Raw genomic sequence first — 115343 nt, forward strand, 5'->3', positions numbered from 1 at the left:
GTGATACTGCCACTGCCCGTCAGCACTAAGTGAGAAATGACCATAACCCGAATCACTGGTGACATCCGTGATCGGCGTGAATGAAGCCTCACCGCTATCCACATCCTGAACCGTTAACTGCCCGTTCGCTTCCAGCTCACCCGACGCTGAGACTGCGGAGTCTTCTTTCAGTTGAGCTCCAGCGCCAGATATGACTGCGCCATCATTGGTACCATTCACGGTAATGACCAAGTCCTGAACATCGGTCGCACCAGCCGAATCCGTCACCGTGACCGGAATAGTCAGCGTCTGACTTTGCCCTGCTGGCAACGATTGATAGGCTGCATCCGTTGGATCAAACACCCAGCTACCGTCAGGATTGAACGTCAGACCAGAGACCGGATTGGCAATTGAATAGCTCAGCGTATCGCCTGCATCCGGGTCAGTAGCAATAAGTTGGCCGGACGCTTTCTGGCCGTCCTCGTCGACAGACACCGACGCTATCGGGGTCATCACCGGTGCATCGTTGGTGTTATTGACGGTGAGGTTAAATTGCGTGGTGACACTCGCCCCTTGCGAGTCCGTGGCAGTCACGCTAATCGGGACGCTGCCCACATCGCTGTTGGTTGGCGTACCGCTAAAGGTACCTGTCGACGCATCAAAATGCAGCCACGTCGGTAGGCTACCGGTGGAGAGGGTCAATGTGTCACCATGGTCAATATCACCAAAGGAGTCACTTGGCAGCGTGAACTGTAACGCGCTGTCTTCATCTATTTGCTGATTTACTACGCTGTGTGCCACGATTGGGGCGTCATTCGTCCCCGCAATCGTCACGCTGATGGTATGCGGGGTACCATCGACACTGGTAACAGTGATGGAATCTGTTAATGGCTCACCCGCCGCCAGTTGTTGGATAGCGGGCTGATTATTATCAGCGTGATACTGCCACTGCCCGTCAGCACTAAGTGAGAAATGACCATAACCCGAATCACTGGTGACATCCGTGATCGGCGTGAATGAAGCCTCACCGCTATCCACGTCCTGAACCGTTAACCGCCCGTTCGCTTCCAGATCACCCGACGCTGAGACCGCAGAGTCTTCTTTTAGCTGCGCTCCAACGCCAGATATGACGGCGCCATCGTTGGTGCCATTCACGGTAATGACTAAGTTCTGAACATCCGTCGCGCCTGCCGTATCTGTCACTGTAACCGGGATGGTCAATGTCTGACTTTGCCCTGCTGGCAACGATTGATAGGCCGCATCCGTTGGATCAAACACCCAGCTGCCATCCGGGTTGAACGTCAGACCGGACACCGGATTGGCAATCGAATAGCTCAGCGTATCGGCCACGTCCGGATCGGTAGCAATGAGTTGACCAGACGCTTGCTGGCCGTCTTCATCGACAGAAACAGACGCTATCGGGGTTAGGGTTGGCGCGTCATTGACATTGTTGACAGTTAAATCAAAGGTGGTCGACACCTGAGCACCGTGATCGTCTGTCGCCGTCACCGTGACGTGCGTGCTGCCCACATCGCTGTTGGTTGGCGTACCGCTAAAAGTGCCTGTCGCCGCATCAAAGTGCAGCCAGGTTGGTAATGTGCCAGTTGACAGTGTCATCGTGTCGCCAATGTCGATATCGTTGAACGTATCTGATGGCACAGTAAAACTGAACGCGCTGTCTTCATCGACTTGCTGGCTAGCCATAGAGTGCGCCACGATTGGGGCGTCATTCGTCCCTTCAATCGTCACTCTGATGGTGTGCGGGGTGCCATCCACACTGGTGACGGTGATGGAATCCGTTAATGGCTCACCCGCTGCCAATTGTTGGATCGCGGGCTGATTATTATCAGCGTGATACTGCCACTGCCCGTCAGCACTGAGTGAGAAATGACCATAACCTAAATCACTGGTGACATCCGTGATCGGTGTGAACGCGGCTTCACCGCTATCCACATCCTGAGCTGTCAATTGTCCACTGGCTTGCAGCTCACCCGACGCTGAGACCGCCGTGTCTTCTTTCAGCTGCGCTCCAGCGCCAGATATGACTGCGCCATCATTGGTACCATTCACGATAATGACCAAGTCCTGAACATCCGTCGCGCCTGCCGTATCTGTCACCGTGACCGGAATAGTCAGCGTCTGACTTTGCCCTGCTGGCAACGATTGATAGGCCGCATCCGTTGGGTCAAACACCCAGCTCCCATCTGCATTGAACGTCAGACCGGACACCGGACTGGCAATCGAATAGATCAGCGTATCGCCCCCATCCGGGTCAGTCGCGATAAGTTGACCGGACGCTTTCTGGCCGTCCTCGTCGACAGAAACAGACGCGATCGGGGTCATCACCGGTGCATCGTTGGTGTTATTGACGGTGAGGTTAAATTGCGTGGTGACACTCGCCCCTTGCGAGTCCGTGGCAGTCACGCTAATCGGGACACTGCCCACATCGCTGTTGGTTGGTGTGCCATTGAACGTTCCGGTTGATGCATCAAAATGCAGCCAGGTTGGTAGGCTACCGGTGGAGAGCATCAAGGTATCGCCATGGTCAATATCGCCAAAGGTGTCAGTTGGCAGCGTGAACTGGAACGCGCTGTCTTCATCAACTTGCTGACTGGTGATGGTGTGCGCCACGATTGGGGCGTCATTCGTCCCTTCAATCGTCACGCTGATGGTGTGCGGGGTGCCATCGACACTGGTGACGGTGATGGAGTCTGTTAATGGCTCACCCGCCGCCAGTTGTTGGATAGCGGGCTGATTATTATCAGCGTGATACTGCCACTGCCCGTCGGCACTGAGTGAGAAATGACCATAACCCGAATCACTGGCGACATCCGTGATCGGCGTAAACGCCGCTTCCCCGCTGTCCACATCCTGAATCGTCAGTTGTCCACTGGCTTCCAGCTCTCCCGACGCTGAGACCGCCGAGTCTTCTTTCAGCTGTGCTCCAGAACCAGATATGACTGCGCCATCATTGGTCCCTGTCACAGTGATTGTTAGGTTTTGTATGTCCGTCGCGCCCGCATTATCGATGACCGATACGGGGATAGTCAGTGTCTCAGTTTGCCCCTGAGCCAGGTGCTGATACGCGCTGTGGCTTGGGTCGAATGACCAACTGCCATCCGCATTGAGGATAAAGCCATCCACTTGTCCGGCTGAGAAATGCAATTGGTCTCCGGTATCAGCATCACTGGCGTGAATTTGTCCTTGAGCTGTTTTGCCATCCTCATCTACATCGACAGTAGAAGTTGAGGAAATGATCGGAGCATGGTTGACGTTACTGTCCGGTTGATTAGGAACATTGGAACCGTGTGCGAATGTTGGCGTTACCGTGTTTGGTGCTTGGGTCGTTGGATTTCCTCCACCGACTTGTTGCGTAGTGGTGTGTGACACTGCTGAAGCTTCGTCAGTGCCTTGAATATTAACCTGTATTTCGCGGCTAGTTCCATCCAACGTTTTAACCGTAAAGGTTTCTGTTAACTGTTGGCCTTCGTTCAATCCCTGAACTTTCGAATCTTGATTATTGAGCACGTAATGCCACAAACCATCACTATCAATATTGAATACACCGTACTGGCCTTGTGTGTTTGGCTGCTCGACAAACCCAGATTGCCCGGCATCTGTATCAATAACATCTAATTTACCTTGATAGTCAGTGATAACATCTTCTTTCAGTGTGCCAGTCGTTACGCCACTGATCACCGCTTTGTCATTGGTTCCAGACACCGTGATGGAAATAGCTTGTGAAGTTCCATCAATCGTATGGACGTATAAAACTTCTTTGAGCTGTTCTCCACCCTTTAAACTTTGTATCGTGGCGTTGTTATTATCAGCGGTATAAACCCAATGTCCGTGAGCATCAATATCAATTTGACCATACTTACCCGTTAGTATTTCAGGGGTAAATGCATTCTCACCAGAGTCAGGATCGATAACAGACAACTGCCCCTGAGCCTCTAAATGTCCGGAAGGTGATACAAGATCTTCTGTAACCGAGCCGGTAAAAATACCTGATACTGTCGCACTCTGATTCGTTCCATGTACCGATATCGTCACTGTTTGCTCCACTGGTACACCGGAAGAGTCTGTCGCCGTGACTAAAAAGGTTTCTGTCGCTACTTGCCTATCAGTAAGCGCCGCTGTTGAAGGAGCCTTATTATCAAGCTGATAACGCCATTCACCACTACTTGCATCAATATACAGTTCACCGAAGCTGCCCTTTGGTTGAACGACACACCACGTCACACTGTCACCATGGTCAGGATCAACGGCTATCAATTGACCGACCGCTTCATCTATCACGCCATGCTCATTTACGCTGCCACTATGAACCCCAGAGATCACTGGTCGGTCATTACTGCCATCTACTTCGACGCTAATTACCGTTGAAAGTGTTTTGCCATGGTTATCTGTTGCGACAACAACAAACTGTTCCGTCTTATGCTCACCTTCTGCAAGCGCATTGGTTGAAGCCAATTGGTTATCAAGGTGATACACCCACTCTCCACTGTGGCTATCCAGAGTTAATTCACCATAATGGCCACCCTTGTTTTCCACTGACCAGATAACAGACTGACTACCATCACCACTTGTTGTTAATTGTCCAGCAACTTGATCCTGACTGGTGTCTTCTTTTACCACAGCGTGGCGCATCGAAGAGACTATGTGTAAAGGATGAGAAGTACTTTCGAGTTGTTCCGAATGATTTTGCGAAGAAGTGGTGGTTGTGGGGTGTGAGAGTGCGTCAATATCATTCGTATGGTGCTCTGCTAAATGTTTAAACACGGGTAAAAGAGCAGGAGCAATTATTTTGGACACACCCGATATATTTGACAATGGCGTGTAGGTACCCGAATCAGTATGAGAAGAGGCTGCCACCAAATGATGGCCACCTCGGTGATCTTGTGTGCTTTGGGGTTTCTCATTCTCACCCGTATCATCGCTCACTTCGGCGCGAGTTTTCGCCATCTTTTCAGAGGGTGACACTGAAGTTTGAGAAGGCTCAGTGTCAGAGACTGGAAGGACTTCTGACTCTTTGTCCCCTTCTCCTTGCTGATGCTCCGTATGAGCTAAACCACTCGCGGTATGCCATGATTTATCTGCAACCAAATCTTTATTGAAACCACGCTCTGAGCCAGAACGACGAAACTCTTTAGCGCGAAGTTTAGCTACTTGACTGTCTTGTTCCTGAGCTCTCTTTTTCGCTTTGGCTTCACGCTTTTTCTGCTCTTCGCTCTTAGACTCCGATTTGGTGTCTTGCGAAGGGGGTGTTTTGTTGTCCTTACTCATAACTCACCTCTATTAGCGTTCGCCAAAAGCTTCTCTCATGTTGGTAAATACGGGCTTCCATAAATATTGGAAGATGGTTTTTTCTCCGGTGACGATGTCAGCTTCGCCAGTCATACCTGGTAATAAGTTTAGCTTGCCTGGCTCTGCGCCAAAGTATGGCTTCTCAATCGCAATCCGGACTTTGTAGTAAACCCCACCTTTTTCATCGGCGTCAGTGGTCGGCGAAATCCGTTCAACAACCCCATCTATGGCGCCATAGCGGCTGTAGTCAAACGCATCGATTTTGATTTTGGCTGGTTGCCCTACCGTCACAAAGCCAATATCTCGAGGTGACAACTTAGCTTCCAGTAAGGCAGTTGGAGTCGTCGGCACCACCACGGCTACTGTGCCTCCCGGCTGGATTACACTCCCAGATGACGTATTGGGTATCGACTGAATAATGCCATCAACCGGAGACATCACCGTATCTTGCTGGATTTGCAGATCGGAAGATTTCAATCTCGCAGTCACACCAATTAACTCCGAATGCGCATCTGCACGCTTTTCACCCACTTCTTTAAACAGCGTCGCTTCCCGTTGCTCAAATTGACGGCGCTGGTTATCAATGTTCCTCTCCAGCACCGTTCTCCTGCCTTCGAGACTTTTTAACTCACGTAAATATGCATCCAATTTCTGCTGGGTTTCCGAGATGGTCAATTTCGATACAGCCTGAACGCCTCTCGGTGAGTTCATTAAACGCAATGATTCACGGGATGAGTTGATCTGGTCTTGAAGCGGAGGGATTTCCAAATCGATGCTCGACAGTTCTGCGTTCGATTTCGCAATCTCGGACTCAGATAACTGCATAATCGCTTCACGCTCTTTGTTCATCCTCGCCAGACTTTTCTGGTGTTGCTCGACTAATGCAGGGTACGTCAATTCATAAGAGGAAAAATCCGCTGGTCGCCCTTCGATAAAAGCGTTGTACCGTTCGATTCGTAACTGAAGGTTAGCTTGTTGACCGAGTAGCTCTTCTTCTACTGCTTGGCTGTCGACCGACACAAAACTCGCGATCACATCGCCCTTGCTGACCAAGTCGCCTTCAGTAACTAAAACCGATGCCAATGTTCCTCCTGACTGGCTTTGAATGACCTGCTTGTGACCCAAAGGAACAACTTGTCCTTTTGCCTTGGCGATTTCTTCTATGTCGGCAAACACTGACCAAAGCAAGACTAAAAATACCGAACCAACAACAAACCACATCACCTGTTTAATCAGGCGTTTTTCCATTGGCGCTTCGATGGCTTCTGTAAATTCATGTTCTGGTAAGTAACGATTCGACAGTTGCTTATCATCCATGCTGTGCTACCCCTGCAGTTACCTGTTCTGATTGTTGTGACGGTTCAGCTTGCTTAATAATTGGTCCGCAATACACCAAACTGCCTTTGTCTAAAATGATCACTTTGTCTGCGAGTTCGATCAGTTCTTTGTCATGACTGCTAAACAAAATTGTTGCGTGTCCTCGACGCTTCATCAATGTCTGTTTAAACGCTCTTTTTGCATACGGGTTTCGATTGGCAATAGGTTCATCCAACACTAAAAAAGGTGAATTTTTCAGCAGTGCGACGGCAAGCCCGACGTAGGAGCTTTCAACCGCAGAAAAGACATTTTCACCACGATGGAATATCTCGGTATCAATATCATCTCCGATAGCTTGCAAGAGCGAGGTCGCCCCTGCGGCATGTAAGGCTTCTCGAATTTCATCATCAGATGCGTCTGGATTCGCGACCCTGAGGTTTTGGGCTAATGAACCGGGGATAATATCTGCGTGAGTTGGACTATAGGCTGCCCAACGACGAAGCGCTTCTGGGTCATACTGTTTGGTGTTTTTGCCGTTGATAGACACATAACCCACCTGACCTTCCAGAACACCGAGTGCCGATAGTAAGAGAGAAGTTTTACCGCAACCATTCGGGCCGATGACAGCCACCAGCTCACCAGGTTCTACATCGAATGTTACCCCTGACAACGCAGGTTCACTTTCCGCACCGTATCGCAAAGTCACATGCTTAAATGAAACCGAAGGAGGCTGATGTGTTTCCGGAGACTCAAGCCTCAACGAATGAAACTCTGTTGGAACCTCCATCAAACGATCAAACTGTGCGATAGTGCCTTTGACCATGGCAAACTTCTGGCGCGAGGCAAACGCCAACTGAGCAGGTCCGGTAACACGCCAAATCAGCATAGTGGTCGCGATCAAAGCACCTGGCGACATCTGCTGATTCAACACCAGAAAAATACCCGTAAATACAGATACCAATACGGTAGTCAGCCCCATCCCATGCGCTACGGCGCTATTTAATCCGTTACGTTTAGAGTAGAGAAAGTTTTGCTGGCTGTTCTCTTTGGCTCTACGCATGAAATGCTGATACCAACCTTGGGATTCGCCCGCTATTTTCAGATTAAGAATACACTGTGATATTTCGTTGAAGCTACCTTGATAATCACTGCTAATCGTTGGCGAGGCTGCTTTTACATACCGCTCTAACCCTTTTAAAATAAAATAGAAAATCATCAACATCGCGATAGGAACAAGCACTAACCAACCACTCAATAATGTGATGGCTAGCAGTGGTATCAACGTGAACGGCAAATCCACCAGACCTGATCCAGAAGGGCCAGAAATAACCTTACGCACATTTTCTGAATTCCGAATACGGCTAATGTGACTGGCCAACCCTACTCGGCTCAATACCGCCAGTGGCATGCTTAATAATCGGTTAAAAGTTAACGCAGATAAATCTCTTGCAAACCGATTACTCACCCCGGCGATCAATCGAGCACGGAAAAATCGGCTGCCGACCATAATGATCAATGCCAACACCGCACCGAAAGCAATGTTGGGTAGAATCTGCGGTGCATGACCACCGATAACGCGATCATAAACAGCCATAGTAAATAGAGGAATGGCTAAACCCGTTATCCCAGACAAAAGACTTAACCAGAAAATAGGACGATACCATTTCACTTTCTTACGAAAATGAGACAGAAAACGCTGAGTTTTGTTTCCTTCCATCGGTAACGCATTAACGATAAACACAAAGCCACTTTCCGGCTCTCCATCCAGATTGTGCCATTGCTTATTTTCTCCAAGCTTTTGCCACTGATTTTGACGCCAGCGAACAATCTCAGCACTGCCCGAGTCATTTACCCAAATAAAGGGATAAACCGAGTCTTTTAATTTTGTCGCAATGCAAGAGTGAACGGTGACATCCAGTTGGTGCTTTTTGAATAAAACGTAGGTATCTAAATAGCTAAGATCATTGGCCACATGACCTTTTTGTATGCTCCTGGCTTGCGCGTGCAGTCCAAGTTGATCAAAAAACGTTGCCATCACCGGCTTCATTCCGATTATTGAACGATCTTCTATCGACATTAGCTCTCTCCCGTAACTTGCTTTGACGACAACCGACCTTCAATCGATAGACTAATTTGACTGTCGCTGAGCGCTATCACTTCGTCAAAATAGGACGCAATGATGATCGTCATGTCTCCTCGCTTTTCATTGAGTAATGACAACAATCTTGACTGTGAATCAGCATCAATCGATACCATGGGTTCATCCAGTAAGAGAATAGAAGGCTTCTGAGACAGTGCCCGAATCAAAGAAATAAGCTTAATCGCCCCTTTATTCAGGCTAGCGTTATCATGCCGCCCTACTGGCGTTTGAAAGCCGTAAGGAAGTTGGCTGATAGTGTCAGACAGTCCCAACCGATCGGCCAACTCCATCGCATAAGGTTCACTTTCATGACGAAAGAAAGTCATGTTTTCCAACACGGTCCCATGAAACAGCGTTCCCCATGGCGCGACATAACTAACTGACTGACGAAATTCGAACTCATCGTGCTCGTAAAGTGGTACACCTGCGATCGCTATAGTTCCTTGCTCTGGCTGATGGTAAGCGCCCAGTGAGCTTAACAACAAACTGGCATAGCTCATGGGGTTAGAATTAACAACGGTGATGGAGCCTGAAGGGATATTCAAGTTAATGTCGGAAAGTGACGCGCCAACTTTACTCACACTTACGTTAGTAAATGATATTGGCCCCGATGGCAGTTTGCTCTGATATACGGTTTGCGCGGTAAATTGCTCTTGAGGTGCATTGATTAAATCTTCAATGTCCTGACTGGCTGCGCGTGCCGTCACTAATTTAGCTCGCAGACTACCCAAAGCACTGAGTGGTGCGACCGATCTCCCAGCCAAGATCGAGCATGCCGCCAAACCACCGGTGGTCATTTGGCCATCCAATACCGCCAAACACCCGACAATAACAAGCGCTAACGTTGTGCCTAACGAGGCACCTTGAATTAGCTCTTGAAGTTTCGCCGCTTGCCAGTCAACCTCGTTTTGTTTTTTCAGATTCTCGTGGTTAACGTCTTTATATCGGTATGTCATGCGTGCTTCTAACGCGAGCGCTTTTACCGTTGCCACGCCTGACAGGACCAAAACGAGAATGCGCGTGCGTTCACTTTCTGTGACTGCGAGTTCCTGAGTTACCTCCAATAACTTGTTACTTACTCGCCAAACCCATAACCCTGCGATACACCACACCACGACAGGAACCAGAACCACCCAGCCGCCGATATAAGCAATAAGCGCCAAAAATATTAAGGTGAAGGGAATATCCATAAAGGCTATCGCAGCCTGCCCTGAATAGAGATCACGCACGCTAGAGACACTTTTTAGGCCGCTTAATATTTTTCCAGAACCCAACGACTGCAAATATTGGTAATCGGCTTTTAGCAATCGCGTTATCAGTTTTGCAGTGACATCAAACTCGTAGTTGGCAGCCGCAGAAGCAAGAAACCAACTTCTGACATAGCGCAATATCACCTCGAGAAGAATCGCAACCGCAACACCCAACAACAACACATTTGCTGTACCATACGCTTCATTCGGTAAGATCCTGTCGTAGATTTGCAGCATGCTGAAAGGCAACGCAAGAGACAGCAGGTTAATAAAGATTGAAGAAAAAAGTAATTCGTTGAAGTTCTTATTCTTTGTCAAAGACTGAATCTGTGCTCGCATCAACTAAGCCCCGGCTTCCATATATTTAAGTCATTATTTTCATCCTTTGATATTAGACAACGATGAAAGTCACTGCATATATTCTGAGATTCTTTTTGCCAGATGAGACTTTGCCAGCACATATTTTGGCGTATTTGGCTTTAATGGCGTAGAAGGGTCGGGGTTTACTTCAAAGATCATTAAATCATCGCGCTTGGAATAACCAACAGCACAACAAGTCAATTTTATTAAATTCAACAACGGTAAATGCCAAGCGTTTGGCATCACCTTTTAAACAAAACTAGTCTGCATTTTTGATCGTCAACGTTTCATTAAATTGATTATCTAACAGCTTATATACGCTTTTGCCTTCTCCGCTTATCCAGTTCAAGACTTCATTATTAGGAATTAACAAAGGCATGCGGTGATGAAATTCGCTGCATTGTTTATTTGGCTCTGTTGTTAATGTGACCAGATCTTTAGCCTCATTCAAGGCGATGCCAGCCATGTATAAAACATCACTCTCGCCTGGGCTGAACAGATATTTGACCTTTTTCCCATTCTCTTCTTGCCACTCATACCAACCTGAACACGGAACCACCACTCGGTTAAACTCGAATGCATGAGCAAATGTGGCCTTGACCGCCACCGTTTCAGCTTTGGCATTTATGATCAGGTTATTCGCCCAGTCGGGTTGTATTCCCCAAGGTAAATCGAGCTGTTGAAGTTCTCCGTGTACAGCGCCAACCGTAGAAACAATCTGTGTCGGTCTTAGGTCTTTATTGGTCTCCGTTTTAAAACTGATACCTAGCTGCTCGGAAACAATTCGACAAAGCGGTTCGTTGATCACATTTAACCTGCCACACATATCACACTCCTAAGAAACACCTATGTAACACAAATTATAGTTACTTTCTGACTCAAGCATTTTTCATGTATTAACATAACCAATAATCAGGAGTTAATACCTAAAACATGACTATGAAACATGAATTATATCAATCATCTAACCCCTATAACTTTTAATTTCTAGCCCGAAAATTCCCTCTAATTAAAGTCACAGAATTTCAAAATTTGAATAGCCTTTTCCTTTTTCTAACTAACGTCATGGCGAATCAAGTGTTAACTTAACCTTAACATCTTACATAAGGTAAAAACCTCTGACGGGTAAAAGTTGACGATTTTATTCAGCCCCAAGAAAAAGAATAGCCTGACTAAAAGAGCGCTTTACGAAAACACTCTACTAACAATTGGACGTTTAAGTATGAATACGATTATTAAAAAGACTGCTGCCACTGCATTGTCATCACTTCTGCTAGCTTCACCTGCTTTCGCCGCAGATGTTACATTGCGATTCGGACACTTTTGGCCTTCAGTATCTGATATTCATAAAGAGATTTATCAAAAGTGGGCTGACACCGTTGAAGCCGATTCTAATGGCCGTATCAACGTAGAGTTATATCCGTCTTCTACTCTAGCCAAGCCACCAGCACAATATGATGCCGTTAAACACCGTATCTTAGATATGACAGCAACAGTGCAAGGTTACTCAGCAAACCGCTTTCCTTTGACTCAAATCGTTGAGCTACCAGGGGTGGTACAAAACGCAACTCAAGGCTCTTGTGTGATTCAAAAGCTATACGAAGAAGGTGCGTTTGCAAATGAATACAAGGATTCAAAACCACTGTTCCTATTTACCCACGGTGCGGGCTTACTGCACGTAAAAGGAAAAAATATTGAGCAGCCTAGCGACTTAGAAGGCCTTCGCATTCGTCGTCCAACTGCCGTCATCGGTGGCTTACTAGAAGAGCTTGGTGCACTACCTGTCGGTATGCCTGCGCCGCAATCTTATCAATCGCTTCAACGTGGTGTGATTGATGGTGTTGCTCTACCTTGGGAAGGCGTGAAGAGCTTCAGAATTAACGAGCTGGCAGAAAACCACACTGAAGTGGGTGGGTTGTACTCGCTAGCCTTCATCGTGACGATGAATAGCGATGTCTACAACTCTCTTGATGATGAGCTTAAAGCGGTTATCGACAAAAACTCAGGTGCCGCTTGGTCGAACATTGCGGCACAAGTATTTGATGATCTTGATAACAAAGGCTTTGAAGAAGCGAAAGCAGCGGGTCACACAATCAACCGTATTGATGCATCAAACAACCAAACAACCTGGCAACCAATCTTCGACAAAGTGATCGAAAACTACTTGTCGGACTTGGAATCGAAAGGCCTAGCCGCACGTGATGTTTACAAGCGAGCAATGGAACTGTCGCAAGACTGTAGTAACTAACCGCTGCCTTTCAGCCTGAATTAAGGGAATGAGACTATGAAAACACTCATCAACCTAGTCAATCGCGCAGCACATATCGCTCACTTGGGCGCAGGTTTTATCTTAGTGTCGATGATGTTCATCACGCTTGCTGACGTTATCACTCGTGCGGTTTTTAATTTTACAGACGGCAGTGTTGACTTAACCTTTGTTGGCGGCATAGAGCTGATTAAGTTTGGTTTGCTGTTTGCCATTTTGCTGACTATGCCTCACTCGGTAGCCAAATCTCAGGTCATTGTTGACCTGTTTACTGAGAAAATGAATCATCGTGTGAAGATATACCTTGAAGCCTTCTACAACCTAGGTTTTGCACTACTGGGCGCGGGTATGTCAGTGCGCTTCTTTGACGCAATTGAATCAGCCGCGCTTACTGGAGAAACCACTCAGGACTTACAAATCCCGCTGGAATATATCTATATGGGAGTCGTTGTCGCCACAGCGCTACTTGCAATCCGCGCATTGATCATCGCCGGTGAGCTTATTTTTCACTGCCATACCCCAGCGACAAAAAATGGCGGTAATGAACCAGCAAAGTCAAGCGACAAAAAAAGTAACGTGCAACAACGAAACAAAGAGGAGTTAGTCTAATGGATGCTTCAACGATTGGTCTAATTTGTATTGCGTTAATGTTAGTAATGATAGCATTCAGAGCTCCTATCGCGTTATCCATGGCGGTAACCGGGTTTGTTGGGTTCGGATCTATTGTTGCTTTTCCTTCAGCGATGGCGATTTTGGATAGCGGTCCGTTTGAAACCCTGTCTAACTACAGCTTTAGCCCGATTCCTATGTTTATCCTCATGGGTGTCTTTGCCTCTAAAGCGCAGATGTCTCAAGAGCTGTTTCATGGTGCGAGAACGCTATTTGGTCGCTGGCGTGGTGGTATGGCACTGGCAGCAGTAACATCATGTGGTGTTTTCTCGGCTATCTCCGGTTCGTCTCTGGCGACCGCGGCGAGTATGTCTCGCGTTGCCCTGCCAGAAATGGAAAAGAATGGCTACGCGATGTCATTGGCAACCGGTACGCTTGCGGCAGGTGGTACTCTAGGCATCATGATCCCACCGTCTATCGCGCTTCTGCTTTACGCCTTGATCACAGAGCAGTCTGTGGGTGACATGTTCATCGCTGGTCTAATCCCTGGGTTACTTGGCCTGTTCTTATACTGTGCGACTATTGCTATCACAGTTTGGCTAAAACCAGAGCTAGCAACGCCAGGTGAACAAACGTCATTTGCAGAGAAGATCAAAGGGCTTAAAGGCTTAGTTCCTTTCACCGGCATCTTCGCTTTCATCATCTGCGGTATCTACTTTGGCCTGTTTACACCAACCGAAGCAGCAGCTATTGGCGCGGCGGGTACATTAGTCATCGCCTTGTTCCGAGGAATGAAATGGAAACAATTTGTTGAAGCGGTAGAGGAAACACTGGCTCTCTCGTCCATGATCTTCTTCATGATCATTGGTGCAGAAATTTTTGGCTACTTCCTTTCAGTTTCAAGAATCTCTTACACCTTGGTGGAAGTGGTCGATAGCCTGCAGCTTTCTCCTTACATGGTTCTGTTTGCGGTGCTGTTGCTGTTCATCCTATTAGGTTGTGTCATGGACAGTATTGCGATGTTGCTACTGACAGTGCCGGTGGTTTACCCACTCATCGAAGCGGCAGGCTTTGACCCAATCTGGTTCGGTATCGTTGCGGTAATTACCGTAGAACTGGGGCTGATTACGCCGCCAGTAGGGATGAACGTATTTGTCATCAAGTCGTTAGCACCGGACGTATCCATTAAGGACATGTACAAAGGCGTGTTCCCATTCGTTATGTCAGACGTCACTCGCCTGCTATTAATCATCGGCTTCCCATCACTCGCCCTGGGACTTCTATAATAATTCCTATCACCCTCATCACACGGAATGTGGTGAGGGCTCTATCCCCTACTCAACTTTCCGGAGAATCTAATGAAAATCTTTAGATCAGGTATTTGTGTACCTGCGATAACTTGCGCCCTAGGTTTACTGTTATCCGTCAGTGCATCAGCCAAAACCGATGTCATCTTGTTAGGAACGGGCACGCCAGTCCCTGATGCTGACCGCTCTGGCCCATCAACCGCTGTAGTGTATAACGATACGGCATTTATCTTTGATGCGGGTGGCGGCATGGTTCAAAAAGCCATTGAAGCAGCACAAAAGAAAGGCATCAAAGCCCTATACCCAACCAACATCAAACACGTTTTCATCACACACCTTCACAGTGACCATATTCTGGACATCTCGGAATTGGCAGCAACCTATTGGTGGCGACGTGACGACAAAGTATCGCTTTATGGCCCAGTTGGTACGGAAAAATTTGTAACGGGCTACTATGACATGTTGTCGGTTGATATTGGTTTACGCACAAGTGGTAAACAGCCGTTAAAAGATCCAACCAACTACCAGATGAACGTAACCGAATACACCGAAAGTAACACCGTTTATGATCAAGATGGCGTCACAATCGAAGCGTTTACCGTTCCTCATGGTGATATCCGTCCTGCCTTTGGCTACAAAGTGACAACGCCAGACAAGGTTGTGGTTATCAGTGGCGATACCGCCTACTCAGACAAGATGATCGAAATCGCGAAAGGCGCTGATGTTTTGGTGCATGAAGTGATCAGCGAACAAGGGCTGTCGAAGCTTTCTAAATTTTGGCAAAAATACCACTCAACAAGCCACACCAGAACCAGTGAGCTAGCAAAGATTGCCTCAGAAGCAAAACCTAAATTGCTGGTGCTTAGCCACATTCTCCATTACAGCGCGCCTATCGAATCCGTATTGGAAGAAATTCAGGCGAGCTACGACGGAGAAGTCGTACTCGGTAATGACCTAGATATTTTTTAATCCAAGCGTTTTCTAATATTCCGTGTCGAATGGGTTGAGTTGTCTGAAAGATGTCGGGCTCAACCCAGATTTATTCTTAAAGAAGCGAGAGAAATACGCAGGGTCTTCAAATCCCAGATTGTAGGCAATTTGGTCAACATGCAATTGGGTATACAGAAGGCTGCGCTTCGCTTCCACAAACAGTCGCTCTGCAATAATCGATTTTGCCGCCACCCCTTTTGATTTGCGACATACGCGATTTAACGTCGAAACAGACGTTTGCAGCGCTTGCGCATATTGAGCGACAGTCCAATGACGACGATAGTTATTCTCGAGTAGTTTTTGGAATTGATAGTAGTGACTATTTATTGAGCTACCAACGTTAGTCTCTTCGTCTTGTTGCTTTATTGCTCGGAATAGAGTCAATAAGATCATCTTTGCTAACCATTCAGAAGCTTGTCTCATTCCCACATCGTGTGCATTCAGTTCAGATGACAATAAATTACAATAATCATGCAGTTGAGTAAGAACCTTATCCTCGGTTGAAAATGAGAGCACTCTTGGTTTATCCAGCACGGTCTCAAATACACTCTCAGCGTACGATAACGCCGAATGTTGAATCATCGGTTCCGCGATACTGACAACATATCCCTCCGTATTCGGTGAAAAAACAAAGCCATGAACCACCCCAGTAGGAATTGCTATCACGCTGGCATTGTTAACATTTATCTTTTTATTATCTAAAGAAATTTCCGCATTTCCACTATCCAAAACTAAGATTTGGAATAGCTTTCCATGTCGATGTGGCTTAATACGCCACCCTCTGGTTTCGCTGCGAGCAGCAATGGTCTCCACGTGAACAAACTCGGAATTATTGCTGTCACTCTCTTCTCCATATAAGAAGAACCTTGGCACATCAGATATCGAACTCATCACTCACCCAACCGATCAAAAAAATATCCATATATGACTTAAAAGTACAAGAAATTGCCCTGTATGTGAATGGAGAGAATCACACTTTATTAACAAAATAGAAACACAAGGAATCAAACAAGCGGAGTGCTTAAAATGGAAGTTATCAAAACACAAGTTGCAATTATTGGCTCTGGCCCTTCAGGTCTTTTACTTGGCCAACTGCTTGCGAAACAGGGCATCGATAATGTCATCATAGAACGTTCAACTGCTGATCATGTCCTGTCCAGAATACGTGCGGGCATCCTTGAGCAAGGTTTTGTTGACCTTATCAAAGAAGCAGGCTGTAACGCTCGTATGGATAAAGAAGGACACATCCATGACGGCTTTCAAATCAGTGTCGACGGTGAAAGTACCAGAATAGACTTGAAAGAACGCACTGGCGGCAAAGTCGTGACTTGCTACGGACAAACCGAAATCACCCGCGATTTAATGGAAGCGAGAAGTGCTGCCGGTCTACCAAGCTTTTATGATGCACCCGTTACCGAAATAGTCGCGCCTGACTCTACTTCCCCTGCGGTCAGATTTGAGCACGAAGGTACCCTTTACGAGTTGCAATGTGATTTTATTGCCGGTTGTGATGGTTTCCATGGTGTATCACGACCAACGATTCCAGATACCATCCGTAAAGAATATGAGCGAGTCTACCCATTCGGCTGGCTTGGGCTGCTAAGCGATACCCCACCTGTTGATGACGAATTGATTTACTGTAAACACCCACGAGGCTTTGCTTTAGCCAGCCAACGTTCATCCACTCGTTCACGCTATTACTTACAGGTTCCCGCAACAGATAAAGTAGAAGACTGGAGTGACGACAAGTTCTGGGACGAACTAAAAAAACGCTTACCCGCTGAAGCGAGCAAAAACTTACAAACCGGTCCTAGTATCGAAAAAAGTATCGCGCCACTGCGTTCATTTGTGTGTGAACCGATGCAATACGGTCGATTGTTTCTAGTGGGTGACTCTGCACACATTGTACCTCCAACAGGTGCCAAAGGGCTTAACCTGGCAGCCTCTGACGTAGCGACGTTGTACAAGATCATGACCCAAGTGTACAAAAATGACGATATGGAATGCATCAAGCAATATTCAGATATCTGCTTACGCCGAGTATGGCACGGCGAGCGTTTCTCGTGGTGGATGACCAACATGCTGCACGACTTTGACGAACTCAGCGTGAACAACACGGATGGCGCTATATTCAGTCACCTGATGACATCTGAACTGGATTACTGCCTACATAGCGAATCAGGTAAAACGATGATTGCCGAGCAATACGTAGGCTTACCATATGAAGATCCAAAGCCGACGAAATAATACCCTCTGACATGTAACAACCTCCCCCAAATAAGGATACCTAGGTATCCTTATTTTCAGCTCGCCTCAGGCTAATAAAGTTTTGCCCTATTCTTTGTTAACATATTTACTCAGTTTTAGAGCGCTCGATCGAAATCATCAAACTTTTCCTTATGTCTGGGAACTAGAATGTGATGCTAAAACTCTCAGAATTTACTTTCCTCGGATACGGGGTAGTAACCAATTTAAGTAGATAATCACCTAAATTAAAATACGCGTTTCAGACTAAGCCTTTTACAGCCATTGTTCGTCTGCATATGTACTTTTATATTAATGTGCTTGGTGCTTTAGGTGTTCAATAAACGTTGGGATCTTTTTTGCCAAGTGTTTTCTGGAAGCGTAAAAGGCATATAACACCAAATCTTCAGGTTCGTACTCCATTGCTATTATTTCCAGTGAACCAGCTTCTATCTCATTACGACAGGATTCGGTTGGTAGTATCGCGAACCCCAACCCAGCTAATGCGCCTGATTTAGCTAGATATCCACTGTTGATTTTAAATGAAGACTGTACCTTTTGAGTAACTAGCGCACCTTCAGCATTTTTGAAGATCCATGGTGTTCCATTCAACGCGGTAAAGGTATTGATACATGGAACATGTTTTAAATCGGTAACCTTAAAAGGTTTTGGATACTTCTGTATGAGTTTGGGGGATGCCACAACAGCACTTGTCCAACGTTTGATCTCTTTCGCTATCCAGTTATTGTCGTCGAGCTTTCCTCGGTGAAAACTTAAGATGATGTCGAAACCATCCAGGAAGTCTTCCTTTGGATTTATGCTGGTATCGCAACATAATGATATGGAGGGGTGTTGGGCACAGAAAGAAACCACTGCTTGAGCTAAATGTGGTGAATCGGGCATCAAAACTTTCAGTTGCCCAATGATTTCCTGAGAGTGTTGAGCTACTTCCTCAAGCGCGTCATCCAGTCTTTCGATTAATGGTTGAGTACGTAGATAAAGATGGTCTCCTGCATCTGTTGGAGCGATTCGTCGTGTGGTTCTGTCGAATAGTCGCGTATTTAGTTTCTCTTCCAGTAAAGCGATATGGCGGCTGACGTTCGATGTTGGCAAACTGAGAAATTCTGCGGCTCGTTTAAAACTATTGTTCTCATAAACACAGTGAAAACTTTTTAGCCACTGCTGGTCAATTTTATCAAACATATCTTTAATCCCATTTTGTTGGATTATTAAACCCATACAAGTGACTTTATTACCAAAAACAGGCTTATACAATGGTTATAAATTTAAATGGTCTACAAAGGTTTGCTATGAGTTGGTTAGAAAAGTTATTAGATAAAAACAAGTTGAACGCGACCCGTAAAGCGTCGATTCCAGAAGGGGTGTGGGCCAAATGCCCATCATGTGATCAGGTTCTGTATCGTATTGCCTTGGAAGAGAATTTATCCGTCTGTTCCAAATGCAGCCACCATATGAGGATGGCGGCGCGCCGTCGTTTAGAAACCTTTCTGGATAAGGGCGAATGCATGGAGATTGCCCAAGAGCATGAGCCTAAAGATTTGTTGAACTTTAAAGATATTAGACGATATAAGGAACGCCTTGCTTTGGCACAGAAAAGCACAGGAGAAAAAGATGCGTTAGTTGTGATGAAAGGAAACTTAATGGGTTTACCGATTGTTGCCTGCGCATTTGAGTTTTCTTTTATGGCAGGCTCGATGGGTTCCGTTGTTGGTGCTCGTTTCGTTAAGGCTGTAGATGCTGCAATTGAAGCTAATTGCGGGTTAGTATGCTTCTCTGCTTGTGGTGGGGCTCGCATGCAAGAGTCGCTTATGTCTCTGATGCAAATGTCTAAAACCAGTGCTGCTTTAAATAAACTGTCGATCGCCAGATTACCTTATATATCCGTACTCACAGATCAGACATATGGTGGTGTTTCAGCTAGTCTGGCTATGTTAGGTGACATCAATATTGGAGAGCCTAAAGCCAGAATCGGATTTGCCGGGCGTCGTGTTATTGAACAAACGGTGCGGGAAAAATTGCCTGAAGGCTTTCAGCAAAGTGAGTTTCTTTTAGAGCATGGTGCACTCGATATGATTGTTGATAGACGGGAGATGCGCAAAAGAGTAAGTGGGCTAATTGCGAAAATGACAAATACAACTATTTCGTTTGATGTATAGCTTATAGGTTCTGTCACGAAGCCGATTTAACCAACTCACAGCGGTTTACTTAAATTTGCTCCTCTCTGCATTACAAATCAATCATGCAGGTGACGTGACGCAACTTGCGTTATAAAACTTACTTTTGCCCCATTGCAAGCTAACGTAATTACTCTATTGGAAATGGTACCCTAAGTTTGTGATACTTTTTCTAATACCACACTGAATTTAACACTGAACTGACTGCAACATCTTTTTCAGCGACAGCTTTCCTAAGAACAAGCAAGACAACCATGATTTAATTTCTTAATTTTCAGCTTATTACATAATAATTAATCCATATAGACTTACAGTACCTACAAATATCACAAATGAGAACTAATATTGATAGATTAGTTAATATTAAATGCAGCCCTTACAACGTCTTTGGCAAGGAGATTATCCAACAAGGTAAAGGGTGATAAGGTATGACGATCAGGTTAGTAAAACCTGAACAGGTTTTAGAGCTGATAGATGACATATATAGCGCTGCTAGTGATCCTCTTCAATGGATACCTATGGCTGAAAAGATTCAATCTTCAGTTGGAGGACATAGTGTTAACTTTTGTTTAGAGGATACTCGAAAACCCGAATTCAGAAACATTTATAGTAATGGGGTTAGCTTATCTGATATAGAATTGTACGAAAAAAATTATATTGGTAGGGATAATTTTACCGAAATATATGAAACCATACCTGCTAGTAGTGCCATTTTGACTCAAAATGTGTGGGATTCTACAACTCTATATCAATGTTTTCCGTATGAAGAGTTTTATAAAAATCTGGGCTATGCCTTTTTTAATTGTTGTTTATTTTATAAAGATGAGGAAAAAAGAGGATGGCTGTCAGTTGTAAGGAGCGAAAACGATTCCGTTTTCACCATAGCTGATTTAGAAATGATGAAATGTTTAACACCTCATTTAAAACGAGCTTTTCTAATCAATATGCATTTGTTTGATTCTAAGATTGCACAGCAGATGTGTTTAGATGCTCTTGAGCACTTATCAGCTGGCGTAATATTCCTCTCTAATAATGGTCAACTTGTTCACAGCAATAGCAAGGCTCAAAAATATCTGAGGAATATGAATAACATGAAACAAAATTTTCGTGTCATATTGCCAGACCATTCAGCAAATATTGCATTACAAAAAACAATTGCTGAAACGTTGTACTCAAACAAAGTGCTTCTTGGGCGCTTTATCCCATTTAAAGAGGGTGACCATCAAAATATGGTCATTTGTCTTCCTTGGAAAATGAATGAACAGTCTTACGACTGGTTGAACCATCAAGTCGGATGTTTGTTATTTATTCTAGCAGCAAATCGGAATTTGGGCTCTCCAGATAGACTGAAGGCGGCATTTGATGTCAGTAGAGCTGAGTCTCATGTTTTAAGTGGGATAATGAACGGGTTGTCAACTGAACAACTTGCGAATAAATTATGTGTTTCTGAAACTACTGTGCGTTTTCATATAAAAAATCTGTTACGCAAATTTGCATCTCATAATCAGATAGAAATGTTATCTAAGGTAAATCGATTACTGAATGTAAATATTGATTAACCTTCTGAATCAAACCTTACAAGAAATTGGAAAATAAAGATCTTCTTCAGTGCTAATCTAAGGGAGAGGAAGTACCTCTCCAAACTAATATTGACAATGATCATTTTGCTCTTGTTGATGGGCAAAAACCACTACAATAGAAATGTTGTGCAAGGCTAATCGATTGCTGGATATTTATGTTTAGTAACAACTGATTCGAAAGCACAGAATAAAGCAGATAGAAATTATTAATATATAACAATTTCTATCTCCGATATTTACTTAGCCTGCTTGGTTAAATTACTGAGCTTGAGGCCAAGAGGCACAATGTGCTTTGAACTTGATTAAGGAACTACGCAGATTGAATCTTCACCTTCAAACTCCACTCCACTAACCAATGTACCAGTAAGCGAAGCGATATCATCACCAGGGCTCCAGTTTTCCTCGTTATCTTCAAATTGACAGACCAAGTCAGACAATCCGTCGTCATTAGCATCATCAACATGACATAGCGGGCCTTTATTACCTCTAACTCGAACGTCTAAGCCAGCAAAAGATAAGCTTTCATATACTATTTCATTAACATCAAAGGTATTGCTGCCCAAAATTGCAACAGGTATTACCCCACGATCATTGATATTGAAACAATTAGGCTCACTACCCGGCTTAATATCAATTGCAATAGAGATAGATCTATAAAACCAAGCTCCAAATCGATTATCTGTTAATGATTTACTCCATGTATACCTTAGATCTGCAACATCGGGGTTTGTCGATGGTAAAGACCAATCTTCTACACCTTGTAGATAGAAGTTTCCTGGTTGAGCAGGGATGGATTCACGAGTTAGAGCTGCTAAGTAATTAAAGTTTGCACCTTGCAATGTAGGTGTGAATATTGAAAAAAAAGCAGGTGCCCAACTTGAGTCCGGCTCAATATACCGTTGATTTACTAAATCGCTAGCTGATAATGTCACACCAATATCTTCGTGAGTGTGCAACTCTGATAGAACAATTCGGTCTGCCCATATCCAACCAGACATATTAAATCCGTTCAACTCAGTATTTTCAAAACATAAACCTCCATTAATTTCTGGACATACTAGGTTTATATCATTCCAATTTAAACCCATAAAATCAACTGGTTGAGCCCATTGTTTTCCTCCAACAATTACATAGTTTGTATAGTCAATACTTGCCAATGTAGATGCGGAAATAAAAATAGCGAAGATAAAAATCCTTCTTACACGACAAAATAACATAATACACCTTATCCTTTTCTTTATTATCGAGAGTTACAGATATAAAAATTATTGTTATAGACACATCGATAATAAGATCTATTACCTTAACTATTATAATTATTATTTCATAAGTACTTAATATAATTAATTTGATAAAAAGTAAAATAACAGTAGATACAAAGAGGTTAGTTTATGAATAAATAATAAAAAATTAGTATTTTCATTTGTAATTAAGTAATGAATGAATAATATTTCTCTATAAACAGCCAGCAACTGTATCTATTCCGAGTTCTTCTGCCCGCAATCTAATATCCGATTTGCAATCTTCAAATTCCTGACTATTAAATTCTAAAGGTGAGTATATAACCTGGGAGCCATTTGTAGAGCCGTGGCAGCTAGGAGATGTAGTTGTGTCAGTCACCCATACTGAAGTACTTACACCTACAACACGAATACCTAACTCTTGGCCTGGTATATCGTTTACACATGACTCTTGAGAGCCGTCAATGCCCAGAGTCGCGAGGCTTTCTGAGCTAAAGTCACATGGGCATGTGCTAGCCGCTATTGGCTGGCAACTATCATCAAATATGTAACCAGGATTAGTTGGTATTTGTTCTCCAGGCAGTGCATCACCATGATTTTTATGGGCTGATAATGCCTTAAATGAAATATTTATTAATTCATAATAGCCGCCATTATTATCATAATGACATACGTCGTGTTTGACTGCTTGAGCATTAACACCGGCAGCTATTATGGTTAATATACACGTTACTAATAAGTTGTTAATAATGTTTATTACCTTAACCATTAGAATACCCTTCATGCCAAAAGTTAAAATTACCACTATTACGACTTCAAAAAGAAAGTAATAATAGATACAAAGAGGATAGTTTATGAATAGAATTAAAAAACTATCAATTTTGATAGTTTTTGTCCGATTACACCCTCCTATACTCCGTTGCTATCAGCCAGAAAGGATCTTGGTTTAAATGTTATGACTAGTAAATCGTGGCAGGAATTTATCTACTTAAAAATATTAGGGTTTCTTTTGGTTTGATGTGTTCGTTAATGGCTACACCTGAAAGTTATGAATACTAGAATAATGAGAGGAGAACCACTATGACTTCAGATACCTTAAACCAATTAGGGGGCAGACTATTGAACTCTATATATTTGGTTAATTTTGAAAGATGCAAAGGCGAAAATAGTGCTTGGCAGAATAGATTGATTCACAACTATAAGAGCACTTTTTTCAGATTTATAATCTTTATCTTAGCAACCTTTTCAGTGACATTTAGCTACGCTGAGGTTTTACAATATAGAGCTGAAGGTGTAGTAACTAACATCACTGGTGATATATCAGAGTTGCCACTTAATGGTAATGTAGGAGATCCGTTTATAATAGACTTCTCCTATGACACTGCGACAGCTGATACTGCAACTTCTGTTGATTATCAAGGCAAATATCCTGCCTTATCAATGACAGCTATCTTTGGAGTCAATCAGCCAGCCGTTTTGATAACTCCTGTCATCTCCACACAGTCTGCTCCTGCCGCTGATTTGTGGGGAATAACGGGCTGCTTGCCATTCTGTGATGGCTCTACGGTTGATATGGTAAGGCTTAACTTTTTCCTTCCCACTGGTTCGGTAACATCTGACGATTTAAATACACCACCGTTTCCTCTACTTTCAGGTACATACGTGCAATTTGGTATGTTTTCTGCCGATCATTCTACTGGTCGTAATGCGGGTGTGACAGTGAGATTGGATTCTTTAGTACCTTACAGCGAACACCAGTTTGACTACATAGATATCGGAGCCCCACTCAAAGATCTTATGCAAAGTAACTGGTCGGCAATTCATCAGGGTGCCTCCATCAATAATCAGGGTGAAGTAACGTTTTATATTAGAGATAACGCGACACCACTACTTGACGCGTACCGTTATCGGGATGGTAGCTTACGCGCATTAGGACTTGCAATCCCAGAGGGATCCTACTTTAACCCTCGTACTTTTGATATTAACGACGATGGATTGATTATTTTTGCGGAAAACCAACAAGAGCCGCAAACCACTTTTGTCCGTGGACTTAGTCCATCAGGGGACGTTGACACACTTATGCAAGTCAATAGTATTACTAATACTTACTCCCCTCATAATGTTAACAATAACAGACAGATGGCTTCTCGCTATTATGATTACGATATATCTGCACACAGACTTCTTATCTTAGATGGTACGACTACTCGCTCTGTCACAATTCCTTTTGACCCATACGAATTAACAACAGCTCATATCTATCCGGTTGTCGGGGAAAATGGTGATGTGCTATATGCAGACAAAATACGCACCGGTGGTGTTCGATTTTACTGGTATAACATTAATACTAATGGACCTTTTACTTCTATGGATGTCCCTAACATATGGGGCTTCTTTGGGCATGGAAATGTTGATGGTATTAATTCATCTGGTATTGCCGTGGCTACTTCAATTAATGAACAGGATAGAAGTGATGCAATTTACCTCGTTTCACGAACTGGGACGGTTAAAATTATACAAACAGGAGATGAATACTTAAATTTCCGTACTACTTCAAAGATCAACAACAGAAACCAAGTGCTCATCGCACCTTACACTTCATCTGGGCACAAGCTACTTATTGTCGACCCACAGGTTTCCTCCAATGGCGAAATCTTGGGGCCACCTGTAAATGACCCCATTGCGGTTTTTGAAAATGGAATCACATACGCTCTGACCACGGATGGTAAAATCCTTCATAGAGCGGAGTTTGCCAACGCTAACAAAATTGATTTTAATGATCGAGGTGAAGTGGTATTTGGTGCAGTTGTCTGCGAAGCCGATGACTACCAAGATTGTTACAGAACCACTATCTTGGCGCGTCCTAAGAATCTTGAGCCCGCAAACGAAGCGCCCGTGGCCAATGCAGGGGCTGATATTTCCATTCGAGCAGGGGAAAGCATAGTATTAGATGGTACAGGTTCTTTCGATGATAATACGCCAACAGAGTTACTGGAGTTTAATTGGACTGTAGTGAACCTGCCCGATGGTAGCTCGGCTGTTGAACGGTTCTTTGGTAACGATACAGCTAGGCCAACACTAACAACAGACTTGCCGGGAGAATACACGGTTAAATTGCAGGTTACCGATGAACAAGGATTGCTTAGTGAATATGATGAAGTGTTCATCAGCACTGACAATATTGCACCTAGTGCGGATGCTGGAGCTGATAAATTAGTCGTTATTAACACTCTAGTTCTGTTGGATGGAAACGCTAGTTCAGATCCCGAAATGGAAACACTAAGCTATGAGTGGAATTTTGTATCCTTACCTGAAGGAAGTTTAGCATCTATTATTGGTACCGACTCGGTAACCCCCTCGTTTATGCCAGATAAAGAGGGAGAATACGAAGTAGTGTTGACTGTTAGTGATTCGCTAGGTGAAGGAGTTCCCGATACTGTAATTGTGACAGCTACAATCCCTGAAGAATTTGCGGAAATTGAAGTGGTGGAAGCAAATGATGTGTTGGTTGAATTAGACACAAGTGAAGTTACAACCATTGGAAATCAACAGGCTATAACTAACTTCTTAACCCAAGTAACAGTCGCACTGAATGTGGGAGATAACGAGGAGGCGGTGTCTAAGCTACAAAGTGCTATTTCTCGGGTCGACGGTTGTTCATTAAGAGGAGAACCGGATATTAAAGGGAAAGAGCGAGATTGGATTACTGACTGCGAAGCGCAAACAGAAATTTATGATTATCTAACAACTGCATTAGATGCTCTAGTCCAATCAGAATAAATAGGTAAAAAATCCAGGCCTATTTAAATAAATTTTAGGTCTGGATTTATCAATCCTTTAACGTTTCCATCGCAAAAATAGCTAGAGAGAACCAAAGACTGATACTCCTCTTTATCCGTATTTATCTAATTTAGTACATCCTATAACTCACAAATGTCCATTTTCGTTTCAGCCTGATCGGACTGAAACTTGTGATCACCAAGCGATTCTGTCGTACCTTAATTACCAAGCGAATCGAGTGAACATAGCAGTTCGAAAGCTCGTTAAGCGGTTCCAAAGCAGAGCCGGTACTAGTAGAACCGACTCCGTTTGCAAATTAAGAGTTACTTGTTGTTTAGGTAGTCTAAAACAACTTCATGATGGTCTTTGGTTTTGAACTTATTGAAAACGTGTTCAATCACGCCGTCTTCGTTGATTAGGAAACTGATTCGGTGGAGTTCATTGTAGACTTTGCCCATGGTCTAAGGTGGTGCTCAAAAACACGGGTGAACTTTGCCCTCCCGAAGAGCAAGAGATTGTTAAGAAAATTACATCTTTTCGACAAGTGATAATAGAAGAACTGATGAAATACCGGCACATAGTTTTGACAGAGTAGAAAAATTATCTAAAGGTGAATTTGTTGAAATTGAAGTCGATTTATCCCCATTAGGATTAGTTTTTTATCCTGGAGAACAAATTCGATTTATGATTAGTTCTCGTAACCTTATGGGAACATTGATGCCTGCAATAGATGAGTATGTAGGAGCAAATAAGGGTCAACACATTGTTCATTGTGGTGGGGAAATATGCGTCTTACTTACAATTACCAGTTTTAGGTAAATAGTTCATCTTCAAGTTGTCATTTTTAATAAACCTCAGCAGTATTTCTGAGGTTTTTACGAACAGAAGCTATGAATTCTAAGCTAACTCTAAGGTTAAATGGGCCATACATCTATCGTGGTCGGGGGCTAAGCTTTATTCTCAGGACTTCGAGTTGAGTCTATCCAATCTTTAATTTCTATAGCATAGGTAGAGTGTGCTTTTTCATACATTTGTTTAGAAAGCATTAAAATAGATTGTTCCGCTAACACTTTTTCCATTTGGTACTGAGCTTTTCTCATTACTGAATGAATACCGCAGATGCCTTCGCATGCCCAACTCGGTACGTCATCGGTGAAAATGTTCATACGCTGACGGATTTCTTTACATTCAAAAATAGATTTCTCACCATCAATTGCAATCGCTATATCAAGCACGCTTATGTCTGCTGGAGACTTAGCAAGCTTATAGCCACCTTTGCGACCTTCCGAACTCTCGACTAGCCCAGCTTTTGAGAACTTAGTAAATATTTTTCCCAAATAATCATAAGGTACGCCTTGCAACTTTGCTGCTTCTCGAACTGACATCTCCCTAGGCATACCTTCTTCATCAACCATGTTCACCAAACAGTGAATCCCGTACTCGACGCCCGAGCTGTAAAAAGCCATGAGTTTCCCTCTATATCTAATCACTTGGCAGTGTAAATCACTCACTTGCTATAAGCATAAAGAAATTGATCAAAAAAATAAACTACGACTAATGTTGTCGCAGTTTATTTTTTCTTGTATGCTTCGAAAAAATGATGAGACAGAAGCTAACGAGGAATCTCAAATGAACAAAGAAATAGTGATTGTAGGTGCAGGGTTTGCGGGTATGTGGGCAGCTTTAAGTGCAGCGCGTTTGGCAAAGCTAAAGAATGCGGATGACATCAATGTTACCGTTATTGCTCCAGTGGCAGAGCTACGTGTTCGTCCACGTTTTTATGAATCAAAAGTACATACACTGGTATCTCCACTGATGCCTGTATTCGATACGATAGGGGTTAAATTTGTTTCAGGTGTAGTCACGAATATCGAGTCAGAAAAACAACAAGTAGTTTATCTAGACGAAAAGAATCACTCTGTGACTAAGGGCTATGACAGACTTGTACTAGCGGCAGGTTCAAACCTCCGCAGAGACATGGTGAAAGGTATTACAGAAAATGCTTTCGACCTCGATCAAATCGATACCGCATCATTGCTTGAACAACACATTAACGATTTAGCAAGTAAGCCTTCATCTAAATCTCGCAATACTGTTGTGGTTTGCGGCGGGGGATTCACAGGAATTGAAATTGCTACGGAACTGCCTTCCAGGCTCAAAGCGATGTTTGGTGAAAGTGAACCGGTCAGAGTAATTATCGTTGAACGTAACAATCAAATCGGCACCAATTACAGCCAAGAGCTTCAGAATGTAATCAAACAAGCTACGGACGCTCTTGAGATTGAATGGATGCTTAATGCGCAAATTGAAGAAATTACTTCAAATGGCTTACTACTGTGTACTGGTGAGGAAATTCAGTCAGATACCGTAATTTGGACGGCCGGAGTTAAAGCAAATGATCTGACTGACATGTTCTCGAAACAGCAAGGACCTCAGGGCCGATTAATTGTAGAGCCGTCATTGAAAGTAAAAGAGCAGTCGAATGTATTCGCAACCGGTGATGTAGCCTACGCAGCGACGGATGATAAAGGCAATCACGCTCTTATGAGTTGCCAGCACGCAATATTAATGGGTAAGTTCGCTGGGCATAATGTAGCAGCTAGCTTGTTGGATTGTGATTACTTGCCATACAAACAAGAAAACTATGTTACCTGTTTAGACCTTGGTTCATGGGGTGCTGTGTTTACTGAAGGTTGGGATCAGAAAGTCAAATCGATAAAAGAAGAAGCTAAAGCAATTAAAATCTCAATTACAAATGAACTGATATACCCGCCAAAAGCAGATCTAAAGGTAATAATGGAGCAAGCCGATCCTCTTGCCCCTTGGGTATAAGTAACGCTATAGAACATTAAAGTACACAGGCAAAACGAACTTATCGGATTTGTCTGTGTACTTTTAATTATCTTATTCTGATAGCTAAAGTAGCGATTTAATCTAATAGATAGTTATATGCATTCTTCTTATTTCTCTATATTAGTGAAGCTGAGAATTGATGTGCACATATAATTTACCTTCCCTAAAATGAGCTTTCCCATACTTGAAGTTATTCGTATTCCGCTAATTTACGTAATGACTCTAAGAAGGTATTGTCCAATTGTGAGTTTCAGAAAAGAGATAAGCAAAAAGCGAACTAAGTTAAGGACCGCCAGTCAAAAAAAAGCGGCCCATCTGGACCGCTTAACAAGGAGAGAATGAACAAGTCTTTTAACGACTATTTTGACTCGATTAACATCGTACCGGAGCCGGTATTTGAGATCGGTGCGTGGTAGCTGCTTTGTAGCACATTCAGCTCACCTTGCAGTGTTCCACGCATGCCAAGCCACATGTTCAGTTCAGGGCCTTGAGCACCACCCTCTTTGATAAGGTCAAGGACAGAAAGTTTAGTCAGACATTCAGGCTCTGCAACTAACTTATCCATACAGTAAAGATCGAACTCTTTATTGATAAACCCTGCTCGCTCGCCGTCCAACTGGTGTGAAAGACCGCCAGTGCCAAGTACAACCACTTTCAAGTCTTGATCGAAGCTTTCAACTGCCGCAGCAATCTGTTTACCCAGGTCGTAACAACGCTTTGGAGAAGGCATTGGATGCTGCTCACAGTTGATACAAACAGGAATAACCTGAACATTGTCGTACGAGTAATTTGGCCATAGAAGCTGCATAGGAACCGTCAGACCGTGGTCGACTTTCATTTCCTGACAAATCGTGATGTCGAATTCATTTTCAACCAAGTGGTTAGAAATGTGCCACGCTAAGTCTGGAGACCCTTTCACATCTGGAATCGTTTGAATGCCCCAACCTTCGTCGGCGTTTTCATAACGGTCTGCCACGCCAATCGCGAACGTTGGCTTTTTGTCGATAAAGAATTCAAGACCATGGTCGTTGTAAAACAGAATCGCAACGTCTGGTTTTTCTTCCCCTAACCATTTAAGAATCGGAGGATACGCATCAAACAACGGCTTCCAGTACGGTTCCTGCTGTTGATTGTTCTCTATCGCTTTGCCGATAGCAGGGATATGTGAAGTACCGATACCACCTATAATTTTTGCCATGATTATTTCCCCGCGTCGACTAACATTTGCTTAAACTCTTCAACCGTTTTGCCGGTTTGAATCGCACCAATATCTTGCATATTCAGACCAAGCATGCCAGCAAACTTAGCCAAATAGTAAATACTTCCACCTAACTTCAGTAAGCCAAGCACATCACGATTTTGAATCGCGACTTTCTGCTCTTCCGTCAGACCAAACTTATCGCAATAAGCCATTTCATCACGCTGAAACTCTTCGCGAGCTGCAGCCGTGTTGAGAGAAAAGCACATCTTATTCAGACCGTAACCTTTACGAGCCATTTCACCGTCAAACAGAACGGTGCCTTCAATTGAGGACTTGTTATCAAGATAAGACATTTTAAACTTCCTCCGGCCAGTACAGTTTCATCGGGTTAGTCACAAGCAGCGCTTGTTGCAACTCTTCCGATGGCGCGATTTTTGGAATCACATCAACAAGATGACCGTCATCTGGTGTGTGTAATTTCATGTTTGGATGCGGCCAGTCAGTACCCCACAAAACACGCTCAGGGAAGCGCTCAACGAGCTCACGAGCGAAAGGAACTACGTCTGAATAGTCTGGTGGAGTAAGTGTCAAACGCTCTGGACAGCTCACTTTCGTCCAGATCTGCGGGTTGCTTTCCATCATGTTGATGAACTTCTCGAACTCTTCGCTGTAGACGCCTTTAGAAACATCAGGACGACCCATGTGGTCGATGACAACAGTCATATCAAGTTCATTCAGGAATGGCGCAACCTCGTCAATATCCTGCGCTTCAAAGTAGACAACGACATGCCAGCCCAGTGGGCGAATTTTTTCTGCAATCTGCTTTAACGTTTCTTTTGGCGCGGTATCAACAAGTCGTTTCACGAAGTTAAAACGCACACCACGAACGCCAGCTTTATCCATCAGTTGCAGCTCTTCGTCAGTGACGGTTTCATCGACAAAGGCAATGCCGCGAGCTAAATCACCAGCGGTGTTGAGCGCATCTACCAAAGCAGCATTGTCTGTACCATGGCAAGACGCCTGAACAATAACGTTGCGGCTGAAGCCGAGGTAATCTCTTAGTGCGAATAACTGCTCTTTAGAGGCATCACACGGCGTGTACTTACGTTTTGGCGAGTAAGGGAATTTACTTGCTGGGCCAAATACGTGGCAATGGCTATCCACAGCACCTTCCGGCACCTTAAACTCGGGTTTGCTTGGATTAGGGTGAAAAGGTAGATAATCCTTGTCCATGGTCAGTCCTTATATTCTATCTATTTGTATACACGATTCCGTCAAACAACTTACGGGCGGTACGCAAAATTGCTGCAGCTTGGACTTGGTTCTCTTTTACATCCAACACTACGCTCATTTTGCCTATCGGGTGTTCAACGTCTACCGCTAAAGTTTCACTTTGCTCGATTGATGCCAATTTTTGTGCCGGCGAACCCGCTAAAATGCACGCACTCGCAACACTTACGGCTCCCAGTACACCTATCGAGGCATGGCAGCGATGAGGGATAAAGGTACGAGTAGAAATAGCGCCGCCATACTGGGCTTTGCTAACCAATGACATTTTAGGTACCGATAATTGGGAAACATCACCGAGGTTCATTAACGGTCCAGCTTGTAGCCGTATTGATTCCAGCTTTTGTTTTAGTTCCGCGTTATTGTCGAGTTGATCTCGGCTTTCATCGCCCGAAATACCGAGATCTTCCGCATTGATGACGACAACAGGCATGCCATTATCAATTAACGTTACTTCAACACCGTCAATCACATCAACGACATTGCCGCTCGGCAGCAGTGCGCCACAAGTTGATCCGGCAGTATCTTCGAACGTAACCGCAATCGGTGCTGCGCTACCTGGAACACCATCAATTTCACAGTCACCTTCGTAGGTCACTTGTCGATTGGGCGTATTCACGGTGACCGTCACGATTTGATCGGTGTTCTCCATGTAGATTCTTACTGTCGTTTGCTTTTCTTGGGCTTCCACGATGCCTCGCTCTATCGCAAATGGAGCTACACCCGCTAAGATATTGCCACAATTTTGCTTAGTGCTGATCAATGGTTGATCCACAAACACTTGTAAGAAAAGATAATCTACATCCACACCATCTCTTTCAGATGGCGCAACGATCGCAACTTTAGAAGTCAGGGGATCGGCACCGCCAATCCCATCAATTTGACGCTCGTCAGGTGAGCCCATTGCCGCGAGAAGAAAGCTTTCCAGACAAGACTGGTCTGAAGGCAGGTCACTTTTAACAAAGTATGCGCCTTTTGAAGTACCCGCTCTCATCCACATACAAGGGGCTTGGTTAGACATATTTGAGCCCTTTTTCTGCTAAACGCTCACGCATATTATAGATGTCCAGGCCAAGTTCGCCGTTTGCTAAGCGAACACGTTTCGCCTCTTCTCTCTCGATGCGATCCAGTGCGGCTACAAGTACTTGTTTTGCTTCGTCGCGACGAACAACCACAACACCGTCTTCATCAGCGACCATAACATCACCCGGGTAGACGATTTCTTCTGCGCAGGTCATTGGAACGTTCACAGAACCCAATGTTTCTTTAATGGTGCCTTCGCTGAAGATGGCTTTTGACCAAACCGGAAAGTTCATTTCACGCAAATCTCGCGTATCGCGAACGCCGCCTTCGATGATTAGGCCAACCACACCACGCGCTTGAGCTGAAGTAGCCAGTAAATCACCAAAGAAACCGTGGTTAGAAGGCGAAGTTGGCGCAAAGACTAGGAAATCACCGTCCTGAGCTTGTTCGATCGCCACGTGCATCATCCAGTTATCACCAGCCGCACCTGAGATAGTCAGTGCTGAGCCAGCGACAGCATCACATTGGAAGATAGGACGCATGTAGTGTGCCAGCAGGCCGCGACGACCTTGAGCTTCATGGATAGTAGCAACGCCACATTTACGCAGACCTTCAATCACGTCTTTGTCTGCACGTTGAATATTCTGAACTACAACATTGTTTTGCATAATATTAATCCTTATGCCTTCAGACGGCTGAATACACGACGAGCGTTGCCTTCAAAAATGAGTGCTTTCTCTTCGTCGTTGACCTTATCGCTTGCGTCGATGTAACGCTTGGTATCATCAAAGTAGTGACCAGTTTCTGGGTCGACACCACGTACTGCACCAATCATCTCAGACGCAAACAGAATGTTTTCCGCAGGAAGAATGTCTAGTAGCAGGTCAATGCCTTTCTGGTGGTATACACAAGTATCGAAGTAGATATTCTTCAGAACTGACTCTTCTAATGGTGGAAGACCCATGTCTTGTGCAATACCACGGAAACGTCCCCAGTGGTAAGGCACTGCGCCACCACCATGAGGAATAATGATTTTCAATTCAGGGAAATCTTTAAATACATCCGACATCAGAAGCTGTTGGAATGCCGTTGTATCCGCACCCAGATAATGTGAAGAGGTGGTGTGGAAGCAAGAGTTACACGCCGCAGATACGTGAATCATCGCCGGAACGTCTAGCTCAACCATTTTTTCGTAAAGTGGGTAAAACGCTCGGTCACCCAAAGACGCATCTTTCCAGAAGCCGCCCGTGGTATCTGGGTTTAGGTTACAGCCGATGAAGTCCATTTCTTCGACACAGCGAACCAATTCGGGTACCGATTTAGAAGGCGTCACACCCGGCGACTGAGGAAGTTGAGCAACAGGGGCGAAGTTGTTAGGAAATAGGTCACACACACGGCGAATTAAATCATTCTGATGTTCTGTCCAGAAGCGGCTAGTATGCTCGTTTCCAATGTGGTGTCCCATCCAACTTGCGCGAGGAGAGAAGATAGTCAAATCGGTTCCGCGCTCTTTTTGCAGACGAAGCTGGTTGTTTTCAATACTTTCGCGAATCTCATCGTCAGAAATACTGATAGTACCTTTGTCTCCAACGTATTTTGGATCTTTTGCTACCGCTGCTTTTTGGCTTTCTCGGTAATCACCGACTTGCGGTGGTGTAGTGGTATAGTGGCCGTGGCAATCGATTATCATCTCATCAATTCCTTCTGTTGTTTTGTTTTTATACTCAAATAACCTCGAGATGCTTAGTTCTGTGAATATGTCTTGGCTGATAAATTCAACCACGACTTGAATCCTGCATCTGGAATTCACTTGTGTATAACTACTATAACGACGGAGATAACAACTCGACTATTTCAATTTATTTTTACGGTATAAGTTTTTGAGATAGATGCCTTACTTCTATTGTTAACAAATCGACTTAAAAGCCAATAAATACAAGCATTCAACAAAAATGAATAGGTGTTAGAAAAATATAATTATCAATGGAAAAATGACGTGTGGTAGCCTTATCCTGTCATTAATAGATGGAGTACTTACTATGCAATGCCGTTTATTTGGAAAAAATATAACTCGGTCGAAATCCCCATATTTTCACAACGAGCTTGCCAAGCATTTAAATATTAACTTTAGCTATCAATTAAATAGTATTGATAGCGGGGATATTGAAGAGTTCAAATCTCAAGCAACGGCGTTGTTCGCTTCTGAAATTCAGTCGGCAAATGTCACTTACCCATTTAAAGAAATCGCCATTGAAATAGCGAATAAACTCGACAAATCAGCGCAACGCGTTCAGGCAGCAAACACATTAGTGAAAAAAGGCGATGAAATTATCGCTTACAACACCGACTACTCAGGCTTCATTCAGGCTTACCGAAATTCACGTGAGCAGACACCTGGTCGAGTTGTGCTAGTTGGATGTGGAGGCGTTGGTAAAGCCGTTGCGATGTCACTGGTTGATCTAGGTGCATCAGAGCTGATTTTGTTTGATATGGATGAGAAAAAAGCCCAGGCACTTGCTAATCAACTGTCTGACGAAGACTTACAGGTGACAACGGCAAATAGCGAATCACTTGAGTCTTACGTCAAGCTGGCCAATGGTCTGGTAAACTGCACTCCAGTCGGTCACTACTCGATGCCAGGCACCCCTATTCCAGAAAGCTGGATTGGCTCTCAAGAGTGGGTTTTCGATGCCGTTTATACGCCTGTCGACACTCAATTCCTTCTAGCAGCAAAAGAGAAAAACGTCTCTATTATCAGCGGCTTTGAACTATTTTTCCATCAAGCAACTGACGCATTTTCTCTATTTACTAATACCAAACCAAGCCCTGCCGAGTTAGCAGAGTTCCGTGAATCGCATTTCACTCAGCTATGCTAAGCAAAGGTTCTCATTATGCCTAAGTTACTGTTATTAAACGGCCCAAACCTTAATCTGTTGGGCTCTCGTGAACCTGAGAAGTACGGTCATGAAACGCTAGCGGATGTAGAAGTCCGCTGTCAAAAACTCGCATCAGAATTCGGCTATGACGTCGAATGTCTGCAAAGCAATATTGAAGGTGAGTTAATTAATGCCATCCACAAAGCTGGGGCTGAATACAAAACTGGTGAACTCGCTGGCGTTGTTTTCAACCCAGGCGCTTACACGCATACCTCAATCGCCCTTCACGATGCGATCGCAGGTGTTGGCGTTCCTGTGGTTGAAGTACACATTACCAACGTACACGCGCGCGAATCGTTCCGTCATCACTCTTACATTTCTCCGGTGGCTGCTGGTACCATTATTGGTATGGGCACAAAGGGCTACCAATTGGCGATTAACTATTTGCTAGAAAAATAACATGATAGAAATAACTTCCCGACGTTATTTCAAAGATTAGACAAATAAAAAAATAGGTGCTTCGATGAAGCACCTATTTTTTATTCTGATTTTTATTTCTAATGTTTAATCATGGTAAGACTGGGATGCCAAGCGAATAAACGCATTGGTTTCGCCATATTTTTTATAGTTTCCAACTCGCTGTAACACTTCAAAGAACAGTCCATTGACTTCTTTTGTGTAGAAATGCAAGAAGCTGCCTGTGTCATCCTCTGTGTATAGGATGTTGTTTTCTTTAAGTTTTGCAATAAACTCGTCACTTAAATCAAACTGAGCTTGAATGTCTAAATAGTAGTTGTTTGGTATCTTCAACTGATAAATTGGCGACAGATCTTTTACTGCCGCGAAAATATCATGACATTGGATGGCAATCTGGTTAATGCTCGCCCCATTTGACGCATTTAAAAAACGCTGAGCAGAGGTCTGCTTCGCACTCGTACTGTTTAACGCAAACTTAATCTTACCGTTTGGACTGGTAATCGTACGGCTGGTGATCAGGCCGTTGATATCTGGTAAGTCGTAGCTCTCTTCCGGAACAAAGCCAAAAATTGATTTGTAGAAGAACAAGTTAGACAACAAGGTTTCAGGTGACACCACCTGCCCCATATGGTCGATACGGATTAGGTTGTCATTATAGGCAGCACCATCCGTCAGCGGTTCAAAATCGACGTCATAGAACTTCTCTGCGTGGTTTTGATCAAGCAGATGGATAAGCAGATTACTTGAGCTTTTAAGCGTCGGGATATCCAGTTCATTCTCTTGGCGCGCCTGATAAATCGTCGGGCTATTGTAACGCTTTGCCAGTTCAACTAAGCGGTTTGCGTCCTTCGCTAATACACCCAGCGCACAGACCGATTCACCATGCCCTTCTAAGTAACTACTCGCATTACTATTTTTCTCATAGTTGAATACGAAGTTGATATCACCAAGTTGGTAAAGGTCAACATTTTTGCTTTTATGACAATGGGTTTTCTTAAAGCCGAGCGATTCGATGATGTCAGTAAACGGATTATTTTCACGTTCTTTTACCGCAAATTCCACAAAACTTATATCACTCACTTCAGGCGCTTCAAACGTGTCACTGCTCTGATCTTCAAGCCATTTCAAAGAGCGCACACCATCAATCGCTTTTTCAATTGGAGACGAAGAGCGGAACTCATCATTAAACACTTCATGCGACAAGTAATCGTCGTAACCTTTGTCTTTAAGTGCCTGAACAAACTCAATAATAGGGAAATCACCCTGACCAGGGAAGCAGCGATAATGGCGGCTGTACTGCAGAATGTCCATTTGCATCTTAGGCGCATCAGCCAATTGAACCAGACCAATTTTTTCAACTGGAATGTCGTTCTTTAACGTGTCCAGCGTGTTACCACGGGCGAACATATGGAATGTATCAAGTACGATACCCAAGTTTGGGTGATCCACTCGCTTAACGATATCCCAGGCGTCATCGTAGTCTGCGATATGACGACCCCAAGCAAGCGCTTCATAGCTTAATTTCATGTCTTCACGTTTAGCCAGTTCTGCCAACGCATGCAGATCTGCAGCGCACTGATTTCTGTCTGGGGAAGCCAGCGGGTGAACGCTACTGCACATCATTAAACGATCAGTACCGAGCTGATGGGCGAGGTCGATCTTACGCTCCATCATCTTGTATTTTTTATCGCGTAACTCAGGTGGTAGCCCTTCCATATCGCGAAACGGTTGCAGCACTAAAATCTCTAACCCCAGACTATCAGCGATACGTTTTACATCGCGAGCGGTGCCTCGGTATTGGGTCAAATCATTCTCGAAAATTTCGATTGCGTGGAAACCCGCCTTAGCCGCTGCATGCATTTTTTGCTCAAGCGTACCGGATAAACAAACGGTGGCAATTGAATACTTCATAAATTAACTCCTAGCCAATCAAAGGCTGATATCTCGTATAGGGAGGCGTTAAGCATGGCGTTGACAGGTGCCAGACACTCACCTCACTATGAATTAAACATTGCAACAACAATGGACAGAGAAATTCCGGAAGCCAGCGTTGTTGTGACAAGCGTGTTTACACAAAATTTTTGTTGATGATAAATAGCACCCAATATTGGGTAGATGGTTAACATCGGCGCTGCAGCAAATATAATCAGTACTGGTTTAAGCGCTTCATCGACTGGAAATATGGTCAACAAACCAATCGCAACCACCTGAAAAATAATGAGTTTATTAACGGCAACCAAAGCGGTGCGTCTTTTTTCTTCAAGCTTGAATGACTGGCCTAATGCACCACCGATAGCAAACAATGCCAATGCGACAGCTGTATTAGAAAACCAATCGGCACTTTTCATAACAAACTCAGGCAAAGTTATATTTAATAAATTTATACCTAATGCAATAGCGATAGAAATTATTATTGGATTACTGCTAATACGTTTAGCGATTGATTTCATTTGATCAAACGTATTAGTTTTAACGCTATGGCTAATTTCCAGAAATAACAAACAAAGTGGAATAAATAAAAGATTCTCCACCAAAACGCACATTAGAAAGGCTTCAATAAATTGGCCATCAAATAATGATAAAACAATTGGGAAAGCGACAAATGCACTATTTGGCATTCCACTACCTAATGCATTTATACATGCATCTTTCCAATCAGATTTTAATACTTGTTTACTTATGACCAACGCAAAGCCCATTGAGGCAATGCCTGAAATTGCGTATACCAATAAAAAGTTAAGTTCTAATGCATTTTTAATATCCAGTTGCGACAAATTAATCAATATGACAGCAGGCAACGAGAAATATAAAACTAACTTACCTATATCCGCATGAAAACCTTGAGAGAAAAAGCGAATTTTTGTCGTATAAAACCCTGCCGCCACTATCATCGCGAGCGGCAGGAGAACGTCCATCACAGCCATATTGAGTACTTGTTAGTAGCCAAACATTTTTGGTAAGAACAGCACGCTTTGAGGCACGAAGGTAATAAAAAACAGCACGACAACTTCGAGCAAAAACAGTGGTGCTATTTGTTTTGATATAGCCGCAACACCCACTTTGGAAATGGTATTGGCAACGAACAGACAAATACCAAGTGGTGGCGTAATCAAGCCGATCATCAGGTTAAAAATAACCACAATCCCGAAGTGAACAGGGTCGATTCCGAAACTCATCGCGATTGGATGGAAGATTGGAATCAAGATAAGCATTGCCGCAATCCCTTCAAGGAATAGACCAACCACCAGCAATATCAGGTTAACCATAATCAGGAACATAACCGGGTCACTGATCGTGCTGATGATTTGCGCACTGATGTACTGAGGTACACGTGAGAAAGTCAGCAGCCAGTTAGCAACGGAAATGACCGCAATCAAAATTAATACGATAGATGAGTCACGCATTGAGCGAATAAACACTTCCGGTAAGTCACTAATTTTAAGTGTTTTGTAGAAAAACATCCCAACGGTCAGTGCGTAAAATGCAGCAAAAGCAGCGGCTTCTGTCGGTGTGACAACGCCTAATAGAATTGAACCAAGAATGAATACCGGCATGGTCAATGGAACAAACGCTTTTACCAGTGCTTTACGGCGGCTTTGACGGACAACGTTACTGCGAATCTTATGGCGTGTTGCGTAGAAATAAACAAATATCGACAGTGCAATCGCAGATAGAATACCCGGTACAATCCCTGCTAAAAAGAGCGCTGGTACCGACACACCACTTGCGATTAACGCGTAGATAATCACCGGGATACTTGGCGGAATCATTGGGCCGATAACAGATGACGCAGCAGTTAATGCGGACGAAAACTCTTTGCTGTATCCCTCTTTTTCCATTTGAGGAATAAACACACGGCCAAGAGCAGAAGTGTCTGCAACCGCAGAGCCAGAAATACCTGCAAACATCACTGACGACCAGATGTTTACCTGAGCAAGTCCGCCTCGGAAGTGCCCGACTAACGCATTAGCAAAATCGATAATTCGCGTAGTGATACCACTTTTGTTCATCAGCTCACCAGCCAGAACAAACAGAGGCACTGCAAGAATTGAATAGGAATCCAATCCGCTAAAAATGCGTTGAGCAACTAAGCTAATTGAAATTGGTGTACTGGTGACATAAAACGACATCGCCAGAATGATTGTGAATACGAGCGGAACACCGAATATCAGTAAGGTGCCCATCAAAGCTATAGATGGCATAGTAAATCCTTATACATCTCTACGTTTTAGACAGGGTGCACGCCCGGTTAGAGCTGATAGATGAGCGGCTAATCGAAGTGATGCTGCGATAAGTAAGCACACACCACCAACCACTAGTGCTGATTGGAAGTAATACATACTGATCCCAATACCCGGTGATTCAATGGCACCGCGCTTCGCAACAAACAAATAACCTGACCAAATCAATATCAATGCACTCGCAAACACTGCTATGTCAGTAATGACTTCTAATCCTTTTTGGAACTTAGCTGACTTCACTGAGCTAAGAACTGAGAATTTAATGTGTAATTCATCGAGGTAACAGATTGCTGTAGCAAACATAACGCCGTAAATCATGGCGTATTTACACAGCTCTTCACCCCATAAGATTGAGGTATTGAAAAAATAACGACTGATGCTGCTAAACAACATCACTACAAAGACTGTTAGCAATGAAGTGCCAGCAAGGATAGCCAGCAGCTTTTTGTATCGCTCTATCATAGCCTTTCTCCACAAAATTCCGTAAAGCCCGTAATAGGCTTTACGGCTTACCTAAAATTATTTAGCAGCGTCTACTGCTTGAAGTGCCTCATCGATCCATTTTGAATCAATCGTCGTTTCTAGCCATTTGATCACAGCAGGCTGAGTTTTCTCGCTGAACTTCTGCTTCTGTTCCGCCGTTAGTGACGTAACTGTCATGCCTTTTTTCGCCAGTAATTCAAGGCCAGCAGCTGAGTTCACTTGTTGGATAGCGCGACTTACCGTACTTGCTACTTTTGCCGAACGGTCAATCAGTTCTCTATCCTCTGCTTTTAAGCCAGTGTAGAAATCGTCGTTGATTAGCAGAAAGTCAGTGCCGTACACATGGCCATCTAGCGTGATGTATTTTTGCAGCTCGTAGAATTTGTTGTTCGCAATAACACCAACAGGGTTTTCCTGACCGTCTACTACGCCAGTCGTCAGTGCAGCCGGAACTTCAGGCCAAGCAATTGGTGTTGGTTCTGCGTCTACCGATTTCAACATTTCGATATAAAGAGGGGTGGTCATCACGCGGATTTTTAACCCATTCAGGTCTTCCGGGCTGCTGATGACTTTCTTAGAGTTGGTGAAATGACGGAAACCAGTTTCTCCGTAAGCGAGGTTACGAAGCCCAGTCTGCTTGAGACAGTGTTCGCCCAGTTTTTTACCGAACTCACCATCCAGAACTTCCCATGCAACCGGAGCTGAAGGGAACAAGTAAGGGATCTCAAGCACACTCGCTTCTTTACACAGCTTGCTGTAAGCCCCAGAAACCATCGTCATTGTTAACATGCCTTCCTGAGCTGACTGTAGTAGCTCAGTTTCACCACCCAATTGGCTAGATGGGTAGACATTGACACTGATACGGCCACCAGATTCCGCTTCAACAAGATTCTTGAAGACCTGTGTAGCAGCACCTTTTTTAGATGTCGTCCATTCCTGAGAATCAACGTGACCAATAGTGATTTCAATTTCAGATGATGCGGCAGTTCCCGCGTAAGCAAGTGCGAGAGAAAGTGATAATGTTTTTATTGTTCTCATTCTGTGAACCTCCTGTTTCATGGCATTAACAATCTAGCACTCCCCCCAGATGACCTATAATTCATATAGTGAAAGTGCCATTCAATTTTTAGATAAAGGGGCAATTATCAATTAAGAACAATCAAAAATTAAATCTAATAAATTCAATTAATTAAACCAAATTTTATAGCGTTGAAATATTAAATAAAAAATAAACACCCTCCATTGTATACAATTACAAATAGGAGATTGGCGTCACAATTTATAAACAAGAAAGTAACCTAAACATTTAGCATTGTGCTTAAACATGTCTAAATAAGTGAAAAGTTAATGTGGGTTCACCTTCTAGGGTCGTTGCCCCATCAGCGTTACCGGTTTTCCGAATTGCATATTCAACACTGAGAATTACATTGCTCATTTACAGGCGGTCTTATGTTTAACATCCCAAATATTCGGCACTTACGCGCCATTTCTGAAGTCGTCAAGACAGGCAGCATCAGTAAGGCATCTGAGACCGTATTTCTCTCCCAACCAGCCATCACTCAAGCGATTTCAAAATTCGAAAAGAGTATTCACAGTGAACTATTTGAACGTACCAGTGATGGCATGACGCCGACTCCGCAAGGTAAAGCTTTCGCGTTTCGTATTGATAGGGCGTTAGATCATATTGAGCATGGGATCTCTGAGACACTGAAGATCGCCAAAGGGCAACGCAAAAGCAACGTTCATCGATTCTTATACAATATGACGTCGACACACCTGAAGGCGTTAGTTGCCGTTTCGGATGGTCAGGGTTTTACCGAAGCCAGCCGCTTGTTGGAGGTGTCCCAATCTTCCGTTTACCGCGCGTCAAAAGATCTTGAAGAGATCTTGGATGTCACCTTATTCGAAAAAATCAGTAATGGTATCGTCGTAAGCAAAGCCGGTACCGCACTCGTCAAAGCTTGTAAGCTCGCATTTGTGGAAATAAAGCAAGGAATCGAAGAGATCGATGCACTTAGCGACCGTCATAACAGTGTGATCACAGTGGGCTGTCTGCCGTTAGCTCGTACCTGTTTGCTACCTATTACTATTAATGAATTCAGCCAAAGCTATCCAGACTGCCGGATTCAGGTTATCGATGGCCCCTACTCCGATTTGCTCAACCACTTAAAGTACGGTGAAATTGATGTACTGATCGGCGCATTGCGATTTCCGATTCCGAGTACCGATATTCGTCAGGAAACCCTGTTTGAATCAGAAAACAAAGTCTTTGCGCGCCACGATCACCCGCTATCCAAAAAAGCGAATGTCACTCTGCAGGATTTACATCAAGCCAGTTGGGTTGTCTCCAGCGCTAATACGCCAGGACGCAAGATGTTTGAAGACATCTTCATTAATGGTGGATTGGAGCCCCCTTCACGTTTAGTAGAAGCCAGTTCGCAGATGCTTGTAAAAGAACTGATACTGGGCAGCGATCGCCTGTCTGTCCTTTCTCAACATCAAATTCAACGTGAACTGGACGAAGGCCACTTTACGATTTTACCTTTTGATTGCAGCCAGCAGTCTCGACCGATTGGCCTTACCATGCGTAAGAACTGGTACGCGACTACGGTACAGACGCATTTCGTATCGCTTCTGCGTAAGAATGGCTTGAAGATGTCAGGCTAAATCGGGCAGCGCTTTCTCAAAATTGAATACCTAATATCATCTTTTGATTATTCGTGTTTTTACCCAAATGTTACAGTCGTTTTCGGTGAAGCAACATATTCGGGTATCAAAGGTGAAAACAACTCGTGCCGCATTTATTGGCTTCGGTGAAGCCGCTCAAGCACTTATCAGCATCGCTGGTGACAATGCACCGGACGTGATCAGTGCTTTTGATATCAAAACACGCGATGAGGCTACACGCGAAGCAAAACTGATGGATTACATCCAATTTCAGGTCAATGGCGCGTTTAACCCAGAGCAAGCCGTTTGTGGCGCTCAGGTTATTTTTTCTCTCGTTACACCTGATCAGGCAAACTTGGCTTTAGCACCGCTTAGTAGTGCGCTGACAGAAAAGCAGTTTGTCGTAGATTGTAACTCGTGTGCTCCTGCAGTGAAAAAACACAATGCGAAATTGGTAGAGTCGCAAGGTGCAGCCTATATTGACGCTGCAATAATGAGTCCGGTAAAAGCAAATTCAAAGCCAATCCCACTGTATATTTCTGGTAAAAAAGCCACTCTGGTTGCACCACAATTGCAGTATTTGGGTTTTGATGTAACCGTGATTTCAGAGCAGGTCGGCGATGCTTCACAAATAAAAATGTTACGTTCAGCGATGGTGAAAGGTCTGGAAGCATTAACAACAGAATGTATGCTTGCTGCTCATCGTGCCGGGGTCGCGCCCTATGTGGTTGAGTCACTGGAAAAGAGCTACCCACAACTTAATTTGTCGCAATTGGCGGTTTACCATATGGAAAGAATGCTCACTCATGGGAAACGACGTAGCGAAGAACTTAAATCAGTAGTCGAGACACTTGCTTCACTTGATATCGATACCAGTATGTCGAGCGGCGCAATCAACTGGCATCAACGGATGTCAGATGTAAATGTAACTGTCGAGAATCAAACGTTAGAACAGTTATCTAATCAAATTTTGAATACGATGGAGCACTCAGCGTCACCCATCCAATCAAACGATACCCTTACCTCTTAACCAAGTGTAATAAAGGATTATTTATGAAAGTATGTGTAGTTGGTGCAACTGGTGCCTTTGGCCGTAAGCACTTAGAAGCCATCCAAAATATCGACGACGTAACCGTATCAGTTATGGTTTCTCCAGAACAAGACAAGCTTGATGCTCTGATCAATGAGTATGATTCACAGGCTGTTGGTGTAACGACACTTGAAGAAGCACTTGTTCGTGACGACGTTGATGCCGTTATCTTAGCAACGCCAACTCAGGTGCACGCATCTCAGGCTATCCAGTGTATGGAAGCTGGCAAGCACGTTTTGGTCGAAATTCCTATGGCTGATAACATCGAAGACAGCTACAAAGTGGTCGAGACTCAAAAGGCAACGGGTTTAGTTGCAATGGCAGGCCACACTCGCCGTTTCAACCCAAGCCACCAATGGATTCACAATAAAATCCAGGCTGGTGAGCTAAACATCCAACAAATGGATGTGCAGACATACTTCTTCCGCCGCACCAATACTAACGCGAAAGGCGAGCCAAGAAGCTGGACTGATCACCTGCTATGGCACCATGCATGTCACACAGTAGATTTGTTCCAATATCAAACTGGTGAAACCGCATCACAAGTTCAAGGCATGCAAGGCCCAATTCATCCGGATCTTGGCATCGCAATGGATATGAGCATTGGTATGAAAGTACCATCAGGTGCGATTTGTACGCTTTCTCTGTCATTCAATAACGAAGGTCCATTTGGTACGTTCTTCCGTTACATCTGTGATGAGGGTACTTTCCTTGCTCGTTACGATGACTTGTATGACGGCTATGACAACCAAATTGATTTGACAGGTGTTACTGTGTCAAACAACGGTATTGAATTGATTGACCGTGAGTTCTTCGAAGCGATTAAGACCGGTAAAGAGCCGAACTCTAGTGTTGCCCAATGCCTGTCAGCAATGGAAACACTGCACCGCATCGAAGAGCAGCTCATTTAAGGACAACACAGCTAAGGAATCTTACTATGCAACAACGGAAAATTGGCCAATTTCAATGTAACCCTGTGGGTCTGGGATGTATGAACCTGTCTCATGCATACGGAACACCACCGGATGAGAAACAGAGCATTCATTTACTCAATCATGCCTTGGACCTCGGTTACAACCATCTAGATACCGCGACATTATATGGTGGCGGTGCCAATGAAAAACTGGTGGCCAAAGCCGTTGGGCATAGAAGAGATGAATATGTGTTGGCCAGCAAATGTGGCATGTTCATTAACGAAGAAGGTAAGAAAGAGATCAATGGTAGTCCTGAAGCGCTGCGTAAAAACATTGAGAACAGCTTACAACGCCTAAACACAGACGTCATTGACCTCTATTACCTTCATCGCTGGGACAAAACCGTCCCTATCGAAGAAAGTGTCGGCGAACTAAGCAGACTGGTTGAAGAAGGCAAGATTCGTGAAATCGGCTTGTCGGAAGTGTCCGCAGCGACAATAACAAAAGCCGCTCAAGTCCACCCAATTGCAGCGGTGCAATCTGAGTACTCACTTTGGACTCGCAACCCTGAAATCAAAGTGCTGGAAACATGTAAAGCACTGGGGACTGCCTTTGTTGCATTTAGTCCGTTAGGGCGTGGAATCTTGACGGGTAAAATCGATTCTCCGACGAATTTTACGCCGAAAGATATCCGTCGCAACATGCCTCGATTCGATAGTGAGCACTTTGCGCATAACCAGCACCTTGTGACACAACTGGCGCAATTGATCGAGCAAGAGTCTGACACTGAGCTAAGTAAAGCAAGTCTGGCTAGCATCGTTCTACGCTGGGTGCTGGATCAACACGATCATATTCATGTTATTCCGGGCACGACGAATATCGACCATCTCACCGAGAATGTTTCGGCAACGTCGGTGAGTTTGTCTAGCAACCTGTTAGAAAAAATGGGACAACTCATCAACAATGACAACGTCTCCGGCACGCGCTACAACGCTGCTCAACAAGTAGAAATCGATACTGAAGAGTTTTCAGCGAGCCCTGCGGTTACCGCATAACTTTCATAGAATTCAAAAGCCCGCTTCGGTGGGCTTTTTGCTTATAACGCCTACATAACCACTCAATAAACCCTTCCCTCTGCTCTTTGTGTTCCTTAATTGAGACTGTTAACGTTTTAATGACATAAGCGAACAAACATCAGGCTACGCTTCACGGCTATCCTTAACGCGTAACATAAACAAAGATGCCTGCTAACACTCCGTCTCCACTATCGAAAACACTCTGGTTCCGCCGTTTGATCCAAGTACTCTTCGCCGGCGCTGTATTACTCCTTATAGCGATTATTTACTTCGGAGTGCAGTTCAACAACCTGGTCGCGAGCAAGTTTGAAGGCCAAATGTGGCAACTGCCTAATGTTGTTTATGCACGTCACTTGGTGTTAAGCCCTGCTATGCAGGTTAGCCAGAAAGAAGTGCTCAGTGAGTTGGAGCAGCTAAATTATCGTAAAGTCGCACAGCCAACAAAGAGTGGTGAATATAGTATTTCTGGCCAGACAATAAGGCTGATTCGTCGACCATTCGTTTTTCCTGAAGGTGAGCAACCTGCGCAGCAGACAAGCATTCGATTTAGTGGCAAACGCATTGTTAAGATCACCGATGAAACCTCAGGATATGATCTCGGCGTACTGCAGATCGAGCCACAAATTTTAGGGATGCTCGACGGTGACAACACCGAAAAACGAATTTACGTATCCAAAGATGACATGCCAGAGACATTAGTCGCTGCGTTACTTGCCACCGAAGACCGTGATTTCTATCAGCACGACGGTGTATCCCCTGTCGCTATTGCCCGCGCTTTTGCAGCCAACGTTACTGCCGGGCGGAACGTACAAGGCGGAAGTACCTTAACTCAGCAGCTCGCGAAGAACTTGTTCTTAACTCGCGAACGCAGCTTGGTTCGTAAGATTAAAGAGGCTTACTTAGCGGTGATCATGGATTATCGCTACAGCAAAGAGCAGTTGCTTGATGCTTATCTAAACCAAGTCTATTTGGGTCAAAACGGTCAAAATGCGATTCACGGTTTTGCTTTAGCATCACGACATTATTTTGGTCGACCGTTAGCAGAGCTGAGCCTTGATCAACAAGCGTTACTTGTCGGCTTAGTAAAAGGCCCTTCTTATTACAACCCTTGGCGTTACGCTGAACGAGCAAAAGCGCGCCGTGACTTAGTGCTAAAAATGATGGTCGACACTGGCGATCTCGAAGCGAGTGATTACGAACGCGCGATTCAGAAACCATTGTCACTGGCTGTTCAGGGTAAAGGAAGTACCACTGAGCCTCCTTACTTTGACTACATAAAGCTATCACTGAAAGAGGATGGCATCGACTACAACAGTGGTCGCGGTTTGCGTCTTTTCACGACCTTCGAGCCTAAAGTGCAAGGTCAGGCAGAAGCAGCGGTCTACAACGTTATGCCCAACTTAGAAAAGAAAGCAGGCCAGTCTTTAGAAACTGCGATGATCGTTGCCGATAAACGAAGCGGTGCAATCCGCGCGATGATTGGTAGCCGCCAGCCGAATTTCCATGGCTTTAATCGTGCGATAAATGCCGAGCGTCAGATTGGATCGCTGATAAAACCAGCAGTTTATGTCACGGCATTAGCACAGCCAGAACACTACGCGTTAGGTACGAACCTCGCGGATAAACCAATTACTATCCAAACGCAAAATAATGAGAAGTGGTCACCACGAAACTACGATCGCCAGTATCGCGGTCAGGTGAGCCTCTACCAAGCTCTAGCTCACTCTTACAATGTTCCGACCGTGAACCTCGGTATGGCCATTGGATTAGATAAGGTAACCAACACCTTGGTGTCATTAGGTGTCAAAGAGACTCAAGTCCCACAAGTGCCATCGATGTTACTGGGTGCACTGGCACTTTCCCCTCTGAACGTCACTCAGATGTATCAGGCGTTAGGAAATCAGGGTGAAAAACAAAACTTGTTCGCACTTAGTGCGGTGCTCGATGAACATGGGCAAGAACTTTATCGTCATCAAGCTCAGCAAGAAAAAGTATTGGAACCTGAGGCGGCTTGGCTGATCGAATATGCAATGGAACAAGTCGTCGAGCAAGGGACCGCGCGTTACTTAAATCAGATCGTGCCTCGCAGTGCTCACCTCGCGGGTAAAACTGGTACGTCAAACCAAGGGCGTGACAGTTGGTATGTCGGGCTTGATAACCAAGATGTCGTGACTATTTGGGTAGGACGCGACGATAATAATCCAGTTGCTTTGACAGGATCGAGTGGCCCGTTACGAATCTATGGTGATTACCTTAAAAAGGCCGGCTACCAGTCAATCGATCAAACTAAGCCAGAGAAAATAGGGCTAGCAAACTACAGCACTGATAGTCAGGGTGGATTAAGAGAAAGCTGTTTCGGCGAAGTCAGTTTACCTGTTTGGAGTGAAACTGGAGAAACGAGCCCTAACTGCCTGCAGCCTTTGGAAGATGGCCTCAAAGAAATCGGTCGTGGATTAGCAGAAGCACCGAAGCAAATCGGTGGATTCTTTAAAAGCCTGTTTGATTAAACGTATTTGATTAAGCAAGAGAGCGTTCGCGCTTTCCGCTTCCCCAAAGAATTAACTCCACTATTTAGGTAAACTCCGGTTAAACTGGTGAATAACAATCACAGTGAGTAAGTGGTCAGAAATAACGTAGGAAAAATGCTTGAGAACAAGGCAACATTTTTCGATAAGTAGTTACTCTACAATCAAAAATGTTAACGCTGCTATCGAGTATTTTAACAAGCTAGATTGACCAGTTATTTACTACGATTGGTATAATATAATCAGGAAAAACCGGAGTGAGCCATGCTGATCACCTTTCGCTGTAAAAGCCATGCCAATATCACCATGTTCGGCGATATTGCCCTCAATATGATAAAAATGATGGGCCATAGCGGCACTGTGCCCGGTTCGATCTCATCTCAAGACCTGCCAGAAGCGCTCGCCAAATTAACCGCTTCGCTGACCAAAGCAGCAGAAGTAGAGAATAAATCCGTCCAAGAAGCAGACGATGATGACGAGCAATCAGAACCGGTCGTATCGATAGGTCATAGAGCAATGCCGCTTGTTGAACTGCTGAAATCTGCCATTGATGATCAATGTGACGTGATGTGGGACAGCCAGTAAACAAGCCCTAAATATTGCCATAAACCACGGCAGAAGCATTAAGACTGTGATCGTAATCTTCTCTTAATTGCTTTTCTCTTCATAATAACCAAAAGTGATTGTAGCCTATATTTCAATCGCCAGAATGTATATTGCATTCTATTTTGTTCGCATCATAAACCTCATGGAAACGTCACGTGGACATCAAACGTCTTCAGTACTTTGTAGCTTTGGCTAAGAACGGCAACTTCACCAAAACTGCCGACCAACTGGATATTGCCCAGTCGGCACTCAGCGTGAGCATGCAAAAATTAGAGAAAGAAATCGGTCTGAAGTTGATCAATCGAAGCAGCAGACAGATTCAGCTCACCTCTGATGGCATGAGATTCCTGTTCCATGCGCGAAGGATTTTGGAAGATGTTGAACTCGCCCAGATTGAAATGGATGAGCTAAAAGGGCTCGAACGCGGCAAGATCGATTTTGGTGTTTCTGCGATGCTTGGGTCTTATTTTTTCCCTGAAGCACTGTCAGCCTTTAACCAAGCCTACCCTAATATTCGTATTCATGTTCAGGAACACGGCACGGCAACACTGGAAAAAATGCTTTTAGAAGGCGCTTTAGACTTGGCATTTGTTCGCACAGATAAACCCGTTGATCAACTGAGATACGTCTCGTTGTGCCCAGAAGAAATCGTTGCCTGCGTTAACGAGAGCCACCCTTTTGCCCAATTATCGAACGTAACTCTGGAACAATTTTGCGAGCAACCGCTTATTCTGTTTCGGGAAGGATATTTGCTGCGTGAAGCCGTCAGTCGTTACAGCCGAAAGCACAACTTAAAACCAGATATACGCTTTGAGACCAACTTAATCGAACTCGTAAAAGCCTTAGTTAAGAAAGAAGCCGGTGTCAGCACATGCCTGAGACGAATAGTGCAAGAAAATGAGCCATTGGTTTGCGTACCATTTAATCCCGCGCTTAAAGTCGAATTTGGTATTGGCTGGAAAAGCAGCCATTACCTGTCTAATGCATCGCGTGCGTTTTTGAAGTTTATGGAAGAGTGGTATCAACCTAAAAGAATCAAATAGCGAGATATAAAAATGCCCCCAGCCGTCCGGGTACGACTGAGGGCAATACTATCCAGAAATGTCGCTAATCAGCACTGGCTTTGAGTGGTGTCAATACTTTCAGTTGGTTCAAAACGGTAACCAGAAGAATACCCACTGTGGCTGCGATGTTAATCACATCACTATCGCCAAATGCCAACACAAGCGCACTGACGAACAGGATCCCCCTTGCCACCTTGGACAAAGGATTAAACAACCTGCCTTCAATACTGCCCGCAAACGCAACGATCAAGGCGAGTGTGTAGACGACTGAAAGAACAAATGGGAACAATGAGAACTCTTTAAACCAGATGAGGTTGCCGTGGGCCATCATAATAGGAATTAAGAAGAATCCTTGCGCCAACTTCATCGCCTGAATCGCAGATTTCATTGGTGACGCATTTGCAATACCAGCGCCCGCAAACGCGGCCAGAGCGATCGGCGGAGTGATATTAGAGGTCTGTGACAACCAAAAAACGATCATATGCGCGGCAAGCAAGCTCACACCTAAATCGGTCAGTGCTGGTACCGCCATCACTGACAATACGATATACGCAGCAGTAACCGGTAGCCCCATTCCCAGAACCAACGCAGCTAACGCCACCAGCCCGAGAACCGACCATAATTGACCGCCCGACATGGCAAGCAGGAACTGAGTGAATTGCAGACCAATGCCGGTTTGTCCAATCACACCAACGATAATACCTGCACAAGCACAAGCCACAGAGATAGGCAGAGCCATCAGTGCCCCTTCCTTCATTCCCTGTAAAATCAGCTTCAATGAAACTCGCGTCGATTTACGCACCATAGCCGCAGCAAGAATAGCGCCACACCCTGCAATTCCGACCAGAACAGGCGAGTAACTCAACATCAATAGCACCGTAATAAAGACTAATGGTGCTAAGAAGTGCCAGCCTCGGACCAGAACAATTTTGATGCTCTCTATTTGCGCCATCCCTTTCAAGCCGAGCTTACACGCCATCAAATGGATATAAAGCAACGTTGAAAGAAAGTAGAGAATGGCAGGAACAATCGAAACCAGAAGGATCTCTGAGTAAGCGATGCCGGTAAACTGCGCCATAACAAAGGCTCCAGCCCCCATCACTGGCGGCATAATTTGCCCACCGGTTGACGCCGCCGCTTCAATGCCAGCCGCCTGCTCTGGTCGGTAACCTAGCTTTTTCATCATTGGAATGGTCAGCGAGCCCGTCGTAACCGTATTCGCAATGGCTGATCCAGAAATCGAACCCAGCGCAGCAGAAGCGATCACGCTTGCCTTCGCCGGACCACCGCGATACTTACCAGCCAAAGCGAAGGCACAATCAATAAAAAATTGACCCGCTCCGGTAACCTGAAGAAAGGCACCAAATAGCACGAAGGTAAATACCACGCCTGCGGCAATTCCCAATGGTGCTCCGTACACGCCGTTAGTCGAGAAAATATGGAAGCGAATCATCTCTTCAATAGAAAAACTCTTACTTGCGATGGCATCCGGTAAGTGTGAGCCAAACATTGCATAGAGAATAAAGACGATTGCCAACCAAGACATCACGGCACCAACAGTACGTCGCGTCGCCTCAAGCAACATCGCGATGACGACTACGCCTGCAAATGTATCCGTCGACTGAAGACCATCCATCAGAAAGCTCATATCATCGTAATCGAATACACTAATACGCCAGGTTGCCCAGATGGTAAGTACCATGCAGCACAGATCGATCATTCTCCCAAGCAGGTAGACTAACGTTGTTCTGTTTAAAGAGAATGTAGGCTTAACCAAAAATACCAATACCAACACCCAACTAATATGAATGGGGCGAAAAGTAGGCGCAGCTAACGACGCTGTAATGCCTTGCCAAATCTGAAATGCAGATAACGACACAGCAAAAATAGCGGCGACAGCAATCAGACGCTCGGTAACCAACAGGTTCCAGTTTCTATTGTCTTTCATTCACTGACCTGCCCTACTGCGCTTGCTTACTCTGCTGCTCTTGAAGATACTTTTGGGCACCCGGATGCAGAGACACAGCGCTTAGCTGGTTCATATTTTCCACCGTGGTGAATTTTGCAACACTGAGTGAGTTTTGTAATGCTGACGCGTTTTCAAAAATTAAGCGGGTCATGTTGTAAGCCAACTCTTCGTCAAGTCGCTGGTTAACAACCAAAACGTTCCAAACAGCTGGTGCCGTAAAGCTTTCTACACCGTTATACACGCCCTGCTCTACCTGCACTGACTGATATGCAGGAAGCGCACCCATGATAGATTTCATGTCTTCAGCGGAGAAATTAAGCACGCGAATATCTCGGGTCAGAGCCAATTCAGTGATCGCGCCCAGCCCAGTACCACCGACAAAAACCCCGGCATCAATCTGACCATTCGCAAGAGCTTCAGCAGTCGCAGAGAAGTTAAGTGACTGAACATTCATACCGTCTTCATCAAGGTCCAATGCAGAGAGAATACTTCTTGCGCTCACTCTGGTGCCTGAACCTGGCGCGCCCAGAGAGACAGTTTTCCCTTTTAAATCTTTCAGTGAGTAGATACCCGAATCTGCACGCACGACAAACTGCACAACGTTTGGATAAAGTGCCGTCAGTACCGCAACATCTAGTGCGCGTGAAAACGGCTTGCTTCCTTCTTGAGCCTGAATAACGACGTCACCCATCGCGAGACCTACCAATTGCTTATCCTGAACCACTTTGATGGTGTTCTCTACTGAAGCCGCCGTCACTTCAACTCGCATATTAAAGTCAGGTAAGTTATCGCTCCAGATTTTTGCCAGAACGCCACCATATGGGTAGTAAGTCCCACTCTGACTTCCTGTACCTATAGTGTAATTTTCTGCCTGAGCGCCACCCACAACACTTAACATGGAAAATAGCAGCATCGTTTTAATTGTTTTTTTCATAATGTCCTCACGTTATTGATCTTATAAATACTCCATGTCGGCTTTTACACACCATTAACAACACTGACAAACCCGAATCCTGGCTTTTGAGATATTAATAAATAAAAGTTGCTGCAAAAAAGATGAAAAATGGCGTTTTCAATATCAATAAGTGATGAAAAGAATCTCTTTTATTAATAAAAGTGAACAAAAACGGCATTTTCGTCCGGCTAGATACGCAATCCATCTATTTTATAGATTGAAAGTATATTTTCGATATATTGAACATATAGGACTAACACTGTTAACCTTTTTGCAACAGGAAAGAACCACGGATAAACAGGGTGCTCCCCATTAGGCCGCTCAACACCAAGTGGTAGACAAGCAATATCTACCACTAAGAATCAAAAGCAGAACTGGGACATCTTTTGCTGAAATAAAAGGAATAACCATGACACTAAGCATCAAAGACAGCGTAAATTCAGAACTACAAGGCATCACCGTTAACCCACATCCGGTAAATGGCCGTTTGCAGGTGATTACTCTTGGAAAGGACTTATTAGAGAAGTTTAATGATCTGACTTGTGAGTGGGATCTTCAAGCCATTGAGTACAAGCCATTTCTTCGCTTTGCTGTAGCGGAAGCACTGGATAAAGCATCCGACTATCAACTCGGTAAGCTGCTTGTTCAGATTATGGATGATCGTAATCAAGGCGCATTTCTTCTCGAAGCTTGTGATGAAGTACGAGCAGAATATAAAGACACCGAGATCCAGCGTCGTTACTTCGTCAAACTCTCTACGGCAATTTCGCACATGATTGGTCTGCCAAACTTTGATGCCATGTACGGTAAATATTATGCTCGTTTTACTGTACGTAACGTTGACGACAGTGACAGCTACCTACGCCAGGCTCACCGCCGTATGGAAATGCACAACGACGGCACCTACGTCGATGAACGCACGGATTTCGTATTGATGATGAAAATGGAAGAGAGCAACATGCAAGGCGGCGATTCGCTGTTACTGCATCTTGATGACTGGCAGGACCTAGACAAATTCTATAATCATCCAATGGCGAAGCAAGACATTACTTGGGGCGCGCCACCAAGCAAAAATACCGGTTATGACATTGAGCACCCAGTCTTTTTTGAAGAAGATGCAGAAGGTAAACCACACTTCCTGTTCATTGACCAATTTGCGAAACCTAAAAATCGACGTGAAGGTTTGTACCTGTATGAAATTGGTGAGTCTCTTGAAAATGATCCGAACTGTTTCAATGTACGTGTCAACGTCGGTTCTATGCTGGTTGTTCACAACCATCGTTGGCTACACGGACGAGATAAATTTGTCCCGCACCCAGATCTAAGTCGTGAACTACTTCGCCAGAGAGGTTCATTTTCACGCTAAATGTTACTGAGCCAGGGAACGGTCTGGCACCACCAAACTAAATAACAATAATTAGCCCGTGTGCAATAACACGGGCACTACTATTTTGGAGATTTCAATGGAAAAGCCGTACGACTATGTGATTCTCGGAGGCGGAATTGTCGGAATATCAACAGCATGGCAACTGAAGCAGCGCTACCCAACCGCACGTGTTTTGGTATTAGAAAAAGAATCAGAAGTATCCATGCATCAGACCGGACATAACAGTGGTGTTATTCACGCTGGTGTTTACTACCAACCTGGCAGCCTGAAGGCCCAGTTCTGTCGAGAAGGGGTTGAAAAGACGATCAGTTTTTGTGAAAAGCATGACATACCTTACGATCAATGCGGCAAATTGTTGGTTTCAACAAACCAGACAGAATATGAGCGAATGCAAGCCCTGTATGAACGCTGTGCGCAAAATGGAATTGAAGCAGAGCTGCTTGATGAAGCTGAACTGCGAAAACGAGAGCCGAATATTACCGGCAACGGCGCTATTTACGTCAAATCGACTGCCATTGTTAACTATCGTCTGGTCACGAAGAAAATGGCGGAAGAGTTTAAAGCCTGTGGGGGCGAACTGAAACTGGGAACGGAAGTTCAGGATATTGAAGAAACCGCCGACAGTATTATTCTGCACTGTCGAAATGGTAACACTTCCCACACTTACCATGCCCAATTTCTAATCACTTGCGCTGGACTGATGGCCGATCGCATCACGCGCATGCTCAATATAGACACCGATTTTCAAATCGTCCCTTATCGCGGAGAGTACTATCGCTTGCCAGCGAAATACAACCAGATCGTCAACCACCTCATCTATCCAATTCCAGATCCAGACTTACCTTTCCTTGGTGTGCATCTGACGCGGATGATTGATGGCAGCGTAACTGTTGGTCCTAATGCCGTACAAGGATGGAAAAGAGAAGGATATGGAAAGTTCAATGTATCCCTGCGTGATATCAGAGATATGGTGACCTTTGCTGGTTTCTGGAAAGTGAGCTTTAAGCACTTAAAAACGGGGTTAGCAGAAACCTGGAACTCTTGGTGGAAACCTGGTTACCTGAAAATGGTGCAGAAATATTGTCCGATGCTAGAAGTCAGCGATCTCCAGCCTTATCCCGCAGGTATCCGTGCTCAGGCCGTTCTTAAAGATGGTTCTTTAGTGCACGACTTCCTATTTGCTGAAAGCCCGCGCTCACTGCATGTCTGTAATGCGCCTTCGCCAGCCGCGACTTCCGCAATTCCAATCGGCAACTACATCTGCGATAAAGTGGCTGAAAAAACGGCCACGACTCTCTCGGACGCGGCTTAAAATTCATCTCGCCCGTTACCGATTGGTAGCGGGTCGATCTTCAACAACTGACACTTATGCCTAATCACAACGCATATTTCGTTGCCCGCAATCGAGCAATAAAAATCAGTCAGAACTCACTGCTGTTTCACTCAACCTACTGTGAAGGTACTCCACCAGCAATTTTAACTGACGAGGAATGAATCTGGATTGAGGATACTGAGCAACTATCTTTCCCTGATAACTTCCCTTTACTTCCCATTCTGGAAATAGCGCCACTACCTCTCCTGACTGTATCAACGCATCAATGGAAAACTCAGGGAAAATCGAAATACCCATCCCTCGTAAAACAGCTTCTTTACGGATTTCGGTATGATTGACGGCAAGTCGTCCATCGATATTAACGGTACGAATCACGCCTTGTTGGCCAAAGACCCATTTCCTGTCAACAGGACTTTCACCCAAACGTATACATTGATGGGCAGACAACTCTTCAGGGCTCCTAGGGTAGCCAAATTTTTCCAGATAGCCCGAGCTAGCACAAATGAGTAATCGGTTCGTTCCTAATTCTTTGGCAACTAAGCCTTCGACTGGTTTATCGGTAATATGTATCACCATATCGACTTCATGCCCAATAGGATCAATAAAGTGGTCTTCAACAACAAAATGTACCGAGACGTTGGGATATTCTTGTAAGAAGTCCAGAATTAACGGCGAAAGTACTTGGCTGGCCAAGGCTCTGGGGGCGGCAATTCTGATTTCACCAGCGACCTCGCTTTGAGAGGAAAAAGCAGCATCTGTCGCTAATCTCGCAGATTTAAGCATATCCATACATAATCCGTGAACTTCTTCTCCCGCAATGCTTAACCGCATATTTCGGGTGGTTCGTTCAAGGAGCTTTTGGCACAAAGCATTCTCCAGCTTAGAGATGGAACGGCTCACAGATGAAGGCGCAACACCGAGCTTTTCCGCTGCTTTAGAAAAACTCCCTTCTTCAATAACGACAACAAAAACGGCCATTTCCGGCAGTAAAGCGATGAGCTTATTTGTGTCCACAACGCAACAGTCCTTTCCAAATCTATCCATTGTTTCACATAACGTACTAGTGGATATTGATCGAGTCAATTCATACAAGGTTTATAAGGAAAAGATGTGTCTAGCTTAGCGATAAGAGAAAGGCTTTCATTGTTCAATATCCCCGAACTACTGCTCCTGTTAGTCGCCATTGTTTGGGGGACAAGTTATGGCTTAACAAAAAGTGCCATTACCTATACAACGGTGTCCATTTTTATAGCGATTCGCTTTGGGTGGACGTTTTTACTGCTACTCCCAATGATGGTCAGGGACTTTATTCATGGCAAAAACAGAGATTGGCCAGTCGCCCTACCGACTGGAGCCATCCTTGCGGCAATCTTCTTCTTTGAAGTTTATGGAGTTAGTCAGACAACCGCTTCTAACGCAGCATTTCTTATCAGCCTGAATGTCATATTTACCCTGCTTCTAGAAACCTTAATAGGAAGAAGAAAACCAAATCGAACACTGATGTGGCTGTGCTTATTCAGTACAGTAGGTGTACTCATGTTAACCAATAACCACGGTTTCAAAATTACATTCAATCAGGGGGATATCTATATTCTGTGTGCGGCGGCATTGAGGGCAGTTATGGTCATCATGACAAAGAAACTGACTCATGGAAAACAGATAACCAATACCACTCTAACGTGTATTCAGTAATTCATTGTTGCATTTAATGCCTGCTTAATCAGTATTGTATCTCATGAGCCCACCACTCAAGCCCTCTTCCCACAGGCTCCGGAATTTTGGCTTACGACTTCTTTTCTGGTTCTGTTTTGTACATTGTTTGCCTTCTATGCACAAAATTATGCGGTACGGAAAATTTCTCCAACAAAAGCGTCACTGCTTATGGGAAGTGAGCCTCTGTTTGGCGCTATTTTCTCCCTACTATGGCTGAATGAAGTGTTAACCAGCGTTCAATGGTTAGGCGCAGCGATCCTCCTTATTACAGTACTGAGCGCTTCGCTGAGTAAACTAGGCTCGGAGCATTAGGTCACAGGGTTCGTATCAACTAAAGTGACGAATGTTTGGAAGCCATCATTTAAAATTGAGTGGATGTTAACAGAAAGGGTATTCCATATGGCCTAAATAAGCTCTAAAAATAACTATGTAAAATACCCTTTAATCTGCATATGTTGTTGAGGACTTTAGTCACTCCGATTATCAAGCTTAGTTTTGATATTCAGATAGGTTTTGGAAAGAGTACATCAAATCCTTTTCCAGTTCCCATTGTGATTGATAACCATAATGCCTCCAGAGAAAATCTCGAGGAATACGATATCCGTATACCATTTCTTTTATCCATAATTTGCGGTTGGCCGCAATCATTTTTTTAATTTTGTTTGAAATTACCATAATGAAGTACCCTTACGTTGATTGGATAACGACATTTTAGTAGTCAGAGATTTTTAGTAGGAGTGCGATTCGTTCAACTATAAGTACTTTCCGCTTAGATTTTGTTATTGTTCTTGAAGTAAGTGATTAATAAATATTTTTTGAATATATTATGAAACGTAAATTAGAGCGTGTTCCACAGCGAATAGGTGCTTCTTGGCGCTACTTAAAAATTGTCGAACCTCAAAAGAGTTACGACTGGCACTGCCATGAGGAATATGAAATTGCGATTCACCGCAATTTTTTAGGTAGTTGTTTTGTAGGAAATTATAATAGTGCAATACAGAATAACCACACTATTCTTATCGGCCCTGGGTTACCTCACGCCATCTATTCAGACTCAGTGATTAGCAATGGGCAGTGTGAAACTCATGTTATTTGGTTTCAAAAATCATGGATCGAACAACTGGTTCACCATTGCCAAGAGTTAACCCCACTAAAAGAAATACTGGAAAAAGCTGACCAAGGTTTACAGTTTTCCGCGCAAACGGGAGACAAAGTTGTCAAATTTCTTTCGAATGTACTTGAACTTCCTCCCCCAAACCGACTTGCAATTTTAATTGAAATTTTTTGCCTATTAATCGCGGATAATAATATCGTGCGATTAATAAACCCTATCATCAATGCAACAAACGATGAGAAAAAACGAGTCGATGATAAGATTGGAAGAGCAGAAGCTTACTTATTAACTCATTTTAACGAGAATATTTCACTTCAAGCTCTGGCCAACCATTTATTTTTAAGCGAAAGCAGTGTGCGAAGACTGTTTGCACAACACTTTAATGAAAGCTTTAGCCAGAGATTAAAGAAAATTCGCTTAAATATAGCTTGTGATATGCTCGCTTACACCGACTATCCAATACGAGTAATATTAGAAAAAGTAGGATACATCAATCAAGCGAACTTCAATCGTCAGTTTAAAAACTATAAAAACGTTACGCCAAAAGAATATCGATTAGCTATGAAACGCTATCAAAAATCCAGTAAATAATATTTAAAGACATTATTTATAGCTTTGGTGGTTATAATTAGCGGCTTAACCTGACTAACCAGCGAAACAACTTAAACTGACTAGGTAGGTAAAACATATACTCGGGATGCCACTGAACACCCCTGATAGGCTGGGAATGCGTGCTTTCGATCGCTTGAACAAAACCATCCAGATCTCGCCCAGCAACACGTAAGCCATCTCCAACATCTTTTACAGCTTGGTGGTGTAGGCTATTAACCCTCAACTTAGGCTTACCAAACAAAGAAAACAGATCTGACTCTCTATCGACGAACACTTGCTTAGTGGGTAGCAAACCCGGACGATTATAGGTCCGCTTACGTAGCGTCGATATATCCGCATACAGGTTGCCACCATGCACAACATTCAGCAGTTGTGCGCCGCGACATATCCCCAAAATTGGAACCTCGTTTTCTAGCGCCCATTTTATCCACTCTATCTCTAGCTTATCGCGCTCGGGATCAAATTCATCCCGCTCACTGGCTTCGCCACCATAGTGTTCAGGGTCAATGTCATCACCGCCGCCAATGATCAGACCATCGAGTGGTTTCCCTGATCTCTGGTGCTTAACGCTGATTCTCTCAGGTTTTGCGCCTGCTAGTATGAGCGCGAGTTTTGTACACCACCACGATGGAGACCAACTACGATGGTTACCTGTTACCCCAATTCTCGGCTTTTTATCCACTGACTGACTTCCTTAATCCAATCACTACGTTTGACACCGATAAGCGGCAGAGACATTTCTTTAAAACGACGAGATAAAAAGTCCAGTGCCTTCGTATCGGCAGCTAAAGCCTCGACCAGATACCATATATTCCAGGACGTCGCGAAGCTCCAATTTGTATTTTCAATCAAACAATCGGGTAAGCGGTAATGAAATGTAGGCCTTTGATTTACTTTGCTATCCTTCACGGCATTATTGACTTTTTCTTCATCAATAAAGGCAAATAGTGGAAGCATATCTAATGCACGATTTCGGCTCGGATTATGAAGAAGATAATCATCGATCAACGCATCCATATCCTGATAGGTCTTGTCGAGAAGCAGTTCAACATAATCTTCAGAATATAGCTGGATGTAAGGGCTGATTTTTCGAGCTAAATTAACGTCGTGCGCTTCATTTAGCCACCATTGAAGTAACCCAAACGCTTGCAAATAGGAGTGAACCGTCTGAACATCTAGCGATGGTAGTTCTGGGTTAATATGGACGCCAAAAGCCGCAACAACTGAATCATCGGTTCCTTTAGCACCAGCATCACGCAATGCTGGAATAAGCGCATCCAACTTTTCCAGCTTATCAATTGGGAATGGCGGAGAAACGATTTCCAATGGAACCACGGATAACGCCAGTTGATGTAAAAAATCCACCCACTCGTGGCCATCATCTTTAACTTTCGCTTCCAGCGCTGTGTTTTTAAGAAATTCCCAGTCTAATTCAACTTTAAACTTACCGTATTCAGGCGTATGTAAAACGTATTCTACCGCGGACTTTTGCTCTAGCTCACCACCAAAAACCTTTTGCAGTATTTGGGTGGCGTCCCCTATGGTTAAACCGGTAAATTCGATCTCAAACCCAACACGGCGAACTTCTTTAGCTTCTGTCGTCGTTAAAGGCGGAGTTTTAAATGCCATAATTGCCTCCACTTATGATGATTACAGATTCGAAAATCGTTTATTCAACAGTACTATTCGTAACATAAAATGCCACTGCAAAAAACCTTAGATCTTTTTTCACCTAGAACAATCAAACAGAATGGCAAGGCTTCTTACCTTTCTACTCCTTCGTTTAACCAACTGAAATTAAGTTATTTTTCTGCTAGACAGTGACAGCGCTGACATCACCCTACTCTTGGATCCTGTGCATATCATTTAACATTTTTATGTCTTCGCTGATATCACAAAATCAATGTCGGTATTGTTTTCCATGTGTGCACGATTGGTTGTTTTAGATAATGGTAATCCTAAAATCGGTCTTCAATACCGACATGAGGCCATGGTTGAAGGATATGAATGATCATAAGATTAAGATAGTCCAGACCCTTGGTGTTTAGAGATGCGTTAAAAACTTCAAACGCTTCTTTATAAGATGAACAATCCATTCAATGAATTGCTCATCAATTGTATGACCTAAAGTGAGCCATTATTTATTTAACGTAACTATCAACGTCAGATATTAGTTTGCTGCCTTTGTGGATCAACACCATCACGCATTTCACTGTGACGGTTTGTTTCGTCATTGGTATTTTGCAGCTGAGCAATGGAAAAACCGGTCAATGCAAAGATGATGGATATCATGGGAACCACAAAATTAAGTATTGCATAGGGAGCGTATTCAAAGGCACCAACCCCAAGAGTAGCAAGGATAAAGACGCCACAGGTATTCCAGGGAATAAACACGGAGGTCAGGGTACCGCCATCTTCCAGTGCCCTGGACAGATTCTTAGAGTGCAGCCCCTTTTCCTGATAGGTACTGGCAAACATTCTTGCAGGCACAACGACAGAGATATACTGCTCTGAACAGGTTGCGTTGGTCAGAAAACAGGAAGAAATAGTGGTTGGGATCAGGCTTTTTGCCGACTTAGATGAGCTGATTATTTTTTCAACAATAGATTTCAGCATTCCTGTGTTTTCCAGTATCCCTCCCAGAGTCATGGCGACAATGGTCATGGAGACCGTATACATCATAGATTCCAAGCCGCCCCGATTGAACAGGCCGTCGACCATGTCGTTACCAGTTTCAATGCTGAAGCCGACTTGTAGTGCTTTCACTGCTTCCGCCACAGAGCCACCCTGAATGAAGATCTGGCTCAGAAAACCTAACAAAATACCCGCGAATAAGGCTGGCAGGGCTGGAACCTTCCGAGTGACGAGAAAAATCACGAAGACTGGGATTAGCAATAGCCAAGGAGAAATAACAAAGTTGTCCTGCAATATGGCCATGGTCGTGCTGATTTGTTCAAACTCGGCGTCGCCAGCAGATAAGCTCTGGCCCAGATACCAGTATACGGTTAGGGCAATCAACAGGCCGGGTACGGTAGTGTAGAACATATGTTTAATATGCTCAAAAAGATCGGTGCCGGTTAGTCCCGCGGCCAGGTTGGTGGTATCGGACAAGGGAGACATCTTGTCCCCAAAATAGGCACCGGATATCACGGCTCCTGCAACCATAGGAGCGGGAATACCCATACTGACACCAATGCCCATACCAGCAACACCAATGGTGCCCATGGTGGACCACGAACTACCGATGGCAATAGACACTATGGCACAGATAAGAGTAATGGAAACAAGAAACAGAGATGGAGACAGTATTTGCAACCCGTAGTAAATCATGCTTGCTACAACGCCACCACCAATCCAAGCACCTATGGCCATACCAACCAGCAGAATGATTACGACGGCGGGGAGAGCCAATTTGATGCCACTGTAGATGCTATCTTCTATATGCTGCCACTTATAACCATGCATCCAGGCGACCAGCGCTGCGGTCATGGTGCCAAATACTAGAGGTATATGTGGACTACCTTCAAATATGACAATAGTTACTAACATGGCACCGACCATCAGGATGATCGGAAAAATTGCCATGGTGAAGGGTATTTTTGGAGTATCGTTATTCATAATCCCTCTTACTCTTAATTATTGAGTATAAATCTCACAAAGAATTGAATTGTGAAATTAGTAAAATCCATGTAAAAATTAAATTATCAAACAACATTTAATAACTATCTTATTGTCCGATAAAAAATAGCATCGATATTATTTTCTTGAAGTTTCACTGGCCTTCCATTTATTAATTATACGAATACTTCCTATCTAACTCGTTAATTAATAACAATTTACAATGGGCCCAAGAAATAATCCCCCGGGCCCACTTGCGTTTAATATCCAATAAGAGCGAAGCTAAGTTGGGTTTTGGTGACCAGCTAAATATGCCTTAATATTTTCATTAAACAGCCTGCATTAATTCAACATTCTCATCCTGATATAACAATGCATAAAGATCTTTTGAGTTGTCAGGTTTCGGAACCAAATCGATTAACTCACCCAAATTGTTTTGTTGGGAAATATCAAGTAGCAAGCGCAGCGCTGAGTAATCTTCTAATGCAAAACCAACCGAATCAAAGATTGTAATTTCCTCATCGGACGTTCTTCCTGGCTTAGTGTCACTAAGTACTTCCCAAAACTCGGTCACCTGGTGCTCTGCCGGCAGTTGCTGAATATCTCCCTCAATACGGCTTTGAGGCTCAAACTCAACAAATATTCTACCTTGTGTAAGAACGTCCATGTGTAGCTCGGTTTTTCCGGGGCAATCTCCCCCCACAGCGTTGATATGCACACCGGGCGCCACCATGTCCGGGGTCAAAATGGTCGCTAGACGTTTATCTGCGGTAACAGTAGTGATGATATCGACATTTTTGACCGCTTCTTTCGCCGAATTACAGATGGTGATGGTTAGACCTTCCACTTTGCGAAGGTTACGCTTGAGTTTTTCACTTGCCAGCGGATCAACGTCAAAACAGCGTATTTCACTGATCCCTAGCAGCTTATGGAAGGCCAGAGCCTGAAACTCGCTTTGAGAGCCATTGCCAATCAGGGCCATGGTACGGGAGTTTTTTCTGGCCAGTTTTTTTGCGACCATCACCGAGGTGGCAGCCGTGCGTAGGGCTGTGGTCAACGTCAGTTCAGAAAGCAGAACCGGATAACCGGTGTCTACATCAGCCAGCACACCAAATGCCATGACCGTCAACATACCTTTCTCGGTGTTGGCAGGATGACCGTTCACATATTTGAAAGAATATTGCTGAGCATCGGCAACTGGCATTAGTTCTATTACACCGATGTCGCTGTGAGCTGCTAGTCTGGCCGATTTGTCAAAATCTTTCCAGCGAAGGAAATCCTGCTCGATAAACGCCACTAGTTTTTCCATGAATCTATCGGCACCTACAGCACCTACATGCCGGCTAAGGCAATCAACATCAATAAATCGGGTCATATTTTCCTCACAACAAGTACGCTTTTGATGACGTCATTATCGTGGGTCGCAACGCTAAATAATAGACACAAAATACATATAAATTGATAACTTAGTTATCAATATGATAACATTTGCTACCAGTTTGATATATTCAGGTAGGAAAAAGGATATACATGGATTCTATCGACCACATAGACCGCCAGCTGATAGGCCACCTGAGAATGAATGCTCGCTTGCCCGTCGCCTGGCTGGCAAAAACCGTTGGCGTTTCCCGTGCCACCATTCAAAACCGTATGACTCGGCTGGAAAAACGGGGAATCATCAATGGCTATACCACTCTGGTTTCAAGTGGTGTCAATGAGCAACTCGCGATGGTCAGGGCGTTGATGAGCATTGTTCTGGAAAGGGATACCTCCAGAAAGGTACGAGCAGAGCTGATGAGTGAGCCCTGCGTGTGCGCTATTCACTCAACGAACGGGCGTTGGGATATGGTATTGGAGTTGCAAGCACGCTCGCTGGAAGAGTTTGACAGTGTGCTGTGCCGGATCAGAGAGATTAACGGTATTTCTACCTCAGAAACCAGTATATTGCTGTCGTCTCACCGCATCGGCAATCAGCACATATGATATTTGGCACGCTTAGTCTCTCGATCAATCAGCAGAGATTAAGTGTGCCATCACTGCTCTAGCCACGGTATATATTCCAACACCGGCAACGCTTTGAACTTTTTCAGCAAACTGTTTGACTGCTTCACCTTTGAATTCTTCTGAGTATGGAGATAAATCCTCATACTCAATTTACCTAGCTCCAAAATGAAAAAAGCCCAGTCTGACGACGAGACTTCGAGCATGGCGGAGAGATAGAGACTTGAAGCCAAGCCTTGACTAAAATCCAATGCAAGTCATTGATTAAAAATGACTTTTATACATAAACGTGCAAATAGAGTACAAATATCTAAGCCAATTGCCTCAGACACAATACTACAGGTCACATACAAAAAGTCAGCATAGTGACAATCAACTCTGCATTTCAACTCACACGGACCGATTTGACGCTATTGCACTCTTTTGGGCAGAAACAATTTAGAAATATAGATCTAAGCCGTTTCCACCAGATTAGAGAAAGTAAAATGACATCTTATTTGCTTAAAATAGGCGAAAATGTCAGCTAGAGTCTCTGCAGTCCTCATCACAACAAGTTTTATTTCTGCTCTTATCCTGACACTTAAGGGCAAAATTTTTCTGTGTATCGCCACTCAACTCAGAATTATCTCGCTTTAAGGTGGTGTTTAATAAACTCAAAGAGCTAAGAGAATGGAAGCTTCCAAAACATCTAAAAGAAGTGAAGCCATTTAAAGATTCAGAACGTGATATGGCTTTCCTCATCAAAGAACAAATCCGCGATTTACTCTCTCTCGTAGGCCAACACGAACGAACTGACATGCTCGAAATTGTTAAGCTGTGTTTATCCACTGGTGCGCGTTGGAACGAAGCGGCACAATTAAAAGGCAGTCATTTTATGATGAACGGTGGCAACATTCTGGTTCTGCGCGACGTATTAGGCCATGCTGATATCTCGATGACAATGCGCTACGCACACGTCGCTCGCGATCATTTATCTAATGTAATTACCCGTAACCCTCTTAGCAATTTATAGCCTGTCGCCACAAAATTTTTTAGAGCTCTGTCGCCACTTTGTCGCCATTAGCCAAATTTAGGGCAAAAAAAGAGCCGCGATTAGCAGCTCTTAATTATTCGATTTTTCCAATATTCAGTCGATTTACTCTTTACCGAATACGTTGTTCTCTTGCTCTTGTACGCGGATGAAAGTCGTGCGCTTCGTTAGCTCTTTAAGCTTTGCTGCGCCTACGTATGTACAGGTTGAACGCACGCCACCAAGGATGTCTTGGATAGTGCCGTGAACACTACCACGGTATGGCAATAGTACGGTTTTTCCTTCAGCTGCGCGGTACTTAGCCACACCGCCTGAATGCTTGTCCATAGCCGACTGAGAAGACATGCCGTATAATTTCGCACAAAAACAACAACAACCATAAAAATCAATATCTTAGGTCAAACCACCTGTCCATAAAAACAGTATAAATATATCAAAATAACCGACCAAAACCGACCTAAAATGACAAGTGCTGCCACAAATGCTGCCATTTTATTTGAATTAAGTTTGCTTTGTTAAATATTGATGTGGGGGAGCGACTGAGTCTCATACCAAGTAATAAAGTAGCATACTAAAACGACAGGGATCTCATCGCTAAGCTTCCATTTCTAAATCAAAACTCCCCGAAATCATCTAAAGCAAAAGCTCATACACATTCTGTTAATGTATATTTTCCCTACAAAAAAGTTATCTGAATGCAGCTGTTCGAAAAATTATACTTCCCTGCTCAGTCTAACCCCTCAATATTGCCATTAACCTGATTATAAGTTGAAGTGGTAAATGGAAGGCGGCATTGTGTGACGATTAAGAGGTAATTGGTCGTCTAACTATCGTCATATGCTTGAACACCAAAAACGTGATAGTATTTTCCATCATTCAAGGCAAGTAGATATCTAAGAATGAATAACCAAGCTATTTCTAATAAGTATCAACAGATTAGACTTGCAGCATTAGCACAGACTCAAAGTGATTTTGAACAATTCGAGCCAGACTTTATTGGCCATATTGATTTAACTGAAATCAGCGAAGATGCTCTCCGTTCTCAAGATGAGTGGGAAATGCCGGTAAATCGCCAAATAGGATGGGATTGGCGGCAAGTACGAAATCAATATCGCAGAGACCATATGGCCAGAGTAGAGCTTGCTGTATGGCATGATGAAGAACTTTGTGGCCTTATGCTCGGCAAAGCGAGTGATGGAAAGCTGGTTGTTAAAATCAACTATATTCAAGGTGGTCAAGCTGAGAACCCCCTAAAAGGGTTCATTGTTCCCATAGCTTCACATTGTGCAGAGTTATTTGCTGTTGCTATTGAAGCCGATTGGATTGGGATTCAAGACCCAATAGATGACGAAGATTTGCTAAACTACTATCGTGAATTAGGCTTTGATGAACGTGATCCATTTGATCCAAGGAACAACGCATTGTTCAAGCGCGTTGTGACCGATGAAGACTAAGCAGCTTTCCAACTGGATTATAATCGGTTATAGTTATAGCAACTAAGGGGGGCTATTATGTTGACTGTAGCAACAAACAAAACAAATGATGTGAACGTAGACAAAGCTATTAAGCGTATGCAGGCTCACGCTTCTAAAAGTAAGTCATCATTTGCTAAAGCTTTAAAGGTAAAGGCCCCTAAATCTGCTTATGGACGCCTTGCTGGGCCAGCCAAAGCATAGAAAAATTCAAATATTAAGCATCGCAATAGCGGTGCTTTTTTGTGCGTGAAAGGCACACAACACTTAATTGGTGTTGGGAGTGTTACCTCACTAATTGACACTCCCGCCCTGCACTCCCAACGTTCGTTGTCAGACCTTGCTAATAAGACTATTTGTGGTGGATAAGGTAATTTGGTCAGCCACATGTAGGGTGTCGTATGGCTGCAATACTCGAAGTACTCCGAAAAGTCAGAATGCTCTATGGGTCGTCACTCACAATTGCTCATCTTCGTTTCAGCCTGATCACAGTTTCAGCCTGATCGCACTGAAACATTCTGCCCCGAAGTTTCTCAGGATTGTTTTGATGCTGAGTTTCTAAGGTTGCAGTTTGACCTAATTCAAGTTATCCGAATGGCAGTCTGCATATCAACCTTAGAAGTCTTAAAATTTTCCGCTAAAGAGGATTACTGGTAATCACGGTGCAGTCTAATTGGCTGAAATAGTCTTTTGCCACGGTATTGTTTGGAGAGCAGATTAAATAATCAACATCTTCAGACGTCATAAATGGGTACGGAGCTAATGCCTCGATTTTGTCTTCTGTACATAACGCAACAATCGCTCCGGCTTTAGACGCTGCATGGCGTTTGAATTCACCGTCCTGATAGTGAATAGCGCTGAATCCAGCTTCAGATGACCAACCACAAATCCCCATAAAACAAAGATCAAATCGAAATTTGCTTAACGCTTCTACCGCTGTAATGTCTATGGCACCGCCAACGGCATAATTAAGCTCACCACCAATAAGAATGGTGCGAATATGCTGTCTTTCCAGTAATCGGGTAGCTATAGCCGGGCTATTGGTAACGACAGTTAAACCGATATCGTTAGGTAACAAGCTTGCGAGCAACATATGGGTACTGCTGGCATCTAAGAAAATGACTTGTTCGGCTTTGATAATGGTTAATGCGGCGAGCGCCAGAGCTTGCTTTTCGCTATTTCTGTTTTCCAGGCGTTGCTCTTGTGTCCCTGTCGGTGGTACGAGAGACAGCACTCCACCATGAATTCGTTTACACAATCCTTCATTGGCAAGAAAACGTAAATCTCGACGAATAGTGGCTTCGGTCGTTCCAAGTTGAACGGCTAAATCGGTTGCCATTACTTTGTTATGAGATTCCAGTAAATTCAGGATTAACTGATGACGTTCTTCTGGTGAAAATTTTTCCATTATCATTTTCTATTCATGAGCGATGACATTCATTATAAACAAACACGCTTTATGTTCATATCTGTTCGTTTATGCTTGTCGGAATTCGAGTTTTTAACTGGTTACGCCTTTCGTCACGCCCACTTAAAAAGCCGATTATTATTTTCTTTGGAGTGCTAAGAACTGTAAAATCGTATGCATCACACCATCCTCATCATTCGAACGGGTAATGTAGTTTGCCGCCGCTTTCGTTTCCTCAAAAGCGTTACGCATAGCAAAGCTAAAGTGAGCACGTTCCATCAGTTCAATATCATTGAATCCATCTCCAAATACCATGGTTTCCGCTTCTGTCGCTCCGACGATGGACTGTAACTTTTCAACAGTGGTACCTTTGTGAACGCCTTCATTGGCGATATCGATCCATGCAGGTTCCGAGACAACGATATAGGCGTGTTCGTCAAAGTGAGAAAGCTGAGGACGGATTGTTGGGCACTGTTTATTCTCATCATAAACAGTGATCTTAACGAAGTCAGAAGCAATATCTTCATATGAATCGACCAGTTTTACCTCAGCATAAGAACGTCTCACTAAGGTGCGTAAATGCTCGGGTGTATCTCGTTTGATAGCGGCAAATTCGGGGGTACACGCAATCACAATATGTGAACCTTCGATGGATTCTAATTGCTGAATAATATTAAGCCCTAATGTGTTGTTGAGAAGAGATTGATAAATAAACTCTCCCTGGTGTTTGATACGAGTAGCACTGTCTCCGAGTATCCAAAAATCTTTGCTTTGCTCGCCGAATAGTTCTTCAACACGTTCAACTTGCTTACCAGTACAAGGGGCGAATTTCACACCATGCTCCTGCATGCTGGTGACGACTTCCTGAAATAATTCGCGGTTGTAATCACCATGGCTGTTTAGAAAAGTGCCATCCATATCAGTGATAATCAGTTTAATCATTATTGCATTTCCCATTTATTTGATCGGTTTTACTGAAAGAATAAGAACACAAGTGAATAAAAAGATCAACACATGGACATTTTACTTGTTTATATGCATTCATTATTGTTTGTTTTTGTGTATACTCCCTTCCGAGTAGTCATTGATGGTTTGACAAATTAAAGATTAGCCAATTTGTATGGAGAGTTGTGCGATGGTAACGATGCAGGATGTTGCAAATTCCGCGGGAGTATCTAAAGCAAGTGTATCAAGAGTGGTTAATGGTCTGGCGGTATCACCTGAAATTACTCAAAAAGTAACAGTTGCAATGGAGGGGTTAGGATATCGTCCTAACGCACTGGCACGAGCGCTTACGACAAGAAAGAACTCTGTCATTGGAGTCATCATCTCTGAAAGCCTGAATAAGAACCCTGTAGTAACAGAATTTCTTTCTCAGCTCTTAGAGAGAATGAGTCAATTGAATAAGCCTCTGATAGTGCTGCGAAACCAGAATGAGCACTTCTCTCGATTGAAAACCTTCCAGGCACTGATAGAGCAGAGGTGTGAAGGGATTATTCACGTGTCAACCGGCAATAATCCTTACCTGGATTCCTCATTATTTGAGTCACAACTCTGTGGCGATATTCCAATGGTTGTTATTCAAAGTAGAAAAGAACCAACCAGTTCTTGTCTTCCCAGTGACGAAAATTTGCTTGTGAGTACTACCGATGACGGCGTTGTAGTGAATTCGATAAAACGGCAATCTTTGACCATAAGTGAAAGTATTAATCGCATCACCTCAGTTTTTTCAATTTAGGCAAGGTAATGATTTGTGAATGAATTTCAGAAAATGCTCGCTGGAGAGCTATATAATCCAAGTGATAACAATTTGAGTCTAATGCGTGCCCGGGCGAGGAAATTGATTGATAAATTTAATCATTCTTCCTTTGAGGAAGAAGAAAGCCGTTTGAAGCTTCTGACAAGCTTACTGGGCAAAGCGGGTGACAATATCTCGATTCATCAAAACTTTTATTGCGACTACGGTTGCAATATCTATGTTGGCTCCAATTTTTTCGCCAATTACGATTGCGTCATTCTGGATTGTGCCGAAGTGAGTTTTGGCGATAACTGTATGCTGGGACCTCAAGTGGGTATCTATACCGCGACACATCCACTTGACCCAATTGAGCGAGCCAGTGGGCTAGAGTCTGCAAAGCCGATTCACATAGGAAATGATTGCTGGATTGGTGGGCATGCGACGATAAACCCGGGTGTCACTTTGGGTAACAATGTGGTTGTTGCCTCCGGAAGTGTCGTCACTAAGAGTTTTGGTGACAACCTGGTCATTGGTGGTAATCCCGCTCGTGTTATTCGTGAACTTAAATGTTCATCGGGCACGACTCCAGAAGAGAAGGAAGCGAAGTAATGAAAACAATTCCATATGTTGGTGAAGTAGTATTGAATGAAGCTCAGGTTCAGGAAGGAGTAAAACGTGTTGCTCAACAGCTTAATCAACAATTTCACGATGTTGTCGTGATTACCGTTGTCCCTGGCGGAATATTATTTACGGCAGATCTTGTTCGCCAGTTATCCTTTGATATCAGTATGGATTATATCTCTTGCCCGCATACTCCCGGAGATAGAAACAATAATTCTGAAATTGTGTATCACCAGAACATCAACGTTACGGGAAGAAATGTCATTTTGATTGATGATGCGATTGAATCCGGAGGGACAATGAAACGCCTGACTGAGCATTTAATCAACAATTTTGATATTAAGTCTTTATCAATAGCAACACTGTTTGTGAAACCCAGTCGAGTAGATATTCCAGTTCCTCAATACTTTGCTTATGAAATGAAAAGTGATGACCTGTTGGTTGGGTATGGCCTACCTTGGCAAGATAAGTCCCGCAACCTACCTTTCATATCTAAAGTGATTTAATTTCTACCAGACACAACAGGCTTTTCTTTATTTCTGAAAAGCCTATGCCCCTTTACGCGTTGTGATCAGATTCGCGACCAATAAATTCCGTCAGAATTTGCCCTACATTATCTAATATATGGTCAAAATCTCGGTGTGCACCTTACTGGATACTTATGCCCGAAGTTTCCATAAATGACAGTGGGACGTGGGATTTACGGAAGTGGTGTTATGAGCAACGACACTGATAAATAGCCCATCATCATCGCCACTACGGCATCAAGAATGCGCCACGCATGCGGATTACGAAACAGAGGTAACAAAACTTTTGCGCCGTAGGTAATCGCAACGAACCACACTACACTGGCCGATAAAGCGCCCATCGCAAATTTCCATTTTTCAACTCCTGAATAGGGCATAGATAAACTACCGATCATAAATACAGTATCAAGATATACGTGTGGGTTAAGCCACGTAAACCCAAGGCAAGTTAAGATCACTGTTTTGGTTTGCGGCAGACCATCGGCGGAAGGAGTCAATTGACTTTTTCCATGCCAAGCTTGCTTGGCAGAAGATAGCGCTGTCCATGCTAAAAATATTGCACCTGCATAGCGAAACATTTCCATCAAATTGGGCCAATGTTTTATTAGGGTCCCCAATCCTGCGATGCCAGATGAAATCAACACAATATCACTGAGAATACAAATTGACGCAACGGCAAATAGATGATGGCGTAACAGACCTTGTTTGAGAACGAAGGCGTTTTGTGAACCGATACACATGAGTAACCCGGCCCCGGTAGTAAAGCCAGTGATGGCTGAAGCAATGAACATACGTCTCCTTATTTATGTTTTTTTCGTTCGGATAGAGTATGTATGCCTCATAAAGATTAGAAAATCGATATAATCTTAACTAAGTTAAGAAATTCTTAATAAGAGTCCATGAGTTTACTATCCCCACAAGTTGTCGCTTTTATTGCTGTGATCGAAGAAACCAGTTTTGAGCGTGCGGCCAAGCGATTATCAGTGACACCTTCAGCCATTTCACAGCGTATCAAACAGCTGGAAGATCGCGTTGGTCAGTTGCTGGTAGTTCGACAGTCTCCCTGCAAACCGACCCCTGCGGGAGAAAAATTGCTGACTCGGGTGAAACCGATGTCCTTGCTGGAAGCGGAAGTCATGGACGACTTTCTACCTGAGGAATCTTCAGCAGTTCATTCGAACATGTTGTCGATTGCGGTTAATGAAGACTCTTTCTCGACTTGGCTACTCAATGCGTTGGCTCCGCTTTCTCATAAATACAATTATCAGTTTGATATTCGAATCGACAATGAAGATTTTACCTTAGAACACCTGAGAAGCGGTCACGTGATTGGTGCTTTAACTTCTGACCCCCGGCCATTGCAAGGGTGTGTTGTGCATGAACTTGGGCAGATGCGCTATTGTGCAGTGGCAACACCTGCTATGTACGAGCGCTATTTTAGTAATGGATTGACGATAGAAGCGTTTCAACACGCGCCCATGATTGATTATGACCGTAAAGACTTTTTGCAGAAACGCTTTATTAAAATGGTAACAGGTCACGAAGTTCAGCCCAATTACGTGCATTATTTGCCGAGTGCGTCAGGGATTGTTGAAGCGGCCAGGCTGGGAATGGGGTGGTGTGTAACCCTCGAGGGTTTTTTAGGTAATACGCTCGAAACAAAACAATTAGTAAATATTGCACCGGATGCTTCGCTGTATTCCCCCCTATATTGGCAACACGCAGGGATTCGCTCTCGAGTGATATCACAAATCACTCAGGCTTTGGTGACAGAGTCGATCCAGATTTTATATACATAAGTCCTACTTCGATCAATTCAAGCAGCCAATGTAAGCTATTTTTTATTGAAGGCTGTGTGGTGGTCGACTAAATCAGAAATATCAGTGCTCCGGTATACGAGGCTGTCTGCTAACCAAAATCTCTCCGCTTTCCGTGCCAGCGGCAATATAGAGTACCAGTAGGACTAAGAACAGGTTGACCGTATTTTTCGGCTCTTCTCCGCTTTGTTGAGTCTAACTCTGATATCAACTCTCTCTACCATACTGATGATTAGTAACTTCTTTTTGATCACTATGGACGATTTGTACTTTGACTTAACTCCTTTCCCAACTTATCAGTATTCACCTAAGGCGCTTCTGTCCCCGAGCAGACTGCAATCCGGTGTCGTAACTTGTGATCACCAAGCGATTCTGTCGTACCTAGTCTCAAACTTTATTTCTTTCCTACACTTTTCCGCCATTTATCTTAAATGAAGTTCATTGTGTTAAGTATTAGCCCCATCTAAAGATGGACATATAAATAGCAGCGCCAAAAGACACCACCACTCCCCTTCCTCTCCTTCATAGTCATATAGACGACAGCAACCGATAAAAACCGACCCTAGACAAAAACATAAAAATACCCATCAAATACAATCATTTAAAACAACACACTTGGTTTTTAGAGAATATCAAAACTGTGAATTACCGCGCATAAAATTCGATCACCTAACTTTGACACCGACTCCAATACATATGTATATATATACATATAAACATCGCTCTTTATCAATTTGTGCCTAGGCAGATAAGACTCCGCAACAGAACGTTGGAAACGTGCTCCACTGCATCAGTTTTATCGACGGGGAAGCCCCACTAAAACTTAGTGGAGTGAAATATTCCCCAAACACACCCGACGTCTTGCAAACGGGCAGGGTTCGGTTTTGCTCTGAGCCGATGAAAGTGAAAGAGCAATCACGCAAGGAGAAATAGTTATGACCAATAAACTCAAACGGTTTCGTTCTTATCGCTATCTGAGAACTCAATCAAAGGTAGATAAGGCAACAAAAGAACGAACACCACAAAGCATCGAACTAGAGCAAACTCGCAATCACTTCCGACGATTTCATGCTCGCGAGTTCTTAGCGCTGAGGTAAATGAAATGCCAGAAAACACAAATCAAGACCCAACTGGAATTTGGTTCGAAATGGACGCGGAAACCAACCGACTTCTTGAAAAATCAGCAGAAACGAACGACAGGTCGAAACGCAAAGAAGCTCGATTTCGTCTAAAAGATCACTTATCTAAGTTCGACCAACATATGAAGCCTCGCGCTAAACCTTAGCGCTTTTTTTATCCAAAAAGATCCAACCTTGGGACAATAGAAGGAGAATCAACATGGATAAAGAAGATCTCATTGAGGGACAATTGACCCTCGACCAACAAACTTACGACCTTCTGAGCCAAGCATCCAGGCGCTCTTTTCGCTCCTTAAAAAAAGAGGCTTGCCTTCGCTTAATTGACCACGTGCAGCGCTTTCATCACAGCCCTCAAGATAGGCTTGATAGCATAGTTTTCAGAACGTCCATTAAGCTCCCCATTAGGGTAAGAAAAAGCGTTGTACCGTGTCTGTATCGAGGCAGGTATAAGGTGAAAACCTTAGTTGATGAATACTCGATTCGACTAAAAGACCACTTACAACGATATCCAACCATCTCAGCGGTTGGTGTCGTACAGGAGGAAAACCATGCTCCTTGAGTTGAGCGCGTTAATCCCTCTACTCAATACCTGCCAAAGCCAAGTTGATGCAAGCATCCTCAAACGCCTTATCGATAACGAAAGCTCACGAAATCCCTACGCTATCGCCGTAGTCGGAGCCAAACCGGTTAATCAACCCAAAACCAAACTTGAAGCTATCCAAATCGCAACTAATTTGGAAAAACAAGGATTTAAGTACAGTTTGGGTCTGATGCAAATCTTTAAAGACAACTTTCCTGCCTATGGCATGACTATCGAAACCGCATTTGACGCTTGCAAAAACATTGAGGTCGGAGCGGATATTTACGCTAAGTGTTACCACCGCGCAAAAGCGCGAGCACCAAACAAGGCACACCAACAACTACTTGATGATGCCGCCTCTTGTTATTACTCCAATAACTTCATACGAGGCTATCAAGGTGAAGGAGAAAAAGGACTGAGCTACGTTGAAAAATTCAATCGAGCTAAGAAACTCCCCTCCACCACCATTTCTGAATCTTACGACTCAGCCTCTGAGTCTTCTCAACCTTCAAAACCGAATCCACCAAAGCAAGCCCATACCTGGGATGTGTTTGGTGACTTCTCTTATTAATAAGGAAACGTTTAATGAAAACTCTTAATTCAAATTCGCACCCACACAGCAACCTAAAAGCCGGATTCATCGCAATGATGCTGGTTCTTTTCTGTTATCCGGCACTCGCCGCAGGTGGCCTGGATGAAGCCACTAACTGGGTCGAAGAAATCGCATCATGGGCATACAAACTTCTTGGTTCAGCAGTGGTGCTATACAGCATCGTCATGGTGATATTGGCTCTGATGGATAAAAAGACATGGGGCGATGTTGGCATCAGTATCACGAAAGCTGCGGGTGCTGGCGGTATCGTTGCTGCTGTCACTTACGCTTGGTCAATTTGGGGAAGCTAAGCATGCATAACGAAGAACGAGAACAATATGCCAGTTATAACTCACTGGCTCGTAAGCCCTTAATGCTTGGCATTCCTATTATCCCGCTAATAATGGGCGCTTTGCTCATGCTGATTACTGGTTGGATTGGTCTGAGTTTCTTCGGAGTAAAAGGGCTGGGTTTTCCAGCCTTTATTGCTTTGGGACCGCTTTACATCCGCATTCGCAGCATGGAAGACAGCCGAGCTATTGATGATATGAAATGGGAGGCAAAAGGTTTCTTAACTCGCCTTCGCTGCCAATCCAACACCATTTCATTCACCTCCATCGATAACCACCCTTTCAGGAGAAAGCAGCATGTCAGTGAATGGTTTAAAAACAATACCCATGACTGATCGACTTCCTGCTTATGGTTACCCTATCAATCGTTCCATGATTTCTTTGGACGATTCAAAAATCATGGCGACCATAAGCCTTAATGGAATTCCCTTCGAGTCAGAGTCATACAACACGCTCAAATCCTCTTTTGAGCTAGTAAAAAACATCCTCAGCACCCTTGCCAGAAAGTACGGCAGTCAACTTGCAACGTGGACGCACATCATTAAGCGCAAAGAGCACTTTGAAGCAAACTACCGCTTCAAAAGTGACTTTATGCAGCGCTTTTCTGAACGCTACCTGCAAGACTTTTCCGGTGAGGATTTTTTCAGTGTCCGTTACTACATCACCTTTGTACTTAATTACAAAGGTACCTTAGCGGAAGGAGAAGATGAGATCAGTGATATTATCAAGACCGTCTCAGCAGCATTGAAGCGCTTTGATTGTAAGGTGCTAAAAGTGAGTAATGATCACCGTTGTGAACATGTTGAGTTCCTTTCTTACTTGCTCAACTACAATGACCAACCAAAACCCCTCACCTCCGAAAAAGTACGAGACTATATCGGTCATAGTGACTGGCATTTCGGTCACGACCTTCTCGAAGTTCGCAATGCAAATAACGAGGCAACTAAGTTCGCCACCTTCTTCGAGCTCGATGCGCTCCCTACAGCAACTGAAATGGGCATGTGGGATTTCATCTTGAGTCAACCTACAGAGTTTGTTCTGACTCAATCTATGATTTTCATGCAATCTGTCAAGGCTCAAAAAATGATTGATAAGCAAACCAACCTTATTGAATCCAGTGACAATGCCGAGCATGAGTTAGAGGAACTGAAAACGGCGCGAGATTATGTTGCCTCTGGCGTAGTCAGTTTTGGTGACTATCACGCGTCACTGGCCGTAATTGGTAATTCGCCAGATAAAGTGTTGTTGGATAGCGCTGACTTAAATGGTCAGTTCTTAGCAAAAGGAACGGTACTTAAACGCTCAAACCTCAAGTCGCAGTTTTCGTTTCTTAGCGCCCTTCCAGCATCGAAAGAGCGAATTAAGCCCTCGCCTCGTACTATCGCTAACCTTGCCTCTACATGGTCATTACACAATTACTCTACAGGCAAAGCATCTGGCAATCCGGTTGGTGATGGTAGTGCCATCATTCCCTTAAAAACCTTATCGAACTCCTTGTTCTACTTTAACTGCCATGCCTCTGAGGTGGGCAAGGACAATACAGGAGAGAAAAGCGCAGGACACACCATGATCCTTGGTGCGTCTGGCTCAGGTAAAACTACGTTGGAAGCCACCCTTACTGGCTTTTTTACTCGCTTTGATCAGCAAATATTTTGTATCGATTATAAGCGCTCAACCGAGCTGTTTATCCGTGCGTTTAATGGTGAATACTTCTCGATTAAGGAAGGAGGAGATACGGGTATCAACCCTTTCCAATTGGAGCATACACCGAAACTGGTTAGCTTTTTGAACCGTCTTGTCTGCCGACTGGCACAAGATTCACAAGGTCATATCAGCGCCCATGATGAAAAAGAAATCAAAGATGCAATTGATAGCGTGATGCACTTTGACGCTCCGATGCGCGGCCTCAGTATGATGTTGCAATCCATTCAAGATCAGGATTTGCGTATGAGACTCAGTAGATGGTGTCGCAGTGAAAACGGCAAGCTCGCCTGGTGCCTAGACTCACCTCACAATCAGTTCAATCCGAAAGCAATGGAGCGCATTGGCTTTGATTCAACCTTGCTACTGGAGAAAGATTCCAGCGGCAATGTCCACCCAGCCAGTGAGCCAGTTCTTGCCTGTTTGTTCTTTTTAAAAGAGCTGATGCAAGAGTCTGGCAAGCTATTGCAAACCATCGTTGAAGAGTTCTGGATGCCAGCGAACTTCCCTCTCACCCAGGCGGTGATGAAACGTGCGTTAAAAACAGGGCGTTTGATGAATGAGTTTATGGTGCTGTCGTCACAGTCACCAGAAGATGCCATTCAGTGTGAAATTTTTCCGGCCATCATCCAACAAACCGCAACCAAAGTGTATTTGCCTAACCCTGATGCAGAGTATGACGCTTACAAGCAATGTAACCTGACAAAAGGCGAGTTCACTAAGCTCAAAGCGCTCAATAAACAAAGCCGAATCATGCTCATTAAGCAATCTAACACCAGTTGTTTTGCGAAACTGGATTTAGGTGGTTTTGATGAGTTTCTACCGATTATTTCAGGTTCTACCGATGACATTGTGCTGTGCGAGACCATTCGTGCAGAGGTGGGTAATGAACCTGATTTGTGGATACCTGAACTGCTAAAAAGGAGATAGCTATGCTCAAACGAACCTCGCTCGCCCTATGTATTGCACTGACACTGAACACATCAACACAAGCATCGGGTATCCCTGTAGTTGATGTTGCGGGTATCACTCAGATGGTGGTTGATAGCGCACAGCGAGCACAAGAGTTTATGCAGTCGATAAGTGAAGCACGCAACCGTCTTAATCAACTTAAAAACCAGGCAGACCATTATAAGTCGATGGTGGAAGGTCACTATGGATTTGAAGAAATTCTCAGTGACCCTAACTTAAACGATGTGATCGACCTCAGCACGTACAACGATTTGTATGACGCGATTGACGATATATCTGACTTGCGCTCTGAATTAGACCTTTATTCAGACGATCCGGTGATACAAAGACGCTACGATATGCAACTGAAACAATTTCGTTTTCAGGAAATGCTGTATAAGCGTAGCACTGAACGCAACGAACGAATGAGTCGGCTACTCAGTCAATTTGGAACGGCAACTACGCCAGCGGCCAAAGAAGACTTAGCTAACAGCATTAACTTTGAAACCATGCAGATGCAAAACGAGCAACGCATGATGGATTCAATATCAGACATGCTAGAGCGGCAGCGACTCCTTGAGAACGAACAACAACTTAACGCGCAGTACAATGCCTTCACTAGTGGTGATGGCATTACCTATTAATTAAGGAGTGACTTATGCAAAGGCTTCTAGCTCTACTATTCATCTCTGCAACCCTTACGGGATGCGGCAATGAAACTAAGACTACTGAATATTACTCACAGCACTTAGAAGAGGCGAACAACGTCCATAGTGAGTGTGAAAAAAGCTCAGCCACACCAAGTGAGAACTGTAAAAATGCTCGAAAAGCCCTGCTTGGTAATAGTTTCGACCAATTCACGAATGGGGACGGTATTTCCTATTAGGAGGCTCTATGTTTGATCTTCTTTTCGACTTTGTTCATCAGATTACACAGCAGAATATAGCCAGTTTCGTTGGGGTATTTGCAGCCACTATCACGCCCCTAATAGGGGCGTGTGTTGTTTTATATGCTATCTACCTTGCTTTTCAGGCGCTCTGTGATGCTGAAAACATGATGATAATGGAGTCCGTAAAGTTTATTGGTTCTCTTGCGCTGTGTACCACCGTAGCATTTAATACCTCATGGTATTTGAGTAGCATTGTTCCTATGGTGTACTACTCAGGAGATGATATTTCTAACGCGCTACTTGGCAGTACAGGAAGCGGGAGCTTGCAAACTATGTTTGAAACCATGTTGAGACAATTCAATGCGGTATGGAATCAAGCTAATTTTGGGTTAACCGATTCGTGGTCTCGCTCGATCCTTTTCCTCTTTTCTGCTTGCCTAATCTTACTAGGGTATATGCCCTTTTTACTGGTGGCGACCTCATACCTATTAATTGCTAAGATTATGGTTAGTTTCTTACTCATCCTCGGACCACTATTCATTATGTTTGCGTTTTTTCCTTCAACGCGAAGTATGTTTAAAACTTGGACGGGGCAATGTTTTAATTATGTGCTTTTAACCATCGTTTACCCTCTTGCATTCAGCATTTTCACCCAAACCATTAACTACATCGTGTTCAGTGGCGAGGACAAAATGACCCTAAGCAGTATCTTTGTAATGTTTATTCTATTTGGTTGCTGCATCTTAATTTCAGTTCAAATTCCTGTGTTTTGCTCATCCCTTTCCGGTGGTGTTGGTATCAATGGCTTGGTCAGCAATATGGGAATGGGTGTGCGAAGCCTTAGTGATCTAGCAAAAAGCGGAGCGGGAGCAACCAAACAAGCAGGACAAAGCACGTATAACGCAGGTAAAACCTTGTATGACCAAACCAAAAACCGAATTAGACCAGGCTAATAACACCCTCATTATCTCACCCTATACACCGCACCGCTTTACGCGGTTTTTTTGTATCTAAATAAGGACAGTATATGAAGACGCTCACCTTCTTGTTGGTGGCGTGTTTGACTGTGGGTTGCTCTGGCACCCCACCACCGCCACCAGAGCCAAAAGGCGATATCACTCCCGTTAATCCTTCCAAAGTTAACCTTGCTGATTTGTACACCCAAGGAGAAATGTCATGAGCACAACCATCGATTCTGCTTTGGCAAACAATCATGCCAAGGCCGAGCAGAAAACCACCGCCAAGCATCAAAAGCAAGCCGATGAATATCTCAATGAGATCAAGTTATTTGAGCAAGACCGTGTCGAGCTCGCCAAAACATCCGCTAAGACCGCATGGAAAGTCGCAACCGGCTCAGGCGTTCTAGCGTTGATACTTGGTATTACGATTGTGGTGATGATGCCGCTCAAAACTGTAGACTATCGATTGCTCTACATCGACCCACAAACAGGCATGTCACAAATCATCCAACCGCTCGCTGACGCAAGACAAATCACCTACGGCGAAGCGTTAGATAAACATTGGTTAAACCGTTATGTTATCACTCGCGGCGCCTACCAATGGCAGACGGTTCAAGATGCGTTTGATTACATCAAGCTCACCAGTCGCCATGATGTATTTAGCGCCTACAGCACACAACTACGTGCGAAGAACTCACCGGTTGAAGTATTCAAGGACTATAAAAAAATCCGCTTAGAAGACGTCGCGATTTCGTTCTTGCCGACACGCCAGGACCAAATGCTCGCGCAAGTGTTTTTCACTAAAGTGGTGCTCAATAGTGACGATACCCCTGACACCAGTTTCCTGCCGACCAAATGGAGCACAACCATCACCTTTGATTACCTCAAGGAAATCACAAAGGAATCGGAGCGCCAACTTAATCCACTTGGTTTCCGAGTCACCAGTTATCAAGAAAACAGGGTGATCCAATGATGAAACGACTTATTGTCTCTTTAGCTTGTTTGATGGCGTTTTCCAGCAGCGCTTTAACGCTGCCAAAGCATCAAGGCAAAGACCGCCGCATTGTGTATGCCGACTATGACCCTAGCGATGTGATTGCGATACGCACCAAAGTGGGAGTCGCAACACTCATTCAGCTAGATAACAATGAAACCATCGTCGGGGAACATTCTGGTTTAGGGATGGGTGACGCTGCCGCGTGGGGGTTTAATGTTCGTGGAAACAATGTTTTTTTTAAACCTCAGGCCAAGCAGCCCGATACCAACTTAACCATTGTGAGCGATTTGGGGCGCACCTACTCATTTGAACTGTTCACCAACCAACAACCGTTCTATGTGGTGAAAATGCGTTATCCAAAACCGAAGAACGCCAACACCTCCCCTCTCAAAGCGCCTTGTACCGATGGTAATTACAACTTCCGTTACGTTAAGTGGGGTGATGAAGAATTGGCTCCTGCCTATGCATGGGACGATGGGCGATTCACCTGCATGAAGTTTTCTAAAAATGCAGAACTGCCTGTGATTTACCAAATCAACCCCGATGGCAAAGAGTCTTTAGTGAACTACCACATTGAGCAAGACACCATCGTGATCCACTCAATCGCCAACGAATACCGTTTGCGCCTTGGCGAACGTGTCTTAGGGATCCTTTCCCACTTTGTCGAGTTTGCTGGCCATAACCAAAAAGCGAGCTCGATTAAAGCGACTCGTGTGATCAAGGAGGATGAGTCATGAGTGATAACAACACCATCCCAAGCGCTTATGAGCGCGCAGACCTTGACCGTGGCGATCTCACGGTCAGCGGTCGCAAGAAGAAAAACAAAGCGACCATTGTCATCGCTTTGGTGATCTTAGCCTTAGTGGTCGTCGCTGTTGGTGTTCTTTTTGCTGTCAATCGATTCCGTGCAGCGGAATTAGAAGAGCAACCAATGCAGCCAGAAGCCAGTGCCGAAGTGGTTGGCGTTGAAAAAGGCACTGTTGGTAACGATAGCGCTTGGTTTGAGAAAGCGAAACGTGAACACGAAAAGGTCAAGGCGCAGCAGGAACGAGCCAAAAAATGGAAACGAGAGCAAGAGCTCAAGCAAGCCAAGTCTGAAGCTGAGCAACACAAACCTGTCACTGTCACTAAAACGGGCGTTCCTGAGCCCACCGTAACGCCAAAACCTTCCACAATTTCGAAGCGAGACAAAAACGCGCCACCGACACCACAAGAGCGCCGTTTGATGGGTGGTCTCATGGTCAATGTAGACAGTGGCAACGCTGTAAGCTACCAAAGCAGTGCCGACTCTGCCACTTATGACAATAGCTATGACGCCCCTACCTTTGCAATGGGTCGTGCCTCTAAACGTAAGCAAGGGAGTTTAGACTTTATGTTGAAACACGGCTCTGTCATTCCTTGTGCGCTATACAGTCAGATTATTTCTGACTATCAGGGCATCGTAACCTGCCGCGTCACTCAGGATGTGTACAGTGCCAATGGTAAAGCGTTACTGGTCGAACGAGGTTCACTACTGACGGGGTCGCAAAGCGTTCAGTTAGAAGCGGGTAAAAATCGTTTATTCACCACATGGGCTGATATGGAGACACCCAACGGGATCTCTATTCGCATCGATTCACTTGGCGCGGGTCGTCTAGGCGCCAGTGGCAATGAAGCTTGGGTCGACAATCACTTTAAAGAGCGCTTTGGTGGCGCGATCTTACTATCCTTCCTCGATGATGCATTTGGCGCCCTGGCAGATAAAGCTGCATCTTCTAATGGTGACATTACCTTTGACAGCTCTACCGAGAATGCCAGTAACATGGCTGAAAAAGCGCTAGAAAGCAGCATCAATATCTCGCCAACGGGCTACACCAAGATTGGTCAACGCATCAACATCATTGTCGCCCGTGACATTGATATGTCGAGTGTGTACACCTTCGAATAGCCGCTCATTTGGTTGGTCTTAGGGATGACATTAATGAACTATATGTAGAAATTTAGACCCGACAGGCCAACTACCTCCCTATTCAACTTCACCCTAACGCCTTGCTCACGCCTCCCCGCAATTCGTCATTTATTGGCTTGAGGTACAAAAAGCAATTGAGCAGCGAAGGACGTTCAACACCGAAGAGGATCATCATGAACACCATCGATAAGGCCGCCACCGTCAATCAACTATTAAGCATGACCGGACTGCGCCTCTACCTAGACTTAGAAGGGCTTACAGAGATCGCCATTAATCGCCCTAATGAGGTGTGGTTTGACCGTGGCAACGGTTGGGAGAGTGACGCGCTCCCAAACTTATCATTGAGTATGTGCAGCAATCTCGCGAAAGCCTTAGCCACCTTCGCGGGGCTGACCATTCCCCTTGGTGAAGCAAACCCGGTCGCGTCAGTCATTTTTCCCGATGGCGAACGAGGTCAGATTGCAATTCCACCTGCGACTGAAAACGGCATTGTCAGCATGACCATCCGAAAACCCTCCGTGACGAGATTCGCCCTTTCGAGCTATCAAGAAAGTGGGCGGTTCGAAGGCTTTAAAGAAATGGATGTGAACCGTGTTGAATTAACACAGGTTCAAGAACAGCTTCTCACGCTCAAGCAAGCTGGCGATATGGCGAAGTTTTTTAGCCTGGCAGTAAAGAGCAGGCTCAATATTTTATTGGTTGGCGGTACAGGTTCAGGCAAAACCACGGTGATGAAGGCCATGGTGGATGAATACCCGTCCGATAAGCGTCTCTTCACGATTGAGGATGTGCACGAGCTGGATTTACCTCACCACCCGAACCACCTTCATTTGTTTTACAAACAAGGCGGCTTAACACCCAAACGAATCATCGAATCTTGTATGCGAATGAAACCCGATCATGTTTTGTTGGCCGAGCTGCGCGGTGATGAGGCATGGACATACCTTGAAATGCTCAACACCGGACACGAAGGCTCAATCACCACCATTCATGCCAACGACTGTTACTCAACACCCGCACGACTGGCGGGATTGGTCAAACAATCTGAGGTCGGCCAGACCTTGGATTATGAACACATCATGCGAACTATCCGAACCAGCATCGATGTAATTGCCTTTTTCAAACACACTCACCTTGTCGAGCTCTACTACGACCCCGTCGAGAAGAATCGACTGTTAAGCGAGGGCTAATCATGGCGCTATCCAAAAAGAAAAAAGGAGCATGGTTCTCAATGTTCCTTTTTTTTACCCTGCTGTGCTTTATTGGTGGTTTGTATGGCGGCAGCGCTGCCTATTACAAGCTCACCAGTATCTCGTTAGATCACCTGACTTATCACAGCCTCTTTGACCAGTGGCAAGCCTACAGCCACAACCCTGAAATCAAGAAATTCCTAGTGATAGGTGTGACAGTCAGTATTGCCATTACTTTACTCCCGACACTGATAGCTATCGTGATCGCCATTGCGAGCCAAAAGAGAGAAGAGATCCACGGTAGTGCGAAGTTTGCGACCGATAAGGATTTGGTGAACTCCGGCCTTTTCCCTAACCCCAAAGCCAAAAACAGGAAACCGAGCATCCTATTAGGCAAGATGCCAAAGGGACGCTTCAAAGGGCGCTTCATCGAGCTTGCGAGCTCACAGTTTGTCGAAGTACCAGCCCCAACACGAAGTGGTAAAGGGGTTGGCATCGTTATTCCTAACTGTGTGACTTACCCTGACTCACTGGTTTGCGTAGACATTAAATTCGAGAACTTAGTGAAAAGTGGTGGGTTTCGCCAACAGTGTGGCCAAGATGTTTTCATGTTTGCGCCTGATGGTTTTGCGGTAGATGAGCAAGCTCGAGAGCGCGAAGAGCTGCGCACCCACCGCTGGAACCCCTACGACTATGTTCGCCGGAGCCAAATATTTCGGGTGGGTGATGTGCTGAATATTGCTAACAGCTTATACCCAGTTTCTGGGGATAAGAGTGATATTTGGAATGAACTGGCAGGTAAATTGTTTAAGGGGATCAGTTGTTGGATGCTCGATACGGAGTCCATCACAGGTATCACGCCCTCTTTGCCTTACGTGCTGAATCTTGGCGGCATCGATGGCGGCCTTAGAGCTTGGATGCGCCGAGAGCTAAAAAATGACTACATCTCGGACGATGCGCGTTTTGAGTTCAATAACAGTTTATCGATGGCCGAAGAGACGTATTCGAGCGTCGAAAGTAACCTGCTCAGTCCATTGGCTATATTCAGCGACCGCGTCACAGCGGCAGCGGTTAGCGGCTCTGATTTTGATTTTCGTGAACTTCGCAAGAAGCGAATGACCATCTATGTTGGTTGTCAACCTGCCAACCTCAAAAACTTTGGCAAGCTGTTCAACTTGTTCTTCGAACAGCTAATTTCAGAAAACACCCGCACCCTACCAGAGCATGACGACACCCTGAAATATCAGTGTTTGGGACTGCTCGATGAGTTCACCGCCCTTGGCCGAGTGAAACAAATCGAAAAAGCGATCAGCTATACCGCAGGTTATAACCTGCGATTTCTGACCATTTACCAAGACGAAGGCCAGCTCGAAGAAGTCTATGGCCGAGAGAACGCGAAGAACATTCGTAAGAACCACGGCGTCAAGGTGGTCTACCCACCGAAAGAAGTGGACGAAAACGTTCGTCTGCTCTCTGACACCTTGGGTACTAAAACAGTGAAAAAGCGTAAAGTCAGCCGCAGTACGGGCAAGAGTTCAAGCCGAACGACCAGTGAAGATGAGCTTAAACGCCCGTTGATGATGCCGCATGAAATCGTTGAGCTTGGCTTTGAAAAGCACCCGAAAGCAAAAGACCTCGGCATCAAGATACTGATTTTAAAAGAGAACCAACGTCCCTTCATCGCAGAGAAAATCATTTACTTTGAAGAGCCGGTGTTCGCGGAACGAGTGAAATATTCCGAGGCGAATATCCCTGAAATCCCTCTCCTTAACTTACATCGAGGAACCTCGCATGAAACATAAACTCTTTATGGCCGCTATCACAGCGGCTTTTTTATTACCTGTTCAACCCACATACGCCGCAAGCGACGATGAATGTGCGATTTGGCTCTGCCTGCCTGCGGGCTTTCCCAGTGGTTGCAGTAGCGCTAAGAAAGCGTTCGTTAAGCGGATCAAAAAGTTTAAGCCCCCATTACCGAACTTCGCATCCTGCTTGTTCTCAGGTGATGTACCTCATGGCAGCCCTAACGGTTCAGATATGAGCGCAAAAAATGGCCTTGCGGCTTACATCCCTCCACAAAAAGTCTGTGTTCGGTGGCACGAGCGAAATGATTGGCGTCAATGCACAAAGTACGACATTGAACCAAGCAAAATCATTGAGGGTACGAGTTGCCGCATCAGTGGTAAAGAAGGCATAAGAAGCCCGAAATACTGCTCTCGCACCATTCGTTATGTCACAACCTATATCGATGGCCAACCATACGGTGAAACGCACTATTTTGATACCTCCGGAAACACCTATTCCGCAGGATTAACGGCGCTCTAGGAGGCATTATGATTGTTTATATCGTGGAGAAGCCTACACTCACTAAGCCATCTTTGAAGGGGTAGGAGGTCACCTACAAAGACAATGAGGGGAATGGTTTCTATAAACACAAACTCTCCAATCTCGAGCAAAACGGTGCATACTCAGTTGCGTTCAATTGAGGGCGAAGCATAGAAGAAATGCATTGGCGTTAATTGAGCTAAAGCCCCGTCGTAAAAGACTTTATGAAACACTTGCAGTAGAGGTTTCTACTCGACCAGTGGTTAGTTAGCAGTTCAGCTTCACTTCATCAAGCAGAGATTTTGAAGAACTTCACTTATTGAACTTAGCTATCCACTTTCTAGTAAACAGAATCCACAATAATTCAAATAATGTAATATTGTATGATTTAAGTCCCATTAAGATATTATTCTTTGAGTATAATTAGCATACCCCCAACTAACTACACTCAAGACAACCATGGAACAAACTCGCGATATAATTTATTCTACATTACAAAACCTTATCGAAAACGCTCCTGAACAGCATGCACGAATTCGACAAACACTCTATGAACAACTAAAACTCCCTTTTGAAAAGCAACTTGCTCTGTACAACAACATACTAGGTCCTGTAAGCGCAGGTCGATTAGGAAGTGATAATCTGAGGCAGACCGTAGACTTAGCTTTAGAAGTTCTGAAAGCCCCTCAGTCTTCGCTTTAATACACAACTTGCTCTATTCAAGACAGAATAAATAAAAAAACCCAGCCGAAGCTGGGTTAATTATTTTGAAGAAACAGTCAATTATGACAAATTAATTTCTACGGCTTCACCATCCACTGTCAGAAGCAAGACGTTACCTTCCAGCTTATAAAAAACTTCAACTTGCTCACCCTCGTTCTTGTTAGGAACAAGAAGAGTTAGGATGTTGTGCTCTTTAGACGGCTTAAATTGCACTTCAACATGACGGTGGATTTCTAAGTCTTTGTATTCATACGGGTCAACATCGCCGAAGCCTTCAACGTTCTTCACAGAGACAATGCTATCAGCAGACTCGTTGATAAAGTTCACATCTAGATGCGCTTTTTCTCCTCGAATAGTAAACGACTTATCCGCCACTTCGTTTGTAAACGTTGTATGCATCAACCACGTCATGTCTTTCTCTTCAGAAAGCGTCGCCTTGTCTTGCATTACAAAGACTTTACCTTGAACAAACCAGATCTTACGCTTGTAAGATTCGATTTCAGGAACGAAGTGCTTGTAAGATGCTGTTGCATCACCTTCAACCATCTTGACATCAGATTCAGTATCGTAGTCCGTGATATTACCACCCGCTTCGATACAGAAACGGTCTTGGTGTTTTTCGTAGCCTGTATTTTTGTTCTCGCCGTACTGACCTTTACCACCAAATAGAGGTAAGTTTTTAGAGAACGTTTGGCGACGCCACTTCGTATGCATATCTACACCGAAGCCGCCGTAATAGCCGGTGATCGCCGCTAACGTTTCACCGAAGGCATGTAACGTAAATGCGTTTTGATCACCGTGTGAGTGACTGATAGAACCAAACGGAGAGCACTTGAACACCATGTGGATGTGGTTATCACGCTCAGTCATCTTGTTGTGGAATGCAGCCCAACCTGTGATTGGGAATACTTTTAACAACGGATCGTTTGACGGCGCATGCTCCTCTGGGGCATCCCAAAGAATGTTAAAGCGTAGATCGTCGTAGCCAAAATCCCACCAGCCAAAGTTGTAAAATTTAGTGTGTGCTTCAGTATCGCGACCTTTAAGTTGATTGTAGTACCAAACATACTCCGGCTTCTGGTTAACACCTGCGTAATGCTTGATGTTGTAAGCCAACTTCAGACCTGGGAAATCACCGATGGATGACTGATCACAGAAGCTTGCGCGCCTAGAGTGAACAGGCATGCAGTAGAGTGGGAAATCACCGGTGTTCTCGTAGAAAGTTTTGTTGAACATGTCTACGCCGCAGTAAGCTTTTAAGAGGTCAAAAGCTTCACCCAGGAAAGCTGTTTGTGTATTCCAGTAGTCAGGGCCTTCTGCCCAACCGCCATCTTCTCCGCCCCATGGTGGGTAATGAACAGCGTAATATTCTAAGGCGTATGCGATGTATTCGCCCGCTTTCGGGTGATCGTGGTAAAGTGCAATACACGTTGGGATGATAGCAGAAGAAATAGAACGAACACCGTGACTGTTCAGTGGGTTGTTCAGTAGATCAACCGTCACTTTCAGGTGGTGCATGATTTCGTCCAGACGAGTGACTAGTGCATTTTGAACTTGCTGGCGCTCTTCATCGGTAAAGTAAGCATGTAGCCAATCGTAACCCCATGCCATAGCAGCAATAACACGGAATGCCGCTTCGTCATTGTAACCACGAGACGTGACGCCTTCAGGATCGTAAGTCGACAGCTTCAGAGTCCATGCTTTGGCTTTCGCAATCAGCGCTTCATCTTCTTTAACGATTCCGGCAATAGCCAAGTTACGAGTCGCGTTAAGCGCCATCTGGCAATCAACATACATTTGACGCCAGTAAGGACGCCATAGAGAAGCTTTTCCGACTGTCTCTTCTGGGTAAGGCTTTGGCTCTTCATACGGTTCAGTGTCAAGAAATTTAACCGTGGAATTATTATAGAAATCGTCGAACATACAGTGAGACGCATCAGCCTGTACTTTCGCTTTAAATTCTTCAAGCTGTTCCGCTTGGACTAGAAGGCGTGGACGAGCTTCACTCAAGGTGTCTAGAAATGACAGATCGAATTCGCGTTTTTGTACTTCGATAGGCAATAAGTCAACAAGGTTTCCAGCTGATGTATCATTCTCCAGCTTTATTTTTCTAATAGCGTCAAGAGACTTTTGGTTGCTCATTTGAACTCTCTTTGTGTAAATAGTAGAGGAATGCCCAGAATATAGATCTTATTGTAGTACAAATAAACCTTTAAAATCTCAAATGACCTTTTTTTGTCATTTCCGTGACATGAATCTTATAGCTAAACAACTCTCCCATCCGGTATACCGTTCATTCAATACCTACTTCAATTTGACCTAGACTGTATTTATAGCGTCATAGTAGTCATCAGCCCAGCATGCCTGTGCCCTGATTAGATACACACTAAGCAGACCGAAGAAGGCATCTATGGCATTACCACTGATATTCGTCAGTACAAAAAGAAAGTACGTGACTTGTATCTCATTACAGGCGATTTTCTATTTATTAAATTAATTTGTATTACAATAATACCCTAAATAAAGAGTAAGAAGACTCCTTATCAATTCAACAAACATGAGAGAACACCATTATGTCTACTAAAATTGCATTTATCTCCGGTGGTACAGGCGGCATCGGTTTCCAAGTTGCGAAACGTCTTGGTCAAGATGGGTACATCGTCATTCTTAACGGTATCGAAGATGCAAAAGGTACCGAGTGTGTCGCTCAACTTTATAATGCAGGGATTAAAGCTGAATACTATGGTTTTGACGTGACTGATGAACATGCTGTCAATGAAAACATCAATGCTATCGGTGAAAAGTACGGCAAAATTGACGTTATCGTTAATAACGCAGGTGGTCTTGGCGGCCGCAGCCCAATTGAAGGTATGGAAACAGAATTTTTCCGCAAAGTTATGGCGTTAAATCTTGATAGTGCTTTCTTCGTATCACGTGCAGCGATTCCGTTCCTGAAAAAGTCTGATAACGCGTCAATCATCAACTTCACTTCAAACGCCGCTTGGAATGCAGGTGGTCCAGGCGCTGGTATTTACGGCACTTCAAAAGCGGCTGTTCATACGTTAACTCGCGCTTTAGCTAAAGAGTTAGCTCCGGCTGGTATTCGTGTTAATGCCGTATCTCCGGGCACTATCGATACACCATTCCATGCGCAAATCAAAGCAACTAAGCCTGAAGTATTCGCTTCTTGGGCAGACAGCATCATGCTTGGTCGTTTGGGTCAACCAGAGGAAGTGGCTTCTGCTATCTCTTTCCTGGTAAGTAAAGATGCATCATTCATTACTGCAGAAACACTGCAAATTGGTGGCGGTCAGGCTTTAGGTATCTAACCTCACTAAGGTTCAAAATCTTCAAAGCCGCGGCAACTTAGCTGCGGCTTTAATTTATGGCACCAACATTCATGCCGTCAGCTTGTACTCTAGAAAATCTTCCCCAATAAGCAGTACAACAACACAACTTATAAGCTCTTCTTTATTAAATGATTAAGGAAACACCATGTCCGCAATGCGTCCTTTAGGAGAATTCATCGTTGAGAAACAAGCAGATTTTCCCGCTGCGAATGGCGAGTTGTCGTCATTGCTCTCTTCTATCAGCCTCGCGGCTAAAATCGTAAACCGAGAGATTAACAAAGCTGGTTTAGGTGATATTACCGGTGCGATTGGTAGCGATAATGTTCAAGGCGAAGCCCAACAAAAACTCGATGTTTATGCCAATGAGCGATTTAAAACAGCATTAGAAGTACGAGGACAGGTATGCGGTGTTGCCAGTGAGGAAGAAGATGAAGCGGTCATTTTCAGTAATCAGCTGAATACAAATGCCAAATATGTCGTTCTCATTGATCCCCTTGATGGCTCATCCAATATAGACGTTAATGTTTCGGTCGGGACTGTTTTTTCTATCTACCGTCGTTTATCAGCGACAGGTTCACTTCCAACACAAGAGGACTTTCTGCAGCCAGGTCACAAACAGGTGGCAGCCGGATATGTGATCTATGGTTCGTCAACGATGCTAGTTTACACAACAGGAAATGGCGTCAACGGTTTCACCTATGAGCCCTCACTAGGCACGTTCTACCTTTCCCATGAAAACATCAAAACCCCGAAAAATGGTCATTGTTATTCGGTAAATGAAGGCTATTACACCCGCTTCCCCCTCGGTGTAAAAAAATACATTAAATACTGTCAGGATATCGTGCCCCAAGAAGGACGACCTTATACCTCTAGATACCTCGGTTCACTGGTATCCGATTTTCACCGCAATCTACTAAAAGGTGGTATCTACCTCTACCCGGGAACGCTTACCCATCCAAAAGGAAAATTGCGCCTTCTATATGAATGTAACCCCATAGCATTCTTGATGGAACAAGCCGGAGGACAGGCTTCGGATGGTGCTAATCGCATAATGGATCTTAAGCCAACTGAGCTACATCAACGTGTACCCTTCTTTGTTGGCTCAACAGAGATGATTAAAAAACTGGAAGAGTTTCTGGCTAACCATCCAGAGTAAGATTTATGTGTTAACTACAGATTTAAAAAGCCCTAAACATGAGGGCTTTCATTAAACTCTGACGAAGTATGCCTACAGAAAATCTTTGTGAATTTTAACAATCACTTTTTTGACGCTCGCAGGCTTTGCATCTACTGCAACTAACGGCCTGTGCGGCTGACCCGGGTAAAAGACCACAAACTCATTTGAGGATACTTTGACAAATTGTTCATTGATAACCTTCTCGCTGAACGCAACATCTTTATCATCAAGCAGATCTTCTTCTACACCCTCAAACTGTTGGGTGCTGTATCCAAACACCTCTTCGCCCTCTAGCAAAATTTGAACATCTATGTAATCACGGTGAATTTCTGAACGACGGGACTCTAATAATTGAGTACTGTCATCCACAACCATAAAGAAGACGTCATCTTCGGTAATGACATATTTACCGATTGGCAGAGGGAATCGAATCCGCTCTTTCACATCAAGAATGATTTCTCTTAACTTTGGCGAAAGAGAGAAGGTGAAATCCAGTTGAGTTAAATTTCCAATATACATAAGTGACCAGCCATTATTCAAAAAACCTTATTGTATTACTATTTTAAGGATTCACAAAGAGACATTAAACACAAATTAAGCAAGTCGATTCACCAGCCACTAAAATAATTTACGGTTAATGTTGTATCATTTATGCATGTAACTATCTGATCTACAATAGAGCTACTCTAACCTAACTCTCAGTTTGAAGAAAAACTGTGGCCTAAGCCCGAATGGTCGTAAATTCCCATTGCAAAATTCCTAATAGTGATTATTATTGGGACTATAAAATCATACAATAAGATATTTGGAGTTCAAAATGACTAAACCTGTCATTGGTTTCATCGGCTTAGGCTTGATGGGCGGAAATATGGTTGAAAACCTACAAAACCGTGGTTACGAAGTTAACGTAATGGATCTTAATAAAGATGCAGTTGCCGCAGTTTTGGCTCGTGGTAACGCTTCTGAAGCGGCTTCTGGTAAAGAGCTAGCTGAAAAAAGTGACATCGTGATGCTTTGCCTAACAACTTCAGAGGTTGTTGAAAAAGTTGTTTACGGTGACACTGGTATCCTGGCGGGCATGTCTGAAGGAAAAACATTAATCGACTTCGGTACATCAATTCCTGCTTCTACGAAGAAAATCGGCGCTGACCTTTCAGCAAAAGGCGCAGGCATGATCGATGCGCCTCTTGGCCGCACTCCTGCTCACGCTAAAGATGGTCTACTTAACATCATGGCAGCTGGCGACATCGAAACGTTCAACAAAGTGAAGCCTGTACTGGACGAGCAAGGTGAAAACGTATTCCACCTAGGCGCACTAGGTTCAGGCCACGTAACCAAGCTTGTGAACAACTTCATGGGTATGACAACTGTTGCAACTATGTCTCAGGCGTTCGCTGTTGCTAAACGTGCAGGCGTTGACGGCCAACAACTATTCGACATCATGTCAGCAGGCCCATCTAACTCTCCATTTATGCAGTTCTGTAAGTTCTACGCAGTAGATGGCGAAGAAAAACTTGGCTTCTCTGTTTCAAATGCAAACAAAGACTTAGGCTACTTCCTTGCTTTATGTGAAGAGCTAGGTACTCAATCTCTTATTGCTGAAGGTACATCTAAGAGCCTACAAGCAGCGGTTGATCAAGGCCTTGGCCAAAACGACGTACCAGTGATCTTCGACTACTTCACTGCTCTTAAAGCTTAATTAAGCGTTAAGTCGTTAACAAATTAAAAAAGCCTGTTTCCAGAGTACGGAGTCAGGCTTTTTTATGTTTATGCACACTTTATATTTTCATACCAAAATGGTGACCGTCAGGCATCTCTATATCAATACGTAATTGCCCTCCAAGAGCTTCTACGCACCATTTAGGTAAAAGCAGCTTAATGTCTTTTCCATTCTTTTCCAAACTCGCAACCGTCGACTGCTATATGCCCAATGCTATAGCAACTGGGGCTTAAGACATTTACACGCTACGACGTATTTTGGCGGGGTTTAACTCTAACAACATCTCAGCGGTTCGTTGCTGTGCTAACTTCAACTTTTCTTGCTTCATGAGTTCATCAAGTACGTTTAGTGGCTGACGTTTCATTGTCTAACTCCCTAAATGCTCTGCCAAAATTGACTCTATGCGAATAGCCGAAATTTGTCTAGGAGATCGGTGGCAGTCCATTTCCAACAGAATACAGTCCAAAAAACCCATAGCACATAACCAGTACTTAATATTCAAACATCCATCGTATTTCTGGCTATTACGACACCTTCAGTACTCAAACACAAAATCCCACAATGAAAAATACATTGTGGGATTTTTATTGACTCAAATTGAGCGTATAGCAGTACTAGTTATTGGTATCTGCTAACTTTGCACTCTTTGGGTTTCGTGCTGCGTTGACCAGCAGTACACCGACCGAGAGAACGATCGCACCGCACAAGATAAACAGTAGTCGACCCGTTGGTTCGTTTGGAATCAGCGCCATTGCAAGAATACCGAAGCCCGCTACGCTGATAAGCTTACCAAGCATGCCGCGCTGTTTTGTATCTAAGTGTTGCTGTTCTTCACTGTCTGCCACAACCGGTGTGTTCCAGTTCTCAAATAGCTTCTCCACTTCCGCTTCACGCTCTGGCGAACGACCTTTGTAAACTAAAGTGGTTGCTAGGAAGAAGCCAGCTGTAAACACAACGTGTGCAGCCAAACTCAAGCCGACTTTCAAGTCTGCCCATTCACGGCCTGTCAGTGTTTGTTCTAAGCCAAATAGATGCTCAACATCCTCAGCTTGTATAGAGATACCAAAGACGTAAGAAACGAAACCACCAACGATTAGAGTAACCCAACCCGCCCAGTCTGGCGTTTTACGAACCCACATACCAAGTAGTACTGGAATCAGCATAGGGAATCCAATCAAGGCACCAACGTTCAATACGATATCAAATAGACTTAGATGGCGTAAGGAGTTAATAAACAGACCAATACCAATGATAATAATGCCCATCATTATTGTGGTGACTTTACTGATGATCACTAGCTCTTTTTGAGACGCATGCGGTCGCAGTATTGGACTGTAGAAGTTCATCACGAAGATACCTGCGTTACGGTTTAGTCCCGAGTCCATCGAAGACATAGTCGCCGCAAACATTGCCGACATCAACAAACCCACCATACCCGCTGGCATCACGTTTTGTACGAAAGCAAGATACGCGGCATCACCACCAACCGAACCGTATTGTTCAGCGAAATCTGGCATAAATGCTGCTACATACCAAGGTGGTAAGAACCAGATGATCGGCCCAACGATCATCAACACACATGCGAGACCCGCTGCTTTACGCGCGTTTTCACTGTCTTTTGCACATAAGTAGCGGTATGCGTTAATGCTGTTGTTCATCACGCCAAATTGCTTAACGAAGATAAAGACGATCCAAAGGATAAACACGCTCACGTAGTTCAGGTTATTGCCCAGCATGAAGTCGCCTTGGAAATTATCCACAATATTCGTGATACCACCACCGTGAAAGTAAGCCGCAACAGCACAGGTAATAGTTACCGCCATGATAACCAGCATTTGCATAAAGTCAGATGCAACAACCGCCCAAGAACCACCAGTTACTGCCATTAGCATTAGCACCAGGCCAGTCACAACAATTGTCGCTTCCATTGGGATGTTGAATACTGCCGCAACAAAGATAGCGAGACCGTTCAGCCAAATACCTGCGGAAATCAAGCTGTCTGGCATGCCCGCCCATGTAAAGAATTGCTCAGATGTCTTACCAAAGCGCTGACGAATAGCTTCTATTGCCGTAACAACGCGAAGTTGACGGAACTTAGGTGCGAAGTAGATATAGTTCATGAAGTAGCCAAACGCATTGGCTAGGAATAGGATTACAACAACAAAACCGTCGTTGAATGCGCGTCCTGCGGCACCTGTAAACGTCCATGCTGAAAACTGCGTCATGAAGGCGGTTGCACCAACCATCCACCACAACATTTTGCCACCCCCACGGAAGTAGTCACTGGTTGATGTTGTGAATTTACGGAACATCCAACCAATAGCTACTAAAAAGAAGAAGTAGGCAAGAACAACAAGCGTATCAATAGTCATTTTTTCAGCCTTAAAAGTTTATTTGTTTCTGGCGGCTAATGTACTCCACTCGCACACCTATTTGTACTACAATATGCTTTAATTGTGATCTAAAACAAAGGTTGTCAAAATTTTAAAATAATAGAAATCCCTTTAAATTACTATACTAAGACTGTATCGTTCCGTTTAACTTATTTGAAAGCTTTGATTTATTGTAATACAAATAAATGTTGGCAATTTCTTCAAAAAACAAAAATCACGCCCCTTTTCAAGATCTAAAAAGCGAGCTCTAAAGCTCGCTTTCATAACTGTGCCAATCACTTAAGTGCCAGAAAATGATTTCACGGTTCATTATTGATGCTGAGTTACTTCTTATATCGGATAATTGTGATATCCAAGCTCTTTTGAAATATTCTTACCTGCAGTCTGCAATAGGCCAACATAATACGACTTACGTTTTTCATCAAAACGAATGGTTGGCAGAGAGAGCGATAATCCTGCAACAATGCTGCCTAAACGATCGTACACCGGTGCGGCAATACACCGTAAACCAGGTTCTTGTTCTTCGTTATCTTCTGCGTAGTGCTGTTCACGAACACGCTCGAGTTCGGCAAAGAGTTGTTCAACATTTTCCAGCGTTTTTTCAGTGTGCTTAACAAATTTAACGTCTTTAAGAACTTCACGAATAATCATTTCATCACGACCAGACAGCAGGACCTTACCAATACCTGTACTATACAGTGGGTTTTTGCGCCCAATGCGAGATTGCATACGCAGGTTGAAGTCTGAGTCTATCTTATGAATATAAATAATTGCGTTTTCATCCAGTACACCTAAATGTAACGCTTCGTGGGTTTGTTCTGAAATCGCACGCATTTCTTTATCAGCAATAGAGACAAGATCCTTATACTCAAGTGACTTAGATCCAAGCTCAAATAAGCGTAATGTAAGATAATATTTGTCCCACTCGCCATCTTGACCAACATAACCGAGTGTTTTTAAGGTTTGAAGAAATCGATAAGTGGTTGCTTTAGACATCATCAAACGCTGTGACAATTCAGCTAGACCAATTTCTTTTTGCTCACTCAATAAATTTAAGATATTAAAAACTTTTAATATCGAAGAAACGGGTTCCGGTTGTCTTGAATTTTGCATTTATATCAACCCTCTCTCGATTATTTTTATTATTGCTAGGAACTAACACCTAAGGTGCTAGTTCCCTGAAACCAACATTTTGATATGCTCGTTTTCTTTTTCTCTTAGCTCATATTCGCCGAAAGGTGAGATGATTATGCTACGTGCGCCACGGCATCACGAACCAGTGTACCGAGCTCATCCCATTTACCTTCATCGATCAGTTTCGTTGGTACCATCCAAGTACCACCACATGCTAACACTGAAGGAATCGACAAATACTCATCAACGTTACCCAAACTTACGCCACCAGTCGGCATAAACTTAACAGGATAAACAGCAGTCAACGCTTTAAGCATGCCTACGCCGCCTGAGGGTTCAGCTGGGAAGAATTTCAATGTGCGAAGTCCCATTTCCATGGCCTGTTCAACTAGGCTTGGGTTATTCACTCCCGGTACAATCGCAACATTTTTATCGATACAGTACTGAACGGTACGAGGGTTAAAACCAGGGCTGACGATAAAATCCACACCTGCTTCAACCGCTTGGTCTACCTGCTCATTGGTGAGAATAGTCCCAGCGCCGATTAGCATTTGCGGAAATTCGTCACGCATAGCACGGATGGCTTCAGCAGCACAATCTGTACGGAACGTGATTTCTGCACAAGGCATTCCGTTCTCAACTAGAGTACGACCCAAAGGAATCGCATCTTCTGCTTTGTTGATTGCAATAACAGGAATTACTTTTAAATTCGCTAGTTGTTCGTTTAAGGTCGTCATAATAATGTACTCGTAGTTAACAGAGTTTAATAAGTGACTACGGCCATAAGGTTTCACTCATCTGGCCGCAACTAAATTAGAAATGAAGTGTTGGCATAACTTCTTGTGGAATAATCGCACCTTTATGCTGAATTACCGTACCAGCCATACAATGGCCTGAATACGCTGCATCAACCGCACTGCCACCAGTAAGTCGCTTCGCCAGAAAGCCCGCACTGAATGAATCGCCTGCTGCCGTAGTATCAACAACATTATCTACTTTATCCGGAGCAACATACTTCGCTTCACCGTCAGCAATCACTAGGCAGTCTTTACTGCCTCGTTTGATTATGATTTCTTTTACTCCGGCTGCCGATGTCCTTTCGATACACTGTTCAAGATCCCGATCACCAAACAGCGATTGTTCATCTTCAAAAGTTAATAGGGCGATATCCGTAAACTGAAGAACCTTAAGGTACCAGGACATCGCAGATAATTGGTTATGCCACAATTTAGGACGATAGTTATTATCGAAAATGACCTGACCACCTTGAGCTTTAAAGCGCGTTAGGAAGTCAAACAGCTGAGTTTTACCTTCATCAGTTAAAATCGCTAACGTAATACCGCTTAGGTAGACTGCATCATACGAAAATAAACTATCAACCAAAGCCGGAGATTCGTTCTGTTCAAACAAAAACTTAGCGGCAGCATCATTACGCCAGTAATGGAAGTAACGCTCACCAGTATCATCGGTTTCGATGTAGTAAATACCCGGTTGTTTTTCATCAACTTTTAGTACAAGACTTGTGTCAATGCCTTCCTCTTGCCAAGCTGACAGCATTTGCTTACTAAAAGGGTCATTACCTAATGCCGTCACATAGCTAGTCTTGACGGGATAATTTTTCGTTAAGCGAGCTAGATAAAGAGCGGTATTTAGTGTGTCGCCGCCAAATGTTTGTTGAATCTGGCCATCCTTGTTTTGCAATTCAACCATACATTCGCCAATAACCGCGATATTCAAGTTTTTCATTTGCTTACCTTGTTATTTAAGGAAGTCTTCACGCGCAGGGTTGAAGATATCCAGAAGAATGCTGTCTTGTTCTAAAGCAACCGCACCATGCATCATATGTTTACGTGCAAAGTACGCGTCTCCTTCTTTAAGGATTTTTTTCTCACCTTCAATTTCAGCTTCAAAGCTACCACGAACAACATAACCAATTTGGTCATGGATTTCGTGAGTATGAGGCGCACCAATGGCACCTTTATCGAAACATAAGTGGACCGCCATCAAATCATCCGTGTACGCTACAATTTTACGTTTGATACCACCGCCTAGCTCTTCCCACGGGTGCTCATCTAATACAAAGAAAGAATTCATTGTCATGCTCCTAACAGTCTTTATTAACGCCAACCCTTATCACTCATTAGTGTCGCTTTAAAAAAAACAAGTCTTCAGAGTGAAGCTACCGGGCTGCTAAATTGATAACTAGCATACCTCAGCATGACAATTTGTCATACAATATTGCCAAATTTATGTGATGTTAATCATATATAAACGAAAGAAAGTTACTTAAAAATTCAATTAAAAAATTGAATTAACATTAGATGAAGCATATTTATTCCTTTAAAAACAAAAATATAAATAAAATCGCGTGATATCTATCTACCTTTTCAACCCACCCACTACCAACAAACCTAATATTGTATTACTTTATTAGCCAGTTAAAATAGCTAACTCACTTCATTTGATGGTGGTAAAGAAATGACTACACAACCGATTTTGTTGACTGAAAAAGAAGTCGAACAACTTAGAAAGGAAGTCGGCAAACCGAGCCTAATGGGTAAAACAATCGAAGCAAATCGTAGGCAGGTCGATGCTTTTATGCGTTTGCCATTAGATGTTCCTGGCCATGGAGAGGCTGGCGGCTACGAGCATAACCGCCACAAGCAAAATTATACCTACATGAATCTAGCTGGTCGCTTATTCTTAATCACGCAAGACGAAAAGTACGCTCAATTTGTGAAAGATCTTCTCTCGCTCTATGCAGAAAAGTACCTGACGTTCGATTTCCATATTCAGAAAAACACCAACCCAACTGGTCGTCTTTTCCATCAAATCCTTAATGAACATTGCTGGTTATTGTTTACCAGTCTCGCATACTCTTATGTGGCGTCGACTATGACCGAACAAGAACGTAGCACAGTTGTTGAGCGCATCTTTGAGCCTATGCTCGACATGTTTACCGTGAAATACGCACACGATTTCGATCGCATTCACAATCATGGTATTTGGGCAGTTGCTGCCGTTGGTATTTGTGGTTTGGCGATTGGTAAACGCGAATATCTAGAAATGTCTGTTTATGGCATCGATAGAAATAACACTGGCGGCTTCCTAGCACAGATTTCGCAACTGTTCGCTCCGTCGGGTTATTACATGGAAGGCCCGTACTATCATCGATACGCAATTCGTCCTCTGTGTGTATTTGCAGAAGTGATTAACCGCCATATGCCAGAAGTGGATATCTTTAATTACAAACACAAAGTGATCGGTAATACGATACAAGCACTGCTAGCTACCGCCTACCCTAACGGCGAGTTTCCAGCACTCAACGATGCTTCACGCACTATGGGTATCACCGATATAGGTGTGCAAGTTGCCGTAAGCATTTATAGCCAGCACTATGGTTTGAACGACAATATTTTAGGCATGGCGAAGATCCAAAACGCGGTATGGATGCACCCATGTGGCCTTGAACTATCACAAGCTTATGAGAAAGCAAGCGCAGAACGCGAAATCGGTCTACCTTTCTGGCCAAGTGTCGAACTTAACGAAGGCCCTGAAGGCAATAACGGCGCGCAAGGCTTTATCCGCATGCAAGATAAGACGGGCGATGTTTCTCAACTCGTGATGAACTACGGCCAACACGGTATGGGACACGGTAACTTCGATACACTCGGGATTAGTTTCTTTAACCGTGGACAAGAAGTATTGCGAGAATATGGCTTCTGCCGTTGGGTAAACGTAGAGCCAAAATTTGGTGGTCGTTACCTTGACGAGAACAAATCATACGCGCGTCAGACTATCGCTCACAATGCAATCACTATTGATGAGCAATGCCAAAACGGCTTTGATGTGGAACGTGCCGATGCAGTACACGGCTTGCCACATTTCTTCAAAGTCGAAGGCTCAGAAATGAATGGTATGAGCGCCTTTGCTAACGATCATTACCCAAATACAGATATGCAACGCAGCGTATTTCTTCTCAACCTTGAAGAGTTAGAAGCGCCATTGCTGCTTGATCTTTATCGCGTTCAAGGGGAAGGTGAACACCAATACGATTACTCACATCAATATGATGGTCAGATCGTACGAACCAACTTCGAATACCAAAGTTTTGCAGAGTTGAGTACGCTTGGTGAGCATTTCGGTTACCAACATCTTTGGAAAGTTGCGAGCGGAAAAGTACAAGACGCCGCACTGGTTAGTTGGCTACAAGGCAACACTTACTACACTTGGTTAGGCACAAGCAGCAATGCTCAATCCAGCAACGACAATGAAGTTATTTTCACTCGCACTGGAGCAAATGACCCTAGCTTTAACTTACGTAGTGAACCAGCATTCATCCTGCGCAGCCAAGGGGAGTCAACCCTGTTCGCATCTGTGCTAGAAACACATGGTTACTTTAACGAAGAATTTGAGCAATCTGTCAACGCACGCGGCCAAGTGAAAGACATTCATGTCGTCGGCTACAACACCGTAGGCAGCATTGTAGAAATCACAACAGCAAACTCATTGGTCACAGTAATGATCAGCAATGTATTAGGTGCAGACGAGCAAACCCCGCACCAAGTTGAAATTAACGGTAAAACATACAGCTGGAATGGCTTCTACGCGCTTGAAGTGACCGCAGTAGAAACAAATACATTCGAGCAGGAGAAACACTAATGAGCACTCAAACCAAGTCTTACCAACCGCTGTTATTAAACTTTGAAGAAGCGGCAGAGCTCAGCAAAACTCTAGGCACAGATAGCTTGTTAGGGAAAGCCTTAGCTCGTGATATCGCACAGACAGACGCTTACATGGCAGAAGTCGGCATTGAGGTTCCGGGGCACGGTGAAGGTGGTGGTTACGAGCATAACCGCCACAAGCAAAACTACATCCACATTGACTTAGCGGGTCGCTTGTTCCTGATTACAGGTGAACAAAAATACCGTGACTACATCGTGGACATGCTGACTGCATACGCTAAGATCTACCCAACGCTAGAAAGCAACACCAGCCGCGACACTAACCCTCCGGGTAAGATCTTCCACCAGACTCTTAACGAAAACATGTGGATGCTGTATGCGTCATGTGCGTACAGCTGTATTTACCACACGTTAGCAGAAGAGCAGAAATCACTGATCGAAAACGATCTGTTCAAACAGATGATTGACTTGTTTGTGGTCACTTACGGTCACGACTTCGACATCGTTCACAACCACGGGTTGTGGGCGGTAGCGGCAGTCGGCATTTGTGGTTATGCGATTAACGATCAGGAATCGGTAGATAAAGCCCTTTACGGCTTGAAACTGGACAAAGTCAGCGGTGGCTTCCTAGCCCAATTAGATCAACTGTTCTCGCCAGATGGCTACTACATGGAAGGTCCGTATTATCACCGCTTCTCATTGCGTCCAATTTACCTGTTCGCAGAAGCAATTGAACGTCGTCAGCCAGAACTAAAAATTTACCAATTTAACGATTCGGTGATCAAAACCACGTCTTATGCAGTATTTAAAACTGCATTCCCAGACGGCACTTTGCCAGCTCTGAACGATTCATCAAAGACGATCTCAATCAATGATGAAGGCGTGATCATGGCAACATCGGTCTGTTTCCATCGTTACGAGCAATCTGAAACACTACTCGGCATGGCAGACCACCAGCAAAATGTGTGGGTGCATATATCAGGTAAGACTTTGTCTGATGCGGTTGCAGCAACCGATAATATCAAGCCATTCAACTGGGGCAGTCTGTTTGTTACCGACGGTCCAAAAGGTGAAAAAGGCGGCGTGAGCATTCTTCGCCATCGCGACGAGCAAGACGGCAATAGCGCAACCGCAGATACCATGGCATTGATTTGGTTTGGTCAGCACGGCAGTGATCACCAGTACCACTCAGCGTTGGATCACGGTCATTATGACGGCTTACATCTAAGCGTATTTAACCGTGGCCATGAGGTGCTGCACGATTACGGCTATGGTCGCTGGGTTAACGTTGAGCCTAAATTTGGTGGCCGCTACATTCCTGAAAACAAATCTTATTGTAAACAAACCGTTGCACACAACACGGTCACAGTTGACCAAAAAACACAAAACGAATTCAACACTGCCCGTGCAGAAAGCAAGTTTGGTGCGAAGCACTTCTTCAACGTAGACAACGAGAAATTGCAAGGCATGAGTGGCCGTATTTCGGGTTACTACGACAATGTTGATATGCAACGCAGCATTATTTTGGCTGATCTGCCTGAGTTCGAAAAGCCATTGATCATTGATGTTTACCACATCAAAGCCGATCAAGAGCACCAGTACGATCTCCCTGTACACTACTCTGGTCAAATCATGCGTACAGACTTCGACTATCAAGTTGAAAGCACACTGCGTCCTATGGGTGCAGATAACGGCTATCAACACTTGTGGAACCTGGGTTCAGGAAAAGTCGAAGGCAGTTCATTAGTAAGCTGGCTACACGATAACAGCTACTACTCCTTGATTACCAGCGCGACCAATGGCGGAGAAGTCTTCTTCACTCGTACTGGTGCGAACGATCATGATTTCAACTTGAAAAGCGAGCCTGCACTAATTATTCGCCAATCCGGACAAAATCATGTGATTGCGTCTGTACTAGAAACACACGGCTACTTTAACGAATCGATTGAAGCATCCGTCGGCGCTCGTGGCCTAGTGGAATCTGTAAACGTAGTTGGAAGCAACGACGTAGCAACCGTGGTTCGCCTGCATACCACCACAGGCAACACGTACCACTTCGCAATTTGTAACTTAGATGAAGATAAACAGAACACGACGCACAGCGTAGAGTTCGGCGGTGTGACTTATACTTGGGAAGGCGCATTCGCACAAATTAGCTAGCTCGCACTTGCGGACTAATTAATGTAAAAAATCGGGAACTAAGACCAAAGCCGGACATGAAGTCCGGCTTTTTATTTAAGTCTTTTTGCTCAAAATACAGTAAATGTACAATTCGGTACATCTATCATTCAATATCATTTATTAACGCTACTTCTGTCACTCCAAAACTTTGATCTACCCCGCATGATCTGGGCATTTTAACCACATAAATTAGACTTCCCGCACTGTTCGACTTCAACGATAGTGATCTACACATCAGAACTTCGCAATCCAGTTTTACATAGATAAATCATACAATATTATTTGTATTGTAAGTTCAGGTAAGAACGAAGGAAAATATCGATGAAAAGCCATATCGAAATTGCGAAGGACGCTGTTGACCTAGTGCTTCCTTCCATCGAAAAGTTGTTTGAGCGAACTAACCGTAAGGAATTGCACATTGTCATTATGGATCCTCGGGTTAAACCTTGGGAATCTTCTTTTGATAGTGCCATTCTGTACCAAACTTCTTTAGGTTCACCACAAGATTGGACCATCCCATTTGATGAGTTTGCCAGAAACAAAGCCCAACAAGCTTGGCGAAACTCACGACCAAATATTCACAACCAAACACAACAAACTTCGTCACTTCGTGAAGGAGATTTGCTGTTCTTTGGTTCCTTTGTACACGGCGATATCGTTGTCGCATGTAGTGGCGTAGAACAATGGTATGACATGCTGGTTTCAGGATGGATTGCCGTTGCCTTCGAGCAACTCTGCATGAGTGAATATCAAAACAATAAAATCAATAACCCTACACAATCTCATAGAAACTAACGGAAACAAAAGGTCGATACCATGAATAAACTTCTTAAGTCTTTACTTTTCTCAGCAGGTATTCTGGCTTCTGCAACTTCAGTCGCTGCAGACTACCCTAGTAAAAATATTCGTCTCGTTGTTCCTTTTGGTGCTGGCGGCGGTACAGATGCCGTCGGTCGAACGTTAGCGAATTCAGCAAAGGACATTCTGGGCCAAAACATTGCGGTGATGAACCGTACGGGTGGTGCAGGTGCGGTAGGCATGAGTTTTGGCGCACAACAACGTCCTGATGGTTACACACTGACGGTGGTAACACGTGAAATCGCGTCTTTGCCTCAAATGGGCCTAATGCAACACGACGCATCTGATTTCAAACTCATCCGCTTGGTCAACTTAGATCCTGCTGTGGTATTGGTTCATAAAGACAGCCCTTATAACACCATCAATGATTTGATTGCAGAAGCGAAAAAAGGCGATGGCATCGTGAAATTCGCCTCCACTGCGGCGCCAAACTTCTACCTAATGGCGTTAGAAAAAGACCAAAAGATTAAACTCAATGCTATTCCTTACAACGGTGCCTCTGAAGCAATTCCATCAGTACTGGGTAATCATACCGATGTCACTATGGTTACGCCTGGGGAAGCCATTTCTCAATTACGTTCCGGGCAACTCAAAGCACTCGGTGTAATGTCTGAAGAACGTATTTCTTACATTCCTGACGTTCCAACCCTGAAAGAGCAAGGCGTAGATGTCGTCACTGGTACATGGCGCGGTATTGGTGCACCGAAAAACACACCAGATGAGGTTATCGAAACACTCGGCAAGGCGTTTGACCAAGCTATGGAATCTGACGAGTTCAAACAGTTTATGGAAAAAGGTGCAATGACTATCCATAACATGAACGCAGAAGAATTCACGAAATTTGTCGAGGAAGACACTAAATCGCTTAGCACGCTAATCAATTAATTTAAGCACTATTGGGAGTACTGAATTGTGGTACTCCCATTTTTGTTGTATCGAGGTGTCGTTATGATCAATCGCAGCGTGATCTTCCCTTCTCTTATTATTGTGCTTAGCGCGATAATTCTGGCAGTAATTTCTCAATTTGAGCAGCCAAGATTTCAAGACGCGAGCGTCAATGCTCAATTTTTCCCTACGGTTATTGTGATAATGCAGATCATCATATGTATTGCATTGCTTGTTCAATACAAACTGAAAAAAATCGAATCCAATGGCCAGCCTATTTTGTCTAAAATGGCATTATTTGGCTTGATATTTCTTTGTTGCTACGCCGTGTTGATCAGCATTATCGGCTATCTGTATGCCAGTCTGATTGCCTTTACGATTTACTTGGTGTTTTTCAAAATAAAGAAACCGCTTTACTACGTCGTTGCTTGGGTGTTTGTTTTTTCCATTTACTATCTATTTGGCGAAGTGTTTTACATCGCACTACCAGATGGTCTGTTTTATTAAGGGGGCGTTATGTTAGAGCATCTCATGAATGGCCTTTTGACCGCCTTTAGCCCTGCGGTACTGCCAGTACTTGTCTTTGGTGTCGTGGGTGGCATCGTCCTTGGGGCATTACCTGGATTAACAGCAACAATGGGTGTCGCAATATTGTTGCCATTTACATTTGGAATGGATTCAACCCCCGCGTTAGTCATGCTGATCGGCGTGTATATTGGCGGTATTTATGGTGGTTCGATTGCTGCAATACTTCTAAAGACACCCGGTACGCCAGCTTCTGCCGCAACCGTATTAGATGGGCATACGCTCGCCGCAAAAGGTCAAGCGGCAAGAGCCTTAAGTATCTCTGCCGTCGCATCATTTGTCGGTGGGTTAATCAGTACTATTGTTCTGATCGCCATTGCTCCATTGCTTGCAAACTTTGCGCTGCGCTTTAACGCGCCAGAATACTTTGCTTTGGCTCTCTTTGGCTTAACTATTATTGCCAGTGTGTCAGCGCAAAATATTCTTAAAGGCTTGCTCGCGGGTACCATTGGTTTGCTTGTTTCAACTGTTGGCCTTGATCCGATTAGTAGTGTACCGCGCTTCACCTTTGGCATGATGGATCTTTACAGTGGCGTCAATGTGATTCCGGTGTTAATTGGTTTATTTGCTTTATCCGAAGCCATTAACCAAATAGAAAAGCTACTGACTGAAAAGCGTGCAGAAATTCCTAAATTCGACCACAAGCTACTCAGTAAGAAAGATTTGAAAGAGATGATGCCGACTGCGATTAAAAGTGGTGTTCTTGGTACATCTATCGGTTCGGTTCCCGGTGCGGGTGCTGATATTTCAGCGTTTGTTTGTTACAACGAAGCAAAGCGCGCGTCTAAAAACCCAAGTGAATTCGGTCAAGGCTCTGTAAAAGGCTTAGCTGCAGCAGAAGCAGGTAACAACGGAGTTACCGGTGGTTCTTTAGTACCATTGCTTACGCTTGGTGTACCTGGGGATGCGGTTGCTGCCGTTCTACTCGGCGCGTTGATCGTTCAGGGCCTGACTCCGGGGCCACTGTTGTTTGCACAAAACCCTGATGTGGTTTACGGTGTGTTTAGCTCTATGCTGGTAGCCAACATCGTGATGCTCATCGTCGGATTAATTGGTATTCGCTTCTTTTGCCGCATCATTGAAGTTCCTAAAATATTGATGATCCCTATCATCATCTTCCTGTCAGTCGTTGGCGCTTATGCGATCAACAACTCGATGTTTGATGTCGGCATTGCTATAGTGTTTGGTTTTCTGGGATTTGTTTTAGGCAAGATGGACATTCCATCATCACCTATTTTGCTGGCAATCATACTAGGACCGATGGCGGAGACAAACCTACGAAAAGCGCTACTAATGTACGATAATTCGTGGTCATTTTTGTATGAACGACCAATTGCATTAGCCTTTATGGCCCTCGCCGTATTCTCTGTATTTTCAACCATTAAGATGAAAAACAAGGCAAAGTTAAAACAGGAATCTTAACGAACGGTTCAACCAAGCTGATGATTTACCCTATGTACGGGTAAATCTAAATAACCACCCTAACCACTCGGGTAAGCATAATTCTGATTGGGCTTACCCTTTTTCTTTGAGCATCACACCGACACTCTCCCCCTCACTGACTGAGACCTACCTAACATTTTAATGACGAAAAAGCACTCAAATGATGCGCTTAAAGCTTATAGTGATATTGTATTACAAATAAGACGACGTAATTAAAGATGCTGTCTTAATCCAATCTATTCGAACAAATAAAACAATAGCTTAAGTGATAACAATAATATGAAACTAACTGAACTTACTCTACTCAGTCTATTAGGGATCAGCTTAATCGGATGTGGCGGCAGCGGTTCTTCGTCACCTTCAACAAACTCAGAGATAACGACCCCTGATAATGATAATTACATGGTAGCGCCATACTCAATATCTAAATTTCAAAACATATTAGACAATTCAGATTTACAAGTCTCTGACCCTCGCGGTGTTGAGGGGAATAAGACCAGTGACGTGAAAAATGGCGCATTTTTTGGCTACAAAAGCGACTATTTTTATGTAGACAGTGAGACTAATTACCTCGTTTTCAAAATGTCGAATTACAAAATGCGATCTGAAGTTCGTGAACTGGAAAATTTCGACATCTCTGAGGCGGGTATAAACCGGACTCTGACCGCAGAAGTGCGTTTGCCAGAAATCGACCTCGCAATGGCTAGCTCACCTGCAGACCATGATGAAGTCACGTTTCTACAAGTTCATAACAAAGGAACGGATACATCCGGTACTAACTCCATTCCCCACCCTTTGCTGCGTGTTGTTTGGGAGCAAGAGCGAAACAGCATCACTGGACATTATTGGGCGGTCATCAAAAACAATGCGTTAGATTGTAGCCAAGCAACGGACTCCGCAGCATGTTACGCCACCTCCTATGAGCGTTATGATTTGGGTGCAGCCGATCTCAACAACTTCACTCGATTCGAAATCAAAATTGCAGAAAACACCCTGGCGATCAAAGTCGATGATGAACAAAAGGTCAACGTAGACGTCTCCTATTGGCAGCATCTTTTAAGCTACTTTAAAGCCGGTGTGTACAACCAATTTGAAAACGGGGAAGCCAAAGTCCAGTTTAAGCAATTAGCGCTCTCCAAAGCTGAACATACTGACGCACTCGCGTGGAATATCGACGATTGGAAGCTAACCATTCCAAGCAGCAAAAATAACTGGTATGGAACGGGCGGAGACAGCGCTGCCGAGTTAGAGCCTGAGCGTTGCGAATCAAGCAAGGACATTTTATCTAACGGCAGTGATGTCTATGACAGTACGGAAAAACTCTCCTATTTCAATGTGATAGATGGCAATATGCATTTTCGTGCGGATATGGGCTACGGCACCTCAACCGCTAATTCCAGCTACATCCGTTCTGAATTGCGTGAGCTATATATCAGCAATGAAACATCAGATTGTAGCACCAGCGATGAAGACACCAGTTGGTACCTCAACGACACTCGTACCCACGCAACCTCTCATACCCTTCGAGCTAAGTTGAAAATTAATGACTACCCAAATATCGACTTTAGCCTACAGCGACCGAAAGTCATATTAGGGCAAATTCATGGCTGGAAAATTAGCCAAGCTTTAGTCAAGTTACAATGGGAAGGCGACGATAAACCCGTCCGAGCCATCATCAACGACGACTATGCGTTAAACAACCAAAGTTGCACTAGCTGCAATTCGTTTAGTCTCAACCTTGGTACCTACTCCGTCCATGAGGATTGGCAATACACCATTAGAGCAGAACAAGACGGTTTATTCTTAGCTACCTATGATCACGATGGCAACAATATGGTATCGCACTCTCTACAGTGGGGAGAAGCGTATTCGAACACCACCAACGGACGTACTTATACCCTTTCACAGCGCTGGGCATCACCGGATATTGCTTTCTACTTCAAAGCAGGCATTTACCCACAATTCAAACCAAGCTCCGCTTATCAAGGTGAGCAGTTTGATGTGAGCTTCAGTGCGTTGAGTACTGAGCATTTATAAGTAGAAATTTTATATTCAAGTAACCATGTTCCCATCAACTTGCAGCGTGAAAAAATGATGAACAAGAATAAACGGACTTTCCATCTCGGGTTCAAAAGCAAACTCATTTTATTAGTCACCATCGTCAGCTCACTGTCGATGGTTGGCTCGAACTGGTTTTCTTTGGAATTGGCTAAAGAACAAGTCGAACAGAATGTATTTAGTGAAATTAAGCATTCACTCACCATCGAAGCGCAAGAAATCGAAAGCCATGTGCAGCGTACCATAGATACTGTAAACGCCGTTGCGACAGAAATATCCTCCGGTCAATTTAGCACTGAACATCAGGTATTGATGCATTATGCAGCCACTCTTGGCGGTATTGATAAAGTCGTGATCGGTTTTGATGACGGGAGAACGTATACCTCTCGCCCATCAGAATCTTTTCCAAATGGCATTGGTATTCCAGAAAAGTACAACCCAACCACCCGACCTTGGTATCAACAAGCCAAACAACAAATGGGCCTATCTTTTAGTGATATTTTTTTCACCAAAAGCACCAATACCCCGATGATGGGCGCGATGTTTGCGTACCCTAACAAGGTTATTATGGCGGACATTCGGTTTGATGAGCTGGAAAACCAACTGCTGGAACTCGAACAAATTTATCTCGCCAAAGGGATTTTAGTTGATGATCGAGGAATGATTATCGCATCGACGCTCGAGGATATTAAAGCCCAAACCGCCATGTCTGATCTGAATGCCAACATCAATGCAGACAAAGCGACTCAACAGCCAGAACAATTTATTCAGGGGACGTTAAATGGAGAAAACGTACTATTGATGGCAAAAGTCGTGAATATTGGCGCACAGAAAAAGTGGCACATGGTATCCATCATGGATCCCAAACATGCTTTATCCAAATTGGATAACGTCATGTCTCACGCTCGAACTGTGATATTTGCCACCATTATTGCGTCTATCATATTGATGATTTTCATCCTCAATAATTTATACCGACCAATCCTTTCATTGAAAAAAGTAATCAACGATCTTTCACGTGGTGACGGTGATTTAGCCCAACGCCTAAAAGAAAACTCGAATGACGATTTGGGAAAAATCGCTAGAGACATCAATATCTTTATTAGTGGTCTTCAAGAGATGATAAACGAAGTAAAACAAAAGAATGCTGAGCTCAATAATAAGGTACTGAGCATCGAAGCGAGTTGCCGTGATACTCACAACGTTTTGCAAATACACACCAATGAAACCGTCCAGGTGGTGTCCACCATTGATCAGCTTTCGCGAGCTTCAATTGAAGTCGAAAAAAATTCTCATGCGACGGCTTCTGCTGCACGCGATGCGGCTTCGTTTAGTGATGAAACTAAACAAATAAACGAAGTGACGGAAACCTACATTTCTGAACTAGAGCATCAAATTGACAGCACATCACAAGACATTATGTCCATGGATAGTGAAACCCAAGCCATTCAATCTATTGTTACTGTGATTGGTGGAATCGCCGAGCAAACAAACTTACTTGCGCTAAATGCATCAATTGAAGCTGCGCGCGCTGGTGAGCATGGCAGAGGCTTTGCTGTTGTAGCAGATGAAGTACGAGCGCTAGCGACTAGAACTCAAGAAAGCACCTCTGAAATTGATAAGGCACTCGCGAGCCTGAGAGGAAAATCAGTAGGACTGGTTGACTCCATAGATCAAACCAAATCTAACTGCGACAAAACTCGCACACAATTAGTGTTAGCAGTGAAGATGTTAAGCAAACTTAACGAGAAAATGGCTACAGTCAGTCGCTTTAATGATGACATTTCAACATCGTCAGTGGAGCAAAACACCTTAATTCAAAGCATCACAAAAAATCTCCATGAAATCGAAAATATTGTTATACAACTAAATGAACTGAGTCAGAATCAAGTCAATGAATCCCAAGATATTAAGGAGTTTAACGCTATTGTAAACTCCTTGATGAGCCGATTTAAAGTCTAACGTTCTTACTTTCCTTTCTTGAGCTCGATATCTCTTTCGGGCTCTTTCACATTACAACGTGTGATTGACAAAAACTTCTCAACCAAAGTCACAAAACCTCAATCCCAAAACACTTACCTGTAGATTTAAAGCAATCAGCACGCCTATTATTTATAATCTTGTATTACAAATAGGTGTGTTGTATGAAATTTAAATATTTGACCCTTTCAACCTTAATCGCAATGTCTTCCATTGCCTCAGCTAATGTAACCTTTACTGATCTAAACGATAAGTTAGGGCACCCAGTAGATTACCCTCAATATCAATCGGTCTTAAAAGCATCCGAGCTTCAAATTTCTGATGCTAAAGGCAAAAAGAGCAACAAAGAATATTTCGCACTCGATGGTGACTTTACAGGAATAGTGAATCCATATTTCTTTGTGGATAAACAAAGTGAAGCTCTGGTCTTTAAGATGAAAAATGATCATCTGCGCAATGAAATTCGGGTACACAAAAACTTTCGAACGGATCTCCCTAACCAATTTTATACCTTAAGCTCGGAAGTCCAGATCATCGATCCTTTGGCATCAATGAAGGATTCTGATGGTAAACAGGATGAAATTACCTTCCTGCAAGTCCACAACAAAGGGTTAGATAACGAAGGGACGCATAATGTACCTCACCCTTTACTTAGAGTCGTGTGGAAAAAAGATGCTAAGGGAGTTAAAGGGCACTATTGGGCCATCGTCAAAAACAATGCCGTGATTTGCAAAGGCTCGTTCGGGGCTAAAAATAAAGACAAACCATTTTGTAAATCCGATGCTGCCTACACGCAATACGATTTAGGTAAAGCTCCCCTCGATAAAACGACAGCATTTGATATTACAGTTGGCAACAAAATGCTAAAAATTTCTGTCGATGGAAAAACTCAGGTTGAGCATGATATAGACTATTGGCGCCACTTATTGTCTTACTTTAAAGCAGGGGTATATAACCAATTTAAAAACGGCATGAGTGAAGCTCATTTCTATAAATTAGACTTTATTGAATCTAAATCCTAATACTTTATTAAAAAAGCAGCGCTCTTGTTTGAGCGCTGCTGTAATTGCCAACACATTGACACACCTTCCATTTTTATACAATTAATCACTGTAAACCAACATATTAGCTTATTCTCTGAAATACCTGAACAGCACAGAGAAACAGACAGGGAAAGCTACTAGAGAAATAGGGACCCTATACAACAAATACACTATCAATGGTTTTCTTGTATCAGATAGAAAAAGCCCCCAGTAATCAAACTGGGGGCTCAGTAAGTCAACAGACCAAGATTAAATTACGTCAAACTAGCCTTCATATTTACCGAAAGACTGCTTTAGCTTATAGAACGTCGCTTGTGCGTAATCGTCTGGATTACCGTACATATTCTGGTTGTAAACACCAGCTTTGAAGTACATGTAGCGACCTCCTTCATCGTAGCCGCTGTCACTCATGTCAACGACTTGAACAACATCATCTTTACCATCACGTTTTACCGTAACCGTCATTGTGTTGCCTTTCACATCAATGATGTAGCTAAATTTCTCACCAAGTGCGATACCGTCTTCACCGACTTCACCAGTCATATCACCGACTAGATCGTAGTAATCCTCTGTACCGGTTTTAGTTTTCTCGTGAGCGAAGTAAACCGTACCTGTTGGTTGATCTGGTAGCTTACGGTAGTAAAGACGAATTGGCTCATCATCTTTATCATGAATTTGGCCAATAATGAAGCGACCAACCTCGTGTGACTGACCAGTGACTGTTGCGTGGTCAATCTTTAGAGTTGCTTCAAGCGTGCCATCTACCCCACCTGCTGCTTTTTGATCCTCTACTGGCGCTGAACTGAATACCCAGTTATTTGGATTCACACCTTTTGTACTGTAGGACTTCTCACCAGCACGTAGCATAGTACGTAGCTCTGTACGTGCATACTTAGTGTTTTTAGAGGTACGCGCACCTTTTACATAGCTCTTAAACACCATGCCACCGTCTTCAGAGGTGAAGAAGATATCCGGGTGTTGGAAGCCGTTTGCCATATCCCACTCATCGATATCATCAGCACGCCCGTCTTTATTATGATCAAATGGCGTCGTCAGTTTCCAGCGCGTCAGGTCAAAGTTTTGGCCCGGTGCATTTGTGGCTATTGGAGTTGCTGGCAACGTAGGGGAAGGCATCGCTTTAGTTAGGTCACACGTCACAGTCGTTTCACAAGGGCGAACAATTGGTTCTCCGAAATCACCTTTACGATTATTTTTAAGGAGATCCTTTTGCGCTTTTTCCTTAG

At 44.0% G+C, this 115343-nt stretch carries 99 protein-coding genes and 4 pseudogenes (2 of these 103 cut by a window edge); 61 read left to right on the plus strand and 42 right to left on the minus strand.

The features are described 5' to 3' along the window. From DBX26_RS18290 to DBX26_RS18315, 5 genes are all read right to left on the minus strand, one after another. Positions 1 to 5265, minus strand: partial view of a VCBS domain-containing protein gene (locus DBX26_RS18290; protein WP_118120416.1) — the 5' portion only. It extends 7527 nt beyond the left edge of the window; 5265 of the gene's 12792 nt are visible here — the first part of the coding sequence; its start codon is at positions 5263 to 5265; its stop codon lies beyond the left edge, outside the window. A 12-nt stretch (positions 5266 to 5277) separates the two neighbouring features. Further along, on the minus strand, positions 5278 to 6603 hold the full coding sequence (locus DBX26_RS18295; protein ID WP_065300979.1) for an HlyD family type I secretion periplasmic adaptor subunit: 1326 nt from the start codon (positions 6601 to 6603) through the stop codon (positions 5278 to 5280). Continuing rightward, the gene (locus DBX26_RS18300; protein WP_118120418.1) at positions 6596 to 8680 is read right to left on the minus strand and encodes a peptidase domain-containing ABC transporter; all 2085 of its coding nucleotides are present in this window, start codon (positions 8678 to 8680) and stop codon (positions 6596 to 6598) included. The genes DBX26_RS18295 and DBX26_RS18300 overlap by 8 nt, the downstream gene beginning before the upstream one ends. Further along, the gene (locus DBX26_RS18305) at positions 8680 to 10332 is read right to left on the minus strand and encodes an ABC transporter transmembrane domain-containing protein (protein WP_118120420.1); all 1653 of its coding nucleotides are present in this window, start codon (positions 10330 to 10332) and stop codon (positions 8680 to 8682) included. The genes DBX26_RS18300 and DBX26_RS18305 overlap by 1 nt, the downstream gene beginning before the upstream one ends. Positions 10333 to 10612: 280 nt before the next feature. After that, positions 10613 to 11179, minus strand: coding sequence for an SOS response-associated peptidase (locus DBX26_RS18315; RefSeq protein WP_118120422.1), 567 nt, complete (start codon positions 11177 to 11179; stop codon positions 10613 to 10615). Between the two features lie 396 nt (positions 11180 to 11575). On the opposite strand from DBX26_RS18315, the gene DBX26_RS18320 reads away from it, so the two are divergent. From DBX26_RS18320 to DBX26_RS18335, 4 genes are all read left to right on the plus strand, one after another. Then, on the plus strand, positions 11576 to 12601 hold the full coding sequence (locus DBX26_RS18320) for a TRAP transporter substrate-binding protein (RefSeq protein ID WP_118120424.1): 1026 nt from the start codon (positions 11576 to 11578) through the stop codon (positions 12599 to 12601). 36 nt (positions 12602 to 12637) lie between these two features. Beyond that, positions 12638 to 13228: a TRAP transporter small permease gene (locus DBX26_RS18325; RefSeq protein WP_118120426.1), complete on the plus strand. Its 591-nt coding sequence runs from the start codon at positions 12638 to 12640 to the stop codon at positions 13226 to 13228. Further along, a complete protein-coding gene (locus DBX26_RS18330) occupies positions 13228 to 14514 on the plus strand; it encodes a TRAP transporter large permease (protein WP_118120428.1) in 1287 nt (428 codons plus the stop codon). Before DBX26_RS18325 ends, DBX26_RS18330 begins: the two co-directional genes overlap by 1 nt. Positions 14515 to 14586: 72 nt before the next feature. Beyond that, on the plus strand, positions 14587 to 15504 hold the full coding sequence (locus tag DBX26_RS18335; protein WP_118120430.1) for an MBL fold metallo-hydrolase: 918 nt from the start codon (positions 14587 to 14589) through the stop codon (positions 15502 to 15504). Positions 15505 to 15516: 12 nt separating this feature from the next. Here DBX26_RS18335 and DBX26_RS18340 read toward each other — a convergent pair whose 3' ends face one another. Further along, positions 15517 to 16416 carry a helix-turn-helix domain-containing protein gene (locus DBX26_RS18340; RefSeq protein WP_118120432.1) on the minus strand — a complete coding sequence of 300 codons (900 nt, stop codon included), beginning with the start codon at positions 16414 to 16416 and terminating at the stop codon, positions 15517 to 15519. A 135-nt stretch (positions 16417 to 16551) separates the two neighbouring features. On the opposite strand from DBX26_RS18340, the gene pobA reads away from it, so the two are divergent. Further along, positions 16552 to 17772, plus strand: a complete 1221-nt coding sequence (gene pobA, locus DBX26_RS18345) for a 4-hydroxybenzoate 3-monooxygenase (protein WP_118120434.1) — start codon at positions 16552 to 16554, stop codon at positions 17770 to 17772. A 309-nt stretch (positions 17773 to 18081) separates the two neighbouring features. On the opposite strand, the gene DBX26_RS18350 is transcribed toward pobA, so the two are convergent. Next, positions 18082 to 18972, minus strand: a complete 891-nt coding sequence (locus tag DBX26_RS18350) for a LysR family transcriptional regulator (protein WP_118121230.1) — start codon at positions 18970 to 18972, stop codon at positions 18082 to 18084. A 107-nt stretch (positions 18973 to 19079) separates the two neighbouring features. Here DBX26_RS18350 and accD point away from each other — a divergent pair, with 107 nt between their 5' ends. Then, on the plus strand, positions 19080 to 19946 hold the full coding sequence (gene accD, locus DBX26_RS18355) for an acetyl-CoA carboxylase, carboxyltransferase subunit beta (protein ID WP_118120436.1): 867 nt from the start codon (positions 19080 to 19082) through the stop codon (positions 19944 to 19946). Between the two features lie 446 nt (positions 19947 to 20392). Then, complete coding sequence (locus DBX26_RS18360) at positions 20393 to 21523, plus strand: helix-turn-helix transcriptional regulator (RefSeq protein ID WP_118120438.1); 1131 nt, start codon at positions 20393 to 20395, stop codon at positions 21521 to 21523. 323 nt (positions 21524 to 21846) lie between these two features. Here DBX26_RS18360 and DBX26_RS18365 read toward each other — a convergent pair whose 3' ends face one another. After that, on the minus strand, positions 21847 to 22761 hold the full coding sequence (locus tag DBX26_RS18365) for a hypothetical protein (RefSeq protein ID WP_118120440.1): 915 nt from the start codon (positions 22759 to 22761) through the stop codon (positions 21847 to 21849). Positions 22762 to 22999: 238 nt separating this feature from the next. Further along, on the minus strand, positions 23000 to 23554 hold the full coding sequence (locus DBX26_RS18370) for a hypothetical protein (RefSeq protein WP_118120442.1): 555 nt from the start codon (positions 23552 to 23554) through the stop codon (positions 23000 to 23002). 311 nt (positions 23555 to 23865) lie between these two features. Here DBX26_RS18370 and DBX26_RS18375 point away from each other — a divergent pair, with 311 nt between their 5' ends. Continuing rightward, positions 23866 to 26565, plus strand: coding sequence for a PKD domain-containing protein (locus DBX26_RS18375; protein ID WP_118120444.1), 2700 nt, complete (start codon positions 23866 to 23868; stop codon positions 26563 to 26565). A gap of 323 nt (positions 26566 to 26888) precedes the next feature. On the opposite strand, the pseudogene DBX26_RS18380 reads toward DBX26_RS18375, so the two are convergent. After that, positions 26889 to 27023 (minus strand): annotated as a pseudogene (locus DBX26_RS18380) (thioredoxin-dependent thiol peroxidase); the annotation flags it as partial. A 166-nt stretch (positions 27024 to 27189) separates the two neighbouring features. Here DBX26_RS18380 and DBX26_RS25815 point away from each other — a divergent pair. Then, positions 27190 to 27384 (plus strand): CocE/NonD family hydrolase C-terminal non-catalytic domain-containing protein, encoded by a 195-nt coding sequence (locus tag DBX26_RS25815; RefSeq protein ID WP_367947069.1) that lies wholly within the window; start codon positions 27190 to 27192, stop codon positions 27382 to 27384. 128 nt (positions 27385 to 27512) lie between these two features. On the opposite strand, the gene DBX26_RS18390 is transcribed toward DBX26_RS25815, so the two are convergent. Next, on the minus strand, positions 27513 to 28031 hold the full coding sequence (locus tag DBX26_RS18390) for an Rrf2 family transcriptional regulator (protein ID WP_118120448.1): 519 nt from the start codon (positions 28029 to 28031) through the stop codon (positions 27513 to 27515). A gap of 163 nt (positions 28032 to 28194) precedes the next feature. Between DBX26_RS18390 and DBX26_RS18395 the strand changes: the two genes are divergently transcribed. Continuing rightward, positions 28195 to 29397, plus strand: coding sequence for an NAD(P)/FAD-dependent oxidoreductase (locus tag DBX26_RS18395; protein ID WP_118121231.1), 1203 nt, complete (start codon positions 28195 to 28197; stop codon positions 29395 to 29397). 379 nt (positions 29398 to 29776) lie between these two features. Here the strand turns inward: DBX26_RS18395 and DBX26_RS18400 are convergent, their stop codons facing one another. From DBX26_RS18400 to DBX26_RS18425, 6 genes are read right to left on the minus strand one after another with little or no spacing between them, the layout of a single operon-like run. Beyond that, on the minus strand, positions 29777 to 30616 hold the full coding sequence (locus DBX26_RS18400) for a class III extradiol dioxygenase family protein (RefSeq protein WP_014233888.1): 840 nt from the start codon (positions 30614 to 30616) through the stop codon (positions 29777 to 29779). Between the two features lie 2 nt (positions 30617 to 30618). After that, the gene (locus tag DBX26_RS18405; RefSeq protein WP_014233887.1) at positions 30619 to 30972 is read right to left on the minus strand and encodes a protocatechuate 4,5-dioxygenase subunit alpha; all 354 of its coding nucleotides are present in this window, start codon (positions 30970 to 30972) and stop codon (positions 30619 to 30621) included. A gap of 1 nt (position 30973) precedes the next feature. Then, positions 30974 to 31852 (minus strand): amidohydrolase family protein, encoded by an 879-nt coding sequence (locus DBX26_RS18410; protein WP_118120450.1) that lies wholly within the window; start codon positions 31850 to 31852, stop codon positions 30974 to 30976. 16 nt (positions 31853 to 31868) lie between these two features. Further along, complete coding sequence (locus tag DBX26_RS18415; protein ID WP_065300964.1) at positions 31869 to 32927, minus strand: 4-oxalomesaconate tautomerase; 1059 nt, start codon at positions 32925 to 32927, stop codon at positions 31869 to 31871. Continuing rightward, positions 32920 to 33597, minus strand: a complete 678-nt coding sequence (locus tag DBX26_RS18420; RefSeq protein ID WP_014233884.1) for a 4-carboxy-4-hydroxy-2-oxoadipate aldolase/oxaloacetate decarboxylase — start codon at positions 33595 to 33597, stop codon at positions 32920 to 32922. The genes DBX26_RS18415 and DBX26_RS18420 overlap by 8 nt, the downstream gene beginning before the upstream one ends. 11 nt (positions 33598 to 33608) lie before the next feature. After that, positions 33609 to 34619 carry an amidohydrolase family protein gene (locus DBX26_RS18425; protein WP_024372799.1) on the minus strand — a complete coding sequence of 337 codons (1011 nt, stop codon included), beginning with the start codon at positions 34617 to 34619 and terminating at the stop codon, positions 33609 to 33611. Between the two features lie 349 nt (positions 34620 to 34968). Here DBX26_RS18425 and DBX26_RS18430 point away from each other — a divergent pair, with 349 nt between their 5' ends. Both DBX26_RS18430 and aroQ read left to right on the plus strand, forming a co-directional pair. Next, positions 34969 to 35805, plus strand: coding sequence for a shikimate dehydrogenase (locus DBX26_RS18430; protein ID WP_020334240.1), 837 nt, complete (start codon positions 34969 to 34971; stop codon positions 35803 to 35805). Positions 35806 to 35820: 15 nt separating this feature from the next. Next, positions 35821 to 36264 (plus strand): type II 3-dehydroquinate dehydratase, encoded by a 444-nt coding sequence (gene aroQ / locus DBX26_RS18435; RefSeq protein ID WP_020334239.1) that lies wholly within the window; start codon positions 35821 to 35823, stop codon positions 36262 to 36264. Between the two features lie 105 nt (positions 36265 to 36369). Here aroQ and DBX26_RS18440 read toward each other — a convergent pair whose 3' ends face one another. From DBX26_RS18440 to DBX26_RS18460, 5 genes are all read right to left on the minus strand, one after another. Continuing rightward, positions 36370 to 38193, minus strand: a complete 1824-nt coding sequence (locus DBX26_RS18440; protein ID WP_020334238.1) for a bifunctional sugar phosphate isomerase/epimerase/4-hydroxyphenylpyruvate dioxygenase family protein — start codon at positions 38191 to 38193, stop codon at positions 36370 to 36372. Between the two features lie 86 nt (positions 38194 to 38279). Further along, positions 38280 to 39206, minus strand: coding sequence for an AEC family transporter (locus DBX26_RS18445; RefSeq protein WP_118120452.1), 927 nt, complete (start codon positions 39204 to 39206; stop codon positions 38280 to 38282). A gap of 12 nt (positions 39207 to 39218) precedes the next feature. Next, positions 39219 to 40484, minus strand: coding sequence for a TRAP transporter large permease (locus tag DBX26_RS18450; RefSeq protein WP_014233878.1), 1266 nt, complete (start codon positions 40482 to 40484; stop codon positions 39219 to 39221). A gap of 9 nt (positions 40485 to 40493) precedes the next feature. Then, positions 40494 to 40985, minus strand: a complete 492-nt coding sequence (locus DBX26_RS18455; RefSeq protein ID WP_014233877.1) for a TRAP transporter small permease — start codon at positions 40983 to 40985, stop codon at positions 40494 to 40496. Between the two features lie 57 nt (positions 40986 to 41042). Continuing rightward, on the minus strand, positions 41043 to 42044 hold the full coding sequence (locus tag DBX26_RS18460; RefSeq protein WP_014233876.1) for a DctP family TRAP transporter solute-binding subunit: 1002 nt from the start codon (positions 42042 to 42044) through the stop codon (positions 41043 to 41045). A gap of 411 nt (positions 42045 to 42455) precedes the next feature. Between DBX26_RS18460 and DBX26_RS18465 the strand changes: the two genes are divergently transcribed. From DBX26_RS18465 to DBX26_RS18495, 7 genes are all read left to right on the plus strand, one after another. Then, complete coding sequence (locus tag DBX26_RS18465) at positions 42456 to 43673, plus strand: LysR family transcriptional regulator (protein WP_020334233.1); 1218 nt, start codon at positions 42456 to 42458, stop codon at positions 43671 to 43673. Between the two features lie 112 nt (positions 43674 to 43785). Next, a complete protein-coding gene (locus DBX26_RS18470; protein ID WP_118120454.1) occupies positions 43786 to 44703 on the plus strand; it encodes a DUF1932 domain-containing protein in 918 nt (305 codons plus the stop codon). 23 nt (positions 44704 to 44726) lie between these two features. Beyond that, positions 44727 to 45674 carry a Gfo/Idh/MocA family oxidoreductase gene (locus DBX26_RS18475; RefSeq protein ID WP_014233873.1) on the plus strand — a complete coding sequence of 316 codons (948 nt, stop codon included), beginning with the start codon at positions 44727 to 44729 and terminating at the stop codon, positions 45672 to 45674. A gap of 26 nt (positions 45675 to 45700) precedes the next feature. Further along, positions 45701 to 46732, plus strand: coding sequence for an aldo/keto reductase (locus DBX26_RS18480; protein ID WP_118120456.1), 1032 nt, complete (start codon positions 45701 to 45703; stop codon positions 46730 to 46732). 185 nt (positions 46733 to 46917) lie between these two features. Then, complete coding sequence (mrcB, locus tag DBX26_RS18485; protein ID WP_118120458.1) at positions 46918 to 49260, plus strand: penicillin-binding protein 1B; 2343 nt, start codon at positions 46918 to 46920, stop codon at positions 49258 to 49260. Between the two features lie 282 nt (positions 49261 to 49542). Further along, on the plus strand, positions 49543 to 49863 hold the full coding sequence (locus tag DBX26_RS18490; RefSeq protein ID WP_118120460.1) for a DUF1840 domain-containing protein: 321 nt from the start codon (positions 49543 to 49545) through the stop codon (positions 49861 to 49863). 176 nt (positions 49864 to 50039) lie between these two features. Further along, a complete protein-coding gene (locus tag DBX26_RS18495; RefSeq protein ID WP_020334227.1) occupies positions 50040 to 50927 on the plus strand; it encodes a LysR family transcriptional regulator in 888 nt (295 codons plus the stop codon). Positions 50928 to 50991: 64 nt separating this feature from the next. Here the strand turns inward: DBX26_RS18495 and DBX26_RS18500 are convergent, their stop codons facing one another. Together DBX26_RS18500 and DBX26_RS18505 are read right to left on the minus strand one after the other, a co-directional pair. Then, the gene (locus DBX26_RS18500; protein WP_118120463.1) at positions 50992 to 52896 is read right to left on the minus strand and encodes a TRAP transporter fused permease subunit; all 1905 of its coding nucleotides are present in this window, start codon (positions 52894 to 52896) and stop codon (positions 50992 to 50994) included. Between the two features lie 13 nt (positions 52897 to 52909). Continuing rightward, positions 52910 to 53851: a TAXI family TRAP transporter solute-binding subunit gene (locus tag DBX26_RS18505; protein ID WP_118120465.1), complete on the minus strand. Its 942-nt coding sequence runs from the start codon at positions 53849 to 53851 to the stop codon at positions 52910 to 52912. A 430-nt stretch (positions 53852 to 54281) separates the two neighbouring features. Here DBX26_RS18505 and glaH point away from each other — a divergent pair, with 430 nt between their 5' ends. Further along, positions 54282 to 55238: a glutarate dioxygenase GlaH gene (glaH, locus tag DBX26_RS18510; RefSeq protein WP_118120467.1), complete on the plus strand. Its 957-nt coding sequence runs from the start codon at positions 54282 to 54284 to the stop codon at positions 55236 to 55238. A gap of 97 nt (positions 55239 to 55335) precedes the next feature. Then, positions 55336 to 56571 (plus strand): L-2-hydroxyglutarate oxidase, encoded by a 1236-nt coding sequence (gene lhgO / locus DBX26_RS18515; RefSeq protein WP_014233865.1) that lies wholly within the window; start codon positions 55336 to 55338, stop codon positions 56569 to 56571. 105 nt (positions 56572 to 56676) lie between these two features. Here the strand turns inward: lhgO and DBX26_RS18520 are convergent, their stop codons facing one another. Beyond that, on the minus strand, positions 56677 to 57606 hold the full coding sequence (locus DBX26_RS18520; RefSeq protein ID WP_162889745.1) for a LysR family transcriptional regulator: 930 nt from the start codon (positions 57604 to 57606) through the stop codon (positions 56677 to 56679). 96 nt (positions 57607 to 57702) lie between these two features. Between DBX26_RS18520 and DBX26_RS18525 the strand changes: the two are divergent. Further along, positions 57703 to 58617 (plus strand): annotated as a pseudogene (locus DBX26_RS18525) (DMT family transporter). Between the two features lie 514 nt (positions 58618 to 59131). Further along, complete coding sequence (locus DBX26_RS18535; protein ID WP_118120470.1) at positions 59132 to 60010, plus strand: AraC family transcriptional regulator; 879 nt, start codon at positions 59132 to 59134, stop codon at positions 60008 to 60010. A 37-nt stretch (positions 60011 to 60047) separates the two neighbouring features. Here DBX26_RS18535 and DBX26_RS18540 read toward each other — a convergent pair whose 3' ends face one another. From DBX26_RS18540 to DBX26_RS18555, 4 genes are all read right to left on the minus strand, one after another. Then, positions 60048 to 60713 carry a gamma-glutamyl-gamma-aminobutyrate hydrolase family protein gene (locus DBX26_RS18540; RefSeq protein WP_118120472.1) on the minus strand — a complete coding sequence of 222 codons (666 nt, stop codon included), beginning with the start codon at positions 60711 to 60713 and terminating at the stop codon, positions 60048 to 60050. Further along, positions 60686 to 61660, minus strand: a complete 975-nt coding sequence (locus DBX26_RS18545) for an amidoligase family protein (RefSeq protein ID WP_118120474.1) — start codon at positions 61658 to 61660, stop codon at positions 60686 to 60688. Before DBX26_RS18545 ends, DBX26_RS18540 begins: the two co-directional genes overlap by 28 nt. Before the next feature lie 534 nt (positions 61661 to 62194). Further along, entirely contained in the window at positions 62195 to 63649 is a 1455-nt protein-coding gene (nhaC, locus tag DBX26_RS18550) for a Na+/H+ antiporter NhaC (RefSeq protein ID WP_065297734.1), read from the minus strand. Between the two features lie 328 nt (positions 63650 to 63977). Further along, entirely contained in the window at positions 63978 to 65024 is a 1047-nt protein-coding gene (locus DBX26_RS18555; protein WP_118120476.1) for an ornithine cyclodeaminase, read from the minus strand. 155 nt (positions 65025 to 65179) lie between these two features. On the opposite strand from DBX26_RS18555, the gene DBX26_RS18560 reads away from it, so the two are divergent. Together DBX26_RS18560 and DBX26_RS25670 are read left to right on the plus strand one after the other, a co-directional pair. Continuing rightward, complete coding sequence (locus DBX26_RS18560; RefSeq protein ID WP_020334215.1) at positions 65180 to 65632, plus strand: Lrp/AsnC family transcriptional regulator; 453 nt, start codon at positions 65180 to 65182, stop codon at positions 65630 to 65632. Between the two features lie 619 nt (positions 65633 to 66251). Continuing rightward, a pseudogene (locus DBX26_RS25670) lies at positions 66252 to 66662 on the plus strand (hypothetical protein); the annotation flags it as partial. Between the two features lie 123 nt (positions 66663 to 66785). Here the strand turns inward: DBX26_RS25670 and DBX26_RS18570 are convergent. Continuing rightward, positions 66786 to 67031, minus strand: a pseudogene (locus DBX26_RS18570) (IMP dehydrogenase); the annotation flags it as partial. A 548-nt stretch (positions 67032 to 67579) separates the two neighbouring features. Here DBX26_RS18570 and DBX26_RS18575 point away from each other — a divergent pair. Then, positions 67580 to 68134 (plus strand): hypothetical protein, encoded by a 555-nt coding sequence (locus tag DBX26_RS18575; RefSeq protein WP_118120478.1) that lies wholly within the window; start codon positions 67580 to 67582, stop codon positions 68132 to 68134. Between the two features lie 57 nt (positions 68135 to 68191). Next, positions 68192 to 68356 carry a hypothetical protein gene (locus DBX26_RS25520; protein WP_162889746.1) on the plus strand — a complete coding sequence of 55 codons (165 nt, stop codon included), beginning with the start codon at positions 68192 to 68194 and terminating at the stop codon, positions 68354 to 68356. 433 nt (positions 68357 to 68789) lie between these two features. Here the strand turns inward: DBX26_RS25520 and DBX26_RS18580 are convergent, their stop codons facing one another. Both DBX26_RS18580 and DBX26_RS18585 read right to left on the minus strand, forming a co-directional pair. After that, a complete protein-coding gene (locus DBX26_RS18580) occupies positions 68790 to 69560 on the minus strand; it encodes a DeoR/GlpR family DNA-binding transcription regulator (RefSeq protein WP_118120480.1) in 771 nt (256 codons plus the stop codon). 138 nt (positions 69561 to 69698) lie between these two features. Continuing rightward, on the minus strand, positions 69699 to 70502 hold the full coding sequence (locus DBX26_RS18585) for an HAD family hydrolase (RefSeq protein ID WP_118120482.1): 804 nt from the start codon (positions 70500 to 70502) through the stop codon (positions 69699 to 69701). A gap of 193 nt (positions 70503 to 70695) precedes the next feature. On the opposite strand from DBX26_RS18585, the gene DBX26_RS18590 reads away from it, so the two are divergent. The 3 genes from DBX26_RS18590 to DBX26_RS18600 are packed head-to-tail and all read left to right on the plus strand — an operon-like array spanning position 70696 to position 72425. Beyond that, the gene (locus tag DBX26_RS18590) at positions 70696 to 71298 is read left to right on the plus strand and encodes a LacI family DNA-binding transcriptional regulator (protein ID WP_162889747.1); all 603 of its coding nucleotides are present in this window, start codon (positions 70696 to 70698) and stop codon (positions 71296 to 71298) included. Positions 71299 to 71313: 15 nt separating this feature from the next. Then, positions 71314 to 71907, plus strand: a complete 594-nt coding sequence (locus DBX26_RS18595) for a sugar O-acetyltransferase (RefSeq protein ID WP_118120486.1) — start codon at positions 71314 to 71316, stop codon at positions 71905 to 71907. Continuing rightward, positions 71907 to 72425, plus strand: a complete 519-nt coding sequence (locus tag DBX26_RS18600; RefSeq protein WP_118120488.1) for a phosphoribosyltransferase — start codon at positions 71907 to 71909, stop codon at positions 72423 to 72425. Before DBX26_RS18595 ends, DBX26_RS18600 begins: the two co-directional genes overlap by 1 nt. A gap of 194 nt (positions 72426 to 72619) precedes the next feature. Here DBX26_RS18600 and DBX26_RS18605 read toward each other — a convergent pair whose 3' ends face one another. Beyond that, complete coding sequence (locus DBX26_RS18605; protein ID WP_118120490.1) at positions 72620 to 73237, minus strand: LysE/ArgO family amino acid transporter; 618 nt, start codon at positions 73235 to 73237, stop codon at positions 72620 to 72622. Between the two features lie 108 nt (positions 73238 to 73345). Here DBX26_RS18605 and DBX26_RS18610 point away from each other — a divergent pair, with 108 nt between their 5' ends. From DBX26_RS18610 to DBX26_RS18690, 19 genes are all read left to right on the plus strand, one after another. Next, entirely contained in the window at positions 73346 to 74245 is a 900-nt protein-coding gene (locus DBX26_RS18610; RefSeq protein ID WP_118120492.1) for a LysR family transcriptional regulator ArgP, read from the plus strand. A 953-nt stretch (positions 74246 to 75198) separates the two neighbouring features. Beyond that, positions 75199 to 75360 carry a hypothetical protein gene (locus tag DBX26_RS25525; protein WP_162889748.1) on the plus strand — a complete coding sequence of 54 codons (162 nt, stop codon included), beginning with the start codon at positions 75199 to 75201 and terminating at the stop codon, positions 75358 to 75360. A gap of 5 nt (positions 75361 to 75365) precedes the next feature. Further along, complete coding sequence (locus DBX26_RS18615; protein WP_118120494.1) at positions 75366 to 75548, plus strand: TraY domain-containing protein; 183 nt, start codon at positions 75366 to 75368, stop codon at positions 75546 to 75548. A 53-nt stretch (positions 75549 to 75601) separates the two neighbouring features. After that, positions 75602 to 75961, plus strand: coding sequence for a TraY domain-containing protein (locus DBX26_RS18620; RefSeq protein WP_118120496.1), 360 nt, complete (start codon positions 75602 to 75604; stop codon positions 75959 to 75961). Beyond that, on the plus strand, positions 75951 to 76553 hold the full coding sequence (locus DBX26_RS18625; RefSeq protein WP_118120498.1) for a lytic transglycosylase domain-containing protein: 603 nt from the start codon (positions 75951 to 75953) through the stop codon (positions 76551 to 76553). Before DBX26_RS18620 ends, DBX26_RS18625 begins: the two co-directional genes overlap by 11 nt. Positions 76554 to 76567: 14 nt before the next feature. Continuing rightward, positions 76568 to 76885 carry a conjugal transfer protein gene (locus DBX26_RS18630; protein ID WP_118120500.1) on the plus strand — a complete coding sequence of 106 codons (318 nt, stop codon included), beginning with the start codon at positions 76568 to 76570 and terminating at the stop codon, positions 76883 to 76885. 2 nt (positions 76886 to 76887) lie between these two features. Further along, on the plus strand, positions 76888 to 77259 hold the full coding sequence (locus tag DBX26_RS18635) for a conjugal transfer protein TraD (RefSeq protein ID WP_118120502.1): 372 nt from the start codon (positions 76888 to 76890) through the stop codon (positions 77257 to 77259). After that, entirely contained in the window at positions 77222 to 79555 is a 2334-nt protein-coding gene (locus DBX26_RS18640) for a conjugal transfer protein TraE (RefSeq protein ID WP_118120503.1), read from the plus strand. Before DBX26_RS18635 ends, DBX26_RS18640 begins: the two co-directional genes overlap by 38 nt. Positions 79556 to 79557: 2 nt before the next feature. Beyond that, on the plus strand, positions 79558 to 80220 hold the full coding sequence (locus DBX26_RS18645; protein WP_118120505.1) for a type IV secretion system protein: 663 nt from the start codon (positions 79558 to 79560) through the stop codon (positions 80218 to 80220). A 14-nt stretch (positions 80221 to 80234) separates the two neighbouring features. Continuing rightward, on the plus strand, positions 80235 to 80462 hold the full coding sequence (locus DBX26_RS18650) for an EexN family lipoprotein (RefSeq protein WP_118120507.1): 228 nt from the start codon (positions 80235 to 80237) through the stop codon (positions 80460 to 80462). 8 nt (positions 80463 to 80470) lie between these two features. After that, positions 80471 to 81418 (plus strand): type IV secretion system protein, encoded by a 948-nt coding sequence (locus DBX26_RS18655; RefSeq protein WP_118120509.1) that lies wholly within the window; start codon positions 80471 to 80473, stop codon positions 81416 to 81418. Positions 81419 to 81492: 74 nt separating this feature from the next. Then, positions 81493 to 81645: a hypothetical protein gene (locus DBX26_RS25530; RefSeq protein ID WP_162889749.1), complete on the plus strand. Its 153-nt coding sequence runs from the start codon at positions 81493 to 81495 to the stop codon at positions 81643 to 81645. Continuing rightward, entirely contained in the window at positions 81642 to 82397 is a 756-nt protein-coding gene (locus tag DBX26_RS18660; protein ID WP_118120511.1) for a virB8 family protein, read from the plus strand. Before DBX26_RS25530 ends, DBX26_RS18660 begins: the two co-directional genes overlap by 4 nt. Then, complete coding sequence (locus tag DBX26_RS18665; protein WP_118120513.1) at positions 82394 to 83158, plus strand: TrbG/VirB9 family P-type conjugative transfer protein; 765 nt, start codon at positions 82394 to 82396, stop codon at positions 83156 to 83158. Before DBX26_RS18660 ends, DBX26_RS18665 begins: the two co-directional genes overlap by 4 nt. Then, a complete protein-coding gene (gene virB10 / locus DBX26_RS18670; protein ID WP_118120515.1) occupies positions 83155 to 84348 on the plus strand; it encodes a type IV secretion system protein VirB10 in 1194 nt (397 codons plus the stop codon). Before DBX26_RS18665 ends, virB10 begins: the two co-directional genes overlap by 4 nt. Before the next feature lie 194 nt (positions 84349 to 84542). Then, positions 84543 to 85559, plus strand: coding sequence for a P-type DNA transfer ATPase VirB11 (virB11, locus tag DBX26_RS18675; RefSeq protein ID WP_118120517.1), 1017 nt, complete (start codon positions 84543 to 84545; stop codon positions 85557 to 85559). A 41-nt stretch (positions 85560 to 85600) separates the two neighbouring features. After that, on the plus strand, positions 85601 to 87361 hold the full coding sequence (locus DBX26_RS18680; RefSeq protein ID WP_118121232.1) for a type IV secretory system conjugative DNA transfer family protein: 1761 nt from the start codon (positions 85601 to 85603) through the stop codon (positions 87359 to 87361). After that, the gene (locus DBX26_RS18685; protein WP_118120519.1) at positions 87351 to 87884 is read left to right on the plus strand and encodes a conjugal transfer protein TraL; all 534 of its coding nucleotides are present in this window, start codon (positions 87351 to 87353) and stop codon (positions 87882 to 87884) included. The genes DBX26_RS18680 and DBX26_RS18685 overlap by 11 nt, the downstream gene beginning before the upstream one ends. Before the next feature lie 459 nt (positions 87885 to 88343). Next, the gene (locus tag DBX26_RS18690) at positions 88344 to 88586 is read left to right on the plus strand and encodes a PAS factor family protein (RefSeq protein ID WP_118120521.1); all 243 of its coding nucleotides are present in this window, start codon (positions 88344 to 88346) and stop codon (positions 88584 to 88586) included. A gap of 81 nt (positions 88587 to 88667) precedes the next feature. Here DBX26_RS18690 and DBX26_RS18695 read toward each other — a convergent pair whose 3' ends face one another. Then, positions 88668 to 90749, minus strand: coding sequence for a DUF4962 domain-containing protein (locus DBX26_RS18695; RefSeq protein ID WP_118120527.1), 2082 nt, complete (start codon positions 90747 to 90749; stop codon positions 88668 to 88670). Positions 90750 to 91180: 431 nt separating this feature from the next. Here DBX26_RS18695 and DBX26_RS18700 point away from each other — a divergent pair, with 431 nt between their 5' ends. Continuing rightward, positions 91181 to 91936: an SDR family NAD(P)-dependent oxidoreductase gene (locus DBX26_RS18700; protein WP_118120528.1), complete on the plus strand. Its 756-nt coding sequence runs from the start codon at positions 91181 to 91183 to the stop codon at positions 91934 to 91936. Positions 91937 to 92102: 166 nt separating this feature from the next. Then, a complete protein-coding gene (gene fbp / locus DBX26_RS18705; protein ID WP_118120530.1) occupies positions 92103 to 93113 on the plus strand; it encodes a class 1 fructose-bisphosphatase in 1011 nt (336 codons plus the stop codon). A 72-nt stretch (positions 93114 to 93185) separates the two neighbouring features. Here fbp and DBX26_RS18710 read toward each other — a convergent pair whose 3' ends face one another. Further along, a complete protein-coding gene (locus DBX26_RS18710) occupies positions 93186 to 93653 on the minus strand; it encodes a YhcH/YjgK/YiaL family protein (protein WP_118120532.1) in 468 nt (155 codons plus the stop codon). Between the two features lie 298 nt (positions 93654 to 93951). On the opposite strand from DBX26_RS18710, the gene DBX26_RS18715 reads away from it, so the two are divergent. Continuing rightward, positions 93952 to 94833, plus strand: a complete 882-nt coding sequence (locus DBX26_RS18715) for an NAD(P)-dependent oxidoreductase (protein WP_118120534.1) — start codon at positions 93952 to 93954, stop codon at positions 94831 to 94833. Positions 94834 to 95092: 259 nt separating this feature from the next. On the opposite strand, the gene DBX26_RS25755 is transcribed toward DBX26_RS18715, so the two are convergent. The 6 genes from DBX26_RS25755 to DBX26_RS18740 form a co-directional block, all read right to left on the minus strand. Further along, positions 95093 to 95218: a hypothetical protein gene (locus DBX26_RS25755; RefSeq protein ID WP_301951789.1), complete on the minus strand. Its 126-nt coding sequence runs from the start codon at positions 95216 to 95218 to the stop codon at positions 95093 to 95095. Positions 95219 to 95468: 250 nt separating this feature from the next. Beyond that, entirely contained in the window at positions 95469 to 97226 is a 1758-nt protein-coding gene (locus tag DBX26_RS18720; RefSeq protein ID WP_118120536.1) for a transporter, read from the minus strand. 351 nt (positions 97227 to 97577) lie between these two features. Further along, positions 97578 to 98360, minus strand: coding sequence for a DNA-binding transcriptional regulator KdgR (kdgR, locus tag DBX26_RS18725; RefSeq protein ID WP_118120538.1), 783 nt, complete (start codon positions 98358 to 98360; stop codon positions 97578 to 97580). Between the two features lie 134 nt (positions 98361 to 98494). Then, on the minus strand, positions 98495 to 99118 hold the full coding sequence (locus tag DBX26_RS18730) for a bifunctional 4-hydroxy-2-oxoglutarate aldolase/2-dehydro-3-deoxy-phosphogluconate aldolase (RefSeq protein ID WP_118120540.1): 624 nt from the start codon (positions 99116 to 99118) through the stop codon (positions 98495 to 98497). A gap of 76 nt (positions 99119 to 99194) precedes the next feature. Next, on the minus strand, positions 99195 to 100127 hold the full coding sequence (locus DBX26_RS18735) for a sugar kinase (protein WP_118120543.1): 933 nt from the start codon (positions 100125 to 100127) through the stop codon (positions 99195 to 99197). 12 nt (positions 100128 to 100139) lie between these two features. Beyond that, a complete protein-coding gene (locus DBX26_RS18740) occupies positions 100140 to 100475 on the minus strand; it encodes a cupin domain-containing protein (protein ID WP_118120545.1) in 336 nt (111 codons plus the stop codon). A 384-nt stretch (positions 100476 to 100859) separates the two neighbouring features. Here DBX26_RS18740 and DBX26_RS18745 point away from each other — a divergent pair, with 384 nt between their 5' ends. The 9 genes from DBX26_RS18745 to DBX26_RS18785 all read left to right on the plus strand — a co-directional run bounded on the left by DBX26_RS18745 (position 100860) and on the right by DBX26_RS18785 (position 114078). Next, a complete protein-coding gene (locus tag DBX26_RS18745) occupies positions 100860 to 103043 on the plus strand; it encodes a heparinase II/III family protein (RefSeq protein ID WP_118120546.1) in 2184 nt (727 codons plus the stop codon). Next, the gene (locus DBX26_RS18750; RefSeq protein ID WP_118120548.1) at positions 103043 to 105226 is read left to right on the plus strand and encodes a heparinase II/III family protein; all 2184 of its coding nucleotides are present in this window, start codon (positions 103043 to 103045) and stop codon (positions 105224 to 105226) included. The genes DBX26_RS18745 and DBX26_RS18750 overlap by 1 nt, the downstream gene beginning before the upstream one ends. Positions 105227 to 105568: 342 nt before the next feature. Further along, a complete protein-coding gene (locus tag DBX26_RS18755) occupies positions 105569 to 106042 on the plus strand; it encodes a hypothetical protein (protein WP_118120550.1) in 474 nt (157 codons plus the stop codon). Between the two features lie 21 nt (positions 106043 to 106063). Beyond that, a complete protein-coding gene (locus DBX26_RS18760; protein ID WP_118120552.1) occupies positions 106064 to 106990 on the plus strand; it encodes a tripartite tricarboxylate transporter substrate binding protein in 927 nt (308 codons plus the stop codon). Between the two features lie 63 nt (positions 106991 to 107053). Then, on the plus strand, positions 107054 to 107497 hold the full coding sequence (locus DBX26_RS18765) for a tripartite tricarboxylate transporter TctB family protein (RefSeq protein ID WP_118120554.1): 444 nt from the start codon (positions 107054 to 107056) through the stop codon (positions 107495 to 107497). A gap of 9 nt (positions 107498 to 107506) precedes the next feature. Then, the gene (locus DBX26_RS18770) at positions 107507 to 108997 is read left to right on the plus strand and encodes a tripartite tricarboxylate transporter permease (protein ID WP_118120556.1); all 1491 of its coding nucleotides are present in this window, start codon (positions 107507 to 107509) and stop codon (positions 108995 to 108997) included. Between the two features lie 300 nt (positions 108998 to 109297). After that, the gene (locus tag DBX26_RS18775) at positions 109298 to 111055 is read left to right on the plus strand and encodes a polysaccharide lyase family 7 protein (protein ID WP_118120558.1); all 1758 of its coding nucleotides are present in this window, start codon (positions 109298 to 109300) and stop codon (positions 111053 to 111055) included. A 57-nt stretch (positions 111056 to 111112) separates the two neighbouring features. Continuing rightward, on the plus strand, positions 111113 to 113038 hold the full coding sequence (locus tag DBX26_RS18780) for a methyl-accepting chemotaxis protein (RefSeq protein WP_118121233.1): 1926 nt from the start codon (positions 111113 to 111115) through the stop codon (positions 113036 to 113038). A 182-nt stretch (positions 113039 to 113220) separates the two neighbouring features. After that, positions 113221 to 114078 (plus strand): polysaccharide lyase family 7 protein, encoded by an 858-nt coding sequence (locus DBX26_RS18785; protein ID WP_118120560.1) that lies wholly within the window; start codon positions 113221 to 113223, stop codon positions 114076 to 114078. Positions 114079 to 114363: 285 nt separating this feature from the next. Here DBX26_RS18785 and DBX26_RS18790 read toward each other — a convergent pair whose 3' ends face one another. Further along, positions 114364 to 115343, minus strand: partial view of a polysaccharide lyase family 7 protein gene (locus DBX26_RS18790; RefSeq protein ID WP_118120562.1) — the 3' portion only. It continues 586 nt past the right edge of the window; 980 of the gene's 1566 nt are visible here — the last part of the coding sequence; the start codon falls outside the window, past its right edge; it ends in the stop codon at positions 114364 to 114366.

Origin of the sequence: Vibrio sp. dhg, assembly GCF_003443775.1 — a bacterium.
Taxonomy (GTDB): domain Bacteria; phylum Pseudomonadota; class Gammaproteobacteria; order Enterobacterales; family Vibrionaceae; genus Vibrio; species Vibrio natriegens.

Coding starts and splice junctions, on each gene's coding strand:
- DBX26_RS18505 (WP_118120465.1), bottom strand. CDS start 53,851: ATGAAAAAAACAATTAAAACGATGCTGCTATTTTCCATGTTAAGTGTT.
- DBX26_RS18475 (WP_014233873.1), top strand. CDS start 44,727: ATGAAAGTATGTGTAGTTGGTGCAACTGGTGCCTTTGGCCGTAAGCAC.
- DBX26_RS18640 (WP_118120503.1), top strand. CDS start 77,222: ATGTCAGTGAATGGTTTAAAAACAATACCCATGACTGATCGACTTCCT.
- DBX26_RS18465 (WP_020334233.1), top strand. CDS start 42,456: ATGTTTAACATCCCAAATATTCGGCACTTACGCGCCATTTCTGAAGTC.
- DBX26_RS18455 (WP_014233877.1), bottom strand. CDS start 40,985: ATGATAGAGCGATACAAAAAGCTGCTGGCTATCCTTGCTGGCACTTCA.
- DBX26_RS18750 (WP_118120548.1), top strand. CDS start 103,043: ATGAGCACTCAAACCAAGTCTTACCAACCGCTGTTATTAAACTTTGAA.
- lhgO (WP_014233865.1), top strand. CDS start 55,336: ATGGAAAAGCCGTACGACTATGTGATTCTCGGAGGCGGAATTGTCGGA.
- DBX26_RS25530 (WP_162889749.1), top strand. CDS start 81,493: ATGAAGACGCTCACCTTCTTGTTGGTGGCGTGTTTGACTGTGGGTTGC.
- DBX26_RS18735 (WP_118120543.1), bottom strand. CDS start 100,127: ATGAAAAACTTGAATATCGCGGTTATTGGCGAATGTATGGTTGAATTG.
- DBX26_RS18695 (WP_118120527.1), bottom strand. CDS start 90,749: ATGAGCAACCAAAAGTCTCTTGACGCTATTAGAAAAATAAAGCTGGAG.
- DBX26_RS18555 (WP_118120476.1), bottom strand. CDS start 65,024: ATGACCCGATTTATTGATGTTGATTGCCTTAGCCGGCATGTAGGTGCT.
- DBX26_RS18330 (WP_118120428.1), top strand. CDS start 13,228: ATGGATGCTTCAACGATTGGTCTAATTTGTATTGCGTTAATGTTAGTA.
- DBX26_RS18770 (WP_118120556.1), top strand. CDS start 107,507: ATGTTAGAGCATCTCATGAATGGCCTTTTGACCGCCTTTAGCCCTGCG.
- DBX26_RS18305 (WP_118120420.1), bottom strand. CDS start 10,332: ATGCGAGCACAGATTCAGTCTTTGACAAAGAATAAGAACTTCAACGAA.
- aroQ (WP_020334239.1), top strand. CDS start 35,821: ATGCCTAAGTTACTGTTATTAAACGGCCCAAACCTTAATCTGTTGGGC.
- virB10 (WP_118120515.1), top strand. CDS start 83,155: ATGAGTGATAACAACACCATCCCAAGCGCTTATGAGCGCGCAGACCTT.
- DBX26_RS18450 (WP_014233878.1), bottom strand. CDS start 40,484: ATGCCATCTATAGCTTTGATGGGCACCTTACTGATATTCGGTGTTCCG.
- DBX26_RS18420 (WP_014233884.1), bottom strand. CDS start 33,597: ATGCAAAACAATGTTGTAGTTCAGAATATTCAACGTGCAGACAAAGAC.
- DBX26_RS18785 (WP_118120560.1), top strand. CDS start 113,221: ATGAAATTTAAATATTTGACCCTTTCAACCTTAATCGCAATGTCTTCC.
- DBX26_RS18415 (WP_065300964.1), bottom strand. CDS start 32,927: ATGTCTAACCAAGCCCCTTGTATGTGGATGAGAGCGGGTACTTCAAAA.
- DBX26_RS18685 (WP_118120519.1), top strand. CDS start 87,351: ATGAAACATAAACTCTTTATGGCCGCTATCACAGCGGCTTTTTTATTA.
- DBX26_RS18295 (WP_065300979.1), bottom strand. CDS start 6,603: ATGGATGATAAGCAACTGTCGAATCGTTACTTACCAGAACATGAATTT.
- DBX26_RS18585 (WP_118120482.1), bottom strand. CDS start 70,502: ATGATTAAACTGATTATCACTGATATGGATGGCACTTTTCTAAACAGC.
- DBX26_RS18715 (WP_118120534.1), top strand. CDS start 93,952: ATGACTAAACCTGTCATTGGTTTCATCGGCTTAGGCTTGATGGGCGGA.
- DBX26_RS18780 (WP_118121233.1), top strand. CDS start 111,113: ATGAACAAGAATAAACGGACTTTCCATCTCGGGTTCAAAAGCAAACTC.
- DBX26_RS18635 (WP_118120502.1), top strand. CDS start 76,888: ATGCATAACGAAGAACGAGAACAATATGCCAGTTATAACTCACTGGCT.
- DBX26_RS25755 (WP_301951789.1), bottom strand. CDS start 95,218: ATGAAACGTCAGCCACTAAACGTACTTGATGAACTCATGAAGCAAGAA.
- DBX26_RS18480 (WP_118120456.1), top strand. CDS start 45,701: ATGCAACAACGGAAAATTGGCCAATTTCAATGTAACCCTGTGGGTCTG.
- DBX26_RS18730 (WP_118120540.1), bottom strand. CDS start 99,118: ATGACGACCTTAAACGAACAACTAGCGAATTTAAAAGTAATTCCTGTT.
- DBX26_RS18545 (WP_118120474.1), bottom strand. CDS start 61,660: ATGGCATTTAAAACTCCGCCTTTAACGACGACAGAAGCTAAAGAAGTT.
- DBX26_RS18350 (WP_118121230.1), bottom strand. CDS start 18,972: ATGTTTGATAAAATTGACCAGCAGTGGCTAAAAAGTTTTCACTGTGTT.
- DBX26_RS25525 (WP_162889748.1), top strand. CDS start 75,199: ATGACCAATAAACTCAAACGGTTTCGTTCTTATCGCTATCTGAGAACT.
- DBX26_RS18460 (WP_014233876.1), bottom strand. CDS start 42,044: ATGAGAACAATAAAAACATTATCACTTTCTCTCGCACTTGCTTACGCG.
- DBX26_RS18360 (WP_118120438.1), top strand. CDS start 20,393: ATGACGATCAGGTTAGTAAAACCTGAACAGGTTTTAGAGCTGATAGAT.
- DBX26_RS18660 (WP_118120511.1), top strand. CDS start 81,642: ATGAGCACAACCATCGATTCTGCTTTGGCAAACAATCATGCCAAGGCC.
- DBX26_RS18605 (WP_118120490.1), bottom strand. CDS start 73,237: ATGTTCATTGCTTCAGCCATCACTGGCTTTACTACCGGGGCCGGGTTA.
- DBX26_RS18405 (WP_014233887.1), bottom strand. CDS start 30,972: ATGTCTTATCTTGATAACAAGTCCTCAATTGAAGGCACCGTTCTGTTT.
- DBX26_RS18690 (WP_118120521.1), top strand. CDS start 88,344: ATGGAACAAACTCGCGATATAATTTATTCTACATTACAAAACCTTATC.
- DBX26_RS18395 (WP_118121231.1), top strand. CDS start 28,195: ATGAACAAAGAAATAGTGATTGTAGGTGCAGGGTTTGCGGGTATGTGG.
- DBX26_RS18390 (WP_118120448.1), bottom strand. CDS start 28,031: ATGGCTTTTTACAGCTCGGGCGTCGAGTACGGGATTCACTGTTTGGTG.
- DBX26_RS18315 (WP_118120422.1), bottom strand. CDS start 11,179: ATGTGTGGCAGGTTAAATGTGATCAACGAACCGCTTTGTCGAATTGTT.
- DBX26_RS18710 (WP_118120532.1), bottom strand. CDS start 93,653: ATGTATATTGGAAATTTAACTCAACTGGATTTCACCTTCTCTCTTTCG.
- DBX26_RS18610 (WP_118120492.1), top strand. CDS start 73,346: ATGAGTTTACTATCCCCACAAGTTGTCGCTTTTATTGCTGTGATCGAA.
- DBX26_RS18445 (WP_118120452.1), bottom strand. CDS start 39,206: ATGGCTGTGATGGACGTTCTCCTGCCGCTCGCGATGATAGTGGCGGCA.
- DBX26_RS18745 (WP_118120546.1), top strand. CDS start 100,860: ATGACTACACAACCGATTTTGTTGACTGAAAAAGAAGTCGAACAACTT.
- DBX26_RS18575 (WP_118120478.1), top strand. CDS start 67,580: ATGAATAACCAAGCTATTTCTAATAAGTATCAACAGATTAGACTTGCA.
- DBX26_RS18600 (WP_118120488.1), top strand. CDS start 71,907: ATGAAAACAATTCCATATGTTGGTGAAGTAGTATTGAATGAAGCTCAG.
- DBX26_RS18755 (WP_118120550.1), top strand. CDS start 105,569: ATGAAAAGCCATATCGAAATTGCGAAGGACGCTGTTGACCTAGTGCTT.
- DBX26_RS18720 (WP_118120536.1), bottom strand. CDS start 97,226: ATGACTATTGATACGCTTGTTGTTCTTGCCTACTTCTTCTTTTTAGTA.
- DBX26_RS18700 (WP_118120528.1), top strand. CDS start 91,181: ATGTCTACTAAAATTGCATTTATCTCCGGTGGTACAGGCGGCATCGGT.
- DBX26_RS18615 (WP_118120494.1), top strand. CDS start 75,366: ATGCCAGAAAACACAAATCAAGACCCAACTGGAATTTGGTTCGAAATG.
- DBX26_RS18490 (WP_118120460.1), top strand. CDS start 49,543: ATGCTGATCACCTTTCGCTGTAAAAGCCATGCCAATATCACCATGTTC.
- DBX26_RS25520 (WP_162889746.1), top strand. CDS start 68,192: ATGTTGACTGTAGCAACAAACAAAACAAATGATGTGAACGTAGACAAA.
- DBX26_RS18645 (WP_118120505.1), top strand. CDS start 79,558: ATGCTCAAACGAACCTCGCTCGCCCTATGTATTGCACTGACACTGAAC.
- DBX26_RS18410 (WP_118120450.1), bottom strand. CDS start 31,852: ATGGACAAGGATTATCTACCTTTTCACCCTAATCCAAGCAAACCCGAG.
- virB11 (WP_118120517.1), top strand. CDS start 84,543: ATGAACACCATCGATAAGGCCGCCACCGTCAATCAACTATTAAGCATG.
- DBX26_RS18580 (WP_118120480.1), bottom strand. CDS start 69,560: ATGGAAAAATTTTCACCAGAAGAACGTCATCAGTTAATCCTGAATTTA.
- DBX26_RS18370 (WP_118120442.1), bottom strand. CDS start 23,554: ATGGTTAAGGTAATAAACATTATTAACAACTTATTAGTAACGTGTATA.
- DBX26_RS18430 (WP_020334240.1), top strand. CDS start 34,969: ATGCAATGCCGTTTATTTGGAAAAAATATAACTCGGTCGAAATCCCCA.
- DBX26_RS18625 (WP_118120498.1), top strand. CDS start 75,951: ATGCTCCTTGAGTTGAGCGCGTTAATCCCTCTACTCAATACCTGCCAA.
- nhaC (WP_065297734.1), bottom strand. CDS start 63,649: ATGAATAACGATACTCCAAAAATACCCTTCACCATGGCAATTTTTCCG.
- DBX26_RS18560 (WP_020334215.1), top strand. CDS start 65,180: ATGGATTCTATCGACCACATAGACCGCCAGCTGATAGGCCACCTGAGA.
- DBX26_RS18400 (WP_014233888.1), bottom strand. CDS start 30,616: ATGGCAAAAATTATAGGTGGTATCGGTACTTCACATATCCCTGCTATC.
- DBX26_RS18375 (WP_118120444.1), top strand. CDS start 23,866: ATGACTTCAGATACCTTAAACCAATTAGGGGGCAGACTATTGAACTCT.
- DBX26_RS18760 (WP_118120552.1), top strand. CDS start 106,064: ATGAATAAACTTCTTAAGTCTTTACTTTTCTCAGCAGGTATTCTGGCT.
- DBX26_RS18340 (WP_118120432.1), bottom strand. CDS start 16,416: ATGAGTTCGATATCTGATGTGCCAAGGTTCTTCTTATATGGAGAAGAG.
- DBX26_RS18320 (WP_118120424.1), top strand. CDS start 11,576: ATGAATACGATTATTAAAAAGACTGCTGCCACTGCATTGTCATCACTT.
- DBX26_RS18500 (WP_118120463.1), bottom strand. CDS start 52,896: ATGAAAGACAATAGAAACTGGAACCTGTTGGTTACCGAGCGTCTGATT.
- DBX26_RS18775 (WP_118120558.1), top strand. CDS start 109,298: ATGAAACTAACTGAACTTACTCTACTCAGTCTATTAGGGATCAGCTTA.
- DBX26_RS18440 (WP_020334238.1), bottom strand. CDS start 38,193: ATGAAGTATTCAATTGCCACCGTTTGTTTATCCGGTACGCTTGAGCAA.
- DBX26_RS18650 (WP_118120507.1), top strand. CDS start 80,235: ATGCAAAGGCTTCTAGCTCTACTATTCATCTCTGCAACCCTTACGGGA.
- accD (WP_118120436.1), top strand. CDS start 19,080: ATGAGTTGGTTAGAAAAGTTATTAGATAAAAACAAGTTGAACGCGACC.
- DBX26_RS18630 (WP_118120500.1), top strand. CDS start 76,568: ATGAAAACTCTTAATTCAAATTCGCACCCACACAGCAACCTAAAAGCC.
- mrcB (WP_118120458.1), top strand. CDS start 46,918: ATGCCTGCTAACACTCCGTCTCCACTATCGAAAACACTCTGGTTCCGC.
- DBX26_RS18365 (WP_118120440.1), bottom strand. CDS start 22,761: ATGTTATTTTGTCGTGTAAGAAGGATTTTTATCTTCGCTATTTTTATT.
- DBX26_RS18300 (WP_118120418.1), bottom strand. CDS start 8,680: ATGTCGATAGAAGATCGTTCAATAATCGGAATGAAGCCGGTGATGGCA.
- kdgR (WP_118120538.1), bottom strand. CDS start 98,360: ATGCAAAATTCAAGACAACCGGAACCCGTTTCTTCGATATTAAAAGTT.
- glaH (WP_118120467.1), top strand. CDS start 54,282: ATGACACTAAGCATCAAAGACAGCGTAAATTCAGAACTACAAGGCATC.
- DBX26_RS18765 (WP_118120554.1), top strand. CDS start 107,054: ATGATCAATCGCAGCGTGATCTTCCCTTCTCTTATTATTGTGCTTAGC.
- DBX26_RS18535 (WP_118120470.1), top strand. CDS start 59,132: ATGAAACGTAAATTAGAGCGTGTTCCACAGCGAATAGGTGCTTCTTGG.
- pobA (WP_118120434.1), top strand. CDS start 16,552: ATGGAAGTTATCAAAACACAAGTTGCAATTATTGGCTCTGGCCCTTCA.
- DBX26_RS18680 (WP_118121232.1), top strand. CDS start 85,601: ATGTTCCTTTTTTTTACCCTGCTGTGCTTTATTGGTGGTTTGTATGGC.
- DBX26_RS18590 (WP_162889747.1), top strand. CDS start 70,696: ATGGTAACGATGCAGGATGTTGCAAATTCCGCGGGAGTATCTAAAGCA.
- fbp (WP_118120530.1), top strand. CDS start 92,103: ATGTCCGCAATGCGTCCTTTAGGAGAATTCATCGTTGAGAAACAAGCA.
- DBX26_RS18425 (WP_024372799.1), bottom strand. CDS start 34,619: ATGATAATCGATTGCCACGGCCACTATACCACTACACCACCGCAAGTC.
- DBX26_RS18655 (WP_118120509.1), top strand. CDS start 80,471: ATGTTTGATCTTCTTTTCGACTTTGTTCATCAGATTACACAGCAGAAT.
- DBX26_RS18740 (WP_118120545.1), bottom strand. CDS start 100,475: ATGAATTCTTTCTTTGTATTAGATGAGCACCCGTGGGAAGAGCTAGGC.
- DBX26_RS18665 (WP_118120513.1), top strand. CDS start 82,394: ATGATGAAACGACTTATTGTCTCTTTAGCTTGTTTGATGGCGTTTTCC.
- DBX26_RS18620 (WP_118120496.1), top strand. CDS start 75,602: ATGGATAAAGAAGATCTCATTGAGGGACAATTGACCCTCGACCAACAA.
- DBX26_RS18325 (WP_118120426.1), top strand. CDS start 12,638: ATGAAAACACTCATCAACCTAGTCAATCGCGCAGCACATATCGCTCAC.
- DBX26_RS18335 (WP_118120430.1), top strand. CDS start 14,587: ATGAAAATCTTTAGATCAGGTATTTGTGTACCTGCGATAACTTGCGCC.